General features: G+C 39.9%; 91 protein-coding genes. 34 read left to right on the plus strand and 57 right to left on the minus strand.

All coding sequences use genetic code 11. The features are described 5' to 3' along the window. The 3 genes from BP549_RS14620 to BP549_RS14630 form a co-directional block, all read left to right on the plus strand. Positions 1 to 384: PGF-pre-PGF domain-containing protein (locus BP549_RS14620; RefSeq protein WP_292381853.1), on the plus strand; the 384-nt coding region annotated here is incomplete at its 5' end. Positions 385 to 941: 557 nt separating this feature from the next. Then, on the plus strand, positions 942 to 2,342 hold the full coding sequence (locus BP549_RS14625; RefSeq protein WP_292376089.1) for a NosD domain-containing protein: 1,401 nt from the start codon (positions 942 to 944) through the stop codon (positions 2,340 to 2,342). A gap of 74 nt (positions 2,343 to 2,416) precedes the next feature. Further along, entirely contained in the window at positions 2,417 to 3,076 is a 660-nt protein-coding gene (locus BP549_RS14630) for a class I SAM-dependent methyltransferase (RefSeq protein ID WP_292381856.1), read from the plus strand. 100 nt (positions 3,077 to 3,176) lie between these two features. On the opposite strand, the gene BP549_RS14635 is transcribed toward BP549_RS14630, so the two are convergent. From BP549_RS14635 to BP549_RS14660, 6 genes are all read right to left on the minus strand, one after another. Then, positions 3,177 to 3,659 carry a methyltransferase family protein gene (locus tag BP549_RS14635; protein WP_292381858.1) on the minus strand — a complete coding sequence of 161 codons (483 nt, stop codon included), beginning with the start codon at positions 3,657 to 3,659 and terminating at the stop codon, positions 3,177 to 3,179. A gap of 83 nt (positions 3,660 to 3,742) precedes the next feature. Then, a complete protein-coding gene (locus tag BP549_RS14640; protein WP_292381861.1) occupies positions 3,743 to 4,030 on the minus strand; it encodes a hypothetical protein in 288 nt (95 codons plus the stop codon). A 207-nt stretch (positions 4,031 to 4,237) separates the two neighbouring features. Then, a complete protein-coding gene (locus tag BP549_RS14645; RefSeq protein WP_292381863.1) occupies positions 4,238 to 4,636 on the minus strand; it encodes a molybdopterin dinucleotide binding domain-containing protein in 399 nt (132 codons plus the stop codon). Then, entirely contained in the window at positions 4,636 to 5,880 is a 1,245-nt protein-coding gene (locus tag BP549_RS14650) for a formylmethanofuran dehydrogenase subunit B (RefSeq protein ID WP_292381865.1), read from the minus strand. The genes BP549_RS14645 and BP549_RS14650 overlap by 1 nt, the downstream gene beginning before the upstream one ends. A gap of 10 nt (positions 5,881 to 5,890) precedes the next feature. Further along, entirely contained in the window at positions 5,891 to 6,355 is a 465-nt protein-coding gene (locus BP549_RS14655; RefSeq protein WP_292376098.1) for a (Fe-S)-binding protein, read from the minus strand. A gap of 382 nt (positions 6,356 to 6,737) precedes the next feature. Next, the gene (locus BP549_RS14660; protein WP_292376100.1) at positions 6,738 to 7,019 is read right to left on the minus strand and encodes a ferredoxin-thioredoxin reductase catalytic domain-containing protein; all 282 of its coding nucleotides are present in this window, start codon (positions 7,017 to 7,019) and stop codon (positions 6,738 to 6,740) included. Between the two features lie 1,335 nt (positions 7,020 to 8,354). On the opposite strand from BP549_RS14660, the gene hdrA2 reads away from it, so the two are divergent. Both hdrA2 and BP549_RS14670 read left to right on the plus strand, forming a co-directional pair. Then, positions 8,355 to 10,736: a CoB-CoM heterodisulfide reductase HdrA2 gene (hdrA2, locus tag BP549_RS14665; protein WP_292381867.1), complete on the plus strand. Its 2,382-nt coding sequence runs from the start codon at positions 8,355 to 8,357 to the stop codon at positions 10,734 to 10,736. A 185-nt stretch (positions 10,737 to 10,921) separates the two neighbouring features. Next, positions 10,922 to 12,193: a 4Fe-4S binding protein gene (locus tag BP549_RS14670; protein WP_394339087.1), complete on the plus strand. Its 1,272-nt coding sequence runs from the start codon at positions 10,922 to 10,924 to the stop codon at positions 12,191 to 12,193. 206 nt (positions 12,194 to 12,399) lie between these two features. On the opposite strand, the gene BP549_RS14675 is transcribed toward BP549_RS14670, so the two are convergent. Further along, positions 12,400 to 12,696: a universal stress protein gene (locus BP549_RS14675; RefSeq protein ID WP_292381869.1), complete on the minus strand. Its 297-nt coding sequence runs from the start codon at positions 12,694 to 12,696 to the stop codon at positions 12,400 to 12,402. 770 nt (positions 12,697 to 13,466) lie between these two features. Between BP549_RS14675 and BP549_RS14680 the strand changes: the two genes are divergently transcribed. The 3 genes from BP549_RS14680 (at position 13,467) to BP549_RS14690 (ending at position 16,346) form a co-directional block, all read left to right on the plus strand. Continuing rightward, positions 13,467 to 13,748: a hypothetical protein gene (locus BP549_RS14680; RefSeq protein WP_292381872.1), complete on the plus strand. Its 282-nt coding sequence runs from the start codon at positions 13,467 to 13,469 to the stop codon at positions 13,746 to 13,748. A 32-nt stretch (positions 13,749 to 13,780) separates the two neighbouring features. Then, positions 13,781 to 14,560 carry a C39 family peptidase gene (locus tag BP549_RS14685; protein WP_292381874.1) on the plus strand — a complete coding sequence of 260 codons (780 nt, stop codon included), beginning with the start codon at positions 13,781 to 13,783 and terminating at the stop codon, positions 14,558 to 14,560. Between the two features lie 328 nt (positions 14,561 to 14,888). Further along, positions 14,889 to 16,346 (plus strand): beta-propeller fold lactonase family protein, encoded by a 1,458-nt coding sequence (locus tag BP549_RS14690; RefSeq protein WP_292381876.1) that lies wholly within the window; start codon positions 14,889 to 14,891, stop codon positions 16,344 to 16,346. 319 nt (positions 16,347 to 16,665) lie between these two features. Here the strand turns inward: BP549_RS14690 and BP549_RS14695 are convergent, their stop codons facing one another. The 4 genes from BP549_RS14695 to BP549_RS14710 form a co-directional block, all read right to left on the minus strand. Beyond that, positions 16,666 to 17,346 (minus strand): zinc ribbon domain-containing protein, encoded by a 681-nt coding sequence (locus BP549_RS14695; RefSeq protein WP_292381879.1) that lies wholly within the window; start codon positions 17,344 to 17,346, stop codon positions 16,666 to 16,668. Between the two features lie 4 nt (positions 17,347 to 17,350). Further along, positions 17,351 to 17,680, minus strand: a complete 330-nt coding sequence (locus tag BP549_RS14700) for a double zinc ribbon domain-containing protein (RefSeq protein WP_292381881.1) — start codon at positions 17,678 to 17,680, stop codon at positions 17,351 to 17,353. Between the two features lie 199 nt (positions 17,681 to 17,879). Beyond that, positions 17,880 to 18,572 (minus strand): diphthine--ammonia ligase, encoded by a 693-nt coding sequence (locus tag BP549_RS14705; RefSeq protein ID WP_292381885.1) that lies wholly within the window; start codon positions 18,570 to 18,572, stop codon positions 17,880 to 17,882. Between the two features lie 686 nt (positions 18,573 to 19,258). Beyond that, positions 19,259 to 20,659: a hypothetical protein gene (locus tag BP549_RS14710; protein ID WP_292381888.1), complete on the minus strand. Its 1,401-nt coding sequence runs from the start codon at positions 20,657 to 20,659 to the stop codon at positions 19,259 to 19,261. Positions 20,660 to 21,222: 563 nt separating this feature from the next. On the opposite strand from BP549_RS14710, the gene BP549_RS14715 reads away from it, so the two are divergent. Then, entirely contained in the window at positions 21,223 to 23,892 is a 2,670-nt protein-coding gene (locus BP549_RS14715) for a HEAT repeat domain-containing protein (RefSeq protein ID WP_292381890.1), read from the plus strand. A 452-nt stretch (positions 23,893 to 24,344) separates the two neighbouring features. Then, positions 24,345 to 24,533, plus strand: a complete 189-nt coding sequence (locus BP549_RS14720; RefSeq protein ID WP_292376124.1) for a hypothetical protein — start codon at positions 24,345 to 24,347, stop codon at positions 24,531 to 24,533. Positions 24,534 to 25,884: 1,351 nt separating this feature from the next. Here BP549_RS14720 and BP549_RS14725 read toward each other — a convergent pair. From BP549_RS14725 to BP549_RS14745, 5 genes are all read right to left on the minus strand, one after another. Next, positions 25,885 to 28,476, minus strand: coding sequence for a vWA domain-containing protein (locus BP549_RS14725; protein WP_292381892.1), 2,592 nt, complete (start codon positions 28,474 to 28,476; stop codon positions 25,885 to 25,887). Continuing rightward, positions 28,473 to 30,377: a vWA domain-containing protein gene (locus BP549_RS14730; protein ID WP_292381893.1), complete on the minus strand. Its 1,905-nt coding sequence runs from the start codon at positions 30,375 to 30,377 to the stop codon at positions 28,473 to 28,475. The genes BP549_RS14725 and BP549_RS14730 overlap by 4 nt, the downstream gene beginning before the upstream one ends. Positions 30,378 to 30,385: 8 nt before the next feature. Beyond that, a complete protein-coding gene (locus BP549_RS14735; RefSeq protein WP_292381896.1) occupies positions 30,386 to 31,267 on the minus strand; it encodes a DUF58 domain-containing protein in 882 nt (293 codons plus the stop codon). A 128-nt stretch (positions 31,268 to 31,395) separates the two neighbouring features. Further along, positions 31,396 to 32,415, minus strand: a complete 1,020-nt coding sequence (locus BP549_RS14740) for an AAA family ATPase (RefSeq protein WP_292381899.1) — start codon at positions 32,413 to 32,415, stop codon at positions 31,396 to 31,398. A 16-nt stretch (positions 32,416 to 32,431) separates the two neighbouring features. Continuing rightward, positions 32,432 to 33,286, minus strand: coding sequence for a hypothetical protein (locus BP549_RS14745; protein WP_292381902.1), 855 nt, complete (start codon positions 33,284 to 33,286; stop codon positions 32,432 to 32,434). Positions 33,287 to 33,584: 298 nt separating this feature from the next. Here BP549_RS14745 and avs4 point away from each other — a divergent pair, with 298 nt between their 5' ends. Next, complete coding sequence (gene avs4 / locus BP549_RS14750; RefSeq protein WP_292381904.1) at positions 33,585 to 38,270, plus strand: AVAST type 4 anti-phage nuclease Avs4; 4,686 nt, start codon at positions 33,585 to 33,587, stop codon at positions 38,268 to 38,270. Positions 38,271 to 38,361: 91 nt separating this feature from the next. On the opposite strand, the gene BP549_RS14755 is transcribed toward avs4, so the two are convergent. The 7 genes from BP549_RS14755 to BP549_RS14785 form a co-directional block, all read right to left on the minus strand. After that, positions 38,362 to 39,144 carry an ABC transporter ATP-binding protein gene (locus BP549_RS14755; protein ID WP_349682389.1) on the minus strand — a complete coding sequence of 261 codons (783 nt, stop codon included), beginning with the start codon at positions 39,142 to 39,144 and terminating at the stop codon, positions 38,362 to 38,364. Positions 39,145 to 39,155: 11 nt separating this feature from the next. Beyond that, a complete protein-coding gene (locus tag BP549_RS14760) occupies positions 39,156 to 40,361 on the minus strand; it encodes an ABC transporter permease (RefSeq protein ID WP_292381906.1) in 1,206 nt (401 codons plus the stop codon). Between the two features lie 50 nt (positions 40,362 to 40,411). Next, positions 40,412 to 41,758, minus strand: a complete 1,347-nt coding sequence (locus tag BP549_RS14765) for a COG1361 S-layer family protein (RefSeq protein ID WP_292381908.1) — start codon at positions 41,756 to 41,758, stop codon at positions 40,412 to 40,414. A gap of 551 nt (positions 41,759 to 42,309) precedes the next feature. Next, on the minus strand, positions 42,310 to 43,770 hold the full coding sequence (locus BP549_RS14770; RefSeq protein WP_292381911.1) for a diaminopimelate decarboxylase family protein: 1,461 nt from the start codon (positions 43,768 to 43,770) through the stop codon (positions 42,310 to 42,312). Between the two features lie 496 nt (positions 43,771 to 44,266). Then, positions 44,267 to 44,878, minus strand: coding sequence for a hypothetical protein (locus BP549_RS14775; RefSeq protein ID WP_292381913.1), 612 nt, complete (start codon positions 44,876 to 44,878; stop codon positions 44,267 to 44,269). A gap of 611 nt (positions 44,879 to 45,489) precedes the next feature. Next, positions 45,490 to 48,279, minus strand: coding sequence for a PAS domain S-box protein (locus tag BP549_RS14780; protein WP_292381915.1), 2,790 nt, complete (start codon positions 48,277 to 48,279; stop codon positions 45,490 to 45,492). Between the two features lie 327 nt (positions 48,280 to 48,606). Next, complete coding sequence (locus tag BP549_RS14785; RefSeq protein ID WP_292381918.1) at positions 48,607 to 49,719, minus strand: hypothetical protein; 1,113 nt, start codon at positions 49,717 to 49,719, stop codon at positions 48,607 to 48,609. Positions 49,720 to 50,255: 536 nt separating this feature from the next. Here BP549_RS14785 and BP549_RS14790 point away from each other — a divergent pair. From BP549_RS14790 to BP549_RS14810, 5 genes are all read left to right on the plus strand, one after another. Continuing rightward, the gene (locus BP549_RS14790; RefSeq protein ID WP_292381921.1) at positions 50,256 to 50,576 is read left to right on the plus strand and encodes a hypothetical protein; all 321 of its coding nucleotides are present in this window, start codon (positions 50,256 to 50,258) and stop codon (positions 50,574 to 50,576) included. Between the two features lie 130 nt (positions 50,577 to 50,706). Continuing rightward, positions 50,707 to 51,525: a hypothetical protein gene (locus tag BP549_RS14795; protein WP_292381923.1), complete on the plus strand. Its 819-nt coding sequence runs from the start codon at positions 50,707 to 50,709 to the stop codon at positions 51,523 to 51,525. A gap of 669 nt (positions 51,526 to 52,194) precedes the next feature. Further along, positions 52,195 to 53,916 (plus strand): MFS transporter, encoded by a 1,722-nt coding sequence (locus tag BP549_RS14800; protein WP_292382009.1) that lies wholly within the window; start codon positions 52,195 to 52,197, stop codon positions 53,914 to 53,916. Positions 53,917 to 53,969: 53 nt separating this feature from the next. Beyond that, positions 53,970 to 54,407 (plus strand): universal stress protein, encoded by a 438-nt coding sequence (locus tag BP549_RS14805; RefSeq protein ID WP_292381924.1) that lies wholly within the window; start codon positions 53,970 to 53,972, stop codon positions 54,405 to 54,407. 457 nt (positions 54,408 to 54,864) lie between these two features. Beyond that, positions 54,865 to 56,385 (plus strand): aminoacyl-histidine dipeptidase, encoded by a 1,521-nt coding sequence (locus tag BP549_RS14810; RefSeq protein ID WP_292382011.1) that lies wholly within the window; start codon positions 54,865 to 54,867, stop codon positions 56,383 to 56,385. A gap of 69 nt (positions 56,386 to 56,454) precedes the next feature. Here the strand turns inward: BP549_RS14810 and BP549_RS14815 are convergent, their stop codons facing one another. The 10 genes from BP549_RS14815 to BP549_RS14860 all read right to left on the minus strand — a co-directional run bounded on the left by BP549_RS14815 (position 56,455) and on the right by BP549_RS14860 (position 66,778). Beyond that, positions 56,455 to 57,207, minus strand: coding sequence for a CPBP family intramembrane glutamic endopeptidase (locus BP549_RS14815; protein ID WP_292381927.1), 753 nt, complete (start codon positions 57,205 to 57,207; stop codon positions 56,455 to 56,457). Positions 57,208 to 57,494: 287 nt separating this feature from the next. Further along, entirely contained in the window at positions 57,495 to 57,758 is a 264-nt protein-coding gene (locus BP549_RS14820; RefSeq protein ID WP_292376159.1) for a hypothetical protein, read from the minus strand. Between the two features lie 229 nt (positions 57,759 to 57,987). After that, a complete protein-coding gene (locus BP549_RS14825) occupies positions 57,988 to 58,686 on the minus strand; it encodes a methyltransferase family protein (protein ID WP_292381929.1) in 699 nt (232 codons plus the stop codon). Positions 58,687 to 58,830: 144 nt separating this feature from the next. After that, positions 58,831 to 59,460 (minus strand): matrixin family metalloprotease, encoded by a 630-nt coding sequence (locus BP549_RS14830; RefSeq protein ID WP_292376163.1) that lies wholly within the window; start codon positions 59,458 to 59,460, stop codon positions 58,831 to 58,833. A 194-nt stretch (positions 59,461 to 59,654) separates the two neighbouring features. After that, positions 59,655 to 60,215 carry a YqhA family protein gene (locus tag BP549_RS14835; RefSeq protein ID WP_292376164.1) on the minus strand — a complete coding sequence of 187 codons (561 nt, stop codon included), beginning with the start codon at positions 60,213 to 60,215 and terminating at the stop codon, positions 59,655 to 59,657. Positions 60,216 to 60,372: 157 nt separating this feature from the next. Continuing rightward, positions 60,373 to 60,903 (minus strand): LURP-one-related/scramblase family protein, encoded by a 531-nt coding sequence (locus tag BP549_RS14840; RefSeq protein ID WP_292376166.1) that lies wholly within the window; start codon positions 60,901 to 60,903, stop codon positions 60,373 to 60,375. A gap of 138 nt (positions 60,904 to 61,041) precedes the next feature. Then, entirely contained in the window at positions 61,042 to 62,532 is a 1,491-nt protein-coding gene (locus tag BP549_RS14845; RefSeq protein WP_292381932.1) for an arylsulfatase, read from the minus strand. 159 nt (positions 62,533 to 62,691) lie between these two features. Further along, on the minus strand, positions 62,692 to 63,996 hold the full coding sequence (locus BP549_RS14850; RefSeq protein WP_292376168.1) for an anaerobic sulfatase maturase: 1,305 nt from the start codon (positions 63,994 to 63,996) through the stop codon (positions 62,692 to 62,694). Positions 63,997 to 64,468: 472 nt separating this feature from the next. Continuing rightward, the gene (locus tag BP549_RS14855; RefSeq protein ID WP_292381934.1) at positions 64,469 to 64,975 is read right to left on the minus strand and encodes a DUF1269 domain-containing protein; all 507 of its coding nucleotides are present in this window, start codon (positions 64,973 to 64,975) and stop codon (positions 64,469 to 64,471) included. Positions 64,976 to 65,749: 774 nt separating this feature from the next. Then, positions 65,750 to 66,778, minus strand: coding sequence for an AI-2E family transporter (locus BP549_RS14860; RefSeq protein WP_292381937.1), 1,029 nt, complete (start codon positions 66,776 to 66,778; stop codon positions 65,750 to 65,752). A gap of 1,242 nt (positions 66,779 to 68,020) precedes the next feature. On the opposite strand from BP549_RS14860, the gene BP549_RS14865 reads away from it, so the two are divergent. Continuing rightward, positions 68,021 to 68,167: a hypothetical protein gene (locus BP549_RS14865; RefSeq protein ID WP_292381939.1), complete on the plus strand. Its 147-nt coding sequence runs from the start codon at positions 68,021 to 68,023 to the stop codon at positions 68,165 to 68,167. A gap of 309 nt (positions 68,168 to 68,476) precedes the next feature. Here the strand turns inward: BP549_RS14865 and BP549_RS14870 are convergent, their stop codons facing one another. The 4 genes from BP549_RS14870 to BP549_RS14885 form a co-directional block, all read right to left on the minus strand. Then, the gene (locus BP549_RS14870; RefSeq protein ID WP_292381942.1) at positions 68,477 to 69,511 is read right to left on the minus strand and encodes an AI-2E family transporter; all 1,035 of its coding nucleotides are present in this window, start codon (positions 69,509 to 69,511) and stop codon (positions 68,477 to 68,479) included. A 148-nt stretch (positions 69,512 to 69,659) separates the two neighbouring features. Continuing rightward, the gene (locus BP549_RS14875) at positions 69,660 to 70,184 is read right to left on the minus strand and encodes an LURP-one-related/scramblase family protein (protein ID WP_292381945.1); all 525 of its coding nucleotides are present in this window, start codon (positions 70,182 to 70,184) and stop codon (positions 69,660 to 69,662) included. A 19-nt stretch (positions 70,185 to 70,203) separates the two neighbouring features. Beyond that, positions 70,204 to 70,332, minus strand: a complete 129-nt coding sequence (locus BP549_RS14880) for a hypothetical protein (protein WP_292381948.1) — start codon at positions 70,330 to 70,332, stop codon at positions 70,204 to 70,206. Positions 70,333 to 70,469: 137 nt separating this feature from the next. Continuing rightward, positions 70,470 to 71,630 (minus strand): iron-containing alcohol dehydrogenase, encoded by a 1,161-nt coding sequence (locus BP549_RS14885; protein ID WP_292381951.1) that lies wholly within the window; start codon positions 71,628 to 71,630, stop codon positions 70,470 to 70,472. A gap of 497 nt (positions 71,631 to 72,127) precedes the next feature. Here BP549_RS14885 and BP549_RS14890 point away from each other — a divergent pair, with 497 nt between their 5' ends. The 7 genes from BP549_RS14890 to BP549_RS14920 all read left to right on the plus strand — a co-directional run bounded on the left by BP549_RS14890 (position 72,128) and on the right by BP549_RS14920 (position 79,726). Next, positions 72,128 to 73,093: an alpha/beta hydrolase gene (locus tag BP549_RS14890; RefSeq protein ID WP_292381954.1), complete on the plus strand. Its 966-nt coding sequence runs from the start codon at positions 72,128 to 72,130 to the stop codon at positions 73,091 to 73,093. A gap of 157 nt (positions 73,094 to 73,250) precedes the next feature. Next, a complete protein-coding gene (locus BP549_RS14895) occupies positions 73,251 to 75,287 on the plus strand; it encodes an amylo-alpha-1,6-glucosidase (RefSeq protein WP_292381958.1) in 2,037 nt (678 codons plus the stop codon). Between the two features lie 94 nt (positions 75,288 to 75,381). Then, a complete protein-coding gene (locus tag BP549_RS14900) occupies positions 75,382 to 76,341 on the plus strand; it encodes a glycosidase (RefSeq protein WP_292381961.1) in 960 nt (319 codons plus the stop codon). A 404-nt stretch (positions 76,342 to 76,745) separates the two neighbouring features. Then, positions 76,746 to 77,219 (plus strand): hypothetical protein, encoded by a 474-nt coding sequence (locus BP549_RS14905; protein ID WP_292376185.1) that lies wholly within the window; start codon positions 76,746 to 76,748, stop codon positions 77,217 to 77,219. 194 nt (positions 77,220 to 77,413) lie between these two features. Further along, on the plus strand, positions 77,414 to 77,830 hold the full coding sequence (locus tag BP549_RS14910) for a YidH family protein (RefSeq protein WP_292376187.1): 417 nt from the start codon (positions 77,414 to 77,416) through the stop codon (positions 77,828 to 77,830). 60 nt (positions 77,831 to 77,890) lie between these two features. Next, on the plus strand, positions 77,891 to 78,736 hold the full coding sequence (locus BP549_RS14915; RefSeq protein WP_292376189.1) for a PrsW family intramembrane metalloprotease: 846 nt from the start codon (positions 77,891 to 77,893) through the stop codon (positions 78,734 to 78,736). An 87-nt stretch (positions 78,737 to 78,823) separates the two neighbouring features. After that, on the plus strand, positions 78,824 to 79,726 hold the full coding sequence (locus BP549_RS14920; protein ID WP_292381964.1) for an NAD(P)-dependent oxidoreductase: 903 nt from the start codon (positions 78,824 to 78,826) through the stop codon (positions 79,724 to 79,726). A 1-nt stretch (position 79,727) separates the two neighbouring features. Here the strand turns inward: BP549_RS14920 and BP549_RS14925 are convergent, their stop codons facing one another. The 4 genes from BP549_RS14925 to BP549_RS14940 form a co-directional block, all read right to left on the minus strand. Then, the gene (locus tag BP549_RS14925; protein WP_292381967.1) at positions 79,728 to 80,372 is read right to left on the minus strand and encodes an MEDS domain-containing protein; all 645 of its coding nucleotides are present in this window, start codon (positions 80,370 to 80,372) and stop codon (positions 79,728 to 79,730) included. 317 nt (positions 80,373 to 80,689) lie between these two features. Next, the gene (locus BP549_RS14930) at positions 80,690 to 80,920 is read right to left on the minus strand and encodes a DUF2795 domain-containing protein (protein WP_349681026.1); all 231 of its coding nucleotides are present in this window, start codon (positions 80,918 to 80,920) and stop codon (positions 80,690 to 80,692) included. Positions 80,921 to 81,384: 464 nt separating this feature from the next. Further along, positions 81,385 to 81,582 carry a DUF2795 domain-containing protein gene (locus BP549_RS14935; protein ID WP_292381970.1) on the minus strand — a complete coding sequence of 66 codons (198 nt, stop codon included), beginning with the start codon at positions 81,580 to 81,582 and terminating at the stop codon, positions 81,385 to 81,387. Between the two features lie 521 nt (positions 81,583 to 82,103). Next, positions 82,104 to 83,396, minus strand: coding sequence for an APC family permease (locus BP549_RS14940; protein WP_292381973.1), 1,293 nt, complete (start codon positions 83,394 to 83,396; stop codon positions 82,104 to 82,106). Positions 83,397 to 83,795: 399 nt separating this feature from the next. On the opposite strand from BP549_RS14940, the gene BP549_RS14945 reads away from it, so the two are divergent. After that, complete coding sequence (locus BP549_RS14945) at positions 83,796 to 86,345, plus strand: cation-translocating P-type ATPase (protein WP_292381976.1); 2,550 nt, start codon at positions 83,796 to 83,798, stop codon at positions 86,343 to 86,345. A 557-nt stretch (positions 86,346 to 86,902) separates the two neighbouring features. On the opposite strand, the gene BP549_RS14955 is transcribed toward BP549_RS14945, so the two are convergent. The 3 genes from BP549_RS14955 to BP549_RS14965 form a co-directional block, all read right to left on the minus strand. Continuing rightward, positions 86,903 to 87,079 carry a hypothetical protein gene (locus BP549_RS14955; RefSeq protein WP_292376199.1) on the minus strand — a complete coding sequence of 59 codons (177 nt, stop codon included), beginning with the start codon at positions 87,077 to 87,079 and terminating at the stop codon, positions 86,903 to 86,905. Positions 87,080 to 87,448: 369 nt separating this feature from the next. Beyond that, positions 87,449 to 88,201 carry an ABC transporter permease gene (locus BP549_RS14960; protein WP_292381979.1) on the minus strand — a complete coding sequence of 251 codons (753 nt, stop codon included), beginning with the start codon at positions 88,199 to 88,201 and terminating at the stop codon, positions 87,449 to 87,451. Then, entirely contained in the window at positions 88,198 to 88,995 is a 798-nt protein-coding gene (locus BP549_RS14965; RefSeq protein WP_292376203.1) for an ABC transporter ATP-binding protein, read from the minus strand. The genes BP549_RS14960 and BP549_RS14965 overlap by 4 nt, the downstream gene beginning before the upstream one ends. Before the next feature lie 941 nt (positions 88,996 to 89,936). On the opposite strand from BP549_RS14965, the gene htpX reads away from it, so the two are divergent. Both htpX and pspAB read left to right on the plus strand, forming a co-directional pair. Continuing rightward, on the plus strand, positions 89,937 to 90,821 hold the full coding sequence (gene htpX / locus BP549_RS14970) for a zinc metalloprotease HtpX (RefSeq protein ID WP_292381982.1): 885 nt from the start codon (positions 89,937 to 89,939) through the stop codon (positions 90,819 to 90,821). A gap of 88 nt (positions 90,822 to 90,909) precedes the next feature. After that, positions 90,910 to 91,509 carry a PspA-associated protein PspAB gene (pspAB, locus tag BP549_RS14975; RefSeq protein WP_292381985.1) on the plus strand — a complete coding sequence of 200 codons (600 nt, stop codon included), beginning with the start codon at positions 90,910 to 90,912 and terminating at the stop codon, positions 91,507 to 91,509. 165 nt (positions 91,510 to 91,674) lie between these two features. On the opposite strand, the gene BP549_RS14980 is transcribed toward pspAB, so the two are convergent. Together BP549_RS14980 and BP549_RS14985 are read right to left on the minus strand one after the other, a co-directional pair. Then, positions 91,675 to 92,661, minus strand: a complete 987-nt coding sequence (locus tag BP549_RS14980; RefSeq protein WP_292381988.1) for a carbohydrate kinase family protein — start codon at positions 92,659 to 92,661, stop codon at positions 91,675 to 91,677. 186 nt (positions 92,662 to 92,847) lie between these two features. Continuing rightward, entirely contained in the window at positions 92,848 to 93,237 is a 390-nt protein-coding gene (locus tag BP549_RS14985; protein ID WP_292381989.1) for a VOC family protein, read from the minus strand. 414 nt (positions 93,238 to 93,651) lie between these two features. Between BP549_RS14985 and BP549_RS14990 the strand changes: the two genes are divergently transcribed. Then, on the plus strand, positions 93,652 to 93,975 hold the full coding sequence (locus tag BP549_RS14990; RefSeq protein ID WP_292381991.1) for a DUF3303 domain-containing protein: 324 nt from the start codon (positions 93,652 to 93,654) through the stop codon (positions 93,973 to 93,975). 1,283 nt (positions 93,976 to 95,258) lie between these two features. Here the strand turns inward: BP549_RS14990 and BP549_RS14995 are convergent. The 3 genes from BP549_RS14995 to BP549_RS15005 all read right to left on the minus strand — a co-directional run bounded on the left by BP549_RS14995 (position 95,259) and on the right by BP549_RS15005 (position 97,427). Beyond that, the gene (locus tag BP549_RS14995; protein WP_349682395.1) at positions 95,259 to 95,570 is read right to left on the minus strand and encodes a LysE family translocator; all 312 of its coding nucleotides are present in this window, start codon (positions 95,568 to 95,570) and stop codon (positions 95,259 to 95,261) included. Positions 95,571 to 95,852: 282 nt separating this feature from the next. Beyond that, positions 95,853 to 96,632, minus strand: a complete 780-nt coding sequence (locus tag BP549_RS15000; protein WP_292381993.1) for an alpha/beta fold hydrolase — start codon at positions 96,630 to 96,632, stop codon at positions 95,853 to 95,855. Between the two features lie 126 nt (positions 96,633 to 96,758). Continuing rightward, positions 96,759 to 97,427, minus strand: a complete 669-nt coding sequence (locus BP549_RS15005; protein ID WP_292376220.1) for a flavodoxin family protein — start codon at positions 97,425 to 97,427, stop codon at positions 96,759 to 96,761. A gap of 446 nt (positions 97,428 to 97,873) precedes the next feature. Here BP549_RS15005 and BP549_RS15010 point away from each other — a divergent pair, with 446 nt between their 5' ends. Further along, positions 97,874 to 98,539 (plus strand): hypothetical protein, encoded by a 666-nt coding sequence (locus tag BP549_RS15010; RefSeq protein WP_292381995.1) that lies wholly within the window; start codon positions 97,874 to 97,876, stop codon positions 98,537 to 98,539. 41 nt (positions 98,540 to 98,580) lie between these two features. Beyond that, complete coding sequence (locus BP549_RS15015) at positions 98,581 to 98,832, plus strand: hypothetical protein (RefSeq protein WP_292381996.1); 252 nt, start codon at positions 98,581 to 98,583, stop codon at positions 98,830 to 98,832. Between the two features lie 225 nt (positions 98,833 to 99,057). Here BP549_RS15015 and lon read toward each other — a convergent pair whose 3' ends face one another. The 4 genes from lon to BP549_RS15035 form a co-directional block, all read right to left on the minus strand. Beyond that, positions 99,058 to 101,463 carry an endopeptidase La gene (lon, locus tag BP549_RS15020; protein ID WP_292382013.1) on the minus strand — a complete coding sequence of 802 codons (2,406 nt, stop codon included), beginning with the start codon at positions 101,461 to 101,463 and terminating at the stop codon, positions 99,058 to 99,060. A 70-nt stretch (positions 101,464 to 101,533) separates the two neighbouring features. After that, entirely contained in the window at positions 101,534 to 101,953 is a 420-nt protein-coding gene (locus tag BP549_RS15025) for a MarR family winged helix-turn-helix transcriptional regulator (RefSeq protein ID WP_292376226.1), read from the minus strand. 188 nt (positions 101,954 to 102,141) lie between these two features. Beyond that, positions 102,142 to 102,717 (minus strand): GDYXXLXY domain-containing protein, encoded by a 576-nt coding sequence (locus tag BP549_RS15030; RefSeq protein ID WP_292381997.1) that lies wholly within the window; start codon positions 102,715 to 102,717, stop codon positions 102,142 to 102,144. A gap of 67 nt (positions 102,718 to 102,784) precedes the next feature. After that, positions 102,785 to 103,936 (minus strand): DUF2157 domain-containing protein, encoded by a 1,152-nt coding sequence (locus BP549_RS15035; RefSeq protein ID WP_292381999.1) that lies wholly within the window; start codon positions 103,934 to 103,936, stop codon positions 102,785 to 102,787. A gap of 199 nt (positions 103,937 to 104,135) precedes the next feature. On the opposite strand from BP549_RS15035, the gene BP549_RS15040 reads away from it, so the two are divergent. After that, on the plus strand, positions 104,136 to 104,297 hold the full coding sequence (locus tag BP549_RS15040; protein ID WP_292376232.1) for a hypothetical protein: 162 nt from the start codon (positions 104,136 to 104,138) through the stop codon (positions 104,295 to 104,297). 188 nt (positions 104,298 to 104,485) lie between these two features. Here BP549_RS15040 and BP549_RS15045 read toward each other — a convergent pair whose 3' ends face one another. From BP549_RS15045 to BP549_RS15060, 4 genes are all read right to left on the minus strand, one after another. Next, positions 104,486 to 104,881, minus strand: coding sequence for a DUF3147 family protein (locus BP549_RS15045; RefSeq protein WP_292382000.1), 396 nt, complete (start codon positions 104,879 to 104,881; stop codon positions 104,486 to 104,488). 32 nt (positions 104,882 to 104,913) lie between these two features. Next, positions 104,914 to 105,276 carry a DUF3147 family protein gene (locus BP549_RS15050; protein ID WP_292382002.1) on the minus strand — a complete coding sequence of 121 codons (363 nt, stop codon included), beginning with the start codon at positions 105,274 to 105,276 and terminating at the stop codon, positions 104,914 to 104,916. Positions 105,277 to 105,365: 89 nt separating this feature from the next. After that, positions 105,366 to 106,286: a D-aminoacyl-tRNA deacylase gene (locus BP549_RS15055; protein ID WP_292382003.1), complete on the minus strand. Its 921-nt coding sequence runs from the start codon at positions 106,284 to 106,286 to the stop codon at positions 105,366 to 105,368. A gap of 327 nt (positions 106,287 to 106,613) precedes the next feature. Further along, positions 106,614 to 108,134, minus strand: a complete 1,521-nt coding sequence (locus BP549_RS15060; protein WP_292376240.1) for a glutamine synthetase family protein — start codon at positions 108,132 to 108,134, stop codon at positions 106,614 to 106,616. Positions 108,135 to 108,576: 442 nt separating this feature from the next. Here BP549_RS15060 and BP549_RS15065 point away from each other — a divergent pair, with 442 nt between their 5' ends. The 3 genes from BP549_RS15065 (at position 108,577) to BP549_RS15075 (ending at position 113,028) form a co-directional block, all read left to right on the plus strand. Continuing rightward, positions 108,577 to 109,758 carry an FprA family A-type flavoprotein gene (locus BP549_RS15065; protein WP_292376242.1) on the plus strand — a complete coding sequence of 394 codons (1,182 nt, stop codon included), beginning with the start codon at positions 108,577 to 108,579 and terminating at the stop codon, positions 109,756 to 109,758. A 299-nt stretch (positions 109,759 to 110,057) separates the two neighbouring features. Next, complete coding sequence (locus BP549_RS15070) at positions 110,058 to 111,326, plus strand: APC family permease (protein ID WP_292382005.1); 1,269 nt, start codon at positions 110,058 to 110,060, stop codon at positions 111,324 to 111,326. A 529-nt stretch (positions 111,327 to 111,855) separates the two neighbouring features. Beyond that, positions 111,856 to 113,028: a type III PLP-dependent enzyme gene (locus tag BP549_RS15075; protein WP_292382006.1), complete on the plus strand. Its 1,173-nt coding sequence runs from the start codon at positions 111,856 to 111,858 to the stop codon at positions 113,026 to 113,028. Positions 113,029 to 114,136: the final 1,108 nt, after the last annotated feature.

The raw sequence follows: 114,136 nt of genomic DNA on the forward strand, positions 1-114,136 counted from the left end.
TTCAAAGTTGAAAAGTCCTGGATCCAGGACAAGAAAATAGACCAAAATTCAGTTACGCTCAACAGATATGAAGACAAGAAATGGTCACAACTACCAGTGAAATGCATAAAAGAAGATAATAAATATCTGTACTTCACGGCAGAAACACCAGGTTTCTCGTTCTTTGCAATAACAGGAAAAGCCACAGAGAAAGAAAAGGTGTCTGAAACAAAGCCTTCAACCGACACTTCGAAACCTCAGAAGAATAGCACTGTATTAGAAAATGGGTCTGAACAGAAAACCAAGCAGGAGACAGGAAAGAATAAAATCACAAGTATACCAGGATTTGAAACATTTTATGCAATAGTTTGTCTTATTACGGTATTCCTCCATAAAAGAAGATAAACACATAATTGAAAAATAAAAAAACTCAATAAATTATTTCAAGAAAGGATGGGGATTTAGTACCTTCATCCCATCCTATTTTCAGCAGGCTAATTTGATACAACAAGTATAATTAGATTCATTAGATTCATTAGATTCAACAAGCTTATTTTCCCCAAATTTATAAAATTTCGCATGTGTATATAAATTTGACCATTTTTCTCCAAATTATCTTAGTCACGATATAATATCATCGGATTTAGGCATTTGCCAACATCGTATTTTTATTTTAATTTGTCGACTAAAACCAGCATATTTATATTGTTCTATACATTATTCCCGCTACTCTGGCAATTAGGATAAGTATTCCATAGAGATAAAGCGAACTTTATGCATAAATGAATGTGGATTCCTGCATGTTTTTTATACAAGGATCGAGTAAGGCATCTTTTTACGATATAGTAGAAGGATCTACTTTAGATTAAAAAGAATTTACATGGCAACTTATCCTTAATTTATATAATCATATAAAGCAATTAAATAATAATTTAATAATTATATTTCATTGCTTTCCTTGAGTGGACGGAGGAATTGAAATAACCAGATTAATCACTTTATTGTTAGTTTTTCTTATCCTGGTATTAAGCTCTGGTATCGGAACGGCGGATGAGATTTTCGTCCAGTCAGGTGAGTCCATACAGGCTGCTGTGAACAACGCAGTTTCAGGTGATGTAATAATCGTAAAGCCAGGTACCTATACCGAAAACATCAACGTAACAATACATAATCTGATAATAAAATCAGAGTCTGGAAATCCTGCAAATACAATAATAATGGCTAAAGACCCAGCTTTAGATGTATTCAATATAGAGTCTAATAAAGTCACGATTAGCGGATTTAAAATAATGGAGGCAAATAAAGACCATGCGGGGGTCTATATGTATAAGTGTAAGAACTGCACTGTTGAGAATAATCGATTGATAAATAATACTATCGGAGTATATCTGAATACCTCGGATTACAACACAATTCTTGGAAACCTCATTGGAAAAGGCGATAAAGGAATCGACATTCAGCAATCCAACTATAACACAATCTCCGAGAATAGGGCTTCAAAAAACAGGTATGGGATCTTTGCTCCGAATTCTGAGGGAAACGTTTTCTCAAATAATACGCTTTCGGAAAACAAGGATTATGGAATACTGCTTTCAACTGGAGTAGGCAATACCCTGTCAGAAAATAAAGCTTTCAATAATGGCAGAGGCATACACCTAGGTAATTCAGATAACAATAAGATCTCAGACAATAATATTACTTCAAATGAGGTTTATGGGCTTTTTGTCTGTCCTAAAAGTGACGAAAACAGTGTTCTTAATAATTACTTCAATAATACTGTCAACGCTATACCTAATAACGGAACCGGCAATATATATAATATCGAAAAAACCCCGGGTACGAACATTGTAGGTGGACCCTACCTTGCAGGAAACTACTGGGCAAAGCCTGATGGACTGGGACACTCGGAGATTACGCCTGATGCAGATGGAGACGGCATTGCTGACAAAGTTTACAAACTTGAAAACAGTGACTACGTTGATCGTGGGCCTCTGGTAGCTGCCAATATTCAGGAACCGGTTCTTCCGGTTGCAAATTTTAGTGCTAATGTTAGCAGCGGTCGTCCTCCACTTTCGGTCCAGTTTACTGACCTTTCGGAAAATGAAAGCGAGGAAAACTGGGATTTTGAAAGCGACGGAAATCCCGATTCGGCGGATGAAAACCCTGTCCATACCTTTACAGCGCCTGGAACCTATACCGTGAATCTCACTGTAGGTAATGAAAACGGGACTGCTTCAAAATCGTTCATAGTAAATGTTATGGAAGAAAATGAAAAGCAAAGTGTAGTCACGAGCTTACCTGGATTTAAATTGATTTATGGAATTTTCGGTTTGCTTGCTGTTTACAGGTATAGAAAAAGATGAAAATCTCTGAAAAGAAAAAGGATAAAAAATTAAAGATTAAGGAAGAATACGAATAAAAACGAGAGTGGGGTATAATGGGCTCATGGAAGAGCTTTGACAGGCTTGTAAAGGAATATGATGCCTGGTATGAGAGATATAAACTTGCATATGAGTCCGAACTCCTTTCCCTGAGAGCTTTTCTGCCCGAAAATCTAGAGAAACTGAAAGCCCTTGAAATCGGAGCTGGTACAGGCAGGTTCGCCTCGGTTCTCGGAGTCGGGCTAGGGCTTGAACCGGCACGGGCTATGGCAATGCTCGCAAAGCAACGCAGACTGGAAGTCGTGCTTGGAGTTGCAGAGTTGCTCCCTTTTAAAAAAGAGAAATTTGATCTTGTTTTGATCGTTACTGCACTTGCTTTTTTTGAAAATCCGAACCAGGCACTCAGGGAGACCCTGAGAATCTTAAAGCCAGGCGGACAAATACTAGCCGGAATCCTTGATAGGGATAGACTTCAGGGCCGCTATCTCGAATCAGGGAATAAAAAAGGCGGGTTTTTTTCGAAAGCGCATTTTCTTTCGACAGCCGAGGTATCTTCAGATCTGGAAAAACTTGGGTTCGAAAGGCTTGAGATCTATCAGACTCTCTTTAAACCGCCTGGGGAAATAAAGGAAATCGAGATTCCGGAAAAAGGGCATGGAAAAGGAAGTTTTGTAGTGCTTTCTGCCAGAAAACCTGTTCAAGAACATGGAGATTGAGAATCAATTTCTTGTACTATATTTCTGTTAAATATTGCCTAGATTAAACTCAAATGAATTTTTTACATTCAAGAGAATACTTTTCGACAGCTAATGATGCTTATATATGCTTATAAAGCTTAAATATTTCAGGCATAAATCTTCCGGTTCTTTCTTTATATGGATTATAATCTGGATACTTTAGAATAAGCAGTTTTTCTTCGTATCTGGACTTGAAATAGTAAAAAACTAAGGATATAACTGCTACTCCTATGCTTCCTGAAGTTCCTATCAGGAATGCAATTCCAAAGGACATCTGAATAAAACTGCTGTATATAGGATGGCGAATATATGCATAAACTCCACTTGTTACCAGTTTGGCAGAGCTATTAGGCATGGGGTAAGCACTCAATTTTAATTTATTGACAGAACCATGCACTTTATTAGCCATAATGAATAAAGTAAAGGCAAATGTTAATAATAAATACCCGATTGGTCTTAAAAAAGTATATCTGGTCTGTTCTACAAAAGCACTGAGGGGAAACAAATACCATAATCCCCATTGAATAGCCATAATTATTCTTTCCTCTTTTGTATCTTTCATTCCAGATCAATTCCAGTTAGACAGTAGAGTTTACAATGTCTTACTTTAATTGAGACCTTAATCATGTTTTAATTTTTAAATCTTTAAGTATCCATTTTATGTTTTATTTCTCTTAGCCTTTGTTTTCCTACTTGAACAATTTTCGTCAGTTCCTGATACTCACTCAAGGAAATCAAGTTTCCTGGACAGAGAGTTTTTATGCTATTTCCATTAGAATACAGAAGAACGCCATTCCAGGCTGCAAAGTGAGAACCTGAAAGGTACTCACAGGGCAGTTCCCATCTTGAGTCCACGTTTTCAAAGCCTTCAAAGCGATAAAAAGTAATCCCATTTTTGAAGACTTTTGTAAATTTAAGGAGTTTACTATCCATGTTCTCATCCAGTTTGCAATTAAACTAGCCACAAAAAAGGAAAATAAAACAACTTTGCCATTTTTAAGGAAAATTTTTAAGGAAATTTTTTAGGAAAATTTTTGAGGTAATATTTTAAGGTAATTTTTATGGGTTTTGAGGTAATTTTAAAGGAATTATAAGGGGTTTTTAAGGAAATTAGTTATCCCCTTATCGCGAAAAAAGAAATTAAAAATTGAGTTCAGTCACATTTTCTCCTTTTGCACTGGTAACGGTTACGGATATATCTTTGAATTTAGGCACTCCTGTACCTCCAGTTTCATCCGAAACCAGCATATTGGACCAGGGGCTTTTGGGCATATATGCGATACCTTTGTGAGGAGTTTCGTATCCGGATTCCTCAGCTTTTACCACAACTCTTCCAAAGGAATTTTTTAAAATGACTGTCTCGCCTTTTTTCACGCTCAACTGTTTGAGATCTGCGGGGTCAAGTTTTATGACAGCAGATAGGTTCCTGTATTCTTCCCCAAAACGGTTTTCGAGCATAGCCTTATCCTGAAAGATATCCCTGTAAGTTATGACTTTGACTTTTATTTCGGGAGCTGCAAGAAAAGATCCGAAATCCATCAGAGGGCCTCCATGATTTTTTTGAGAATTACTTCATCAGACGGGTTATTTGTCTCAATAACAGGCTCAAAATTTACTTTTACCCCGTCCATGCGTATGGCAGTTCCCCCTGACTCTACTCCGCTTATTGCGGTATTGACGTAGACCTTTGCATGCTTTGAAGTCAGGGTTTCACAATGGTCCAGAGAGATAACAGGAATCTCCAGCATGTTCTTTGCAATAGATCTGGGAAGGATTGAAAGCGGATCAGAACCTATTATAATGGCTGCATCTACAGTTTTTGCTTTAAGAGATTCAACGATTGAGTATTCGGGCCCATGCTTTACAGTCCCGTTTTCGAACTTTACGCTGTTTACATATCCTGTTTCTGCAAAGAGGTTCTCGTTAAAGCCCATTGTGTTATAATTTCCTATCATGGGTATGAGGTGGAAATTTGCTTTCTCATTCAGGATTTTCATTAGCTTGAAAAGAGGTTCAAGGTTTTCAAGCGAGTAAATGAGCCCGCGCCCTACAAAAATCACTCCGAACTTTGCCCCTTTAAGGATATTTGCCAGTTCAAGGATTTTCTTAGGGGGGTAATTATAGGAAGTTTTGGGAAGCTTTCCCGAAAGCCCTGCAATTAGGGCATCGATAAATTCCGTATCTCCTTTTGGAGGAATCTGGAAGAAATAGTTCCCGCAGATCTTTGCAGTATGAGACTTCCGGACATCGATTGCAATAGCTGTCCTTTCTTCTTCCCAGCCCCTCTGCTTTTCGCTTCCTCTGGGGAAGTAGGAATGCTTCGAAAGCTGGCGAGGATGGGAGTCCGATGGGTCTGTTCCCCAATATATAATAACATCAGCTTTATTCCTTACATCGTCAAGAGTGCAGGTCTTAAGCTTATCCTGAATTAGAGCCTCAGCTAGAGGGCCCAGGCAGAATGAGGAAGGATCATCAAGAGTAGCATTGATTTTTTTTGCAAGCTCAATTGCTATTTTTTGAGTTTCATTCGTGGAAGTCCCAAGTCCGAAGATCAAAGGATTTCTGGCGTTTTTAAGGATCGATGCAGCCTCATTGATTGCAGTTGCCTCATCTACAGGCTTATTATCAACCAGGAATTTTGCTTCACCCCTGGTTTCCTTCATGTGGGCTACCCCTATCCTGCAGGCTGTATAAACTTTATTTACTTTGTCCTTTTCGGATTCAACCTCAATATCGTCACAAAGGAGTCCACAGCCTGTGCATACATAATAGTTTTTCTCCATATCCGCTTCCTCACACAAACTCTATTGCCTCTACAGGGCAAGTCACTATACAGCCATTACAGAGAATTTTGTTTTTTCCAAAGCGTCGGCATTCCTCTAAGTTTTGGGCCTTTACAACGCCGTCTTCTATGGTAAGGACCAGCTTATTAACATTCTTTGGGGCATTTCCCGAGCCTACTCCATAGGGATCATTTGCTACATTAGGAGGACAGGCAACCACACAGTTTCCACAGCCAAAACATAGTTCTTCATGTACTATAAGCCCTGTTTCGGTTGCGCCTTCGGAAGGTTTGAAGATTTCACTTATCTTTTCATAGTTTTCTTTATACTTTGATTCTTCCTTAAGGGGTGGGCAGTCCTCAGGTGTGAGCTCGCGGGCCATGAGAGCTACTGCAAACGCCATACAGGAAGTTTTTCCACATTTTTTGCAGTTAGTCTTTGGAAGCATCTGATAGAGTTCCATTGCATTTGTCATTACAGGTCACCCTTGAGTCATATTTATTATATCAGTTTTCATCAAAGAGTATACAGGCCAAAAATGATTAAAAAGTAAAATTAAGAGTATCAATGAAAACTTATGTCAAATAACCTTTAATTAAATATATATAAGTAATCTTCCTTAAACTCTCGCTTTTTTGTTTTCGGTGTTACTTTTAAGTTGCATCAGAGAATGCCTGGCAAACCCTATGGATTAAGTCAGGTCTTAAGATTTAGATTCCCTTAGGTATGCAGGTTTTTGTTTCCGGGTCTTTTAAATCAGAAGATCTCACAAATGGATATCCTTGATCTCAGGAAAATCTCCGGAAACAAATCTGTAAAAAGCCTCTTTGAAGGCAAATAGAATGAATGAACTCAATTTAATTCGCTTTGAAGAAAAGTTCGCAGTGACAGTTTCCGTCCCTTTCAACTTCTTCTTTATGGTAGATGCAGGGACATACGATCTTTCTATCTTCCTTTTCATCTCCTGTAACTATTCTGCAGGGGCAGTAACGCCTTCCGAATTTCTCAAGCTTAACTGTAAGTCCATCAAGTACATAGTCAAGAGCTTCCTTATCCGGATTAAGCCTATAACCTGCTTTGTCTGCATATTTCTGAGTCCATTCATACATTTTTTCCTTTAATTCATTATGATCTGCCATACAAATAACTCCTTAAACTTTAAATTGAAACAATCCTGAATAATGATGAGAAGAACGTGTGAATCATATGTGAATCTACATGAACCCTTTGTAAAATGGGAGTATTAGTAAAATATACTAATAAGTACACCAGGTACTTTTTAGTTGTATGAAATACTTAAGGGAACTGAGTATTTAGCATCAGCTTAGCATCAACTCATTATACGTTATATAACCTCTAATTTTGTTCAAGTTATTTATAGAAATACCTTGTCCTGCAGGAATTAACGAGTTTACGCAGTATAACCACTTTATCTTACTCACGCTGATGTAATCAATTTCATTTCACTAGTGCCCATATAACTAATTTTCTGTTATTATTTGTTATTATTTTCTTGAATTTTCCGTTTGAAACTAGGTTCTCGATTACGAATTAAGTTCTCAAACTATAAATTAATTGGTAATACTCCGGTAATAAGGTAGAACTAATAATGTTAAGGTTTTGTGCATAATCTCCCAGCTATCAGTTAAAGTGCGCATTGAGCATAAGTCAAACTGAGTTAACAGTTTAAATTTAACTTATAAGGTTAAATCCTGGTTAGTTAGTTAACGAATAAGAAAGTTAATATATCAATAAATATAAGGTTTGTTATATAAATAAACTGTTGAATTCTGTCGCAAACAAACTGTTAAACTCTGTTATATAAATAGACTGTCATAAATTACCTAATTAGAAACAACTAATAAAAATAAATGAAAACGGATATTCGGAGAATAATAAAAATGTCTGATTTCTAAAAAATTTAATAAATTATAATAAATTTAGAGAAGCCTTATGAAATAAAGGTTTTGGTTTTGTACAAAACACATATACTTTTATTCAGTTCACAAGAAAAAGTATAGGGATATGCAAAAATAACTGATTTGAAGCTAAGGATATAATTCCGATTAAGTGACAAATTAATTGAGAAGTAATTACTTGACCGGTAGTAACAAATTCATTAGTGAGCGATGAATCATCAGTTAGTAATGAACTTATTAGCGATTGATAAACCCATTAGTACTTAATAAACTTATTAGTACTTAATAAACTGGTTAGTACTTAATAAAGATAAAAAGGAACAGGGCCATGTGAAAGTAAAAGGTTCATGAACTTGAAAATCATAAAGTCACTCTCAGTTTAAAAAGTCTTTATTGATTAGCTGTACCGAAACTGACTTTTCTGTATGGCAAAATTCTGGATATATCTTTCATATATAGTCCAGAAATTACAACTTTCAACTTATATAATTAAACTACGTCGTGACATAATCGTTAACATTCAACATTAAACACATGTATACGGAGTCACCAATCATGCGAATCGGAGTCTATATTTGCCACTGCGGGCTGAATATTGCTGGAGTAATAGACGTACTAGCTCTGCAGGAAATGGCAGCTGAACTGGAAGATGTGGTGCTCGCCCGGGAAGTACAGTTTCTATGTTCCGATTCCGGACAGGAAGGCATCATCAAGGATATAAAAGAAAACAAAATCGACAGGGTCGTAGTAGCTGCCTGCTCCCCAAGGCTGCACGAAAAGACCTTCAGGCATGTAATGGAAAAAGCCGGATTGAACCCTTACCTCATGGAAATGGTAAATATAAGGGAGCAGTGTTCCTGGGTACATGCCGACGATCCTCAGATGGCAACCCAAAAGGCCTTTGATCTTATAAGAATGGGAGTTGCAAAGGCAAAATTCCTCAAAGAATTGAGTGCAACGAGTTCCAGAGCAAGCAGAAATGTCCTTATCATAGGAGGAGGAGTAGCCGGAATCGAAGCAGCTCTAAACCTTGCCGAAGCCGGTTTTCCAGTCACAATGGTAGAAAAGGAATCCACGATAGGTGGCAAAATGGCCCTAATGAACGAGGTCTTTCCTACAAATGACTGTTCCATCTGTGTTCTTGCCCCTAAAATGACTGAAGTTCAGAACCATCCTAATATTACCCTTTACACCTACTCCGAAGTTACCGACATTTCCGGATCTGTCGGCAAATTCCATGTAAAAGTCAAACGCAAACCCAGATTCATACTTGAAGACAAATGCAAAGGCTGTGTCGATCTCTGTGCTGCGGTCTGTCCTGTAGAGATCGAAAATCCCATGAATTACGGAGTCGGGAAGACAAGAGCTATATATATGCCAATTCCCCAGTCCGTTCCGCAAGTAGTGCTCATAGACCCTGACCACTGTGTAGGCTGCGGACTGTGTTTACAGGCCTGTCCTGCCGATGCCGTAGATTATGAGCAAAAACCTGAAGAAATTGAGTTCGAAGCCGGAGCAGTCATTGTTTCAACAGGTTACCAGCTATTTGATGCGTCCAGGAAAAAGGAGTACGGATTTGGGAAATACCCTGATGTTATAACAAATATGCAGCTTGAGCGCATGCTTAACTCTGCAGGTCCTACAGGCGGAAGAGTCCTTGTGCCTTCCACAGGCATACCCCCAAAAAGCGTGGCCTTTATCCAGTGTGTCGGGTCAAGGGATAAAACCGTAGGCAATGAGTACTGCTCAAGGGTTTGCTGCATGGCCGCACTCAAGAATTCCCAGATGGTTAAGGAACGCTATCCTGATACTGAGATTACAATCCATTACATCGACATCCGTGCTGCAGGGGAGATGTATGAGGAATACTATACAAGGACGCAGGCTATGGGCGTGGATTTCATCCGGGGAAAAGTTGCCGAAATTTACGCAGGCGAAGACGGCAGGCCTGTACTGCGCTATGAAAATACTCTGGAATCCCGGGTTGAAGAAGAGGCCTGTGATCTTGTTGTACTTTCAACAGGCTATGAGCCCAGCAAAGCGGCAGAAGGCATAGGCAGGATGTTAAACCTTGCCAGGCGGCCAGACAGGTTCTTTGCAAGCGCCCACCCGAAAATGCGCCCAGTAGATGCTCCTGTTAGTGGAGTATTCCTTGCAGGTTGCGCCTCAGGGCCCAAAGAGATCCAGGTTTCGATTGCCCAGGGGAGTGCATGTGCATCCAAGGTTATGCAACTCCTCGGAACAGGAGAACTTGAAGCTGATCCTATGGGAGCTCATGTTGATCCTGAAAAATGTATAGGTTGCAGGACCTGCCTTGAGGTCTGCAAATTCGGGAAAATTAAGATTGAGAATAAAAAAGCTGTGGTCGATGAGGTTTCATGTTACGGTTGTGGAGACTGCAGTGCGGCCTGCCCTGCAGGGGCGATCCAGATGCGGAACTTCGAAAATGAACAAATTCTTGCCCAGGTCCGGGCTGCAACTGCGCATAGATCCCAGAGTCCTTTCATTGTGGCTTTCCTCTGCAACTGGTGCAGTTACGCCTGTGCAGACCTGACCGGAATGTCGAGACTGCGTTATCCGACAAATATCAGGGTTATCCGTACAATGTGCTCGGCAAGGGTGAACCCGGAATTCGTGCTTGAAGCCTTAAAAGGCGGAGCCGATGGAGTGCTTGTTGCAGGCTGCAGAATGGACGAGTGCCATTACATCCACGGAAATTTCGATGCAAAACAGAGGATGGACGTCTTAAAGGAAGTTATAACGGAAATTGGGCTCGACCCCAGACGGCTGAGAACTCTATGGATCTCGGCTGCCGAAGGAGAACGTTTCTCAAATACGATTACCGAGTTTGTAAAGGAGCTTGAAGAAATCGGGCCCATAGGAACCGAACTCAGGCTTGATGAAACTGAAACCGAACTTGAGGAGGTGGCACAGTGAGTGACGAGTACACCGAACAGGAAGCTCACGTCTGCAGAGGCTGCTGCGAGGCCAGAGAAAATGAACTTGCAGAGGCTACAGTAGAAGAGTTCGAAGCCGATGAGTTCGAAGTCGAGGATCTCGAAGCTCAAACCCCCGAGCCTGCTGAGGATGAAACCCAGGAAAAGATCACTGTTACTACCAGCATGGATCTTCAGGGTTCCCATTTTCTCTATACCCAGGCAACCGAAAAATCCATCAAGACTCTGGATTATGATTACAAGCGCTGTAATGGCTGTGGAATCTGTGCAGAAATCTGCCCCACAAAAGCGCTTGAAATGGGACCTCTTCATGAAATTGCAACCGGGCTTGACGCGCCTGCGGTTATGATGGATCTTGAAAAGTGTACCTTCTGCAGAATGTGCTCAAATCTCTGCCCTGTGCATGCCATCACCTTTGAGGCTATAGGAGAAGTTCCTGACGAGAAACAGTACCCGAAGTACGATACCTTTGTTAAGATCAATGAGAAATGCCTCCCCTGCGCGCTCTGTGAGGGAGCCTGCCCTCAGGATGCAATTGAGGTCGAGTTCACCTTCCCGAAAAAAGAAGAGATCGCACCTTTAAAGGAAGGGGCAGAAGGCGAGATCGAAATTAATACGGAGAAATGCAATTTCTGTGGAATCTGCGCCCGGTTCTGTGATGCTTTTATCCTGCTGGAACGTGAGCCCACACCTGATAATCCCGTACCTTTCGAGCAGATCCTTGTTGATGAGGATAAATGCGATTATTGTGTGCTCTGCCAGGATATTTGCCCTGAAGAAGCAATCAAGGTAAAAGGAGAACGCCCCTGCGAGGCTCCAAAGGTTGAAGGAAAAGTTAAGGTAGACGAGCTGAAGTGTACTCAATGTGCCCGCTGCAAAACGGTCTGTCCGTATGAAGCCGTAGATCTGCAAAAACCCATGGAAGGAGAACTGAGCCTTATTGAAACGAACCTGAAGGAATGCGATCCTCAGGGCTGTCGCGGCTGTTTTAATGTCTGCCCCTCCGAACTCTGGTATGTGCCTACAGACCCTGAAGACCCGCGAAAAATTGCTTTTGCAGAGGATTTCTGTACCTATTGCGGAGCCTGTGTTAAAGCTTGCCACCTTGCAGCTATCAAAGTGGAAAGGACTGATATTCACCACACTGAAATTCCTGATACCCCCTGGGCTGCCCAGTGGAGAGACGCAATCGAGTCCCTGAAGACAGGAGTAAGGAAAGGAGTAGATCGTGCAGTACATAGGGAAACCGAAACCCTTAAAGCCCAGAAGTTTATGGGCATAGAGCCCCCTGGAATTGACGAAGAAATGCTTGCAGCCGTGCAGGCAAAGCTTGAGGCCTTAATGCCAGCCCTCAGGAGTGCAAAAGTCAGGAAACTCTGGGAAACCGACTCTCCGAAAAATGCAGCCGCAGCCGTGAAGAAGAAAATCGAAGGTTGAGGGGGCAAAATCCGGAAGCAAAAAGTCATAGGAAACGCAAAATCCGGAGGTTGCAAGCAATAATTTTAATGAGCTCAGCTTCAGGATTCATACTTTTTTACAACCATTATCGGAACCTCTGAATGTCGGACAACGTATCAGGCAACGCTGCCTAAAAGTAGCCGACTAATTCCGGTTCTGCCAAGACTACTCATAACAATAATTATTCATTTTTCTTCTTCGGAGTACCGGATCAGCTCAGCGACAGACTGGCCTTCAAGCAGGATAGATTTCACTTTGACGTTTTCCAGCTCTCCGATTCCTTTTACAATTTTTAGGGCCTTGTATCCATCTTTTCTCAAGGTCTCATGCATTCTCTCCCGGTTAAAATCCACAGCTATCGAAGAAAAATACTCCGTAAATATCACATAAACTGAGTAAACCGTCCCTCCGCTCAGTCTGGCAAGTTCTATCTTCTTATTGGTAGCAACCCTTGAGCAGACCGAGCCGTCAGTCGCAATCATTTTTTCTTAAAAGTAACTTTTCTTATACAGAATCTCCATTTATTCATTCACTTGCAAGAAATATAACGCCATCGAATAACGCCATCAGATTTCAGAAAGTGAGAATGCCAAGTACTTTTTGATGTGACAGTTCCAATGAGAAAGTCTCTGAAGTTTAGAAGTCTCAACTGCTTTTAATGATGAAGTTCTGACACTTTTGCTGATAATGAAAAAAATAGATGTTTATTTTTAAACTAAATCTATAATTCATAAAATAGTTTACAGGTATATAAAGAAAAGAAAGGTGAACTTAACTGTATGAGATGATTTCTCAACTTGGAGCCTGTAAATCAAAGGAGGACACATTTAACAGGCGCACTTATTCACCCACATATTACAATTAGAGAATAAATTGGCCTAAATTTAACATGATCTGATTAAATATCTAATTTAATAGATTTAGAGCTTCATAAGTTGTCTTTTATATATATTTTTGAATATGAGTTGGGGCATATACTCAAATAAATTACTTGTGGCCAAATCATCCAACTATCAATGATTCTGAAATAATTAATGATTCAAAAAAAAGCATGAAAAAGGGATAGTTTAATGATCTGGTGAAAAAGTTTGGGGTTTATATATAACATACTAGAAATAATTTATGGAGTTCAAAAGTACTTTCCAGGTAACCCGAACTCCGTAAAGTATGCCCTAAGAGGCAGTGATTATGTTAGCTTTGCCCATATTTAAGCTTGCCTGATTCTGCCTCCTAGGGTATAAGGAGGATAAATATGAATCGTAATAAAATTACAATAGAAATACTTCTTTTGGCAATGCTGGTTAGTATGGTGTTCATACCAGCTGTGAGTGCACAGAAAGAAGATAATTATTCTGTAACTGCAGAGGAGGCCCTTGATCACGCAAATGCTCACATGATATACTTTATCGCAACCAGCACACCAGGATTTGAAAACTGGGTGGAAGTATCTATTAATCCTAAACCATTGGAGCTTTATGATCCAAGCGGTCAAAAATTGTACTATCAATTTTCTGTATATAAAATACTAGCCTAATTGGTAGAATCGACATCGGTGCAGATAAAAAGATGGGGCATTCAGTACAACTCGTCGAACTTGATTCAAAGCCTTTTGATGCTGCTGAAGCCATGAAAAAATCAATCGAAATCGCCAAAAATGAATATCCAAATGGGAAAATTGAGTCAACCCAGTTGGTTGTATACGATTATCCTGCTATAGGAGCGATGACCGTAGTAAAGGACAAAACAACAGGGGATGAATATCGGATATTTGTAGATGTATATACCCTTGAGGTGATACCAGATAAACCTGCGACTGAGACAGAACCTGGAGTTTGGTCAATGTATGACCAGATTTTGAAGTCTGGAAAGGAAAACAATTTAAAAGAATGGCAAAAAAGTGATGAACTTGCCAAATCTATAGAACAAGCAGCAACTAATAAAGGAGTTAATATTAATGCTGCAGTTACTGAAGAAAATATTAAAAAACTCAGTAGTGATGCAATAGTTCTAGGTTCATTTACAGGTAAAATACTTGATATTAACGGTATTGGACAAGAAAGAAGTGTTTTTTGTGGTCCAGCATGTATCCGAATGGTTTGTAAATATTATAATAAACCGACTCCCATCCCTACACAGGAAACAATCTATATGGGTGATGGACTGTGGAGTTGGAATCCTGATTCTCCTCCATATTCATCTGGGCTCTCACCTGATGATATTGTAAAATGGGCTACATATCGATGGGGGAAAACGGGAACTATAGCTACTAGCTTTTCTAATAGTGTCGCTATATCAGAAATTGAAAACAGTAGGCCATTTTCCAGTATAATTCCAAATCATTTTTGACTTTGTAGAGGATACATAGTTCGAGAGGGGTATACATATTTACGCCTTAATGACCCAGAGCTCAGTATTTCGACGTATGGTAATCAAGGATTACTTGAACGCACATACGGCAGTTCAGAAATGAAACGTGTATATGTAAGGTAAAAATTCCTAAGAATAGTTCGATAAACTTCTGATTTTCAACGGTTGCCTATGAACCTATATAACAACCAGCCAAAGATTGGGGTTTATCGAAACCTCCTTATTTATAGGGTGCTGTATAAACAAAATCCAGGAGAGAGTCGCTGATGTTGTTGCTTTTAAATGAGTCCATAAGTTGGGGTTTTAAATGGAAGAAATAACATGTGATAAAATACATCGAGAGCATACTCTCATAAGAGTTTTGGGAATAACTTCACTTACGATTTTAGTATTGGCTGGTGTAGCAGGTTCGGCTCCATTTGCATATGTAACAAATCTGGGAGATTATAATCTGAGAGGTTATTATTACGATACGAATTATAATGGTGCTATCCCGACTCCTAGTGTCGCTGTAATTGACACAGCAACTAACAATATTACAGCCAAAGTGCCTCTCGGCGATGGGTGGCCTATAGGAGTTGCAGTCAACCCTGCAGGAACAAAGGTATATGTAGCGTCCGCAACTATAGACGACGTCTGCATTGTTTATGTAATTGACACAGCCGCAAACACGGTCAATACCAAAGTGAATATCAGAAGTAGTTATCCTTCGGGAATTACATTTAACCCTGCAGGAACAAGAGTTTATGTGACGAAGCAGCGAGACAACACCGATATCTCTGTAATCAACCCAGCGACAAATACCTTAATGGCACCGATTATTGTGGGGCCGAGTACTTATGATATTGCATTTACACCGGATGGAAAAAAAATCTATGCTGCAAACAGTCGAAACAACACTATTTACGTAATTGATGCGACTACAAACAAAGTTACAGCCAATGTATCTGTAGGAGACAGTCCTTATGAAGTTGTAGTCACACCGGACGGAAAAAAGGTATACGTACCTAACTATAACAGCAGCACTGTGTCTGTGATTGACACAGCCACTGATAATGTTACAGCGACCGTGCCTGTAGGAGACTCGCCTCATCGTGTTGCAGTTACTTCTGATGGAAATAAAATATATGTAGCTAACAACTACACTGTCTCTGTAATTGATACAGCCACGGATACTGTAATAGCCACCGTGCCTGTAGGAACTTCTTCTCGTGAAATTGTAGTCAGTCCAGATGGAAGTAAGGTATATTTAGGAAACTTATACAATAATAGTGTCACTGTAATTAATACAAAAACAAATACCGTCACAGCCAGAGTGCCTGTAGGAGAATGGCCCATGGGAATTGCATTTACACCTGACGGAAAAAAGGTATATGTGGCAAACGCTGACAGCGACAATGTCTCAGTGATTGACACAGCCACAAATACTGTTACGGCTACGGTGAATGCAGGAATCTATCCTACTGGAGTTGTAATTGTGCCTTTTACAGATTCTAATATGGCTGATCAAAGCACGGGGGCAATCTCCAATACAACTGAAGATATAGAAGTTGAAGGAATTAATTTATCATCTGAAGAAAATGCTGTCGAACTCAATAATTCAAACAATAATAGTTACAATAATCCAAACAACAATAATTCCAAATCTAATAATAGTAGTAGCTCAAATGAAAATAAACCGAGCAAAAATAACTCCACTCCAGGATTCAGATTATTAGGGAGCTTGATCTGTCTTTATGGAGGATGGAACCTTAGGAAGGAGTAATATAGGGTTTGGATAACCAGATTGCTGGCAATTAATGATGCATTACATGTAGGTCTCTGTCACATGAAGTAAAAATCTTGCTGTATCGAAACTCAATATATTTATCAATAATAGGTTGATATCTCTCCAGAAATTTCACAAACTTGGGCTCTGCATATCATCATTTTTCACTTTGTGTACACTATAATTTTCTGCTCATGCGTAAGTTTCCTGCTCATGCTTAAGTTTAGAGAATTGATGCAGAGTTAGCCCAAGGTACTCTAAGATGAAATATCAACCAGTTAAAAGTGTATGACCTGTGATTGTTTAATCAGAGAAATTAATTTAACCTTGTACCACATTCTCCGCAGAACCTGGTACCAATGGATACTTTGTTACCACAATTCGGACATTTTGTGAGGGCAAGGGATGCTCCGCAGTTATTGCAGAATTTTCCTTCACCTGAGGGTTTGCCGCATTCCGGACATAAAGTTTGCCTTCTCTCTATATTGCCTTTAAATACATTCGCATTTTCAGCTTTATCCCTCATCTCATCTACCATGCGTTCTGCTCTTATTGCAGTCAGCTCAACATTTTCCCTTGGTGCACATTCTACACAGAGATTATCCTGCTCATTCCAGTCGGCTTCACAGACATAGTGTTTGCATCTTGGACATCTGCAGAAGTGTTCTTTTGCCTCGTTCTGGGCTGTTTCAAAGGCATTTTCCCATTCCTTGCGCCATTCAGGAGACATTCCCTGCTTTCGGTCATTGAGTATATCCACACCTCTTTCCAGTGCACTTCCAACACCGTACTGGCCTACAAGATCAGAGCCTGCAGAGAGAGCTCTTCCAACCATACCAAATAGACCTGTCTTCCGGTATGTCCTGGATTCGATGAATCTTGTTTTGTAGCCGTCCTGACAGATGTCACAGTAAAAAGTAAACTGAAAACCTGATTCTGAACTGTTGTCTTCATAGTTCCTTGTAAAAGGCTGAAGTTCTGACGCCTTGAATCCCATATTATTACCTCAACGGTTTACCGCATTTGATACAATTCTTGCTTGCAGGGGACTGCATGGTCCGACATTTCGGATTAGGGCAGACAATTACAATCGGAGCACTGCAATTGCTGCACTTATCCCCGAGGAATGTTTCTTTTTCGCAACTATTACATGTGATCCACAGCAAAATACCGCAGTGCCCGCATACTTTTGCCCCGTCCTCAAGAGGGTATCTACATACAGGGCATCTCATAGGCCCAAGAGAGTTCTCCTGTGTACAGAACGGACAGAAATTAGAATCGCGCGCTATCAATTTACCGCAGTATTTACACGGATGTTTATAACTAGCCATCTTTTTTCCCTTCTAAACTTTTGATTTGCCTTTAAGATGCCCAAAAAATATACTATCAATAATTATTGTATTGTAGTTTTTGAAATTTTCGAAATTGATCTACGAAATTCATAATATCAATAATAATGATTAGTATACCTTTGAGGAAGAAATTCTAAATGTTTATAGTAAAATCGAGTATTCAGTTGAATATATCGGTTTATTTTCGCTCTGCTTTGAACTTTGATATCTCCAGGAACCAGTAGCCTCCCCTCAAGACTATTTTACTCTCCATGAATTTTATTTTGTATTTGAACAGCGGGCAGTCGGTAACAAATGTATGGAACTCCCCGTTTTCACCGCAGGGGTCTATTGAGGGATTGTGCTTTTTTAGGTCTCGTATGAAATTTTCATCGATCTTTCGACCCAGCCACTCTTTCCCTAACAAATCGGCTTTAACGCTGAGCAGGATTACTTCTAACCCCAAATCTATGAGGCCATTTAGAATCTGCTCGGAATTCCTCTGCCAGAGCGGCATTATTAGCTCGAGGCCCAGGTCTTCGCATATCCTATCTACAAGGTTCTTGTGAGTCTTGATATGCCCGAAAACCGCCCCGTCTATTTTTCCCCCGTTATTCCTTAAATCACGGACAACTTTTTTGAATTCCTGTTCATATGAAGTAAAGTCCTTCTGGATAAGGGGAATTCCAAGAGCTTCAGCCTGTGCATAAAGCAGGTCAGGACTAATATCATGGGAGCAGTGCCTCTGGATTTCGCTGAAGTTCAGGAGGTGAGAAACCTCAAAACCTTCAGAGATTGCCCCGTAACATGCAAGGCAACTGTCTTTTCCCCCAGTCCATGAAACAACCACTTTGCCTTTATCGTTCTTAGCTGGAATGGAATTGGTGCTCATCTCCTAAACACATGCACAATTTGAAAAAAAAGCTTTTGTTTTTCACCGGCTCTCTGCCCGAATATTCTTTAAAATCTCCCTGAGAACGGGTCTCTTCCCATATAGATCCTTAAAAACTAAAAATCGAATCTGGAAACAAAAAATGATTCCAAAGAACTTCAGAAATAGAGGAAATAATAACTGATCATATGAAGTTTGAAGGAATTATCTAATCTTCAGGGACCTGTTTAACAACTTGAGGACATGACCTATAATTCTATATATGGGAAAAAAATTATTGTATACTTATGGCAGACTTTCTTGGGAATTTCCTATCCGGTATCAAACAAAATGTTCCATATTTAAAAGACCACGATATAAGTTCTGAAGTAATGCTTGGAGTAATGATGCATTTATTCCTTATTATTTGTTTTATCGCTTTATTTTATATGTTAGTTAGAAAATTCATGTAATTTCAAGTAAAAAACTTTTAAACTGAAGTTTATTTAGAAATCGTTAAAAATAAAAATATATTTAAAAATGAGTAAACAAAAATTATCAGCCATTAGGCTCAATTAATATATTTTTTGTTTATTTTTTTGTTTATTTATTTATTTATTTATTTATTTATTTATTTATTTATTTATAATATCTGCCTGCATTCAGCCTCTTGTAGCTTGTTTAAAGAAGAGTTATACAAACCATAATTACTCATTTTCCAGCTCATCAAGATATGGAGTAAGTGAGGATAGAGCCTCAGCCTTTTGGAATTCGGATTTAATCCCGGATGCCATATTAAGGGCTTTTTTAAGAATATCTTCTTTTCTAGATTCTTCCAGGTGAGGAAGAACATACGAAAGAGCTTCGGGCCTCATGTCCTTATCTTTAAGGCCGAAAGCCAATTGAAGAGCTTGTTCAAGAATTTCTTCTTTTCTTTGCTCATTTAAATATGGAATAAGAAATGAGAGAGCCTGTACCTTTTGATAGTCAGAGAAAATCACCTCTATCAGTTCAAGGGCTCTTTCAATAATGGCTTCGTTTTTTAACCCGTAAAGATGCGGGACAAGCGAGGAAAGTATTTGGAATTTTACGTCTCCATATTTAAGATGATGTGAAGCGCAAAAGATATTTTCAATAAGCTCTTCTTTACCTGATCCCCTCAGATGAGGAAGAAGTGAGGAAATAACAAGGGCTCTTTCATTTTCATCCTGAATATGGGAGGTAGCTTCAAGGGCTTTCTCTATAGATTCGGCTTTTTTTGGCTCTTCCAGGTACAGAACAGCCAGGGAAAGGGCCTGCGACCTTAAATCGCCATATTGAATCCGGGAAGCAAAATCAAGGGTTTCTTCTATAATCTCTTTTTTTTCCGGCTTCTCAAGACGAGAAATCAGCAATAAAAGTGACTGGGTTTTTTGAGTTTCATTTTTGAGTTCAATATCGGTTTTGGGAAAGTTAATGTTTATAATATTCTTTTTTGCAGCTTCAGCTCTTGCAAAATCAGTCTTTGCTATTTGTTTAATTTCTGCAATTTGCTTAATTCGTAAGGCACTTGCACTGTTTTCGCCTGAAATTCCCAGACCTTGAACAGGTTTTTCGATATCCGACATTTTGAATTGATCCAGAGCTATAGAAATACCCTTTCTTGCTACGAAGGCTTCAAGCAGACTGTTCAATTCTTCAAATACTCTGACTTTATCATTCAAAGTTTGTTTTGAGCCTTGTTCTAAGTCCTGTTTTATAATTCTGGCCGAACTGTCCTCGGTCATTAGCTTCTGTACTTCTTTATGTTCCATAAAAGATGAAATTTCTTTAGCCAAATCAGGGTTCCTTTCAAGCAATTCTAAAATCTCCTGAATCAAAACTTGCCTTACATCCATATCATAGGGCGCAATAATAAGATCTCCTGCGGCTTCTTTTAATTTGACACACTCTGCCGAACATATTTTTCTCCATAGTCTCCTTTTAATCTCCCAGATCTCAGACCCCACTTGTTTGCAGGCTTCTTCAGCCGCTCTTTTAGACCCGATGGCCAGATAGGGGATAACAGGTTCGAGAAAATCTGTTATTTTTTGTGCCAACTGTTTATTTATTACGTCCTGTTGCCGCATTATTTCAGCCTTCTCTTTAACACAACATTCTATTTTTATTTTCTTTTCCAGTCTCTTTTCTATTTCAGTCGCCAATAAGCTGACAAAGGCAGGCTTAAGATCCTCATCGGACTATATAATCTATTACATAAGTCCTATAATTCAATAATTATAAGCCTACACTCTAACAATTTCAGACCGACATTATTAATCCATAATAGCAAAAGTAAACAATAATATAATGCAATAAATACATATAATGCAATAAATACAATGCGATAGACCTTCAATTGTGGACTTTTCTGAAAACCCTATAAGTATGTATCCCAATATCCGCAAAAAAGTTATATTCTCACAGTTTGCCTTATACAACCCTTTTCCAGAGGCTGGTTTTTCTGGCTTTTCAATTAGTATTAGCTAATAACGCTGCAATTTATTCTCTGAAAGCCTGCATTTAATTCTCAGTCTTATGTTTGATTTTTTTCACTGCCATCTAAAATCCAGAATCAATACTTATATGAGGAAACCTGCCAGATTGGGATATTGTAAATAGGATAGCATTAGAGCAAAGTTGGTGGGAACTCTTGAGTGAGCAGCCAGAGATACACAATAAGACTTTCAGTCAGAACTCGGATGAGAGAATAAGGGCTGCAAAGCAGCTTGGAGCTTTTTTTGAGGCTCTTCCAGATAGGAGACAGGCTTTTGAAGATCTTTTAAGGCTTTGTTCTGATGAAGATGATGCAGTCAGGGAAGAAGCTATCAATTCCATTGTAACGGTTTTTCCTAATGTGCCGGATAGGGAGCTAGTATGGGATAAGTTTGTTAATCTGACAGCTTATCCGGTAGAATCAGTAATGATAGCTGCAGCAAATGCTCTGATCAGCGTTTTTTCCCTCATGCCAGACAAAAATAAAGCATGGAAAGACCTTGCCGGGCTAATAAATTCCAGATCAAGCATGGAAGATGTAAACAGGGAAATTGTCAGCTCGCTTTATTATCTAATAAAGGAAGTCCCTGATAAGGCACAGATATGGAAAGATTTACTTGAGATGGGAGCTTCGGAATTTTCTTATGTGCGAGAAAAGTCGGCTTTGCTTTTAAGCCTGATTTTTCCGGAACTGCCGGATGAGAAAAAAGAAGAAGCCTGGAACGAAGTACTGAGACTGGCTAGCGAATCTACGGATGAAAAGGTTAGAGAGCAGGCTACACGGACACTTGGAATTATTTATACACAGATGCCAGACGAAATGAAAGATGAAACTCTTGAGACTCTGCTGGAACTTGCAGTATCAGGAAACCCTGAGGTTCAGAAGGAAACTCTTCTGGCTCTGCCTCCGGTTTTTTCTCATATCCCGGATAAAAAAAAGGCCTGGGATGACATATTCAGGCTTACAGAAGACGAGAATGAGTATATTAGAAAGCAAGCTATTGATGCCCTGGTTTTTATCTTTCCTGAGATGCTGGATAAGAAAAAGGTCTGGGCTGATTTCCTGAGCCTAACAAGAGCCAGAGATGACTATGTAAGGGATGCGGCCTCTAATGCACTTGTATCCTTATTTCCAGGCCTAGATAACAAAACTGCACTCTGGAATGAACTCACCGAACTTTCAGGGGATGAGGACGAAGGTGTGCAGAGCACAGCAGTTAACATTCTTACGAAGATTTTTCCATACATTTTCTACAAGAGAGAAGCATATTCAGAGCTTCTACACCTGGCCGAAACGAAGAATAGTCCTGCGCTCCGAAAGGTTGTGGACACGCTTGCTTCTGCTTATCCCGAATTAACTAATAAACCTGTGGTAAGTGAAAGTGAATGGGAAAAGATGGGAAAATCTAACTCCAGAGAGCAAGATGAATTGTGGGAAAAATGCGGATCTGGAATAGATGACATATCTGAAGAAAGTTGTAACTTAGGAGAAAAAAAAATTGGTAATCTCCAGGTTAAAGAAAAAGATTATAAAAAGCCTGCTTCGGACCTCTTTAAAAAGTCTGCATCTGATTATTCAGGGCATGAAGTAGAGAGCAGGACATACATACGAAAAAAAGATATGGTAGACTTGTTTTCCAGGTCAGGCTCTGGTCTTTCTGACAAAGAAGAGGTTGTAAATAAGCTTATTAGCTTGATTTCGGATCCTGACCCCCAGAGGAGAAAAGGGGCAATAGAAGCCCTACTTGCTGCCTATTCCCGATATACTGGCAAAACACATGATATATGGAACGAACTCCTTAACCTGAGTGGGGATGAGGACACAGGCACCAGAAGGGATGCTGCAGACCTGCTTTCTGAGGTTTTTCCAGTGGTTGAGGAAAAATCTGAAGTTTTTTTCGACCTTGTTAGGCTTACTGAAAGCCAGGATGCCCAACTCCGGAAGAGAGCCGCAGAACTTCTTGCTGCTGCTTTTGCCTATTGTGAAGATAAGCAGGAAGCCTGGAACGAGCTCTTAAGGCTCGCATCAATAGAAGACCGGGAAGTCCGGAAAGGAGCGGTTCTTGCCCTATCTTCAGGCTATAAAGAGATTCCCGATAAAGAAAAAGCCTGGAAAGATCTTTTAAAGCTTTCAGATCATAGCGATAGTTTTGTACAAAGGGCGGCAACGAGGGCTCTTGGATCTGCTTTTTTCCATGTGCCGGATAAAACCCAGGCCTGGAGAGACCTTCAGGCACTTACTGACAATCCTTACGTTTATGTCAGAAGATATGCTTTCCGCTCGCTTGGAAGAGCTTCTCTCTGGAGGGCGTTAAGGGCAGAAAACGAAGCTACTTATATTTTTGGGCTAAAAGAAGCTGTCAATTACTTTAAAGAAGCATCCGAAGCCTCTGTTGGCTTTCATATTCCAGAATTCTATTATCCTTTTTATCAGGCCTTGTTATTCATTCTTTTCAGCGACAGACCAGGCATAGCGAAACTTGAAAGTGAACGATACCTCTCAAAAATGGCTGATGAAGTCAGGGAGCAGGCTGAAAACCAGAGGTTTCTCGAAATCTTTGAACAGTTTGCAGAGCTTCTCACACGCGCAGGAAAGCTTTCCCCCGGAAACCTGTCCGAACAAAAAAAGCTGCTAGAGGCATCTGTTCTTGCTTTTGATCAGTTTTCAAGCCTTTTTGAGAACAAAGAAGAAGAATCAATATTTACCCAAAAAACCGCAAAAAAAGAAAAGGCTGTGAAAAAAGACTATTCAAACCTTGGAAAAGCACTTCTTGAACGGGTAGAGAAAAAGAAGGAATCTTTAAAAAAAGACCGTAAAAATCTCTGACCTGAAATGATAAGTTGAGAATTGTGCAAAAAGGGTGGTTGGAGTCCCATGAGGAAAGGTATAGTCTTACTATGCTCCCATTTGATTCCAAAGTCAGGATACAGCGGAAAACTCAGGCGAAGGCCCACGCATCCAGATCTCGAGTTAGTACTCGATTTTATTGTACGCGAGAGAATACGCAGGCTTAGGTAGAAGAGACATGTGCTTTTTCGATTTTTGATTTAAGAATTACCCGATTCTGAGGTTCAGTTAGTTAACTCTAAGATTATAAGGAATAATACCCGAAAAAAACAGGAAAATCCAGTAAATAAACTTGAAAAAAGAAGAGATAGTTATGCCTGAAGCAGAGGCAAATACCGGATTGTTTTTTTCCTTCTGTTCAGGTTATTTATAGTTTTATTCCAATATAAACATTAAAAAAATTATCTTTATCGTTACTGGAGGGGTATTAAATGCTACATCTATGGGAGTACGATTCTCGTAAGCTTGACGGTTTAAATTTGGCGCAGATGATGGTTGAACTTGAAAGAGTAGGAAATGAGGGATGGGAACTGGTTCTAATAAGGAACGATATTGATGAAGAAGGCAGAGTAACTGCTATTTTCAAGCGGAAAATAGAGAACGAGACTATCGCATTATGAATCTATTTTTCATTTTTACTATCTTTTTACTTAACTACTGATAGTTTTAATTTAATTCTTTAGAAAAAGATGCGTTCCCACCTTAGGAATTCTGGAAGTTCCGAACGGCACTTATTAGGTCTTGTTCAGGAAGAGGTTGGTACTGGACTCACGGGTTGCGAGCTTCTTATCTCTTCACATTTAGAGTAGATTTTTCGGAGTAGGCGTTGAAGTATTTCTTGTGGAATAGGTCTTGCTATGTGGTCTTTAGATGAGAACGCAAGTTATACTATGCTCCCACTCTATATAATATTTTTAACATATAATATTATTTAAACTCTATTTTGTTACTACAAAGATCTAATTTTTCTTTATTGGTTTAACCTTATAGCATTAAGATACATTACCAGCTGCAACCGGAAATAAATATTACATCTGGAAGTAAATATTACATCTAATTCCGCGGTGCAGTAACAAAGAAAAAGTCAACTCATTCAAAAAAACTGAATTATTCGAGTATCCGTAATAGATAGTCTAATTTTAAAGCGCAACCGTTGAGCCACAACCGTTGAGCCGGTTGATCATGCCGTTGTTCGAGGTTTTCAATTTAGCAAGGTTTTTCGCTCAAGCCTTTTTTGAAAAGGCTTGTGATCACGCCGATAGGGTTTGAGGATAAGGTTCTTATTAAACCCTAACGTTGCCAGGGGTTTTCGCTCAAGCCTTTTTTGAAAAGGCTTGTGATCAAACTTTTTTAATCAGCCGTCTTGAATGATTTGAAAAATATAGTTTTTCTTGCCCATAATTCAGCCCTCTCGAGCGAAAGACGTGAGCGAAAAAGGCACCGTCCTTCCGAGACGGGACTCGGGTTCTGAAAACTTTTTTAAAATAAGGTAACGTTCTCATCCGAAAAAACCTGGGAGTTCCGAACGGTATTCAAGAGACTCACTTTGTTGTAGTTGGGGAAGAGGTATTGAGGTACTTGACTCATACTTTGCGAGTTTCTCTTTTTACCCCTTTACTGTGGAGTAATTTTCTGGAGTAGGTGCTCTTTGCTAGTGGGGTGTTAAAAGGATGAGAACGCAGTTTATAATATGCAGTTATAGTATATAATATTTTTAACAGTTAATCTTATTTTATGCCTCTTTTTTTGTGTACCTTTCTAACCTTAGTTCATTGAAAGAATGCTTATTTTATTAAATATAATAATTGTAATATTACACAAATCGAGCTTAAAACTGTATTAAAAAATTGATTTATAATTGAAGAGAATCATGTTCCAGAGCAGAAGAATTTCAGAATAAGATAATTCAGAAAAAGTAATTGCAGATGGAATCAAGCTGAAGTTATAGATGAAATCAAGCTGAAATCTAGCTTACTTCATACGGGTGTTATAGGTATGATATATGGTATATATCAAGTATATGAGGAAAGCTATAATAAGAATATATTTTGTATACACTATTTTTGTCATGGTTTTTTTTTCAGTACAAGTTAAGGAATCGGTTGTTATTCGGGAATAAATATCGGCTGTTGTATAAATTTTTCCTCCGTTTTCGAGAAGACCTGTTCGAAATAACGGATTTTCGCCGATATACATATACTCATCAGGGTAGTTCGCAGAGGCAGGTCTCCAGGAGACGTTTTCGACGCCAAAAATTTCAGGAACAAATTCTTCAGTCTGATTTACGCCAGCAGGTTTTTCGGAGATTTTATGGAGCCCGAAAGTTGTTGGGGTGACATATGATTCGTACATGTTGTTCCCTATCGGTGTTATTTCCATAGGCTTTTTGTCAAAATAAAGTTCAGGAACTCCTTCTTCTCTAGTTGTAATAAGAATCCTGCCTGGCTGGTTTATTTTAAGGTCAGGAACTTTTAACTGGAGACTCTCGTACATATCGATATCTGCAACTGCCCAATTCAGGGTTCTTGTAATCACCAGGCTATCATTTCCTGAATATAGAGAAGGAGCCCAGGGAATCCCATGACCGTATCCATTGTCAGTCGTAATAGCTGCAACCCTACCAAGGCCAAGCCTCCAAACTGTGATTACAGGTTTGCCTAGCCTGGTTGCTACAAGACGGTTTGCTTCTGGCTTTGGGCTTACTTCATTATAGCCCAGAAGATCATGGGGTATTTCGGAGATCTCTCTTGTAATGAAATGCCTGGGGTCATAGACTATCAGTGCGCCGCTGGAATAATCATTTTCTATCTCCTCGGACTCGTCCGATTTCTCAGAAAAACTGACATCCACCCGTTGTCCCGGTTCAATCTTGTTATAATTTTTTGATAAACCGATTTTGTTCATCAGGAGGTAAGCATAATAATTGCCATTGGGATTGACCTGGCGCTCGGTGCTTGGGGAATGGATATGGACAAAATGGATGCCTATTTCCTCTTCTTGAAGCGAATCTGCACAACTTACCGCCTGTTCAAACGTTTTATCCCCTTCATTTTTATTGCCTATCCCACCATCAGAAACGATTATGATTTCAGCATCTGCACTGCTGTTCTGTCCTCTAAGCAGACTGCGTGCAGTTAACATTCCTCGTTCAAGTGATGTTGAGTCTCCTGAAGGGGTAATTTTTCGAATCTCGCCTTCAATCCATACCCGATTTGATTCTTTGGACATATCCACAAACCCATTTGTGATATCCTTTCCTTTGCTCCCGAATGTGATAACATCCACTCTCGCATCTTTCAGGTGCTCGCTTTCAAGAAGCACAATAGCGTTAGAGAGTATGTCATCTAAAACACGTCCTCCAATCTTGTTACTTTGCAGGGTGCTCGGTGAAACATCAAGCATCAGGACAATATTCCTGCCGCCTCTCAAGTTTGAAGGGCTGGATGTAACAGGCAGAAGTGCCTCAAATTGCGTATTTTGATATGTACTTTCAGTAGGATAGTCAAAAGAAGAATCTCCTCCGACCACTACCATGCCGCCGCCATTAATAATATACTTCCTGAGGGCTTCGACTTCCGAATTTGAAATTGTCGATGCTGCCTGGTTGTCGATTATAACTGCATCCATGCCGTTAAGGGAACCAGATGAAAGAGAAACGGATGACCTTGCAAGATGTACCTCATAAACCTCATTAAGTATGGCTGCCAGAGGCGAATCAGCTTCATTGGTCACAAAAAGCACTTTTGGTTTTGGCGTTACGTATATACTTTTCATGTACTGGTTATTATTCTCGAAATAATCCAGGCCTTTAACGTTTATGCTTGCGGGATGAAAGGTTGCTTTTACCGTATGCGGCCCCAGTGTATCAAATGTATGATTGAAATCAAAACTTTCTACCCTCCCGGTCTGGGTAACTTTCTTTTCCATCACCTGCTTGTGGTCAACCGTAACTCTCAGCTCATACTTCATTTCATTTTCAGTTGACTTCCGGACATGAACCTTGAAAGGAGCCTCATTTCCGATTACAAGCTCATTTTCTCCTTCAATCTCTACGCTGAGGTCTTCTCTAACCGCATTAGGGATAAGTGCAGCTACAGGGAAACCATTTTTGTAACAATAAGAAAGCGCGTCTTCAATTGGAGTACCTGAATTGCTCTGTCCGTCCGAAACTATAAGGACATAATTTTCAGGAGATGCCTGCTGCAGAATAGCATCCCCAAGAGAAGTCTGCGAGCCTGAAATGCTTGTAATTGTAACAGGAACTTTGCTGCTAAGTTTCTCGGATATATTTTGCGCACTCCCTTTCTGAAGCAGTTCCATACTTGTGGTTTCGTCTGAAATTATGGTTATCCTGGATTGATTGGTCTTTGGGGAAGTTATCTCTGCGGAATATGGAGCTGCTAGTGCCAGAATCAGGAGGAATGCAACAAGTACATGGAAAAAAAGATGTTTTTTACTGGCTCTTTTTCCCAGCCCGAAAAGCAAGAAGACCGCCAGAGGCAGCAGGAGAAGCAGCTCAGATTTATATAGAAAACCAAAACTCATACTAAAATCAAAGCTCATATTATTCGCCTCCTGAACATGACCACATTCTCAAGAATAAGAAGGAGCAGCACGGTGTAAATCAGATATTTTCGGAATTTGTCAGGTGATTTCGTATACAGGTCTTCTTTCTGGACATCTTTGCTCTCGCCTGTCAGATTTAATCGATTCTCAGTAAAGGTATTTGACTCGGTGGAATCATAGAGGTTAGCTGCAATGGTTTTCTGGTTCAACTCATATAGCCCGCATTTATCGTAGTAAACAAACTTATTGCTGATCGTTTCCCCAGGGGTTTTGACTCTTACATTCTGGTCAAATGCCTGGTATCTGCCTGTGTTTACGTTGGTTTCACTGATGTCCCCGATTCCCCATAAATATTTGAGAAGCTTTGCCCAGAATACCGGATACGTGGGAACCGTAGGGAAATTGTTCCAAGCCTCATTTCCAGCAGTATTGCTAATCCCCACATAGGTAGCTGTCCCGTTGTTGATCTTCCAGGTACAGACTACAGGCCCGGCTCCTTCGAGTTCGGCAAGCACCAAGGCATTTTCACGCGGAACCACAGCCAGGTACTTTCGAGTGTAAACGTCGTTAAACGAAATTCCCTCAAAAATCTGTGTTCCGCTCCCTGTAGTCTCAATCGTATGGCTGGAGTCTTCTTCAATTGAGCTTATCTCTACAGGAAGAACAGGATATAACTCATGCATTTCCGAAGAGTTATACAGGCACCCGTTTCCTATAACTATCAGGTCTTTCCCGCTTTGCGCATAAGAGACGACTTTCTTTATGGTGGATGCTGGAAGGGGTTCATGCTCACAATCTATGACAATAGTATCATATTTTTCAATAGTATCATATTTTGCATCATCGGCCGGAAGATCGTGCTGTACATCGACCTTAAGGCCAGGCATAAGAGATAAGGCCGTAATCAGAGGAGATTTGCTTACAGCCGGGTCAAGGTCTGTTAATATAAGCATTTGCTTCAGCCTGATTTCAGGGATAGAAATCCAGGCAGTATTATCACAGGATACTGAATCCTTATTGAGAATTTCCACAGTTGATATGCCCTGAGGGATACTGGAGAATTTTATCTGCTGAGTCCCGAATTCCCCAAGCGATGTCGGCTTGCTTATTTTTTGGGTAGAAATTAGGCCTGATTTGCTTTCCAGCTGCACATCGAGCTTTACACTCTCATTATTAAAGTTTTTGACAGTGCAGGTGTACTCATAGGTTCCATCATTTTGATCTTTCAGATATCCGCCTATAATTGCATAATTGGAAGTTGCTTTGCCTACCTGTCTGAACTCAAGTTCCATATTTTTCGCCCTAGCGATTTTCATATATGTTTCAGGGGCTTTCCCTGCCCAGTTTTCAAAGTCAGATATGACTACAATTTTTGCTTTTTGATTTCCCTCGTCGTTTACAACGGTCAGAATAGCTTCAGGAATCTCACCAGAAGTATCCTTGGATTCCAGGTCGTTGATTATCTCTTCGGCACTGGCTGCATCTATTGCTTTTGCAAGCACCACAGGCATACTTTCGGCAGCAATGACAGTGTTTTCCTTGCCCAAACATTCTATTGCTATGGATTTGGCAGCCTCGATTCGGTCAGGTACGGCCATGCTGGCAGATGAGTCTATGATAACCACAACTCTTTCCGAATTCTCTGTGATATTTTCAAGTAAAGGGCCTGCAATGACAAACGCCATAAGGATCAGCGCAAGTAACTGTAAAAAGAAGAGTGGATCTGTTATTTTTTTGCTGGGCTTACGCCTGGAATCCAATGAATTCCTGCTGATGTTCCGGACAAACATCAAAGAAGGCAGGATTATCGGTTTTGGACGGGGTTTAAGTAAGTAAACTATAACCAGAGGGATTATACCTGCAAGCGCAACCAGACCCATAGGAAATTCATAGTCCATAGGCAGAGTCACCCTTTACCTATGATAGTAAGAATAGCATCAATCGGCCGATTGTCAATACTGATTTTGAAATAAGGAATTTTAAAATCGTGTGTGATTTTATCCAGCTCAGCCATATGTTTCCCGAATTCGGCTGCATATTCCTTCCTGAACGTCTGGCCCACTGAGATGCTGAATTCCTCATTTGTCTCACTATCAATAAATTTGACTGTACCGTCTACGGTTTCAGGCAGGTTGATCTCGGTTTCTTCATAGAGATGTATAAGTACGAGCTCATGCCTGCACAACCTGTGTACAGCATATCGGATAGAATCGGGATCATCCAGAAAATCTGAAATTATAAAAACCATTGATTTTGACTTTATTCTGGGATATATGGAGTCTGCACAGTCTGCAAGCTTTGTTTTCCCACTAACTGAGATTTGGGAGAGGTTGTCAATCGTTCTAAGAAATTCTTCCCTTCCTTTGAGGGCTTTAGTATAGTCTACATTCTCCGCAAAGGTTGCAATCATGTACTGGTCGTTGTAGCGCATTACAATGTAAGAAATTCCTATAGCTACAGTTGATGCGTATTCGAATTTGTTCGGATAATTCTCTGGAAAGAGCATGCTGCTGCTGGCGTCAAGCAATATTACCATATTCAGGTTTTTGTCTTCTTCGAACCTGCGTATATACAGTTTTTCAGTACGGGAATAGAGATTCCAGTCTATTCTTTTTAACGAGTCTCCGGGATTGTATTTTCTATGGTCTACAAGGTCAAGCCCAGATCCCTTCCTTGTTGAGAGATGGCTGCCTGAGTGAACGGCTGTTACCCTGTTCCTAATCGGGAGTGAATACCTGTCAAGCTGAGTCAGGAATGAAGTATCGATCTTATGTTTTGCACCGCCCATATCCTATCCTTGCCTCCAACCACCTTAGGTCATAATCTCCAACCATACTCTATCCCTATCTTCAGTAACTTATTATTAAACTTCCAACTATACTCAATCCCTGCATCCTGCCAGATTTATCGCCAGTTTCAGCCGCGTTCTCGTTCATTATATAGTTGTTTTTTATCCTCCAGGATTTTTTGTATAATTTTATCGCTTGTAGTATTGTTCCGTGCAGCGTCAAATGAGAGAATAATTCTGTGGCGAAGAACGGGGAGTACCATAGCGTCTATGTCTTCTTTTTCGACGTATCTCCGGTTATCAAGAAACGCATTTGCTTTTGCACAGAGAATGAGGGCTATTGACGCCCGCGGGGATGCACCGGCTTCTATCAGTTCAGGCAGATTTCGAGTATGGTTCACGATCTCGATTGCGTATCTTTTGAGTTTATTGGAAATTGGAATTCTCCGGGTGATCTGCTGGAGTTCAAGGAAAGTCTCTTTGTCTATACATCTTCTGACAGACGGTCTAAATGCCTCTGCATACCGGTTTACAATTTCGAACTCCTCTTCTTTTTCCGGGTATTGCAGCTGGATTTTCAGTAAAAACCTGTCAAGCTGGGCTTCGGGCAAGGCATAGGTTCCTTCCATCTCAATCGGGTTCTGGGTAGCGAGTATAAAAAAGGGTTTGTCAAGCAGATATGTAGTATTTGCAATTGTTACCTGCTTTTCCTGCATGGCTTCAAGCAGCGCAGACTGAGTTTTTGGCGAGGCACGGTTGATCTCATCGGCAAGGACAATGTTTGCAAAAATAGGGCCCTGCTTGAACTTGAAGTGTTTGGAGCCTTTCTCATCATCTTCAATTATGTCAGTGCCCGTTATATCCGCAGGCATGAGGTCAGGCGTACACTGTATCCTGCTAAACTTCATATTCATAATCTGGGAAATCGTGGATATGGTAAGGGTTTTACCCAGTCCAGGATTGCTTTCGACCAGCACGTGCCCTTCGCACAGCATGGCTATAAGGATCTGCCTTATCATTTCTTTCTGGCCGACTATGGAATTGCCTATCTCTTTAAAAATAACCTCGAAAATTTCAGAGGCTTTTTCATAGGTCGGTTTTAAATTAAGTTCCGAATCTTCAAGCTGGATTTCCTGTATTTCTCGCATTGGAACTCCTCTTTTTTCAAGATGAGAGTTTTTCAAAATACTGTTTTATCAGCGGTTCATATTCTTCAGGCAGGTCTTCGGTATAGGTCTGGCTGTACCTGAATCCTTTTTTAGAGCTATTTGAGCTTTCATTTAACTCACTGTCTGTCTCTGAATCTACCCGGTTTGTAAATCCAAGTCCCAGGCTCGGGTTGATCTCCATTTCAATCTGTTCTCCGTTTTTTATTATGACAGCTTCTACACCATACTCGGTCTCATCAACAGTTTCATTTTCCACCTCGCCTGATGCCGTTACGTCCGGTAAGTTCGGAATTTTCTCTGTCAACTGTCTGGGAGAAATGTCAAAGCTAAAACCTTCAGTTATGCAGAGAAAAATTGATCCGCTAAATAACAAAAATATTACAAACGTGCGGAGGATCTGCCTGCGTGGAGCAAGTTTTTTAATATTAATGTCGATTAACTCATTATGCACATTATGAAAAAGTTCATTTGTAACTATATTGAAATTTTGTTTATTATCGCAGGCCGTAACTAGCTTTGTCCTGAGCCCTGGAAAATTCCTCTCAAGCATGCTTATGAAGTTAAATTCCCTTTTTTTCCTGAGCAATTTGTCGCAGGTAACTGCGAAAAAGATGAATATAACCGCTCCCACAGCCATTAAAATAATATTGAACCTGTAAAGGTCAATGTAGTTCTGGGTTTTAGAAAATGTTTCCATTCCGGGAAGAAAATAAGCAAACTCGTAGGCATTGAATAAAATCATAAGCAGGAAAAGAAAGGTAAATCTCTCAGCTATTATTAAGAGCCGCAAAAGCCCGTAATAGTGCTTCAAATAAGTTCTATATTTTACCAGCACAGGCTCAAAAAACATGTAAATCCTTCCATTATTGGAATTTAACGCTAAATATATTGCAGAAGTTACTAAAAAACTTTTCCAATAATTTGGGTAATTTATATAGGTTAAAAATTAGAAAAATGTGAGGATTCACAGGAATATAATCCAGTTTACCGGAAATAATCTCAAATATTCTTGATTATTCGGAAAGAATATACTTAATTATTATACTTTATAATTTCAACAGTTTTACGATCCAATTTAATATAGTTTTAATCAGCAATGTACTTATTTAGTTTAATCATTACAGTTATAAAAAGCATGGAAGAAAAATATGATAAAACCAGACTGGAATGTTTTTAAAGCAAAATTTAGCGAAAATCCTCAACGTAGTTTCGAATGGTTTTGTTATTTATTGTTCTGCAAAGAATTTGATAAACCACATGGCATATTTCGCTACGTCAATCAGTCTGGGATGGAAACAAACCCAATTAAATTTGGAAACGAGTGTGTTGCTTGGGAAGCAAAGTTTTATGAAGACAAATTGTCCGATCATAAAGATGAATTTATTAAGAAGTTAAAAATTGCCAAAAAAAGGAATCCAGAAATAAGTAAATTATATTTCTATACTCCTCTTGATTGGACTGAAAATAGTAAAACTGTTAAAAGAAAAACCAAGACTCAAGATGAGATAGAAATAAGTGCAAGAGATGAAAAAATTGAAATCATATGGAGAGGAGCTAGTTTTTTTGAATCTCCATTTGTCTCTATTCAGAATGAGACAATTGCTAAACACTTCTTTAGTCTAGATAAAAATATCGTTAATCTAATAAAAACTCAACAGATGCATTCTGAAAATATTATAAGTGGAATACAAACGTATATTACTTTTAGAGATCAAGTTATTGAAATTGATAGAAGCAATGAACTAGATAGACTACAGAGTGATTCAGAAAAAATATTAATTTTAAGTGGTCCAGGTGGCGTTGGTAAAACTTCAATTATTAAAAACCTTTATGAAAATCTCAAGGAAAAAACTCCATTTTATATCTTCAAAGCAACTGACTTTGAAATAAGAAATATACAGGATTTATTTAGAGATGTGAGTTTGCAAGAATTTATAGAAGCTCATATCGATGACAAAGATAAAATTATTGTAATCGACTCAGCAGAAAAGTTATTAGACTTAAAAAATACCGATTCTGTTAAAGAATTTTTAACTATACTGATTCAAAAAAACTGGAAAATAATTTTTACTACAAGAGATAATTATTTAGAAGATTTAAATTTTCAATTTTTTGAAATATATAAAATTATTCCATTAAATATCAACATACAAAACTTAGGATTAAGTGAATTAGAAGTAATTTCCGATCAATATGGTTTTTCATTACCCAAAGATGGGAAATTACTCGATCTTATTAAAAATCCATTCTACCTAAACGAATATTTAAAATTTTACAAAGAAGATGAACAACTAGACTATACTAATTTCAGAAGGACATTATGGAATAAAATCATAACTAAGTCTAAACCCTCAAGAGAACAATGCTTTTTAAAAATGGCTTTTGAAAGGGCAAATAAAGGACAATTTTTTGTCACACCAGACTGTGAAACACGAATTCTAGATAATGAATTAAAAAATGATGGAATTTTGGGATATGAGTCGCCTTACGGGTATTTCATCACTCACGACATTTATGAAGAATGGGCACTGGAAAAAATAATTGAAGTAAAATTTGTGAATAGGACAAGTAATCAAGAATTATTTGAAAATATTGGGCATTCATTACCAATTCGTAGAAGTTTTAGAAACTGGGTTTCAGAACAACTTTTATTGGGAGAAACTTCAATTAAAGAATTCATAGAAGAAATAATTGAGGATGAAGAAATTGAGTCATTCTGGAAAGATGAAATAATAGTTTCCATTTTACTTTCAGATTACTCCGACTTCTTTTTTGAAAATTCCAAAGACAAATTACTGATCAATAATCAAGAACTGTTAAGAAAATCAATTCTTTTATTGAGAATCGCCTGCAAGGAAGTTGATGAAGAGTTAATTAAGCAATTAGAAATAAAAGACTTAAATTTGTTTTCTCTAAAATATGTTTTAACAAAGCCAAAAGGTCAAGGCTGGAAAAGTCTTATCAAATTTATCTTTGAGAACTTAAATAATATAGGTATTGAGAATATTTGCTTTGTTTTGCCAGTAATTTATGACTGGAATAGTAAATTTAAGGAAGGGACTACCACAAGGTTGTCAAGTTTAATTGCTCTTCACTACCATCAATGGGCAATTAAAAAAGACATCTATCTATCTAACGATGACACAGATAGGCTTTTAAAAACTATTTTATATGGCTCGCTCGAAATAAAAAACGAGTTAATAGGAATTTTTGATGAAATTATAAAAAATCAATGGAAACATTACAATGATCCATATTACGATTTGTCAAAAATGATTCTGACAACATTTGAGGGAATTAATGTTTGTAAGGTTCTTCCAGAGAAGATTTTACAAATAGCTACTTTATTTTGGCTTTATACTCCTGCGCAAGAAGACTTTTTCAACTATTCAGGTATTGGAGTGGATCAGTACTTTGGTATAAAAAAGAACAACTTTGACTATTTTCCAGCAAGCTCCTATCAAACACCAATATACTGGTTATTGCAAGTTTCCTCGAAGAAAACAATTGATTTTATTTTAGATTTTACAAATAAAACAGTTGAATTCTATGCGAAATCAAATTTAGATAAAGATGTTGGAAAAGTTGAAGTTTTTCTCGAAAAAAGTAGTAGTTTAGAGCAATACATAAGTGATAGACTTTGGAATATGTACAGGGGGACTCAAGTAGTTGTCCCACATGTTTTAGAGTCAATTCACGCGGCTCTGGAGAAATTTCTTCTTGAAATCGGAAAACATGTTGATTCGGTAACACTAGAAAATATGCTTTTTTATCTCATTAGAAACTCGAGATCTGCTTCTATTTCAGCTGTAGTAGCAAGCATTGTTTTAGCATACCCTGAAAAAACGTTTAATATTGCTATAATTTTATTTAAAACAAAAGAGTTCTTTCTATATGATGCAAGCAGATTAGCCTTTGATCAAGGGCACAAAAATTCTCTTTTACTGTTAAGAAATAGTGTTGGAATTGACACCAAAAACAAAATTCACGAAGACGAAAGATTGGAAACATGTGATGCCAAACATAGAAAACTGGCTTTAGAAAATTTGTTTTTAAATTATCAATTATTCAAAAGGGAGGAGACAAGTGAGAAGGAAACAGAGAAAAGAAAAACGATCTTGTGGCAGATATTAGATGATTATTACAAAAGATTACCAAATGAATCAGAAGAGACCGAATCAGATAAAACTTGGAGACTTTTCCTTGCAAGAATGGATAGTAGGAAAATAAACCCAGTAGCAGAAGAAACTGATGATGGCGTCCTTATTTACTTGAATCCTGAAATTGAACCAGAGCTAAAGGAATATAGTGAGAAATCACTGGAACAAAGTATTGAACCAATGAAATATTCCTCACTTAAGTTTTGGGCACAGTGCAAAATGAAAAATGATGGCGAATATAATAAGTATGAAAAATATGAGAATGACCCTAAGCTTGCTTTCAAAGAAGCAAAAAAGATTTATGAAGATGGACATTTTTATTTATTCAGTGATTCTATCCCTGCAGACGTCTGCTCTGTTTTAGTAAGAGACTATTTTGAAAAGCTTTCAATAGAAGAAAAGAATTTTTGCAAAAATATTATTTTAGAAGCAGCTTCTTTACCATTTAGAAAAGGATATCAGTATCAAGTGTCTGATGGAACACAGTCCGCTATTTCTGTTCTTCCAGTTCTATTAAATGAATTCCCAGAAGAAAAAGAAAGTGTCAAAGCAGTTTTGTTGCTCAATTTATTCAATGATCATTCTATTAATATGGTTGGAGATGGCTTTAATGTTTTTTCTATTATAACAGTACAGAAATTGTGGGAAAACAATTTTGATGATGCTCAATCAATGTTATTTGGATATTTAATTTTAAAACCAAAATATAATGAAATAAAAGAAAACCTTATAAAAAACAATTACAAGGATCTTTCTCAGCGTAGTGAAAATGCAGTAATAACAAAATTTTTGGAGAATGAGTACGATTTGCAGAAAATTCTAAATAACGAGTTATCTTTTGAAGATTTAAAAGACATTAAGCAACTAGATTTATATATTTTAAATATAGCTTTCCAATTGATTCCTCTAAAAACAAACAATAAGGAACATAAAGAAATAGTCAAAGAAATAATCTCTGCCTTTGCTGAAAAATTAATGTCAAAGGATAGAGATAATGAAATTGATTACAATATTCGCTATGCTTTTCTAAGGAAATATGCTTTTTTTGTATTAAGTTCTCCAAAAGAAGAAATTGAAAACTATTTAAAACCGTTTCTTGATAATTTTAATAGTTCAGAAGCAATTGCCGACTTATTTGAAGAGTTCATTTCCGCTGAAGATTCTCTAAATAAATACGAATGTTTTTGGGAAGTTTGGAACATGTTTAATCCCAAGGTAATTGAACTTTGCAAAAATGGGGATGAAAATTGGTACATAAATAAAATCATAAAAAGTTACCTCTTTGCACAAAATTCTTGGAAAACTAACTCTGAATTGAAGGCGTTAAAGAATGAAAACAAAAATTTTTTTAGAGAAATTTCAAAGAAAATAGGTTATTGCCCTTCAGTTTTATATGCTATTTCAAAATTATTGAATAGTATAGGAAGTTCTTATTTAAATGAGGGAGTATCTTGGATTTCAAGTATATTGAAAAATAATAAAAAATTATTGGATACAAAATTAGAAACTGATACTATTTACTACTTAGAAAATCTTAGTAAAATATATATTTACAAAAACCGTGAAAATATAAAGAAAACAACAAAATTGAAGCAAGAAATTTTAATAATATTAGATTTTTTAATAAAAAAAGAGTCTGTTGTTGGTCATATGTTGAGAGAAACAATTATATGATGATTACTATTCAACTCTGTCAAACATCCAATATTAACGGAAATCCAATCCTGTATAGAAATTCAGGCCTGCAAGGACCTGCAAAGGATATTCACTCCTGAACGATTCCATCCTTCAACTTTATTACCCTGTCTGCGTATTTGGCATGCCACTCTTCGTGGGTAACCATTACAATCGTCTGTCCTTTTTCCTTATTGAATTTCTCGAAAAGGTCAAGGACTTCCTTTGAGGTCTCGGAGTCAAGGTTGGCACAGGGCTCGTCTGCAAAAAGGACTCTTGGAGAATGAGCAAGAGCTCTGGCTATTGAGACTCTCTGCTGCTGGCCTCCGCTCATTTTGGAGGGAAGCTGCTGCAGGCGGTCGCCAAGCCCAACTGCAGCAAGAATTTCTGCGGCTGCGGACTCGCATTCGGTTTTACTTTTGCCCTGCATCATAAGGGAAATATAGACATTTTCCATAGCATTGAGCTCGGGAAGTAAAGCATAGTCCTGAAAAACATAACCCAGGTTATGCAGTCTGAATTTGCCTTTTTCTCTGTCCGACATGCGGGAGGTATCCGTACCGTCTATAATGACCTTTCCTGAGTTTGGGGTATCAAGCAGGCCGAGCTGGTTCAAGAGAGTGGTCTTGCCAGAACCGCTCGGGCCCATGATTGCAACGAACTCTCCACGCCGGATTCTTACATTTACGCTGCGCAGGGCCCGAACCTCTACCTCTCCCATCTTGAAGGTACGTACGATATCGGCACCCTCTATAATAGTATCCTCTGTCAGGTTTCGGATTTTATCCATACTTTTTACCATATTTTCGGTCTGTTTTTGGGTCTTATCCATACTTTTTTCCGCATCCTCAGCCTGTGTTCGGATTTTTTCCATAGTTTCACCCTTTATTTACCCCAGATCAGATCAAGAAGATCTTTCTGAGCCAGTTTGTACGCAGGAATTACCGAGCCTACTACAGAAGCCAGGAACAGGAGGACTGCACGATTTATGGCTTCTGCATTGTCCAGCCTGAGGCTCATGGCTCCAAGCGGGACTTCTACAGGGTGGGAAACCGTATAAGGCACAAGCCCGAAGCGCATAAACGCGTAGCCAAGTATAACACCCGCACCTGCGTAAAGCATGGCCTGGAGCACAAAGGATGCAACTATTACGTTCTGTTCGATCCCTATTGCTTTCTGAACCCCAATCTGTCTCTTTTTGTTCACTAAATTTACGTAAATGACCACAAAGATTATCACAAAAGCGATTAGCAGGCCGACAGCGTTCATAATATTCCGAACCATCCCAAGCGTGCTTTCGATCAGTCGAAGAATACCTGCAAATTCATGCCAGGTACGGATATTCTCACTAATTCCAAGAGAGAGGAGTGAAGTCCTAGTATCGTACTCAGATGTACCATCTGTGGTTTTAACAGCTATTTCTTGGGCAAGGTCCCTGCCCCCAATACCCAGCATTTCTTCAAGGTCGGCTCTGGCAAGATAGGCTGAGGCATCAGCCATGAAGTAACGCGTTGTGTAGATCCCTTTTACCCTGAATTCCCGAGTTACGCCTCCGATTGTGAGCTCAACGGTGTCTCCGACTTCTACACCTCCTAAAGACCTCGATTCCATAAGGGCTCCGAAACCTCCTGAGACCTCCCTGCCCAGAATGATCTCTCCTCTATCAGGCCTGCTCAGAAATTCCCCACTAATCACAGCGTCCTCAAGACCTGTTACAAAGATCTCATCCGCAGGATCTATCCCATAAACCGTAGCTCCGATTTCCTTCTCTTTATAATGGAAGTTTCCGGTCGTTTTCAGGCGAGCCGAGGTTCCTACTACCTGTGGAAGACTTTCTATCTTCTTCTGGAGGGCTGAGGCATCTTCGATATAGCGTTCCTCTTCCTTTGGTTCGATCACAACGTTTCCGGTCTGATAATCCACCATAAGTTCATTGAACTTGAGAGTAACTCCTGCAAGCATGCTTGAAAAAAGCACAAGCTGGATAAAGATCAGGGCCAGAACAAAGATTGTAAAGATTGTAATCCCTTTATTGCCCCTGATTATGTAGCGGCTAGCAAGGAAGAAGGAAAATCGAGCTTTTTCGAGCATGATAAGCGTCCTTTCGGGTTAACTCCATTTTCAGGCTTGTATTCAGGATTTTAGAGCTTGCCTTTCTTTCTCATATAGAAAAACGCAACTGCAAGAACCAGGACTGCTCCGATCGCAATCGGGAAAATGCCTCCTTCCTGGCTTTTCACATTATAAGTCAGGTTCTCGCTAACCTTGTGTTCACCGAAATCATCCTCATACTCGACCAGCAGTGTTACATCCTGATCACCTGTTTTTCCAGGGGTGAATGTAAAGACTGCAGGAGCATCATCATCTTTATCCAGCCGCCCGAGAAAAGCCCCTGTACTGCCGCTGCCCTCAAGCCCCTCAAGCCTGGCTTTGACTGAGCGAGCTTCCCCATCCCCAACATTTTCAAGCCTTAAAGTCAGGGAGACCTGCTGCCCTTTGACAGGAATTTCCGGATCAAATTTCAGACTTGAAATATCAATTTGCGCTCGATTAAGTACGTTAATTCCAATTTCCTGCACCTTGTCTATCTGGAAACTGTCAGTGTTGTTCGAGGCTGTTATCCGTAGGGGAATCCTGTAGGGCTGCACATCGGCATTGCTGCCTAGGAGAAGTTTGAACGAGAGATTTTCGGAACTGCCTGCACTCAAGTTCTCAAAGAAACGGACGTTATCTTCCAGCGGGATTAAAGGCGACGAGTTGTTGAGGTTAAGCATTACCCTGACATTTTTTGCGTCCCCGTTTCCTGCATTTTTAACTGATGTCTTGAGGTAGAACTCCTTTCCAGGAACTATGGCTCCTGAAGATGAATTATCCTCATTTACAGGAAGAATTTCAGTTCCTCTAAGGACAAGATCCGGATTTCCTTCAACCCGAATAGGAATTCTTCTTGAAAAACTTGTCCCGCTCTTGTCTTTAATAGTGAATTCAAGCTGATAGATTCCGGATTCAGCTTTAGGATCTACCCTGAAATAGAAATTCAGTTCGACCTTGGAACGCTGCCGCATTTGTTCAATCTGGAAATTTCGTTCGGTGTTCGTTCCGGAACCGTAAAGCCCTGACGTGCTATATTTAAAAATGAAAGGATTAATTTCCTCAATCCCTACTATCACGTTTTCTGCTGGCTCGTCTCCGGAATTCTGGATATTGATCTTTATGAGCAGATCCTCGCCCGGCCTGGCAGGATTAGGGTTAATCTCCGAGACCTCGACTCCAAGATGCGTATTTCCAGACACTACAACTGCAGAAGCCGGATCCGTCAAAAAGATAGTTATCATCAGTAAGGCAAGTAAAAAATGAAAAAATGATGCTGAACTTCTATCTGTCAGTGTTCTGTTTACCGATTTTCGATTTACCAGTTTTTTACCTATTGATTTTCGGCCTCTCGATATTTTGTTTACTGATCTTCGATCTTCTGGTATTTTATCCACTGATCTTCGGTTTCTCGATATTTCATTCATCAATTTCCGATCTGCGGACATTCGATCTATTAGCTTCTGCTTCTTTTTCCCGGTGCAGGAACGCTTTTCTGGACAGGCGGGCTTCATATATAACAGTCCTCATGCCTAGTTTATAACGGTTGCACTTTACTTACAACCTGTAACATGTTGTATTTTTCTATTTCAGCCCTTGTAAAGTATCATTGGGCAAAATTCACTTTCAGAAATCTCACGGCTTAATCAAAAAAATGATTTTATTCAGCTTGAAAAGAAAGTTGGTTAATATCAATTTTAATATTATAGATACGTCTCATTACTACTGATGAAAAAAGGGATAACGTGATCATTAGCTAACAATTAAGAAGTCAGCTCACTGAAATTTGCCTATTGAATCTTAATAAAGAAGATTAGATTATTATAAGGAAGACTATTATGTTTTTTGCTCAGGCGGGGCAATTACAATAGACACTATACTTTTATAAACTCCACATTTTTTTCACGAGATAGTTTTGGACGTATTATTTTATTACTGGTAAATTTATTTAGAGTACATATCTCCCAAATATTTCTGAAAAATTTTCTCTTCGAACTAATAACTTGGAAATACCTTCCTTTGTAATCACAACTTTTGCAGGCCTTGGAAATAAGTTAGCATTTGAGGCAAAGAAATCTGAATATGCACCAGTATCATAGAATAGTAAATAGTCTCCTCTTTGAGGTTTTTTCATTAGTTTACTCTTTATTTTGCAGAGGAGGTCCCCAGTAAAACATAAATTTCCTGCAATAAATGTTTCAAAGTGTTCGCCCTTCTCAATATCGTTTGCAATTTCTACTCTGTGCAACTGTTCCGGGACTATAGTACCAAAAGTATGAGAATTAACTCCCAAATTTACATGAACAATATTCTCTCCACTCGGGGTTTTTGAAACATGACAAACTTTTGCAATAGTTACTCCAGCATTCCCTACCATACTTCTCCCGGGTTCTATAACAAGAAGCGGAGATCCAATCTCTTCCAATTTTTCTTTAAATGTTTTGTTTGCAGAAAATTTCTCGTTTAATAATTTTGGAATAAAGGTATCTGGAGTATACTTGCATGAGAGTTCCTCACCAATCCATTCCAGATTATTTAAATCGAAATTATATTCATATCCGATAAACTCATTAGCCCACGTATAATTTTCTTTTCGCGTATTTTTTATCTTCTCTTTAATTGTATTCCAATCCTCAAATCCGAAGTACTGGATACCCAACCCGCCTCCCATATCTATTTCCTTTATGTCAAATCCAGCTCTTTGAGCATCTCTGGATAGATTTATCAACGTATCGAGAACGATGTGGTATGCACTAATATCAGTTATTTGCGACCCAAGATGAACCATCAGGCCGTTTGGAATTAACATATCCATATCCAGGACTTTTTGGAATACTGAACTAGCTCTCTTAATATCAATTCCGAATTTACTCCAGTCACTTGAAGTCATAATAGCTCGTGAAGTGATATGCTTAATTGGAAAACCTGCAAGTCTCAGATTTATTTTTGCAGGCACTCCCAATTCTTTTGCAATTGAATCAATTGTTTTTAATTCCTCTTCGGGATCAGCGTTTATTATAATTTCTCTGGTTATGCATTCCTCAAGATAAGATTCACTCTTGCAATTTCCATTTGCCCTTATTTTCTCGGCTGAAATCCCTGCATTGAGTGCTAATTGTAATTCGTACTCTGAAGCAACATCCGCTCCAGAGCCTAATTTTGACAGAAGAGAGAGAATATAGTTACTTGCATTTGCTTTGACTGCATAACATATTAGATGATCTTTATACTCTTTTTCAAGTGATTGCTGATATTTCTTATAATTTCCTACAATAAGGTCTTCAAATAAAACATATAAGGGAGTGCCATATTTTGTTGCTAGCTCAACCATATCTGTACCATAAATTTTTCGATGATTCTCTTCAGTTTTATCGATATGCTTGTTCCATGGTCCTTTATCAGAGATCATTTTAGCCACCACAAAATTTATTCACAGCTCAAAGAGTTCGAAGAGTCCCATTTAGAAATACTGAGATATCGACAGAAAAAATATCAACAGAAAAAAAATCGACAGAAAAAATACACGTGGAAACCATGAGCTTACTTTACGCAGATAACTTGTTTTGTCTTAGTAGTATTACCAATCGCGTTTGTCTAATTGGATAGCATGCACCATAGCTGTGTAATATATTATACTGTAACTGTATAACATACGTTGCTTATCATAATGTAATAATAATATAAATTTTCTAGAGAAAATGTATTTAGAACTTATAATCACGCTTGCATGGAATCTATAAAGGAAGCACACGTACAGATTTTCTGTATTTTCTATGAAGTATGGATGGGCCATTCCGTTCTTTTTAATATTTTTATGAATATCGAGTTTGAATGTTTGAATGAGTTTGAATGTTTGAATGAGTTTGAATGTTTGAATTATAGTGTTTTAAAGTATATTTTTTCTTTTATCCTTCATAATCCCGGAAAAAAGCAGAAAGTTTCATCTGCTCAATATTCTGAACTGTGTTAATTTGCACTTCTCCTATTACTTCCTGTTTTTGTTTCTCCGGTTTTTCTTTTCTCTCGGGCTTCAGTACATTTTCAAAAAAAGAGGATTCATCTTCTGAATTTAGAGAATCTCTATAATACTGACTTGTCTTTTCCTGCCAGTTTTCCGAAAGCAGCAGGAACTTTACTCCCCTTTTCTCTTCATTCCATTCCCAGACTCCGGCCTGGTAGAAGATGGCTCCTAACTGGCTTGAAAGCTGGGCAGAAGACACCTCTGGCCGAAGTTCATACAGAAATTTCCCGATTCCATCCTTTTCCGTACCCATACACAGTTTTGCAGCGTCGTTAGCAAGGGATTTCCATTCTCCATCCAGCATAGACTCATAGAGCCTGCCCAGATGGATACAGCTAATATTATCGACTCTGGGAAACCGATTATTTCTGAATTTCCTTTTTATGAAGGGGTTTCCCCGATTATCTATCCGCCAGGAAAAGACCTTATGCTTTGCGCCGAGAATTCTGGAATGAGTCCAGGAAGCAGCCATGAAGGATAATCCAAGTATAGACATAAAAAAATTGCTTATTGTATATTAGAACCCTTAGCGTATGCAAATCTGATGATTTAATCAAAAACTACCTAAGCAGCTTCAATAGTTCTAATATCTTTTTCAGATTTCCAAAGTTAAGTGGCACAGGCGTTTACATAACTTCTGACAATAATCCAGAGAACAAGCCAACCAAGTACAGAAAGTAAATCTTTTTTTAACTGTATATCCATGCGTCTATCTAACTCACCCATCATATTTAATTTTTTTTCTATGTTTAAAATTGATTAATCTGCGATTAACTCCACAAGAATATTTTCAGTTTCCCCTCTGCAAGCTCTAATTATGTTACATGATTATTTTATAAAGTAACTCAGTATTCAAATAAGTAAAAAGAATAATCTATAAAGCCTGATCATTTATGTAAATTTATGAAAACTGAATTTTACAACAGCATATAATTATTAATTAAGTATTTTAAAAGAGATTTCAGAACTAAAGGATCAAGATATTTTAGTATATAAGTATCAGTACTTAATAGTTAACATGTGCTGATAACGAAGTCTGAGTAGAGAGCTTCAATAGGTAACGAAAATAATTTCCATAAGATAAATTTGGAAAATGAAATAACTTGTTCATTTTTTTGTAATTATGAACCTCATCGTGAATTCCGTCCCATTATTCCTTTTCAATTCAAGTTCACCATCTAATTGATCTACAAGAGAAGTTACCAACTGCATGCCAAGACTATCAAGCCCTTCTATATCAAGATCCTCAGGAATGCCCACACCATTGTCGGAAATTGACAGAGTGAATCTATTATTGGTACTTTCGTAGTCTTTGCTTTCAAATTCTATGGAGTATTCCCTGTGAAGTTTGATTCGAATTTCTCCTTTATTTCTGTCAGGAAATGCATGTTTTAATGAATTGGAAACAAGCTCATTAACGATTATCCCCAGTGGAACAGCGGTATCCATATCAAAGAAAAGGTTCTCTTCCAGATCTATATTTAAACTGATATCGGTGTTACCAAGCCTGTATGTCTGGAAAAGAGTATTAGCAAGTTCTTCAATATATGGCGAGAAGTTAAGTTTATCGAGCTCTTCACCTCTATATAATTCTTCATGGATAAGAGCCATTGATATAACTCTGTCCTGACTTTCTCTAAAGGCTTCGAGAACTTCCGAATCTCTAATATCTTCCTGGTTTTTGAACTGTTCAGCCTGAAGGTCCAGTAGGGAGGAAATTACTTGAAGGTTATTCTTTATTCTATGATGGATTTCCTTTTTACGGGAAGTTTCAATATTAGTAAGAGTTTCTTCAGCTTTTTTGCGCTCTGTAATGTCAGTTAACATACCCATAGCGCCTACATACTTGCCTTCCTTGTCAAAAAGGGGTTTAGTACTAATAAGTGTCCATAGGGGTGAACCGTCTTTACGAACGAGTTTCAATTCATAGTTCTCACTTATTCCCTGCCTCCTCTTTTCCAAATTCATTTTGACAATAGGTTTACTTTCTTCACTGATGAAATCCCATATTGATTTGCCAATAGATTCCTCCATAGTGTATCCGAGCATGTCTAACATTCTCTTGTTAACGTAAGTAATTACGGCTTCGTTGTCAAGTATGATTATAAGCTCGTTTGAGGTCTCAACGATGTTTCGATACTTTTCTTCACTATCCCGAAGTTTTTCTTCTGCTGCTTTTCTTTCGGTGATGTCAATATCCATCTCAAGGATCATAGGAGAACCGTCAACGTCTGTGAACGGAAGGTCATAAGTATCAAATATGCTTCCATCCGGCATGTTGACTTCCCAACGGTGGGGCTGATCGGCTTCAAGTACTTTATATACTTCACATAACTCACATGACTTGGTTCGTCCAAAACAATACTCATAACACTGTCGAATGCAGAGTTCACCAAATTTTTCACGGAAGCAGCGGTTGGCAAAGGCAATTTGATGGTCAGGTGTTAACAAAGTTATCATTATAGGTAGCGTCTCTAGCACGTCAAAGAGCCGCCGCCGTTCAACCTCGATAGCTTCGGTAACCTTATTACGTAACTCATTCTCACGCAACACCTTTTCAGCCTGCTTGCTCTCGGTTATATCTTGGACGATGCCCGCTATACGTATGTTTCCGGTAGCATCTACTCGATGCCGTCCAGCCGTCCGAATCCACCTGATCTCACCATCTATTCGTCGGATACGACACTCGAAATCCCAGTCTTTATACTCACCCGTCGCCTCGCGGAATTTCGCTTCAACCATTTCACGATCTTCAGGGAGCACATGATCAAGTAACATCTCATAAGTCCACTGAGGAAGTAATTGCTTATATCCAAAGATACGATCGTGCTCAAGCGACCTATAGGTAGTATGATCCACAAGGTTGAAATCCCACGCACCTGTGTGGCTAGTTTCAAGCGCGAAACGCAACAGCTCTTCGCTCCTCCGAAAAGCCTCCTCAACTTGCTTGCGCTCGGTAATATCCCTAATTATCATGACCCCTTTCGTAAGGCCGTTCTTATCTTTGAATAATGTACCCGAGATTTCACTTGGGAAAACTGTGCCATCTTTCCGCCTGTGATTGAGTTCTCCCTTGAACCTGCCTGTCCTGACCCTTTCCCCTAGGATATACTTGAGCCTTGGATCAGATGTATCTACAGTCCCATCTCTTCCAACCCGAATAATTTCTTCCTCTGTCATCCCAAACATCTGGCAGGCGGCTGGATTGGCTGCAAGAATAGTCCCATCTGGAACTGTAAGAAAGATACCATCAAGACTATTATCGAATATTGCCTTATACCTTTCCTTGCTTTCTTGCAATGCTTTTTCGGTTTGCTCGCAATTGTTAATATTCTTCCCTGAACCTTCTATTAGCTCCCATTTTCCCTTTCTTTTGCCCAAAGTAAGCTGATGATTCGCGGCAATTTCAATAATATCAATTGAACTACACTTGTCAATTGGATAAGTACAAAGAGCCATTATTGGATATTTGCCAATAACAGAATCCAATAACTTTTCTTGATCAAAGAAGTCATTTCCACTATACCTCAAACCGTCATATCCATTGGCGAGGGCCTTACTGGTCTTTTCAACCAAGTCATTTAATATCGTTTGTGGATCAAAAGTATCTTCTTCTACGTGCCAGTAAGTATAAGGAATAATTTCAATTTGCCCGTTTTCTAGATAAGCGTCAATATCAGGAATAAACACTTTCAAGGCTTCTTTTACTTCTTTTTCATCTAGAGGTTCTGATATAGACCATACGCAATACTCATTATCTTCCAGTCCTGCCTTGAAGTAGGGAACAAGTATATCTATTAAATCTTCTTTTGTCCCATAGAACTGGCAGAAATGTGTTCCCCACGATGGTAGGTTTCCAATAATATTAATACCAGAAGTTCTATTACCGCTTCTCATATTATTCTCTGATAATTCGGGTGTAAAGTCAAAAGTTTCTATTCCAATTATTACTTTATTATTTTTTTCCTAGCTTTAAATTCTTTTTGTAGGCGGCACTTTTATAATTTTTCAGTTATATAAAGAGTCGTATATAAACGTGGTCTTATAAATAATCATCTATCCTATTAATTCAAAATATAATTTATTTGGCGCCAATATCGGTTTGATGAGTGATTTTTTTGTACGTTTGTGAGTACTTTGCACTGATTAAGTACCATCAATTGTTCCGATCCGGCAGTAATTGTTTAGGATTCAAAAGAATATAACTCACAATTTCTTACTCTTTCACTTTTGACCTGCAAAAATAGCTGACTCTGCCTGACTCCAGATTTGCGACCTCCGGTATTTATCATACAGGGTAACATTCAGGGTAAGGAGAAAAAGGAAGAATAGAGTGCCAAAGAGATTTATTGAGCCTTCGTACCTGGCTATCAGGACATGAAACATAAGGACAATTCCAAAATTTACAATAGACATTACTATGAACTCCTGGATAATAGACCTCCATTGAGCCCCACGCCTGGAAAGCCACTGGCTCAATTCGGTATTTATTATAATGAGAAGAGATACCCCGATTGCAACCTGAAAGTTGCTTGCCCGTACATCTGGAAGTACCTGGGCAAAAATTATGCTCAGGAGGGAAACCAACAAAATTTTCTCGATCAACTCATAATTGATGAAGTTGTCAAAAAATTTCTTGCTCGTGTAATTATCTATTACCTTCTTAGCTAAAGGTCCGTCAAAAGGGAAATTTCTGTAACTGGCAGCAACTGTTAAGCCGGACCTCATAGGGGGCAGGTCCCGCAGAAGCCACCAAGCTAGAAAAATAAGGATAACGGCCCAGCCAATAACAATTATCAAATTTAATGGATTATCTTTTATCCAGTCGGTTGTATCTATTCTGGCTATATGTATCCAGTATTCCTGTGGTAGCTTGACAAAGATCCAGATAAAAGCTGCAGTGGTGATCAATTTGTCTTTTGTAAGCACTTTTGGGTCCCACTTAAGGCGGACAAACTCATAAAAAATAAAGAAGTATTCAAAGGTATTAGGAAAAATCAGCAGTAGCTCACGTAGTTGTGTAATCTCGAAAAGAGTTACACCTATCAACCTGTAGTAAAAAAGAAAACGACTTAATTTGAATGCAAAAAGGTTTGACCAGTTTCGCAGGGTTGAAAGATACGTAATTGCAAGGTAATAAATGTCAAGAGCCTTATCGTATTCCTGGTAGCCTTCAAGAGGCAGGCTCGTAAACTGCTGGAAAATTGTCTGATCTACGGTATCAAGGATCATAGAAGCTATTACTGCGGGTAAAGGGTATCTGGGAATAAAGAGCGGTATAACGAAACGTAATATAACTACAGCCCAGGAAACCAGCATAGCCAACGTATCCGGCACGCAAACCTGCCCCCTATCCTACAGGAATTCTCATGTCCTATTTCCTGGCCTGGTAAGTCTGTCGAGCCAGACTGTTGACCGGAAATCAGTATTATAAGCTTGAATTAATACACTAACATTAGCATCCTTATCTAAGTTTGAATTAACAAATTAGTAATATACTCTTGTTTATTATATTGTTTTTATTATTTGTACAGCTTTCTATTGCTTGATTATTATTTTTCATATTGAGACCGAGATACTCATCTCAAACATATTATATGATTGATTTTTATAGGTCGGATTTATAGATATATCCAATTAATTCAAATTAAATAGGGCCAGCTAGATGCCAGTCCTCTTGCCTGCAGCCGAGGTTATTGAAGCTCAGGACGGAAATTATTGCAGATATGTGGGGGTACTCTGCTGAGAAGATGTTGTGGCAAAAGGGAATGGCCTCGCTCTTTGTAGAGTTCTGTACTCGGCAACTAGAGTTATGCCAGGTGTTGATATTATATAAAAGGCCAGAACTGGTAAAAGATCTGGGGGAAACGGTAATGGCACAATTCAGACCTTTTGAAATGGATAATATTCCGATAGAAGAGCAGTTTATGAACTGGAAGGATATTGTCAAACCTCCTTATTACAAAAAATCTGTCGATACATACACTCGAACCCGGGTAATCTTGATGAACGGAATTGAGAATGCTTCGGTTCTTATGTCGCATGCGATGGAGCGAATGACTGTCGATCCGGAAGTTAAACGTCAGATGGCAGCGATGAGGCGTGCGGATTCAATGCAGCAGCAGACGGTTAACTGGCTAAATCCTGCTAACCAGACTATTACAGACTATTATAGAGACCACACTTGGTTATGAACAGGTAGCTGTTGATCTCACTGCAAATCTTGCCAAAAATGAACTGGATCCATATGTAAAGCAGACGCTGGACTTTGCCCTGCTTGAGGACTTCGACCACCTTTACCGCTACAGTTGCCTTTATGATTACATGGAAGGAGGAGATCCTGAGTCTATTGTTCAGGGCAAAACTGAGATAAAAGCCGCAAGACCGACAATTGCCCACCACCGTCATCCTGACGACACAATGCGCAAACATTATGATAAAGATACGGCTGACATCAAAACCAAGATGAACTATCTCACCATTGTTGCAGGCGAGCAGCAGACCGAGCTATTCTACAAATCCCACGGTTTCATGTATTCTGACGAACTTGCAAGGCAACTTTACTCCGAGATTGCCGACGTTGAAGAACAGCACGTGACACAGTACGGGCTGCTCGGTGACCCGCATGAAACAATGCTCGAAAAGTCCACACTCATGCAGCTATGTGAAGCTTATATCTATTTATCCTGCGCCCAGACCGAAACCGATCCAAGAATAAAAGCAATCTGGGAAGATTTTGCAAAAATGGAGATTTCGCACTTCCAGGGCTGTGCCAGCCTCCTTGAAAAGTACGAAGGCAGGGATATCAGAGATATCATAAAGGCTGATGTTATCGAACCACTGGTCGTTTTCGAGCCGAATAAAGATTATGTAAATAAGGTAATCGATGAGCAGCTTGACATCATGCCTTCGAATATGGAATACAAACGGCTCAGTGAGCTCTCCGATAAATGGTCCAGTTTCAAGTTCCAGTGGAAAGTGAATGGAGCTGGCGTGCCAAGTGAAGAGGTCGTCAGCAAAGCGAACAGTGAGCTAGCTAAACGGGATCAGGCAGAAAACGTCAAACAGTTTAAGCGCCAGTTAGCCGATAGGACACAAAAAGTAATTGCTCCGCAAAGAGAAAAAATGATGCCGCATCCCTGATGAAAACTCCTATAGTATATCACTTAATTTAAATACAGGAATGTAGTCTTTAATTTTCAGAGAGGGCGTCAAATAACGCCCAATTTTTTAATTTAGGTAACTTGGTATGATCCTTTATTTAGGTAATTTACCATAACTTGACCATCGAACTTTGTTTGTGAATAACATCAGTAAGATAAATCAGTGCTGTTATCAGCATTTATTCATATTTTGTCCCTTTTTGTCATTCTACTCTCTGTTAATCATAGAATAAAGCCAGTATACTATTTACTGTCAATCTCACTAGCAATCCACGAGTCTACAAACGAGTACAAACTTAAAACAACTATTAGGTTATTACTATTATTACAAACACTATAGGTCTAGTATTATCATCTGTCTACTTACGTGGGATATGTTTTGAAGCCTAAACAGTGGATGTGCTTATCTTTTAGGATATAAAAAAGTGCCACTTTTGAGGTTTTAATCTTCAGGATACGGGGACTCGAAAAAATAAGGGGGCGAGTTACTAAGAGCAGTGAACAGTAGAATTTCTCTGTTATTCCTACATAATTCTGAACTCACTTCCGGCGTTTGATGAATACACCAAGAGGAGGCTAGTGGGATTTAATGATTATGAGAATTATGTCATTACTGACAGGGAGTCAAGGTGTAAAAAACCCAGCAGGCATGCAGCATAAAGGCATTGGCTATAAATGGATCGTGCTTTCAATTACGACTATCGAGATGTTCATGGTATCCGTTAATGGGAGTATTATTCTCATTTCGCTGCCAGCTATCTTCGATGGTATTAATATTGATCCTCTAACCTCATTTCAGTATCTGATTTGGGTGCTTATGGGGTATAACCTGGTCACTGCAACGCTTCTTCTTAGTTTCGGCCGACTCTCTGATATGTATGGCAGAGTTAGGCTTTATAATGTCGGATTTGCTATTTTTACTCTTGGTTCAATCCTGCTTTATCTCACTCCTGATACTGGTGATGCGGGAGCAATCGAAATAATTGTCTTCAGACTTGTCCAGGCGGTCGGTGCATCATTTACTTACTCCAATAGCGCAGCGATTCTCACAGATGCTTTCCCGGAAAATGAACGAGGCAAAGCATTAGGACTGAATATGGTTGCGTTTCTCTCAGGACAGTTCATTGGACTCATCCTTGGAGGCATACTCGCCTTCTATCACTGGCGATACGTATTTCTTGTAAGCGTGCCAGTTGGGATCCTGGGTACTGTATGGGCTTACATTAAGCTCAAGGAGACTAATTTACCAGAAAAGACCAAGAAAATAGATGTATGGGGAAATTTAGCATTTTTAGGTGGCCTTACAATCTTTTTGATTGGTATTACATATGCTTTGCTTCCATACGAGCAAGATCCTATGGGATGGCGTGATCCCTGGGTAATGACATCGTTATTTATCGGGATTGTTCTTTTAATTGTATTTCCAATAATAGAGAGCCGTGTAGAGGATCCGATGTTCCGACTAAGCCTTTTTAAGAGCCGGATGTTTTCCTTTGCGAACATAGCTGGATTTTTGAACGCGATAGCCCGCGGCGGCATGATGTTCATGTTAATCATGCTGCTTCAGGGCATATGGCTGCCGCTCCACGGCTATAGTTATGAGTCGACACCCCTTTGGGGAGGGATTTTCATGCTGCCTTTAACTGCTGGCTTTGTGATTATGGGACCCCTTTCGGGCTGGCTCTCCGATAAATATGGTTCCCGACTGTTCGCGACGTCTGGTCTTCTCCTTACCACCATCTCATTTTTGATACTGGCTGAACTGCCATATGATTTCGATTACCCAATCTTTGCTGTTGCTCTCCTTATCATGGGCCTGGGAAACGGCATGTTCGGTGCACCGAATATCGCAGCGATTATGAATTCCGTGCCTTCTGATGAACGGGGTGTTGCATCGGGAATGAGAGCAATGCTGCAGAATAGCGGCATGGTTACCTCTATGGCTATGTTCTTTACAATTGTTATTGTCAGCCTGACGAGATTATTTCCTCAGGAACTAGCAATATCACTGACAGAAGTCGGTGCCTCAAATCTCATTGCTCCAATGAGTGAAATCCCTCCTACCGGTGCATTATTTGCAGCGTTTCTGGGATATAATCCGGTCAGTACTATCCTCGCTGGAGTGCCTCAGTCAGTCGTCGCTACAATCAGCCCGGAGACCATAAAGATCCTAACCGGTACAACCTGGTTCCCGACCACCCTCGCACAGGCATTTATGCCTTCTCTGCGATTGTCCTTTTATATCGGTGCAATCCTCTCTATCACTGCTACAGTTCTATCAGCAATGCGCGGTCCAACGCACATGCATAAGATTAATGGGGAGACTGATGAAAATCCAATAGAAGAGCAGAAACAGCAAAAAAGCCAGTGACAATTGAGATATCAATCCAGATTTTCAAGCTAACATTATGAGTGGGTGAATTAATGATGAAGTTATTCGAAAAAATACTGATAGCAACTGATGGATCTGAAAAAAATAAATCCGCGGTTGAAGAAGCAGTAAAAATTGCCCGCGCATGCGGATCCACAGTATACGCCATCTATGTAATGGACGAAAGCCTCATGAAATCCGCTATTGAAGTTCCAATTTCAGAGGATCTTTACAGAAGAATCAGGGACGAGGGAGAAAAAGCGGTCAACTGGGTAAAAGAAACTGCACAGGGTGTGAATCTGGAAACCTTCATACTATCTGGTAGACCGGCACATGTAATCACTGGATTTGCAGAACAAAAAAAAGTTGATCTTATTATTGTCGGAACACAGGGTAAAAGTGGCATTGAAAGATTTCTGTTAGGCAGCGTTGCCGACGAGGTTATAAGAACTGCTGTTTGTCCGGTATTGACGATAAGAAGTAGAAAATGAAGTTCTGTAAAAACTCTTCATAAACCCGTTTCCTTTAGGTTTACTTCAACCCGGAAAACCGGCGCTACAATCCATTTCATAGATTAAATAGTTCATAAATTGGAGGGTTTTTATATAGCTCTTAATCTAAAACCTTTTTCTAAAGATCTACAATTTAGGACTTCTACAAAGCCGAAAAGCAAATAAAAAGATTAAGGCTAAAGGACTCTGGAGTTCTAGATTAAATTTGGCAATATAATTTTGAGATATTGTTCAGACTAGTTTTGAGAGATATTGTTCAGGCTTATTCAAACTACATGACGGTTTTCAATTAATTATAAAAATAAGTGATTCCGTAAACTAAACTAGTAACAACCTAATAACAGTCCTAATAAAAACTTGATAATACTCTAAAAAAACCCTAAAAACAATCTAGATAATCCCATAAATAACCCAGGAAAAATAAAAATTGATCCTTATGCACCCGAAAACTCAACAGATCCTCGAAGTCTTCGAGGAGATCAATAAAATCCCGAGACGTTCAAAGTATGAAGAACAGATTTCCATCTGGCTACAGGAGTGGGGCCGATCTAAAGGATTTGAGGTAAGAGCTGATTCCTTAAACAATGTGCTTATTAAAGCCCCGGCAACAGCTGGATACGAGAACTCTCCCACACTCATCCTGCAGGGGCATATGGATATGGTCTGCGAGAAATGTAAAGATTCAGAACACGACTTTTCCAAAGATCCTGTGAGGTGTATTTGCGATGGAGACTGGATGCGGGGAGAAGGAACTTCCATAGGTGCGGATAACGGGATTGCACTTGCACTTGGGCTAGTACTGGCAGAAGCAGGAAAAAAAGGAGAAATCGGACATCCACCTCTTGAGCTACTTTTTACAGTAGACGAGGAAACAGGTTTAACTGGAGCAAGGGGACTTGAGGCTGGTTTCTTTGAAGGAAAGGTACTTCTTAATCTTGACTCCGAAGAAGAAGGCGTTTTCGTAATAGGGTGCGCAGGCGGACAGAATTCATTGATCACACTTCCTGTTGAATGGGAATTACTTGACACTGAAAAAGAATATTTATTCAAGTTTTTCAGACTCTCGGTTGAAGGACTGGAAGGCGGACATTCTGGAGTTGAAATCAATAAGCAGCGCGCAAATGGAATACAATTGCTCTCCCTAGCACTGGCAGGCTTAAAGGAAAAGATAGGGGCAGAAAATGTAAGGATTGTCCTGCTAAATGGAGGTAGTGTCCATAATGCAATTCCCAGCACCGCAGAAACTTTTATGGCAGTCTACAGGGAAAAACTCGAAAAGGCCGAGAAAGCCGTGTCAGATCTCAGGCAGGCATTTAAGGCTGAATATTCAAAAACCGATCCTAATCTTACTTTGAATCTTGAAGAAATTAACAGGGAAATGATCTTTGAAGTTGCAGAAAACAAGATCTTAAGAGATGAAATGTCTAATATTCGGCTTTTTTCGGCCGGGACCGAAGAGAAGCTGATCGAGCTAATTCTAGGACTGCCTCATGGAGTTTACAGGATGTCGGAGAACATTCAGGGACTTGTCGAAACCTCAAATAACCTTGCAACGGTACGAACGGCTGAAAATGAAATAATGATAGTATCAAGCCAGCGCAGTTCAAATAATCCCAGGCTGGCTGAAATTAGCGGAAAGGTGGAAGCCGTCGCAAAACTAGCAGGCGCATGGGTTGAACATGAGCCCGGATATCCTGCCTGGGAACCTGATCTGAAATCCGAACTGCTCTTGAAATGTAAGCATGTTTATACCGAGACCTTTGGAAAAGAGCCTGAGATTAAAGTAATTCACGCAGGGCTTGAATGCGGAATAATCGGTTCGGTTCATGAAGACATGGAAATGGTTTCTTTTGGGCCGACAATCATAGATCCGCATTGTCCTTCAGAAAGAATCTTTATTCCTTCGATTGAGAAAGTCTGGATTTTCCTTGAGAACCTGCTTAAAGCTTACTGCTGACATGGGGCTTTTTTTTCAGCGGCAAGGTCCATTTGAAAATATTTTGCCTGGTCAAGCAGCTGGTACTTATTATCCAGACAGAGATAACTCTCCTTGCAAATCTAGCCTGCTGTGTCGACAGTTTCGTAATAGCCAGATACCATAAAAGAACAGAATAAACGAAAAGGATAACAACACCAGCCCCTCAGAAGAATCTGTTAGAAATGCCAGGCAATCCCACAGCCAATGAATGATGATTAACGGAATTACTGTGTCGAGGCGGACCCGCAAAGCTACTGTCCAGACCCCAAACATACCTGCAAAAAAAGCCTGGATTACACTTGCCTTAAAGTCTCCGGTTATTAAGCCATTTAAGGTATGAACCGAACCGAAAACAATTGCCGTGATCCACACTGCACGCCAGATCCCAAATGATGACGAGACCCCATGAAATAATATACCCCGAAACATCAACTCCTCACTGATGCCTACCATCAAGGTATTGATGATTATAATTAAAAGTACTCGAGTTGGCGGCAGGCCTCTAAATAAAATATTCACTAGCAGGAAGAAAAGAAATATGGCTGGTAACCACAACAGGTGCATATTTCGTGAATTATTCAGGCCTTTCCATCCAATCTGATCCCACCAGTTTAAATAAGTGATTACCCCAGTCAAAAAGACTACTGCAACAATCACTCCAAAAATAAGCTGACTTTTAACCAATTCATCAAGTTGAGTGGGCTGGCCTCTAACCTGCAGCAGCCCTCCTCCCACAACAACAATCAGCCAGATTGTAAATATTGCCAGTGAAATAGGCCAGGGTTTTCTTGATATATTCATTTTATTTTCTCCACTCTGATTCGGCAATCTCCTTTTTTCCGGAGTTTTGTTACTGCCACCAGGTCATCACTACTAGTAGGTTATCACTATCGCTATTACCTGATTGTGATATACACCGGCATCGGATTCCTATCAGGCGAGTGACGCCTCATCTAAAGTTTGGCTAGTGTCGCGTAAACAGTAAAATGACGTACAAAATCTATTGCAATTACTCTTAATCATTGAATCATTGAGGATTGACGAGACACTAGTGTGTATTTGAATCGCAGAAACTGCACAAATCCAATTTAATTATCAGCTTTAATCTGCAATTCGCTACCGGAAGTAAGTCTAGAATATAAGGCATAAATGAAATTACCAATAAAAATAGTCAACCAGGCAGTTAATAAGAATACCAATATATGACCAGCCCCAGAACCCCACCCACCAGGTTTGGTTAAAATGGCTACATTTTCATTATGCCGTTTAAGCTTCCACCCAGAAACAATATGGTCTTCAACTTCCTGCTGTAACTTCTCTTTTGAAACTCGCTTAACACTAATATTCACCATGGTACCTTAAACCCCTTTTATGATACATATCTTGCAATAATCAAATTTACGCTGGCTCGCACTACTGCAATAAACGAAGATTCGACTGAAATGAAAATTCGTTTCATATGATAAGGTACTTGTAATTCTTAGTTGAGCAACCCCTTCAATTCCTCAATGTTTTCCAGAGTCCACCAGCAAGTGTGTAAGTCCTGATTAATTACTGAGTTGACTATAACTGATGCAATACCTACCACAAAAATGGGATTAACCCATAGCGAACTTTTTGACAGTATTCTTTATAGCCTGCTAGATTTTTAGATAGAAACTTTTCCTCATCAAGAAGTCTCCAGATAATTCCCAGCGTAAAGGGAATAAATATAAGTAAACCCCACCATGAACCAAGCGCGAGAGGGGTACCTAACATCATAACGAGACCACTAACATACAATGGATGGCGTACTACGCTATACGGTCCAGTTGTTATTACTTTTTGACCGGCGGTTACTTCGATGATTGCGGATGCAAAAACGTTTTCTCTGAAAACGAGAAAAAGTAGAAAAAATCCCATAACTACGAGAATATCGCCCAGGATGACAATGTAGAAAGGAACATGCGACCAACCAAAACGATGATCAAATGCGGAAATAACGAGAAAGGCAATAAACAGTATGAAGGAAAAGAGCTGTATAATCTTCTGAGTTTTTTCCTTTTCAGCACCTAGTCCAGCATTAACCCTACGAGCCAGAAGTTCAGGGTTTACTCTCCATAAGTAAAAAGTAATCGCTGCTGATGACCCAACAAATATAATTGAATAAACCCACGCTTGCCAGAAATTAAATGAACCTGCAGGAACAAAAAGGAATAAACCGATAATGATAATAAGCTCTACAAAACCAAGCAGAGTTTTCATTTTTAGACTATAAGTGACTGTGTTATCAGTATTCATTTAATTAACTCCTCAATTCATGCGCTTAGAAGTCCCCAAAGCATTAGCAGAATTTCAATACAAGTTAACAATCCAGCTTAGAACCTCTCTGAAAAGTCAGCGATGCATGTTGAAAAAAGCCACAATGGATTATAATATAATTTCTCATTTAGTAACACGTCCTAATATGTAGTTTACAGAGAGGAAGACGACAATAGCAAGAACGGCGTAAACTGCAAAAAGCAAAAGTGAACCGTACCTACTTAGAATAGGGTTTGTGTTATTTATCTGCTCATTGGTTGGATACATAATGTCTTGCTTGTCATTGCTGTGATCTAAACCCAGAGCATGCCCCAATTCATGCTTTGTAATGGCAAGCATTGCAGTATCACTATAAGAAACCCATTCTCCCCACTGAGAATATCCGACTCCAAGCGTTATATCTACGCGTATAAATCGCCCGTTGACAATGAATGGAATTGTATCGCCTGCAGCTCCAGCAGGAACACTCTCATCTGTCTGCAGATTTTCGGCCCATCTTATCCTGATGTCAGCTTTTTCGGAATCCACAATTTTAAAAACGGGAGTATAATCCAGTTTTCCGTTTCCTCCTTCTGCCCAGTAATTCAGGGCTTTTTGTACCTGTGCGTAATAAGTAGGACTATAGTGTGGAGGTACACTTTTGTTATCTATATACACGGTGATAGGGGAATGATCCCACGGATGATCTAAAATTTTTGGATAATTAAACTCGGAAGCTGCCGGAGCTATGGGTAAAATAAGTACCGTCGACAACAGTAAAAAGAGTAATCTTATTCCAGACGTACTGTCTCGGGTGATATAAACCTACCTCTCTATATTGTTATTTAAATGATCCTGAGAACTTAAACAATATTATCAACAAAACGAACTTAAAGGCAACTGCTGATTTAACACAGGCATATTAAGAGCAATATGTAGAGGAGAAAAGTGAGATAACTGATCTGATTTCAGTCTTTTTTTTCGTTTGCTAACCAGTTTGATTCACTGTTCATAGAGGTCACTTCCCCTATGGTTTTCGGTTGTTCCCCTTCACTACTCTCTTTGCTCATCTGCGAACGAACTTTCATGAAGTAAGCCAGGGCTGCAATAGGTAAAGCGTAGCCTACTCCATATACTGCTAAATTTATTTTTTCCGGTTCAAAGATAACGCTCAAGAAATTAACCCCAAGTACAACAACAGTGAGCCCCACGAGGTTCAGTTCTAGCTCTTTAATACTATTTACTTTCACCCATTCTGGTAAAGTTAGGGGCTGAACAAACAACTGGTAGAGCCCGAAAGACGTAAGAAATAGTACCGTACCAACTAAGAAAAGGTGGACAGTCTCCACAATTTCAACAATAATATTCTCTTTTGGACCTGCTTCTGATATTCCAGTAATGACTTCTCCCACAAAGTGAACAATATCTATGCCGCCTTTAACAAATAAGGTGCAAGCAGCAATTGCCAACCCTATCACTGGGATCAACACGAAAAAACGCATTCCTGCAATAAATCTTACAACTTTCACTGGCAGGCTCCTCCTTGTTTTGTCTTTCTTTTTTCATTCATTGCCATATTTATTACAAGAGGACATCTTGTAAGGCGGAAGTCGCAAGGACACCAATAGTTCCAAGGAAGTTCAAAAAGGAAACTGTCTCAACCATTCTTCTCTTCCACATCTTTTTTCAGTCATGCGCCATCTGGTCAAGTGCCGCAGCAATTGCAAGAACCAGGGCAGCATCCTGTCCTGGAGAAACTTCCACTCCATAGGTATCTCTTATCCGGAACCACTTTTTAGAGACCTCTGCAACTTTTTTCTTTTCGACTTCAATATCGTATTCGTGGTTCAGGATATTGCCCTGGACATCCATTTCAGGTCCTCCCGACACTTCAACTTTCCAGCGGTCTCGCAGAGGAGTGATCAGAGCTTTTTTGATCGTCGCGACTGTTTCACCTCCCGCATCCTGGATGTCCATCGTATCCTTTATCCTGAGAAGCTTCTCCTTGAGCTTATACAGTTCATTTCCCTGCATATCTTTGATAATTAGGGTATTGCGTATGCGAAGAGCTTTACCGTCCACATAGAATGCTTTCTCCCCAGCTTCGTTTTCTATCCAGTAGTCATCTCCTATGGTAACAAGTTTTTCGTGCATTTTGTAGCGTTGTACGCCTTCTTCTCCATGGCTCCTGAGACCACCCATGATTCGCCTAATCAAAACCACTCCCTTTGTTTACTACATTAACTTACCTGCCTTTGCGGTATTTATTCATTTTTTATAGATCAGAGAAGGATACTCATATTACTGAGCATTACCTTGAAGGAGTATAATTTTCCAGATAGAGGACTTCAACTGTCAGGTGCTCCCGATTCCCTGCAAAAGCTTTTCCAGTACCTGATCAACGGTAAAGCTTGCCGCCTTCTGGCGCGGAGGAAATTCTTTAAACGTTTCCAAAAATTCTCCTACTACATCCTGGGCTGGCACCACCAGGAACGCGTGATCTAGCAGCCAGTCGTAGTAGGTGTTTGAGGTCTGATCCGCCCTTTCAAATGGGTCAGTGCGCAGGTTGAATATTTTTGGTACACGCAGAGGGACAAAAGGTTCAGCCCAGACCAGAAGCGTACCGACGGCGCGCTGCTCCAAAAAGATCATTTTCCAGTTGTCGTACCGCAAAGCTACCATGTCTCCATCGTCTGAGAAGTAAAAGAACTCAATCCTGGGTGATTTCTGCTCCTTCCCGATCAGGTAGGGCAGCAGGTTATAGCCATCAAGATGTACCCTGAAAGTTTTGTCTCCTGCTTTGTAGCCTTTTTTAAGCTTCTCCTTAATATCCGGTTCTCCTGCTGCGGCAAGCAAAGTGGAAAGCCAGTCCAGGTGGCTCACAATCTCATTAGAAATTGTGCCCGCCGGGATCTTGCCAGGCCAGCGCATTACTTCAGGAACACGGAAAGCTCCCTCCCAGCAGGAGTTTTTCTCGTTGCGGAATGGAGTCATAGCTGCATCGGGCCAGGAGTTCATATGTGGTCCGTTGTCTGTGCTGTAGATAACAATGGTATCGTCCACAATGCCGATTTCATCCAGCAAATCAAGCAGCACGCCTACCTGCCGATCATGCTCAATCATGGCATCATGGTATGCGGACTGCCAGCGTCCCGACTGTCCCCGTATCCTGTCCGGGATGTGAGTCCTAAAATGCATCCTTGTAGTATTGAACCAGACAAAGAAAGGCTTGTCCGCCTCATGTTGACGTTTAATAAAATCGATTGCAGCATCCAGAAACTCTTGATCTACTTCTTCCATTCTTTTTCTGGTCAACGGGCCGGTATCCTCAATGCGGCCGTCGGCATAGCTGTGGATTACGCCCCTGGGGCCATAGTTCTTCCGGAAATTTGAAAAGTCTTTTTCAGGTGGATAATCTCGTTCTTCAGGTTCCTCTTCAGCATTTAAATGATAAAGATTGCCAAAGAACTCGTCAAAACCGTGGTTGGTAGGCAAGTATTCGTCCCGGTCACCGAGATGGTTCTTTCCAAACTGACCAGTCGCATAGCCAAGAGGTTTGAGTAATTCGGCAATTGTAGGATCTTCAGGCTGAATTCCTACTTTGGCTCCGGGCATTCCCACCTTGCTCAACCCTGTACGGAATACACTCTGTCCTGTGATAAAAGCCGCCCTGCCGGCAGTGCAGCTCTGTTCTCCGTAAGAGTCCGTAAACGTGATGCCTTCATCAGCAATCCTGTCAATATTTGGTGTTCTGTATCCCATCAGCCCGTCGCTGTAGCAGCTAAGATTGGTGATTCCGATGTCGTCTCCCCAGATGACCAGTATATTTGGTTTCTTTTCTTCCATTCTTAACCCCCCAAATAGAATGGTTGATATCCCGGTAGGCAATTTAAAGCAACCTTCCGAAGTTTGATAGATAATTTGATTTTTTCTTTACTGTACCCGTTTTTTCTCGCAATCATAATTGATCCAGACTACGTCTGAACCCCTTGATTTACCTGCTTCTCATCTTCCTTTTCTCGTTATTTTCCTGAGACCATGACAGCGTTTAAACTTTCGGCCGCTGTCGCAGGGACAGGGATCATTGCGTCCGGCACGTTCAAAAGCTTCTTCCAGGGCAAGGACTCGCATTATCTCTGCTGCCGGATAACCTCTACGTATTAATCCTGCCAGAATCTGCATCGGAAAGTCAATGTGGTGAAAGAAGGCTTTCCAGCCCTCACAGAGGTAGTTCAGTTCCTGTGAGCAGTCAGCGGTAGCCAGAAATCGGTTTTTTGGGCATTCCCCTCTACAGGCGAAGAGCACGTCACATTCACGACATACACGCGGCAGCAAATCGCGTTTATTCTGCCCAAACCTGTACTGCCTGTCAGAGGCGGCAAGCTCGCTTATCTCTTCGTCTATGATATTTCCCAGCAGGTAGTCAGGCTCCACAAAATGGTCGCATGAGTAAAGATCGCCATTGTGCTCCAGAGCAAGCCCAGTACCGCATGTTTCTTCAAAAACGCACATGCCTGAAGGCATCCCAAGCCATCTGCGAGCAGAAGCTTCAAAAGTCTGCACGAATATCTTTCCCACATCATTTCTTACCCACTCGTCAAAGATGCGGCTCAGGAAACTTCCAAGTTGTTCAGGCTGCACAGAACGGTTCGAGATCGTTTCTCCTTTCTGGTAAAGAGTAGATCCATCCTCATTGATTCGCTCTACAACCGGAATAAACTGAATCCAGTCTGTCCCTGCTTCATCTCGAAGGAAGCGGTAGACTTCCAGTGGATAGTCAGCGTTGACTCGGTTGACTGTTGTCAGGACGTTGTATTCCACATCATGTTTTTGCAACATGCGAAGCCCTTGCATGACCCGGTCAAAAGTCCCCTCTCCCTTTTTGTCTACTCGATAGGCATCGTGCAATTCACGAGGACCGTCGATACTGATTCCAATGAGAAAGTTATTTTCCTTAAAGAAGCGACACCATTCGCCGTTCAGCAGCGTACCGTTTGTCTGCATCGTATTTTCGAATGTCATGCCTGGCTTTCTGTACTTTTCCTGTATTTCGATTGCCCGCTGGTAAAAATCTATTCCCATCAGGGTAGGTTCACCCCCCTGCCAGGCAACAGTTACCTGCGGGCTGTGGTGAGCTTTGATAAGCTGCCGGATGTAATTCTCCAGAACTTCGTCTGACATGCGGAATCTGCTGCTTGGGTAGAGTGCTTGTTTAGCTAGAAAGAAGCAGTAGGAGCAGGCCAGGTTGCATATCGCTCCAGTTGGTTTTGCCAGCACGTGGATTCTGGATGGAAGATAACTTTGTGTCATTTCCCCTCTCCTTTCTCAGGATTGTCTACCAGGGAATTTTTCTGAGTTTTCAACGAGATCTGAATGGTAAGTTTTTCCAATGACGATCTACAACGCTTCATCTTTGTTTATTGCTGTATCATAACAATTACATCCTAGTTTCCTTATCTTCAAACAACTTGCCACTTACGTTCACTGTTGCACTGTATCTTGCCAGTGAACCAAAGAGAGCAGGTAGTCGGGTGTGACCAGAGACTATGGACCCATATCACAGGTATCTCACTGGCTAACGCAAGTAAAATCGGAGATATTAAATGGTATCCATTCTCCTATCAGCTTTGGAGTTTCCTGGTAAATATATAAAAATAGGGAAAGGAACTGACTTTTTGCTCCTCTCCCTCACTCACTTTGTTTAAGAATCGTTGTCCTTGCCTTACAGCCGATTTCCCGGAATATATGCATTCTTTGATAGGCGTTTTTTTTCGATTAAAGCTTAATATGCTGGAGCTGCTTCTTCTTCTGCAAATGCTTCACGTAGCTTTTCCTCTTCATCTTTGGATAGGTTGGAAGCAATAAGCTCGAATTTTAACGGCTTCATGGCATCAAAAACTCTATCCTCCACGGCATCGCTGGTCATTAAAAAGAGAGCTGAAGTGCCTTCAGTTACTTTGCTCCTAATTGACTTGATAAACTCGTCATCGATTCCAACATCGGTCATTGAGCCTGTCAGTGCCCCTATAGTAGCTCCGACCGCCAGACCAATTATCGGGACAAAAAAGATCAGACCGAATAGCATTCCCCAAAAAGCGCCACTCAGTGCCCCTGCACCTGCTAAATCATGTAACTGTTTGGTCTTTGGCTTCTTTTTTCCCACAGGCCAAGTGACTATAGCTGCATCATGAAGGTTTAGTAGACGCTGTTTGTTCAAATCCTTTACTATGTCAAGTGCTTTATCCGCACCATCTGCGGTTTCAAATTTAAGAACTGTTAAGGTTGTCATTAATCAAACCCCCTTCATTTATTTGCGAATTCAACTTGCCGTTATTTTCATGTCCTTGAACTTATGCGGAACTGTTATCCCAGTTATTCTCTGTTCACTAAAGGTGTGACTTCATATCCGGGCAGACAATATTTTCATATGTTTTTAGGCTTTTTTTTCGGTATTGCAGATGATACTGCAGGTTTGCAGAAGTTCTTTAAGAAAAGGGGAAGTTCAAAGCTACCTACATCGGATATTCAGGAACGTACAATGTCAGGAAGCCTAAATGAAGCACTCTATGCCAGTCATATACTTCTGTCAAGCTGTTATTTGCCCCCATCAAAAGTTAGCCTTCAATCGCAGCTTTTGCCGTCACAAATAGGGATCTATCTCCCTTTTTAACTCCCCACATAGGATCAGACCAGGCAGGCAAAAACTTGTCAATTGTCTGTACGATAATGCGGAAAACAATATGTAAGCTTTTTATTCGGCTAATTAATGCTAATTTAATATTATTTCCCCACTACATATTCTTTGCAAACCTGTAACCCCAATCCGCAGGCTCGGATTAAGCAAACCAACAGAATTCAGCAGGCTAGCTGATAGAATTCAGTAAGCTAATAGTATACTCTTGTTTTTATTTATATTATTGTATATAGATTTACATACTTTATCGAGTATTAAGATTAAGATTCCCTAAGATTAAGATTTCCTGGCTCAATTATTACTTAAGGAGATTTTTAAATTGTTAGACCCATAAATTTCAAATGTATTCTGGCCGGTCGTTCCTTCACTTCACTCTTTATTTTCACCTGATTCCATCAATTTTGCCAGCCAGCGCGTACTGTCTGAGCTTTCCAGGATCATCTTCACAACCATTGTAAGAGGTATAGCTATAAGTGCGCCTGAACCACCCAGCACATAACCCCAGTAGAATAGAGACAGAAACACAACTGATGGAGATAACTTAAGGCTCTTTCCTGCAAGGGATGGAAAAAGAATATTTTCTATAAGCACGTTTATCAGCCATATTCCAGCAAACACTACAATAGCTCCTATGGCTCCATATTTAAATAGTGCAAGCAGCACAGGTGGAAAAGCTGCAAGGAAAAATCCCAGATAAGGAATGTAGCCCATAAGGAAGGTTAAAAAACCCCAGAGAACTGCAAAATCGATTCTTCCGATAAGGAGCAGTATGGTAGTTCCGATGCCTCCAATCAAGTTAGTTTCAGTTCTTATTAGGATAAAATCTATCAGACTTCTGCCAAATTCTGTAACCCGTGAAATAAGGAATGATTGGTCTTTAATCTCACTTTCCACCTTTTTTGGCGCACCTGCAGCATCCAGAAGTAAAAATGCTGTCGTGATAACAATAAGTGCAATTGTTGTTCCGGCATTTAAGGCTCCTGTAAGGATTCCCGCAGTCAAACTCAACAGAAATGTACCTATATCGCGTAAAATTTCTTCAAAGGAAAATCGGCCTGATGAAGGTAAATGATGCCCAATGTCTTCAATAGTACCTAGAAATTGAGTTTGATATCCTGGGATTTGGCTACTGAGCTGGAGTAAGGATCCTGTAACGAGGAGCACTGCAACAATAGCAAAGATGATAAAGAAAAAAATTACCAGACCTACACTGATCGAACCAGGTACGTGTTTTCTCTGTAGCCAGTGAACAAGGGGGGAAAAGATTAGAAAGGCAAATATTGAGAAAAAAATAGGCACGAGTATGCTTCCAATTTCCTTCATCCCGATAGTCAGGATAACGGCAGCGGTACTATAAATTAAAATTTTGACTGGTATAGACTGATTATCGGTATCCATGTATGCCCCAGATATTCTTTATATTGGTTAAAACTTATTAGTTGAAATATAAAAGCTTCTCTAAGAAACTATGGTCTGATTAATGATTCTTTTTCGAATCGGTTTTACTCTTACATTACAAGACTAAGTAATTTTGATCTGAATTCAAATTATTTTACTTTAAGTACTTTTCCTAGTATAATAGGCCAAGATATCTCTATTTTATATTTACGGGCGGTTTTTTGAATTAGTTTTTGGGGAAAAAATAAAGAGCAATTTTCTAGTCTTATTTTTAGAAAATTTTCCTTTAAAAATAGGATTTAAAGGATTTCTACAGAACCGGATGAAGATCATATTATAGAGAACTATGAACTTGGGTAATTAGAGCTTGATAAATATTTCTTTGGCTCATTGATTTTCCAGCCCTCGCTACAATCGATTCTTAATCCTCGCTTCGCTTTTTATATTCGACTCTGATCTTCTGTGTCTATCTTGCCAGCATCCTCATTACGTAGCCAATTTCCATTAGCTGTTATGGTTTCTTCTACCTCACAAAGAGCCTTACAAAGAGCCTCACAATTAGCTTCCTTTTTTGTTTTAGGCAGTTAGATAGCTCTTAAGCGAGTTAGTATCTTGCATGTGAAAAACTAATCTACGTCCAATATTTATAACTAAACGATAAAAAGTAAAAAGACTTTACCTATCTTCCTTAGACATTATCTTTTAATTTATTAGACAGTATCTTTTAATTTATCCCAATCCACTTTTTATTGAATTTCAACAGCAGAAATAATCATAGATATATATTATGGTTATTCAAATCAATTACATAAAACAAGTATTAAATTATCCCACTGACTTATCGAACTAATTTGTGATGTTGTGAGGTCAAGGACTTAAAAAACCAATAAACTTATATTGGCTTTTCTAGATTATTATATACGCGAATAAAATCTATAAAAAAAGTGTTGAAACATTAGAAAAACCCTACACTACTTTTGCATTATAAAAATTCGCGAACTAAACCCCAAAACAAGAATAGAAGCATTACTGCAAACATTGCAGCCATAATTGTTTATTGATACGTATGCTAAAACGTACTTGGCATTTAAGCCGAGAGAATTGAGCCACCCCTTATATTGCTCTTATTTTTGGGTGGTTTTATGGAGCAGCATATTGTATCATGAAATTGTAGAGGTGATAGACATGAAGATGGAAAAAAAGAGTTTTCTAAAATCACTCAGACTACGACGAAAAGTTAGAATGGTTGAAGAGTGTACATGTCCGTTATGTGCAGAAAAAGTAGACAAAAACGAATTCAGAAACGAAGTGTTTATCAAGGAATTTGAGAGTTCCGGGCTGTGCCAAGGATGTCAAGACACGGTTTTTGGATATAAGGTAGCATGGTAACAGCTCAATTACCTGTTAAGGTATGGGAAATCCCTGTTTTTCAGAGGTGACAAACATGGATTTTAATTTACCTATGCCTTTTATTCTTCTCAGGAACTTTTTAAGCGGTTTCATAAATATCCCGATTTAATTCCCCTTTTGTCCTGTTTCGTAGTTACCTTGCTTTTGCAGAAATCTATTTTTACAAAAGTCTATTTTCACAAAATTTAATCTCACGAAAATCTATTTTTACAAAAGTCTATTTTCATAAAGTCTATTTCCATATAAGTCCACTTTCGTAAAAGTCTACTCTTACAGAAATCTATTTCCTTAAACTTTTTCAACCTCTTCGATTGGGCCCATTAATCTGGCCAGCCATCTGGTTTCTTCAAAACTCTCAAGTAAAATCTTCAAAATTATTGTAAGCGGTATGGAAAGAAGAGCACCTCCAAGTCCAAGTACAAAATTCCAGTAAATAAGAGAAAGAAACAAAAAAGCAGGAGATAATTGCAGTCCTTTTCCCATAAGCGACGGGAAAAGAACATTTTCTGTAAGTGCGTCGACAGCAATAATAATTACAATGACTCCGAGAGCACCTAAAGGCCCATATTTGAAAAGCGCAAGCATTATGGGAGGAACAGAAGCTATAACCAGACCAATATACGGAATATAACTTAGCAGAAATATAAGGACTCCCCAGAGAATTGCATAATCGATGCCTCCGATAAAGAGAAGAAGAGCTATTGCGATAGCAGTTATAAAGTTAATTTCTGCTCTTATAACAATAAATTTTACCAGCTTCTTGCTAAACTTACTCAGCCTCAATTGAAGCTCAGATTGCTTTCCAAGCACTTTATCTAGTTTTTCAGGAGCATTGACTGCATCTATTAACAAAAATGCTGCTGTGACTATTACGATTCCGGCTGTTGTCCCGGCGTTCACAATTCCGTTAACTATGCTTATCATGAGAGAAATCATGACGGAAACAATACTGCGAGCAATTGACTGCACGGAAAATTTTCCGTATGAAGGAATATACTTTGCAAAATTATCTGATAACGCAGTTAATTGGTCTTGATAACCAGGGATCTGGCTTCCAAACTGGATTGCTGCTTTGAGAACTATTACCCCAAAAACCAGGATAACTAGAGTGAATAGCAAAATTACCAAAATAACACTCAGTCCACTTGGAATCCCCTTTTGTTTTATCCAGCGGACAATCGGAATAAAGATCAGTGCAAGGAAAATAGAGAAAAAGATAGTGGTAAGTATGGAAGCTATCTCCCTCATTCCTATTGTCAAAACGACAAAGGCCGTGCTATAGAGTAAAATTTTAGCTGGCATTGAACTGCTGTTTACATTCATAATTTCCAACTCATTAAACTGTCAGCCACACATTATGCAGTGAGGTAGAGTAGCTATATGACTCAAGGGAGAATACATGTTAATAGGGAGGTTACACCCCAATCATCTCGTGAATACGAAATTAGGTCTCAACTTTTTTCCAATTCTGTCAGTCATGTGACATTTGATCAAGTGCAGCAGCAATTGCCAGGATAAGCGCATTATCCTGCCCGGGCTCGATCTCTACACCATAGGTATCCCGGAGGCGGAACCACTTTTTTGAGACTTCTGCAATCTTCCTCCCTTCTGATTCAATCTCATATTCGTGATCCAGAATATTTCCACGGATTTCCATATCATGTCCGTCTGGAATTTCGACTCTCCATTTATCCCGCAAAATATTAATGAGATCTTTTTTGACTGTAGCAGCCAGGCCATCATCTGCTCTCTTGATATCCATCGTATCTCTAATACGGAGTAGCTTTCCCGTAATTTTATATAGGTCATTTCCCATTAGATCTCTGAAAATTAGAGTATCGCGAATACGAAGCGCCTTCCCATCAACATAAAATGCTCGCTCTCCAGCTTCGTTTTCTATCCAGTAATCATCTCCTATGGAAACGAGTTTTTCATACATTCTGTAGATGTGCCTTTTTTCTTCTTCATTGTCTCCACGACCGCTAAATAATCTCATCAAAAACGACTCCTTTTCTTTATGCACTCTCGATATATCCCCTTGAAGAAAGCGACTTATTTAGTTCTCTCAGGGAACATAGAAAGATAATACTGGTTTGTCTTTCAGCATGGGAAAGCGCAATACGACTGTAATTATTCTCAATCATGGTCTGGTCTCATGGATCCTTGGATTTTCCAGACCTGTTCCCCCTTATAGTGTATAAATATGTAGAATATATATTCAAATAGACTTATATTTTAGTACTATGCAGCGATTTTTCGATCATGTGTTCACTTTTTCCTTTCATAGAGCTTTCCTGTAAATCTCGATAATATCTTCCTTTGAAAGTTCTCTAGGGTTTGTCAGCCGGCAAACATCCTGCATAGCATGTTCAGCCAGGATTTCAAGGTCTTCTTCCCTCGCGCCGAGTTCTTTTAAACCAGAGGGAATTCCAATATCTGATGCGATTTTTTTGATTGCATCTATTGCCCTATCTGCAGCTTCTTCCGGACTTAGCCCGTCAATATTTTCTCCCATTGCCTTTGCAATATCGGCAAAACGCTCAGGGCAGACCTGCTTATTGTACATCTCAACATATGGCAGGAGGATTGCATTGCAAACCCCATGCGGAAGGTTGTAAAGACCTCCTAGCTGGTGAGCCATGGAGTGCACGTAGCCGAGGCTTGCATTATTGAATGCAATACCTGCAAGGTACTCAGCGTGTGCCATCATATCTCTTGTCCTGATATCTTCTCCATTGGCAACGGCTTCACGTAAGTATTTTGAGACAAGCTCTATAGATTTGATTGCAGCCGCATCAGTTGTAGGTGTAGCCATTGTAGAGACATAAGCTTCAACTGCATGGGTCAAAGCATCCATGCCGGTTGCAGCCGTAAGTGCAGGAGGCATACTGACCATTAGTTCTGGATCATTAACTGCGACGTCAGGCGTGATGCGAGGATCGACAATGGCCATTTTTATGTGTCTTTTCGTATCCGTAATAATCGTAAAACTTGTCATTTCACTTGCAGTGCCGGCAGTCGTATTTACCGTAATAAGCGGAGGAATTCCTTTCTGAACTTTCCCGACGCCTTCATAGTCTTTTATCTTCCCACCGTTCTTAGCCACAATGCCTACAGCTTTTGCGCAGTCCATAGGGCTTCCCCCTCCTACAGCAACGATCATGTCACAGCTCTCTCTTTTATATACCTCTGCCCCCTCCATAACCGAGCTATCAGTAGGGTTTGGTTCTGCTCCTGCAAAGATTGTTGCTTTCAGATCGGCATTTTCAAGAATTTTCCTGATATCTCCAGCAAGTTCCTCTCCGTGCCTGCTTTTGCCGGAAACGATCAGAGCTTTAGTGCCCCCAAGATCTTTTGCATGCCTGCCGATTTCTTTTACGCAGCCAGGTCCCATTAGGGCCACTCTTGGATTCAAATAGGTATATGTCCTGTTTTCGGTCATGCTTTTTACCTCCCCTGATAACTCCTCTTAGATATCCCAAATAAATCTCTCATAATTTGTTATTGAGAACGCAAAATATTAATGGAAATTATTTTTCCCGGTAACTAATAAAGTTTTGCCCCGGGACAGAATTTTTTAAGCGGCGAGTAAAAGTCCTGAGGCAAAAGGTAAATAATTTTTAATTAGGTTTTTCCGTACTTTATAAAATTATTAATCATAAGGAAAATATATTCTACGTATTTTATATATTTTTCAGTAATCTACGTATATGCTGATTAGCAATCATTTTCTAATTTACCCTGAAAAAATGCATAATCACACAAAGTCATCGTACAGAGCCAAATTTACAGGATAACACGTGTAGATTTTTATTATGAGTTTGTTATGAATTTTAAAATGTCAAACTGTGTAATGATAGACAAAATCAGGTTATTTTTTTTGCCTATTTGCTATCAATATTGTCAAGTACGATATAATAAAGCCAGAGGGATCTATCAATGAGTCAAACGATTGACTTACTCGAACCAGTGACCAGAGAATTTTTAGAGAAAGTAAACAAACAGGGTGGAACTCCAATCTATCAGCTCTCACCGAAAGAGGCCCGTAAAGTCCTTTCCAATTTACAGGCTGCTCATGTAGCAAAACTACCTGCAGATATTGACGATTTAGACATTCCAGTTGGTCCTGAGGGACGGGTTTCGATTAGGATAATCCGGCCAAAAGGAAATAAGGAAATATTACCAGTCGTGATGTATTTCCATGGCGGAGGTTGGGTGCTCGGAGATAAAGATACGCATGACAGATTAGTTCGGGAAATCGCAAACGGAGCTAACGCCGCAGTTGTATTTGTCAATTTCACGCCATCTCCAGAAGCAAAGTACCCGACGCCAATAGAAGAGGCGTATGCAGCAACAAAATATATTTCAGAAAACGGGAAAAATTTCAATCTGGATGGTTCAAGGCTCGCAGTCGCTGGTGACAGTGTAGGCGGAAATATGGTGGCAGCCGTTTTACTTCTGGCAAAGGAGCGGGGTGGCCCAAAAATTAATTATCAAGTGCTCTTTTACCCTGTGACCGATGCTAATTTTGATACCCAGTCTTATCAGCAGTACGCAACTGGAATTTGGCTTACCCGTGAAGCTATGAAATGGTTCTGGGACAATTATTTGCCTGACGAAGAAGCACGTAAGAAGCCAACAGCATCCCCGCTACAGGCATCGGTTGACCAGCTAAGGGGACAGCCCCCTGCCCTTGTCATAACTGATGAAAATGATGTGCTCCGCGATGAAGGTGAAGCGTATGCCCATAAGCTGATACATGCTGATGTCAATGTTACAGCTGTTAGATATATTGGAACTATACACGATTTCGTGATGCTAAACGCACTTGCGGGCACACCTGCAACTTGCAGTGCAATTGGCCTGGCTATTGAGAATCTCAGGATAGCTTTAGCAAAATCATAATCTTGTGGTTTCTCAGTTGTGTAATCTTTCCACTTCATAAAAACAAAAAGTTTAGAAAAAATAAAAGAATTAGTGAAAGTGAATCAATGATTTATAAATAAAATCATTTTTTTTCCAAACGTATAGATATTTAATAAATCGATCCTATTGAATATATATGAGTGGGATCAGGCTTGGGGAAGATTTTCTTTCAACATACGAAGAAGGAATAAAAAGAGAATGGATTATAGGAAACGGACTTGGAGGATATGCTTCTTCTACAGTTATCGGGGTAGGCACAAGGACTTATCACGGGCTTCTTGTGGCTGCTCCAGAAAATTCTCCAGGAAGGTTTGTATTGCTTTCCTCTCTTGATGAAGAAATCTCTACTAATGAAGATAGTTACAAACTTGCAGCCCACAAATATCCAGATACTGTTTCTCCCACCGGCTTCAATTACCTTTCTGAATATATTCAAAATCCACTTCCTCTCTGGATTTACAAGCCCGGAGATTTTACCGTAAAGAAAAAGGTCTTCATGGTTCATAACAGTAACACGACATGTATTCTCTATGATATCGAATCCAGAAAGGAAGAAGCTTTGTTAAGAGTTTTCCCTCTTGTAAACTCAAGAGATTTCCATTACACTGCTCGCTCAGGATACCTTTCCTTTTCCCAAGAAACTAATCCTGCGGGAGTAAAACTAGAGAGTTCTAATGGTTTTACCTTCTCTCTTTCATCCAATCTCGAATATTATTCTGATCCCAAGTGGTACTATAATATAGAGTATGATGCTGAAAAGCAAAGAGGACTTAATTCACAGGAAGATAATTTCAATCCCGGCTATTTTGAAAGCAAACTCAAACCGGGAACTTCTCGTTTCTTTATCGCTGCTTCAACGGATGACATCTCTTCTCTTGACCTCAGGAAAGTTGATGAACTCTATAAAAGGGGAGTAAATCGTCAGAATCTTCTTGCTCTCAATTCCAGGCTAACAGATCCTTTTGCTCTTAAACTTCTCAGAGCAACGGACACTTTCATAGTGAAGAATCCTTCTTCAGGTGAAAACACGGTAATTGCAGGATATCACTGGTACTCTGATTGGGGAAGGGATACGATGGTATCTCTGACTGGCTTGTTTTTAATTCCTTACCGTCATGAGGAGGCCAGGTCCGTTCTCATGAATTTTGCTCGACATTGCAGGAAAGGTTTAATTCCCAATACTTTTCCGGCTTTTGGAGGAGAACCAGTTTATAATACTGTGGACGCTTCTCTCTGGTTTATTCATGCTGTTAGCCGCTACTTTGCATATACGAGCAACTTTCTTTTCCTCGCGGATATATGGGATACCGTAGAGACAATTATAGATAACTATCGTAAAGGTACGGACTTTGGAATCGGTATGGACTCTGATCATCTTATTAGACAGGGACCTCAGCTAACCTGGATGGATGCGAAAATTGGAGAGTGGGCAGTAACTCCAAGAGCAGGTAAAGCCTGTGAAATCAATGCTCTCTGGTACAACGCACTGAAAATTGCTTGCAGCCTGGGCACCCTTCTAGGAAAAGATGTCTCTTCATATGAGATGCTTGCAGATGGTGTTGTTTCGAACTTTGAGAATACTTTTTGGAATCCAGAAACTAATTGTCTCTTTGACCTTGTATATCAGGATGAAACAGGAAATGAAGTCAAAGATCCTGCAATCCGCCCCAATCAAATCTTTGTAGTAGCTCTTCCTAACACCATACTTCCGCCTGATAAAGAAAAAGCAATTGTGGACAGAGTTGAAAAAGGTCTTTTGACACCCTTTGGGCTTAGAACTCTTTCAACTGATCATCCGTTATATAAAGGACAGTATCACGGAGATGCCTTAACCAGAGATACAGCCTATCATAACGGGACAGCCTGGCCCTGGCTCCTTGGCGCTTATGTGAGAGCTTACCGGAAAGTTCACAGTTATTCAGAAGAGAGTCTTGAAGATATGCGTGTTCTCCTAGAGGGCTTTAATAGGCATCTTGAAACCGCAGGCCTTGGAAACATCTCCGAAGTATTTGATGGTGACTATCCTCATTCCCCTGGCGGTTGTATTGCTCAGGCATGGAGTGTTGCAGAAATTCTTAGAGCCTATGTAGAGGATGTACTTGAGATCAGGCCACTCTTGAGTACAATATCCCCAGTACTCTTAAGCGCAATATCCCCGGAACTAAATATGTGAGAGGCTTTTACCTATAGATCAAGATAAATGAGAAAATAATATGATCTGTAAGGGGACTAAAGAAAAATGACCTGGAAGGAGATTGAGGAACAATATGCCCTGGAAAGACCATGGTGAGCTATTTGTAAGGCATAGAAAAAATCCTATACTTACAGTTGAAGATTGGCCTTATCGAGTCAATTCGGTATTTAACCCTGCAGCTGCCATAGTCGATGGTAAAATCCTTTTACTGGTCAGGGTTGAAGACCATAGGGGCTTTTCTCACTTGACGGTAGCAAGGAGTGAAAACGGAATTGATGGCTGGGAAATTGACAGCAAGCCAACTTTTTTTCCGGACCCGCGGAACTACCCTGAAGAGATATACGGCGTTGAAGACCCACGCATAACTTACATCGATGAAATGAAAAAGTGGGCTATAGTATATGTAGCTTATTCGGATTCAGGCCCCTTACCAGCTCTTGCTTTTACAGAGGATTTCCGTAATTTTGACCGAGCAGGACCTATAATGCCACCTGATAATAAAGATGCTGCGGTTTTTCCTGTAAGATTTAATGGCAAATGGGCGTTGTTACACAGGCCTGCGCCTACTGTTCACACTTTGAAGGCGAACATCTGGATCTCCTTTTCTTACGATATGAAATCCTGGGAAAGACCTGAAGTTCTCCTGTATGCTAGGGAAGGCGGATGGTGGGATGCTTACAAAATTGGTTTATCCCCGCAACCCCTCCGTACACCTGAAGGATGGCTAATCATGTACCACGGGGTACGTCAGACAACCCCAAAAGTAAGTTATCGGCTTGGGTTGGCCCTCCTTGATCTTGGAGATCCCACGAAAGTGCTCCGCAGGTCGGAAGGCTGGGTTTTCGGTCCCCATGAGCCGTATGAACGCAGTGGAGATGTCAATGACGTTGTTTTTCCCTGCGGATGGGTCCTGTTGGGCGATGAACTCCGTATTTATTACGGAGCTGCCGATACATCGGTATCAGTAGCCAGCGCGAAAATGAAAGATATCATGGAGTTTATCCGTAAATGTCCTGAAAAGCAGTGCCTATAAGAATGATGTAGATCGAATGTAGATCGTTTGAAGGGAATATGAGAAAGCCAGATTGATCCTCAGAAATAACAAAACTAGTTTTCAGGAACGTTGAGCAGCCGGCTTGTCCCACACTGAATGTCAAGGTTTATCATTATCTCTGGTTGCGTTAGGTGTTATCTTGGAAAACTACTGAACAGATAGTCACAAGGCTGGGTGCACATAACGCTTACATCTTTTTTACTACTAATAATTATTATAGGCCTATTTGTGTTTACTACAGATCTGTTCTATACATTCCTTGTTGCAATATCCTTTGGCTTAGTTAATCTGGCCTGGTTTTCTTTGCTTGCAAGCACAGGTCTTCTTTTTGGATAAATCGGGAAAAGGTATATTTATTATCGTCTAAGGAAAATAATAATACAATGGATGGAAGGGGAGTAGAAAGAGGACCTCTGCAACTGGACATAGGTATCGTTGTATCAAGCATAGGGGGAAATTCCAGTCAAGAAAGAAATCAATTCCATGGCCTTGTTTCCTTCTTTGGAATCGATTTTGGACTCTATATCGGGCCATCGTATAATCCTTTTAGGACTATAGGGCCCAGTATAGGAATTGGTCTAGTCATAGGATCTAACGGTTTCCTGGCTGCAAAATTAGGCATCCACTTCAGAAGAACATTCGGTTTAGGAATGCTATTTCCTATAGTTCCTATTTACGGTGCTACCGGAACGAGTCTCATAGCCATGTTACCAGTTCCGGAAGGAGCTAAAACTGCAGCAACTATTCCACTGATGTTAGTGCCGGCAGCTTTCGTATACCAGGAAAATCTCAAAAGCCTACGTAGACGTGGAATAGAAACTTTAACGAAATTGAGGACTTTTAGCAGGAAAAGATAAGACTTTCATAACACTGATTGCGAATATTGAGATTCTGACTTTGAAGTTTTCTCCAGCCGGGGTATTAACAATGTTCTGCAGCAGAATATCAAGAAGGCTGTCTGCTCTCGTTCAAAGATATCCAGCCAGAACCTGATTAATCTGCTTACTCGTGTGCAGGAGTTGAAACGATCTGTTGTGCAGATAATCAACAAATGCTCCCGAAAGCAGGTGGGAAATATAGCCAAAGTGAGCGTAGGATATTGAATCAAAAGGAGCATGAACAACGTACCGAACTGGAAAGTCGTGCAAGAACCCACCTCGCAAACGAGAGAACGTTTCTCGCCTGGCTTCGGACAGGTATCGCCTTAATTAGTCTTGGCCTTGCAGTTACCCAGTTTCTACAACACCAGGTCGTACCTGGTCTGCACCTGACGCGAGGCATAGCTATCCTCATGGTTATAACTGGAATCTTGATGACAGTTGACGGTGCCAGGCGATATGTTCACAATTCAAAGCAAATTGAAGCTGGAGTATTCCAGGTCACCACCCGGACAATTAAAATTGTAACGGGGCTGGTAACTTTACTGGGACTGATGGCAATTGCTTTCATCCTGCTGCTGCACAATTAATGACAGATCTTGACAGGAAACTTTGCAGAATGAGATTAACGTATTAGAGAGGAGGATATTATGGACAGCGCAACGGAATTTCAGCCGCCTGTGCCGGTGGTCCGACGGAATGGCTGGCTAAAAGCTTTAACCACAGCAGCGGTTTTCTATATTCTCTTACTGGTGGCATTGCTGCTGACGAAAAATTCAAACCTGTTTCCCAGCCTGGCTATGGTCGGTAGCTTTATGGTCCCTGTCGCTTATGTGGCTTTCATATATGAGCGCAAGCACCTGAGCCGCCTGACAATGCCAACAGTCTCCCTGACTTTTATATATGGCGGGTTGCTGGGTATCATTGCTGCTGCCCTTGTAGAGCCAATTTTTGTCCGCCAGCTGGATCTTGGGGCAATTTTAAAAATAGGATTCATCGAAGAGTTTGCCAAAATACTGGGGGTACTGGTGATTGCACGCCACAGAAGACATGACTCGGAAATGGACGGGTTGATTCTGGGTGCGGCAGCAGGAATGGGATTTGCAGCCCTGGAAAGTAACGGTTACGCTTTTACTGTCTTCCTGAAAAGCAATGGAAGCCTCTCATTAGTAGTTGTAGTGACCTTGATCCGAGGCCTGCTTTCCCCGCTGGGACATGGAACCTGGACAGCGATTTTAGCCAGTGTACTGTTTCGTGAAAGCAGGAACGGCCACTTTCTCATTAACCTGCAGGTAATTGAGGCTTATCTGCTCGTTTCAATCCTGCACGCAATGTGGGACGGAACGGCCCTGGTTCTTACTGCTATCTTTAACCTGGTAGGCTTACTCATTAGCGATGGGGTGATCGGTCTTATTGGCCTGGCAATTCTCTGGCTGCGCTGGCGAGAAGCGGTAAGGTTACAAACGGTTTTACCACCAGAAACCGAGGACATATAATCGGGAAAAAGGTAGAAAAAAGTGGGAAAACCATTTAAATCAGGAAAAATCACTTTTCAAGTTTTCTCCCGAGTACGAGGTGATCAATTGACAACTTTGAGTGTTGACGAAAAAGCAATTATCGGCGTGATAGGCCTGGGAATTATGGGAAGTTCTTTTGCTTTGAACCTTCTGTCACGAGGCTATAATGTTCATGTCTATAACAGAACCAAGGAAAAAGCTCAACCACTTGTCAAAAAAGGTGCTACTTTCCATTCTACACCACGGGATTTAGCTTCAGTAGCAGATGTTATTATGACCTCGCTGACTGATGAGGCTGCCATTGATAGTGTAGCTTATGGTGAAGACGGGTTTCTTAACGGAGCAAAGAAAGGTGCTTCATGGATTGACCTGAGCACAATAGACCCCTCGGCATCACTCAAACATTCTGAAGCAGCAAAACAGGCAGGATTATATAGACTGGATACGCCTGTGGTGGGAAGCAAGGAATTGGCTTCAAAAGGAGAGCTTATTATTCATGTTGGGGGAAACTACGAAGTTTTTGAGAAATATGAGAGCTTTCTTAAAGAGCTTGGCAAAAGCATAATTTACCTGGGATCAGACGGCAACGGGCACAAAATGAAACTGGCAATAAACTTGCACCTCGGGCTTCTTGCAGAATCGTTTTCAGAGGCCCTGGCCTTCTCGCAAAAACTTGGGTTTGATACTAAAACTTTCGTTGAGACCATTAATAAGACTCCGATCGGGAACTATATTTCTCAGGGAAAGGGCCCAAAGATTGTAGAAGGTAATTTCGAACCAGCTTTCTCCCTCAATAACCTGTTCAAAGACCTGAAACTTATAAACACTCAGATAGCCAAAACCGGGGCTATATTACCAATGACAAAAGTTGCTATGGAGGAATACTCCAGAGCAGTACAAAATGGCGATGGTCAGAAGGATTTTAGTGTCATTGCGTTGGAAATTCAGCGTAAAAACGGATTAATTTAAATCATAAAGATTCTGCCACGGATCTGACCAAACTCAACTTTAAGAATGCAAAAATATTTTTTATCCTAAATTTTTTATTTTTCTCCCATTTTCCTTCCTTTTTGATCAGAGCAAATTGATGACTTTCAATTATGTTAATAATTTCAGCTGCATTATACTTGCTGAGATAATAGGTACAGAGAACCAGCATCTGAGAGTTGTCGATTAATCGGTTTATTTCTCGTTCATATTCAGCGAAATCATCCCGATACTCTTCTTCCAGCGAGAAGATACCTTCAAATAACCTCAAACCATCATAACCATCGGCTAAAGCCCCGTTAACTTTTTCAAACAGGCCATTTAAAATATCTTGTGTATCGAAAAAACCTCTTTTTAAGTACCAGTCATCATAATGAATAATTTCTATTTGCCCTTTCTCCAGATAGATATCGAGATCAGGAACAGACTTTTCAAAGGATTTTTTTGCTTCCAGAGGATTTGATGCAATCCATATACAAAATTCGTTATTTTCTAATCCCGCTTTTAAATATGGAATAATTATATCCATCAAATCCTTCTTTGTATTGTAGAACTGGCAAAAATGTGTTCCCCAGTTAACCCTCCCAATAACATCAATGCCAGAATTTCTAGTTGCTTCTTTTGTCATCCTCTCCCCGTTTGATCATACTCAGCTTTACTTTCCATTCCGCATAAAATAAGCAATGATTTATTATAAATTATTTATATAAAAATTGATTTGAGACAAGAGAGATTTAATAAGTTTCAAGCCAATAAAAGATATTTCTCAAAAATGCAAATGAGAAAGCATCATGGCATGATTGGATGAAGCCACGAGGATTTAATATTTTAAAAGTCCTTAATAAAGGGATACTCTTTAAAAAATGTCTGAGCTTTTGTTACCTGAATCTTATGACCTATTCTTTGAGCGAATTTACTTGAGCAAAAACCTGCTATGTAAATTCATTAATCTTTTGGTTTTGGTGGTTTAATACGTTCGCTTTCCAGGCGTTCGATTTCTCTGGTAACGTCATCAGGGGTGTTATACTCTATTTCAGGTATCCCCTTAAGGAGATCCAGAAAATCACTTTCTGCCTCCATTCCTTCAGCAAACCTGATAATGTCTTTCCTGTTTGCGGGATAGCCGATGCCCCTACCGGTTATATACTCTTTAACATCACGCGGACCTCTTTTGATAAGCTCACCTCCCTAGAATCAGGTGGCTACAACCTTCTCGTCTGGTTGCCAATCCTCAGTTCAATTATTTTCCACTAATATTTTCACTAATATTTTCACTAATATTTTCACTAAAGTTTTCCACTAATATGCTAACTGAGTTAAGTATAACCATAGCTGAAGATTGTTTACCAGATAATTTGTCTTTGAGAACCAGGAGTTCATTGGTCTCCCGATTTTTATGTCAAAAGGGAGACTGCCACATTTTCGATAAATTAATCACTCCCTTTAAAAGCTAGGAGAGAGCTCATGGATATTTTAATGTTGAAACTTCTCTTTAGAAATACCCTACCAAGATACCTTAAATACTCTATAAGCTACTTTATCTTGAAGGAAAGAGCAAACACTCTTAAATGTAGAAGTCTGGCAAGATCTATTTTTAAGATTTGTCCCCCATTTGACGGTTGATTTGCTTTAAAGTAAATTTAGATTCTTTCAAGTTCCTTGAAGACTTCGTCAGCGCTGGCATATTCCTTGTCTGGGAGCATGCCAATATTCTCCAGTAGCGGATCCGCCATTGCACCACTGCTTCTTGCTTGCTCAATTATATCATTCTTTTTTGCAGGAAATTTTACTTTTTGTAATAAATCATGAATATCCATCGGAATAATTTCCTCCACCATAACTTTTCCCCCTTACTTCAGTTTAGTTTCCTTTATGTTTCCTAAAATTCTATTTTAGTCAAGCTTTTTTGTAAAAAGCTTATGTCATCAGTGTCCTGCAAACTTGGTAGCTAGCATCACTACCCTTACATTCTTGACAAAATCTTCCCTCTTTGCAGGAAAATCGATATCTTTAGAGCTTTCTCAACAGAACCAGATTTGTATGCATAAGTTTTCTCGTGTGTTTCTCATGTGTTTTTCTAATATTATTACTGGCATTACACCTTAAGATTAGAATAACACTCTCTGCCTTTTTCAGCAAACCTAATAAGATATTCCTTGATGAATTTTGTGAAAGTTTCACCTCGGTAGGTTCGTGTAGATATCACTTTTCTCCGGTTGACCACCCCCATTATACAGTATAGCCATAATTATATAAAAATAATTCAACCAAAACATTTAATAGAGGATAAGTATCTTTTTTGGAGTTCAGCGTTTTTTGTTTATACTGGAAACTTCTCAATTTAGTCGTCAGAATGGGATTATTCTGTCCTTTCTTTTATTGATCGGCCTGATAATTTCCTGTAAATCCATTCAACACAGAAGCAGAAAAAAACCGTGATTAAAAGCAGCTCCACAGTTAGTTTCGAACTCACATATTCGTAATAAATTAACGCTCCGAAGAAAATCAAGCTACTTAGAAGTGAAGCCCGAATTATCCAGCATTTCGCTCCGGTCTCTTTTAAAAGACGCAGATGAGAAGTATTAACGGCTACATAAATTATAAGCAGGGAGGTACTTGCGAGCATACCTATTCCATCCAGAGGAAGGAAGTTAGCTAGGAGTATCACAAGACCGGATGTAATAAAAAGTCCTTCTGTTCCTCTTTTCCAGATTTTCCTCTCAAAAAGGAAGGGCAATCGCCCTTCTTTTGCAAGCAAATAACTTATGTTTGCCCCCCCGTAAAGAGAAGCGTTTATCGCAGAAGAAGTTGAAATTAAAGCGGCGAGAGCCATAATTTTGAAACCTATAGCTCCTAAAAAAGGCTTCGCTGCAGCTGCAAGAGCATAGTCTTTTGACTTTTCAATCTCAAAGGTTGAGAGATTTCCTATTACTGCAAAGCTTACTGATATGTAGATAATAATGACAAGTACAATACTCAGATAAATTGCTCTTGGAAGAGTGGTTTCTGGATTATTGATGTCTTCTACGGCATTGGTTATCAATCCAAACCCCTGGTATGCAAGAAACACAACTCCTGCCCCAAAGAAAATATTCTTGGAATCTGGCCATGTAGATATAGAGAGATTTCCAGTGTCCATGTAAACAATACCTGCAGCCGCAAAAAGAAGCAGTATGACAAACTTTATCGAAACTATAAATAGTTCCGATTTTCCTACGGCTTTTGCTCCTATAAAATTAATTGCTGTAAAAATTAGGATAATTGCACTTGCAAAAATCTGTTCCCATAACTGCGCTGAGCCTGGAGGCAGAAAGGTTACTGCGTAAGAAGCGAACCCTTTTGAATAAAGAGCAAGTGCGAAGATATAGCTTATCCAGAGTAAAAGGTTAAGCCCTCCACTTAAAACTCCGTCTCCGAAACCTTTTAGAATGAATTCTATAGGCCCACCGGCCGATTGATATCTTACTCCAAGTTTTGCATAGGAATAAGCATTTAAAAGTGCGACCAATCCTGCAATAATAAAAGAAATATATATTGCATTTCCCGAAATCTTAACAGCTGTCCCAAAAATAGAAAAGATCCCGGCTCCAATCATACCCCCGACACCAATTGAAGTTGCAGCATAGAGTCCCATTGATTTGGTACCAGTCATAAAACTCCGGATTTTAGATCTCTTCGCTTAGAAGCCAGTTCAGTGCGATCAAGTAATTCTGATTCCAAAGATGAATATATTAACCTATTTTTTCCATTTATCCTGAGATATAGTTTTCCTGTTTTATTGATGTACACCAAGCCAGAAATGTACCTAACAAATGGAGTAATATTCAATAAATCAGAGTGGTAGTCAAAAAATGATCTGAAAGGACATAGTTTTATATTTATAACTTTTCAGCATAATATTAAATTCTGCATAGGCTTATATAATAAAATTGAGATATCTTTGCTTTTAGAATTTTTAAAAATATCTTAAAAGATTAGTATTTTAAGGCAAATATTTTGAAACTATAAGGAACCATGAATAGAAGGAAGATTACAGTAGGTATGAAAAAATATGGAAACAACATTCGATCCAGAAAATATAACTGGACTTTCTGATGAAGAGGCTGCTGAAATACTTAAGAACGAAGGTTATAACGAATTACCGTCCCAAAAAAAACAGAGCCTTTTTTCCATCTTACTGAATGTTCTTAAAGAACCCATGTTGCTCCTCCTTTTAATTGCAGGTACGATTTATCTATTTCTTGGGGAAGTAAGAGATGCTCTAGTATTGCTAGTTTTCGTTTTTGTGGTCGTGGGTATAACATTTAACCAGGAAATAAAGACCGAAAGAGCATTAGAGGCTTTAAAAAACCTCTCAAGCCCAAGAGCTCTTGTGATAAGAAACGGGGAACAGAAAAGAATTCCAGGACGAGAAGTCGTTAAAGGAGATACCCTAATTTTAAGAGAGGGAGACCGGGTCCCAGCCGATGGGGTTGTGCTCTCCTGTACAAATCTTCTTATAGACGAATCCTTGCTCACAGGCGAATCTCTCGCTGTTAGAAAGTGCGAATCTACTGGCTTAACTCATTCTTTGAAACCCGAGCAGCCAGGAGGAGAAGATCTTCCTTTCGTATATTCAGGAACTCTGGTAATTCAGGGTCATGGAGTAGCCAAGGTAATCGAAACCGGAATACATACTGAAATGGGAAAAATAGGGAAATCTCTGGGGACGATCGCCGAAGAAGATTCTCTACTCAAGAAAGAGACCACCCAAATTATAAAGACATTTGCTGTTTTCGGAGGGATACTCTGCGCTTTTGTAGTCGTAGTCTATGGTTTGACCAGAGGAGATTGGTTACACGGCTTGCTTGCGGGACTGAGTTTGAGCATGGCCCTTCTCCCTGAAGAGTTCTCAGTAGTTTTGTTGATATTCCTGAGTATGGGAGCCTGGCGCCTGTCCAAAAGAAATGTTCTCGTACGGCGCATGCCTGCAATTGAGACTCTCGGGGCTTCAACCGTATTATGCGTGGATAAAACAGGAACTTTAACCTTGAACCGGATGATTCTCAGTTCCTTATTTTCAAAAGGGGAGTATTGCGAACTCGATAAAAAAGAGTGCCTGCTTGAGAACTTCCATGAATTGCTTGAATTTGGTTATCTGGCAAGCCAGCGGGATCCTTTTGATCCTCTTGAGAAAGAAATAAAAAGAAACACTGAAAAATTCCTTTATGATACTGAACATATACATGAAGAGTGGAAGACTGTTCGGGAATATCCTCTCTCAAAAAACCTGCTTGCTCTTTCAAACGTCTGGGAATCTCCCAACTCCGGGAAGTATGTTATTGCTACAAAAGGTGCGCCTGAAGCAATTTTTGATTTATGCCATCTTAGTGAAGCCGAAAAAGAAGAGTTATCGGCTCATGTCCAGGAGATGGCAAACAAGGGCTTGAGACTTCTGGGTGTGGCTAAAGCCAGTTTTTATGAGAACTCTTTACCTGAAAAACAGCATGATTTCGAATTTGAATTTATAGGATTGCTTGGATTTGTCGACCCTGTACGGCCGTCCGTTGCCCAATCAGTGAAGGAATGTTATAAGGCCGGGATAAGAGTTATTATGATTACCGGAGACTATCCTGGTACAGCTCAGCATATAGCTAGGCAGATAGGTTTAAAGAATCCAGATAAGTACATTACGGGCCCTGAACTGGCAAATATGGATCAAAACGAGCTTGCGGAGAAAATAAAAGTAACAAATATCTTCGCCCGTGTTGTGCCAGAACAAAAACTGACAATTGTAAATGCTTTAAAACAAAACGGAGAAGTTGTTGCAATGACAGGAGACGGGGTTAACGATGCTCCTGCCCTGAAATCGGCCCATATTGGAATTGCAATGGGAGAAAGGGGTACGGACGTAGCTCGTGAGTCTGCATCAATTGTCCTTCTGAACGACGATTTCTTTTCCATAGTTGCAGCCGTCAGACTTGGAAGGCGGATTTTCGATAATCTCAAGAAGGCGATAGGTTACATATTTTCAGTTCATATGCCCATTGCAGGACTCGCCCTCTTCCCTATATTATTTAATTTACCCCTTGTCCTTTTGCCTGCACATATAGCATTTCTAGAATTAATAATTGATCCTGCCTGTTCAACAGTCTTTGAGGCTGAGCCTGAAGAGAAAAATATAATGAACCGATCACCTCGGAATTTACAGGAAAGAATGTTCGGAAGAAATAATCTGGCTCTTAGTCTGGTACAGGGCATAAGTATGCTTGCAGGAGTGATTGCTATTTACCTGTATGCAATATATATGGGCAAAGGCGAAGTGGAAGCACGCACATTAACCTTTGCGGCACTCGTAATTGCAAACCTTACTTTAATCGTGGCAAACCTTTCCTGGTCTCAGAGCCTGGTCAAAACGTTATCTTCTGAGAACAAAGCCTTGAGATATGTGCTAGTAGGAGCGCTTTCAGGTTTACTTATGGTTTTGTATGTCCCGGCTCTAAGAAGTCTGTTCCGGTTCTCACTGCTGCACGGTGATGACTTGCTAATCGCATTTGTTGTGGGAACTCTAAGTATTATATGGCTCAGATTACTCAAAGGCAAAATAAACAATAGTATTTGAGCTTTTGAGTAATATATCACTTTTTAAAATAGTATTTTTGCCAGGTCAAAGGCACCAAGTTCAGAGCCTGATCTCGTAGGAGTTAGTGTGTTCTAATTAACCTATCGCACTAATTTTCTATAATCTTTTACTTAATAAATTATACTTTTAATTTGCGGATTGAATTTTTCTATCCATTTTTTTGCAAATGATTGTGATTTTGATACCCTATTAAACTCTTTTCTGTTTTATATCTTTCATATGTTCCGGCTCTGTAGAAATCCTTAATTTTACGCAAATTATTTCTCCCGCTTTTTTGTTTATGTTATACACTAACAGTTTGATTTTTATTTCTTTGACTTGATTATAGAACTTTATTGCCTTAGAACTTTATCGCCTTATTACTTCTCCAAAATTTCATTTGACAATAGAGAACGTTGTTTTTGCTATGTTCCGTTTATTATTTATCATTGATAGTGCATGTTGTAATCAGCATGTCATTGTATCCTGAAGCTTCAAGCAAAGTTGAGTCGATCTTAGCTTCTTTTATTTTTATATATTTTTGAGTAAAATCAAATTTAAAGGATCTCTGCAAAGCCGTTCTTTTTGATTTTCAGAGATTCAATTCCTGAACATATGAGATAGGACGCTCCAAAAAACGCAATAATTCCTATAATAAAATCATAACTTGTCAGATGCGACAGAACAAATAGCACGGATAAAACAATTGGCAGGTCTGTAATTAAAGGAGACATTGCAACCTTTATCCCTTCCCACTTGCCGTGTGCAGAGTTTCAGAAATGGTTACAGCCAGCAGTGGGCCTGGAGACGTCCCCGAAGCGAAGCCGAGAACTGATCCCAGAAATAAAAATTCAATAAGATCAAGCATTTGTAATGCCTCATTTTTTAACAAGTAAATTCAAAGAATTTTCTGTAAATGCCGAGTAAGCCATAAATTCCGGATAGCAGTTATTAGACAGTTTAATTTGGAATTTAAAGGTGTATTAAAGGTATATTATAATACAATAATGGTGTAGAATAAACGTTAACGCTATATAAAATACCTTGATTACATCCAAGACTCTAAACCTCAAATCCATACTTTCCGGAAGGAAAGGAGGCGTTTATGCCTCAACCTTCGAAAACAGAAATGCTCCAACCGTGCAGACAAGAACTGAGAGTAAACCTATTACTACCAGGTCGTTAAACACGCCAAATGTGCTCATTCCGGCAATGGCTCCTCTTAAGCCGTCTACTCCGTAGGTTAGGGGATCGATCCTGCTTATGAAATAGATCGCTTTCGGTAGGTTTTCAAGGGGAAAGAGAGCTCCGGAAAGGAAGAAGATGGGCATGATCAGGAAGTTCATGATCAACTGGAAGCCCTGCATATCTTTCATCATTGAGGCTATTGCAAGTCCCAGGCCTGTAAAGAAGATAGCTATCAGGAACATGAAGACCAGCCCGAGCGCGAGGCTTGCAAGGCTTAGAATCCTGAACCCGAGCACATAAGTCAGGCTCAATACGATCAGTCCCTGGATCATGGCTATGGTTGCGCCTCCAAGGGTTTTTCCGATCATAATTTCCGTCCTTGAGATGGGAGCTACCATAGTCTCTTTGAGAAAACCGAATTGCCTATCCCAGATGACCTCAAGCCCTGAAAATACGGCAGTGAAGAGAATCGACATTGAAACGATCCCTGGTGCAAGGAAATCCAGGTAGTTTCCTCCTCCACTTGCACTAGCATACATTGGGCCGAACCCGAATCCGAAAGTTACCAGAAAGAGCAGGGGCTGCCCGAGAGAACCTAGCAGTCTGGGTTTGGAGCGCCAGTAATGTTTTAGCTGCCTGAGCCAGAGGATATAGATTACCTCGATCAATGCCTAATCCTCCTTCTTATACCTCGTCTCTTTCGAGTTTTATCTCCAATATTGTCATCCCTGATATCCCTGCCTGTCAACTTCAGAAAAGCCTCTTCCAGGGATTGTGTTTCTGTCCGTTTCTTTATTTCTTCAACAGTACCGGATTCTATAATTTTCCCGTGGTCAATGATTGCGATCTGGTCGGCAACCGCTTCGGCTTCTTCCATATAATGCGTGGTTAGAAATATTGTCATTCCTTTTTCTTTGTTCAGGCCTCTGATATGGCTCCAGATAGAGTTTCGGGTCTGAGGATCGAGGCCTACCGTGGGCTCATCAAGGAAAAGAATTTTTGGATAGTGAACAAGTGCACGTGCAATTTCAAGCCTGCGTTTCATGCCACCTGAATAATTTTTAACATAGTCTTCCCGCCTGTTCCAGAGCCCTACAATTTCCAGGGCTTTTTTGATTCTTTCGTCTCTTTCTTTTTTAGGTACCTTATAGATGACTGCATGATAGACAATATTCTCGTAAGCAGTCAGCTCTTCATCAAGGCTAGGGTCCTGAAAGACTATCCCAAAAGATGCACGGGCCTGATCCTGTTCTTTAAGCACATTGAAACCGTTAATGCTGATTTTCCCTGATGTTGGTTTCAGGACGGTTGTAAGCATCTTGATCGTTGTGGATTTGCCTGCCCCGTTTGGGCCAAGAAAAGCAAAGATCGAACCAGTTTCAACGTTGAAGCTGATATCTTTTACAGCCGTAAAATCATCAAATTTTTTTGTAAGGGATTGTACTGAGAGTATATTTTGCATAGATGAACCTGAAAAGATTTTTTTTTCAATAAGGAAAGGTTAAATAACAGAGTTTCTTCGGTTAAATCTCTTCTATTAAATATTCCGTTAGAAATTTCCCAACTTCTACCGGTTCTAGGAGAATCCTGCAGAAATTCTACAGGAAAGAAGTATATTTTTAGAGAATTATTCTACAATTAGTCTATTCTCCAGAGGTGAATACAGAATATAATTATGCATTAATTAAATGTTCTATTATACACTAATTACATATTTATTGCACAACACTTATAAATTATATAATATGGAATTTATATCTTTTATATATTCTATAACATAGGATTTATATCTTCTATTATACAAATCTTATTTATTCTTTGTATAGATTCACTCTTTTTACCTGAGCATAAGTTTCTGTTATAAAAATAACATTTCAATTATAAATAATCTGCTATTAATTGTCTACCTTAAATTTGCTTTACTAAACAGAAGCTCTGAGCTTTTCTATAAGGAAAGAATTTTAATCTTTGAGGAAATATTTTATTGGATATATAGCTTGATTATTTAATATTCTGAGTGAAAAGTCAGTCATGTTATGCTTTTGTAGTTTTTAACAAGCCTCAATCAAAGTCTTTCTTAATATATGCTAGCCTCCTTTGGTTTACAGGTGTTAACCTGTAAGTATATTTAATCGGAATTGATTTTCACTTAACGGAAGTTTAATATCTATAGGTTTAATATTTACAGATTTAATATTTGTAAGTTTAATATCTCGTTTAAGATAGGTAAAATTATAATTTAACTCAGATTTAATAATCATTTATACGCACTTAACCTTGCATTTAATATAATTGCACTTTACTTTAGATGCAATTCACTGTAACAGCAATTATTTTAGTTGCAGTCAATTGAATTGTGCTCAAATGTATTCAATATTTCAATCATAGTCGGAGCAGTAATTTATGAAAAGAAAGTGGGAACGAGATTTGGGACTTCAGGGAAGAATGATTTTCACAATGTTTCTTCTGGCGGCAGTTTACCTTTTTTTCCTGGCGTTTCTTTCGTATAACGGAACGCCTCCGATTTTCATGATGCTATTTATTGGGGCTTCCATGGCTATCCAGTACTTTTATTCGGATAAACTGGTGCTCTTGTCAACTGGAGCACATATTGTTTCTGAAAGCGAAGCCCCACAGCTACATGGAATAGTTACTAGGCTCTGTGCAATAGCCGACCTTCCCAAACCTCAGGTGGCAATTGTCAGGACCGAAGTTCCAAACGCTTTTGCAACAGGCCGGAACCAGAATCACGCGGTTGTTGCAGTTACTACTGGGATTCTGGACAAACTCTCTACAGCCGAACTCGAGGCCGTGCTTGCTCACGAACTTACTCATGTCAAAAATAAGGATATGGCTGTTCTGACAATTGCCAGTTTTATCTCAACCCTGGCTTTTTATTTTGTCCGTTACTTCCTTTATTTTGGAAATGTGGGAGGAGATCGAAGGAAAGAAGGTGGAGGTATTGTGCTGGTCTGGTTGGTTTCAATTGCGGTCTGGATTGTCAGTTTCATACTGATTCGCGCCCTTTCCCGATATAGAGAGTATGCGGCAGATAGGGGTGCAGCCATTATTACCGGACAGCCATCTGACCTTGCATCGGCTCTCATGAAGATAAGCGGGGTCATGTCTAGGGTACCGAGCGAAGACCTCAGGTCAGTAGAAGGAATGAATGCCTTTTTCATCATCCCTGCAATCTCGGGTTCTTCCATAATGGATATTTTTTCTACTCATCCGTCTGTGGAAAAGAGAATAGCTAGGCTTGAAAAGATGCAGCAGGATATGGGATAACCGGATACTTTTTCAAAATCCAGGTTACAGGACGAATTAATTCATAGGATATCAGTTAAAAGGACACGAATTAAAAAGGAGAGAATAAATGGGTCTTCGTGATTTTGTGGACGCAATCCTTGGAAGGAGCACGCTTCCGAAAGCAAAAAGTGATAAATTATTTGCAATGTCTACGGCCAGTATCACTCTTGAAAGCAATCTTGGTTTAAAGCCCTCAGGGTCGGCAGGGATCTGCTTTAAGCCAATAGGGGCTTCATCGTACGAGTCTGCGCGAAAAGAGATTCAAGAACTTTTAGAATACAGTTCAAAAGAATCAAAAACCGAATTCAAGCTAGAAAAAGATGAGTTCAACTTCCTGTGGGCTATCTTTAAAGACTCGGATTTCGAAGACCTTGTCGCAAATATTCACCTTGTAAGTGAAATCCTTGAAGAACATGGCTTTGGTGGGCAGCTTCTCTGTGCCATTTACAGGTTTGACAGCGAACCAGAAGCCGGAAACTCAGGCCGTGGAAAAACTGTTTACTGGATCTACAATTTTAAGCAGGGAACTTATTACCCCTTTATTCCTCTTTCCGGCAAGCAAAGGGACAACCCTTTTGAATTCAAATTAAGGGCGGAAATGGAGAGGGAAATGCCTATTGAAGAAAATGTAGAAAAATGGTATCCTCTCTGGGGAATTCCGTTCTAAAGACTGCCATGCTAATAAATTCGATTCTTTTTATAAATTGAATCCTTCCAATTTTTAGTTAAGTTTGTTTTAGTTGAGTTCACAAATTTAGCGCAATAATTGAAATTATTTAATTGAGTTCACTTAATTTAGCTCCGTTAATTTAGCTCAGTTAATTAAGTTTACTTAACTTAATCCATCCTGATAAAGTTCAAATCCCAACGATTTGAACTTTTCAATAAGCTCTTTCGAATATTCGGGCACCGAACCCGGCTTTGATGCAACGTAAGATCCTAGAATGCAGGCAATCGAAGTGGCTTTTGAAACTCCGTATCCTGAGAGGCAGGTGTAAAGGAAACCTGCGGAAAAGGCATCTCCGGCTCCGACGGTATCTGCAACCTCAACAGGAGTGGTTTCTACCTCCTCATAAATGCCTTTATGGTAAACAGCAGCTCCTTTGGGTCCTTTTGTTATGCAAATCACGGAAATTTCTGGATATTTTTCTGTAATGAAATGACAGAACGCTTTGTAAGTAGAAAAAGGCTTGCAGGAGTCTTCAGTGTCAGAAAGCAGGCAAGAAATTGTAGTAGCTTCTTCCTCATTCATCTTTAAAATCGTTGTGTGTTCGAGCGAAGACTGTATCCATTCCTTTTTGTAATAACCTGTCCTCAGGTTTACGTCGTAGAAGAGATTTTTTGCTTTTATTTCTGAAAACAGTCTTTTTAGAGTTTTTCGGTTTTCTTCCGTTCTCTGAGCAAGGGTTCCGAAGCAGAAAACATCCCATTCTTCTCTGGAGAGGTCTTGGAATTCCTTTTCGCTTAGTGTAATCGCATCCCAAGCGACACCTTCGTTTATAGTGAAAACAGGAATTCCTTCAGCCTGTAGTTTGACAGTAACAGTTCCTGTAGGCCTTTTTTCGTCAGTTAAGATGTAAGAGGTGTCAATTCCCATTGCTTCAGCCCTGGAAAGCAGGATTTCTCCAAGTTTATCCTTTCCAACTGCCGTGATTACAGCCGATTTTGCTCCCAATTTTGCAAGATGGGCTGCAAGGTTTAGCGGAGCTCCTCCTAGGTGGGCTGAGCCTTTTATAATGTCAAAAAGGGCTTCCCCGAATGTAAGGGCTTTAATTTGCTTTAGATGATCCTTTTTCACCTTTCCACTCCTGTCTTTCATTTTATATTCAAGCTATATGTTTTTACTCCATATTCCGGTTTAGTCTTAAATTCCATTTTTGTACTTTAGAATCGTTTTAGTGATTGTGTTAGGCTGGAGCTGATATGGGAGAAAGTATAGGAAAACCTAGGAGGAAGGGAAGGAAGCGAAAAAAGATTGCGCCAAATAAAAATGTAATAAAAAAGATTATCTGATACTTGCGTCTGGCTGCATTATCCCGAATATATTTTTCTCCGTGTCAAGGCAATATGCGTACCAGCCTACCCCACTTATTGGCTTTTTTTCCATAGTTACTTTGCCGCCGTGCTTCGGTATTTTACTAAGGTATTCATCAATGTTCGGGACTTCTATTGTGCAAATATAGGTGCTTATAGGGGTATCTGCTCCAGGTTCTCCTCCCTGCCTTTTCATCAAGCCACCGTCGATTCCTGGCTCTTTTTTATTGCCGGTTGCTATGTTCCAGTATTCTAATGAACCTTCTGATCTCTCTATCTTCCAGCCGAATACATCCTCATAGAATTTTTTAGCTCTTAAAATATCTTTTGCATATATTTCAAAATGGACTACTCTTAGCATAATATTACTCCTTGTTTTAATTAATAGTTCGGATGGTATTTATATATTAATCCAGGCTCTAATTTTTCCAGGTATTTATCTCCTAAATCTATCAAGGTATAAAGAAACATGTAGTTATCAAGGAATTGGAAAATCCAGTCTGAAATAAATCTTGTAATCTGATAACATATGAAAGCATAAAAATATTGAGCTAATGGTTTATAAGTCTTAAAATATCTGAAATAATGGCTATTTTATATATTTTTCAACCGTTTTGCATTTTCATGGAGTCCTAACAACTCCCTAACAAAAAAGGAGTACTAGCCTTTTTAATTTAATCCATCAACTATATACAAAATATTTATAAGTTCGATGCCACATATTGTACATGTAAAAAGTCTTACAAATTACCAGACGCGATCGGGAAATCAGAATATGCTATTATTAGACATAACAACTTTTGATCCTGAAAATAGCATGGAGCTACTCAAGCGATGGCAACAGATAGAAAATACGGATTTCCCAGAAGGGTTGAAGATTATTAATCAGTGGTTTGATGCAGGAGGAGGATGTGTGATAACTCTATTTGACGTAGAAACTGTTAAAGACTATCTGGCTTACAATTTGCCGTTTACTGATTTATGTCAGATTGATGTATTTCCTGTCATAGAGGCCAATGATTTTAAAAAGTCCACAGCATATCAGATGGTAAAATTGAACAATCCAAATGACTCTCTAAAAAGTAAGAATATTTTATGAATCGTTAGGTTTTTTCTTTTCTATTTTTAGTCTTGTTTTTGTGTCTAATGAAACGCACATATCCGATTTATTATAATGTTCATTCTTTAATACTAAGCATCAAAACTGAATTTGTACGTGATACTTAAAAAAATATTTAACTTTTAGTAGCATATAAAGTAATGTGAACAATGAAACTGCAATATATGGCTCTAATGTTACAGGAGAAAAAGCAGTTTCTAGTCATGCTGTTATGTCTAGTAATGCTGTAACATTATATGGGCTACCAGTCATATACATTGTAATCGTCGCTTTACTAATATTAGCTATATTATATTTATTCTGCAGGGTGAAGAGAAAGGATTGCTACCACTTTATGAAAAAATCGAGTTACATAAAATTGTTTATTATTTTCTTTGTCCCATTATTCTTTTATAATTTATATAATATTTATAATAGTTTTTGGTTTTATGATACTTATAACAAATCATGGCAGAATAATTTCTGGTTTACTGATCCTACTTTAATCATTATAACTACAGGTACTATATCGTTAGTAGAATCTATTATCCCTTATTTATTCATAACTCTGAGCATGCTTACAATAAATTGTTATCGTAAATAGGCGAACCATCAAATAGCCCTATATTTCCATGAAGGAGGTGCAAATAGAGCCGCAAAACCCTTGTTTTACCATGTTTTTGAAGCGATTCTATCAAGGCTGAAAATCACTTCTAGAGCTTCTCAGAAGCCTAGTTAATTTGCCAATGCATATATTTTTTTGATACTGTGCACAAGGTTTTGGATTCTAACTTTTCCCGATGCAACAAGACTGCTTAGGTGTGTTCTGGCAGCGCTGTCACCACAGCCACAAACCAGAGCAATGTCAGTGTTTAGCATTGTACCATTTTTGATCGCTTCGATAAACATACCATCATTATATTTTCCATTATATTTTCCCCCATTTTTCCCGCCTCCTCAAATTTCTAAGAGCCTTCTGTACAATATTGTAAACTTGCTTAAAAGGTTACTTTACCACTCGGGAATATTAATAAAGTCAAAAATTATGATCCTGGCAATAGTGAAGACAACTCGAACACTCAAAACTTTTTAGCACATTATTCTATAAACAGCTCACAAAATTTTAAATCGTTTGTGAACAAAAAGGTTTTATATGTCTTCTTTTTCAGATGTCTTAACTTTTGTATTTTTCTGGGATCACATCAAGGCAATTAAAACGTAACAAAGTGGGCTAAATGTTACATTACCTCAGTTAATATACTTTCCAATTACTGGCTTTTGTACTATTTTCTCGCCAACGGCTCCAGCAAAAACCGAGATTGTGTAAAGATTAGCCAGGCCTGAACCATGAAAATTATTCCCAGAAATATCATCTGCATTGGGACATTTCCTGAATTTATATTAACAAACTGGGGCAAAAAGGCAAGGAAGAAGAGGGCAACCTTAGGATTTAAAACATTCATAAAGATCCCGCACCTGTAAAGGGTAAAGGTATTTGTTTCTAGGATAGGAGTCGAAGATATTAGCTCTTCACTTTCTTTTAAGGCGTGCCAGACAAGATAAAGCAGATAGGCTATACCCGCATATTTTACGATTTCAAACGCAAGAGTGGATTATATACCAGGGCGAAATTCCAAACGCTGCTGCGGTGGTGTGAACAAGTACGCCTGTAGAGAGGCCGGGCGCGGTTGCAATTCCTGCTTTCTTTCCCTGAGAATACTCTTGGCTAGTACGAATAAAATATCAGGGCCTGGGAGGAGCGTAAGCGCAGCAGAGGCTGCAATAAAATAGATTAACTGGGACTGTTATATCAAGTTTCTCACTTTTCCATTTTTACTTTCCTTTTTCTTACCTTTCCTTTTTTACTTCTTTTTTACTTAAATCTCGCTCCTCAGTAAACTGTAAAATCTTTCCTTAGCTTCTCTCTCAATCCAGGGCCGATGTCCGCATTTTTCCAGTAAAATGAACCTGAAATCCTTTAAAATCCGGGAGAGAGGTTCTTTAACTCCTTCAAAAGGATGGGGATCGTAATCACCATGAACCGCAATTACCTGGCAGCGGATTTCTTTTCCTAGTTCAAGCAGTTTTCCGCAGCTTCTCAGTTCACTGGCTTCTTCCCACACGCCTTTGAAGCTTTCATAGCTACATTGGATCAGCTCGTCCTTATAGGGAAGAGGATGATAAGCATCAGCTTTCGACATTAACTTCCCAAAGGTGCACAGAGCTTCATCCCGGTTTTTAGCTGAAGGCTCGTTCAGGGTTTTGGCCAGTCTGAGGAAATTTTCGAAATCTTCTTTTCCGAGTCGGCTTATCCTAGTTTTCATTATATTCGCAGCGTATTTTTCTTCGTAAGGGCCGCTTCCGACAAGTATGAGCTTTTTTACGAGCTCCGGATACCGGGCAGTAAATACAAAGCTGAGCATCGCACCCCAAGAAAAACCAATTAAGGTAACAGGCAGGTCGCCGTGCTCTTCGAGAACCTCCCGGAGTTCTCTGACCTGTCCTTCAAGAGTCACTGCGGTTTGAAGCGGTTCAAGCACGCCTCTAAAAGCGGAAAGCTCCCTAGCAACAGGTGCCATTTCTCCAGGGGCGCCAGGGCCGCCGTGGATTACAACAAGACTAAAAGGTGGGTTTCCGTATCTTCGCAAGGTTTCCATGTTTTTTCGATTCAAGCGGTTTTGATTTTAATAGATAGCTTTTTTGATTTCTAGAGTTTAGCTTTTTCGATATTATAGGAGTTAAAAACAAATTTCAGGAGTAAAGTAACTCAAATTTTATTGTTTTTATTTCAGTGCTTTCAGAGCTCTTTGCCGTTTCACGAACCTAGCTCCCATTTCAAAGGCTTTCTGGCAGTCCTGCGGAAACACTTCTTCTCGCCTTTTTGCCTTTTCCTGAGGATTGAAGATGGACGAAACATATTTTGAATAATCATCAAACTGGTATGTGTCGGTGCTGCATAATGGTTCGGAATACCCGAATATCCTTGTTGCAACCCATTCATTTAACTCAATAAGCTTATTAATCCCAACCAGCTCAAAAAGATCCTCAGTGATATTCATAGTGTAGATAAAACCAACAGGAATATTTTTAGGATAGAATGTCTGTATGTCAACGGAGTAGGTTATGTAAGGAAATATATAGCGCTCCATAAAGGACCGCATTTCTCCTGTAAAATTTCCAAGGTAAATTGGCGATCCGAGTATTACTGCATCGGCATTCTCCAGCCTTTCCAGCACAGGTGTCAGCTCATCCTTTACTGCGCACTTTCCAAAGCTTTTTCCACCTTTTAATTTGCAGGCAAAACAACTTATACAACCTTTAAAGTCGAGATCATAGAGATGTATTAGTTCTGTTTCTGCGCCTTCTGAAGCTGCACCTTCAAGAGCCTTTTCCAGCAGGGTAGCTGTGTTCCAGTTCTTTCTAGGACTTCCGTTTATCGCTATCACTTTCATGACTTTTACCTCGTAATTTCTTGTTCTTTTACATTATATTCGCGATAAGGGTAAAACATGCCAGTTGCTTAAAGAAAAAACAGTATCGCGAGTTTTTGTGAACTAATAGTCAAATTTCTCTATGCAATCACTATGGTTATAGGTTACTAAGATAGCCAGTATAGCCTTGGTATATAATCGGGTGGAATAGATTGTTTTAAAATTAGGGGTTCTGCCAGTGTTAGGAAGATTCCAAGCTGGATGTTTTTATCTACTGATATGTTTTTTTCGGGTTACAAGTGATTTTTTTAAGCCTGTATAAATATACACAAATTATTTATTAAGTTGGGAATCTTATCTAATATTGTAAAAACTTCGATTGTCAACTCCGATCTTTTTAAATTCGACATCTAAGGAATACTAACAGCCTTTCAGCCTACTGACGCTTTTCCAGAGTTGAGAGTTTCATGAATAAGCAAAAAGCCATACTGATATTACTATTGCTCATTCCCCTCCTTTTTGTGCTGTATTTCTTCGGTCCTTTCGTATTATGGATTTTTATTGACAGTTCCTGGTACTATTCCGAAGAAGTTGATATCGGGTCTCTTGATTACAGTTCCGTACTTACGAAAGCGGAGAAAGCTGGCTATGAAGTGGAAGGTTCCTGGCCCTGGCCCGGAAACTTTTCGGGTTTTGAACCTGGGGATGTCCCGGAAGTCCGGAAAAATTTTGGAAATGCTGCTCTTATACAGGATATAAGGCTTAATTATAACAGGAACTCTGAGCTTACGGTCTTTATATGTGAAGATGGAACTGAAGCAGGGACCAGAACCTGTATTGCCATCTCGAACTTCAGCCACTCCGACCCCGAATCTCCCTTACAGCTATCGGAATTTCCGGATGATCCCTGGATGCTTGAAAAACTCGGGCTTCTCTTCGGCCCGGATGAAAAAGCTCCGGAAAAATATCTTGAGGCTCTGAAAAAAGCCGCACAAAACCAGACATTGGATGCTGAAATACAGGTGAACGAGTCTCCAGATTTCCCGGCTGTATATGCCTATCTTACGGAAAGCAATGATGGTTCAGATCCAGTTACAATTCCGGTTTGGGTTTTTATGGATACCCCAGAATAAGTTCGGATACGAAAGAAGTCTTTTTAAAGAACGGGAACCAGGTGGGTTCAGTAAGGTATATTATCCCAGAGGCAAGGGTAGTAACTTATGATAAGGGGAACAGGTACATAGTTGAACTCGATTCCTCAGGAAGGGCCAGGCTCGAAATCATAATGCATGTTGGAAGTAGCGGAGAATCGATACCTGATGAGAAATATAGAGCAGTTTTCAGGGAGATGTTTGAAGAAATGGGACTTTCTCCTGAAGTGGTGGATAGCCTGGAATTTTTTCACAGCTCTTCAAGGATGTGGTGAAACTGCCTGAAACTCAAGAAATTTCTTTGCTTTATATTTTGGAAAATGGAAAATACCTGAAATGTGCTAGTAAATTTGCTGGAAAATGAGCTGGAAAATGAGCTGGAAAATAGGACCTTAGTCTGGCTTTTAAAAATCAGGTTACGGTGAAGGGAAAAGGGGAGAGAGGGTTAGGATTACTACGGCTGCTTCAAACCGTAATAGACCCAATCCTGCCTCTTATGTTTATGCACTATGTACAGGTGCATAGCTGTTTCCAGGATATGGCGACACTACCTGTCTGGGCAGGTCAATATCCAGGGCTTCTCTCAAGACCTCTTCAATGGTCTCTACAGGTACGAACTTAAGCTCGTTTCTGGCATCTTCAGGCACATCTTCAAGGTCCCTTTCGTTTTCTTTTGGCAGGATTATTTTCTTTATGCCTGCCCTGTGAGCTGCCAGGATTTTCTCTTTTATGCCTCCAACGGGCAGTACTGCACCGCTCAGTGTTATCTCCCCTGTCATGGCAAGTTTGGGGTCAACCGCTCTGCCGGTTATCAGGGATGTAAGGGCGGTAAAAAGGGTTATGCCTGCTGACGGGCCGTCTTTAGGGGTTGCACCTGAGGGCACGTGGATGTGAATGTCGCTTGAGGTGAAGTCAAAGCTGTTTGCAGTGTTTGCAAGCCGTGACCTGACAAGGCTCAATGATATCTTTGCAGATTCTTTCATCACATCCCCAAGCTGGCCTGTAAGAGTGAGTTTTCCACTGCCGGGCATAAACGTGCCTTCTATGAAGAGAATATCTCCTCCTACAGGCGTCCATGCAAGTCCTGTAACCACGCCGGGTACATTCTCTTTTCTAGCCTCTTCCTGCCGGATTATCTCTTTTCCGAGAATCTCTTTGAGCATATCCGCTCTAACCACGTAAGGAAGGTCGGCCTTGCCTGACACGATTTTCTCGGACACAAACCTTGCAGTCTTGGCAAGCTGCTTTTTAAGTCCCCTGACTCCGGCTTCGCGGGTATATTTATCGATGATTACTTTCAGGGCTTCATCTTCAATTTTAAGTTTATCCCCATCAAGGCCGTGGTCTTCCAGTATGCAGGGCAGCAGGTGGTCTTTTGCAATTGCAAGTTTTTCATTCTTTGTGTAACCTGAGATCTCGATCGTTTCCATTCTGTCAAGAAGCGGCCAGGGGATACTTGCTAGGGAGTTGGCAGTGGCTATGAACAAAACATCAGACAGGTCATATGGGATTTCCAGATAGTGGTCTGAGAAGGTACTGTTCTGTTCAGGGTCAAGGACTTCCAGAAGGGCACTCGCCGGGTCTCCTGAGTAGGAAGCTGAAAGCTTATCTACCTCATCAAGGATAAATACCGGATTTTTCGTGCCTGCTTTTTTCATGCCCTGAATAATCCTTCCGGGAAGAGCGCCAATGTAGGTTCGCCGGTGTCCCCGGATTTCGGCTTCGTCTTTGACGCCTCCAAGGCTGACCCGGACATATTTTCTGCCCAGAGCATCGGCAATGCTTTTCCCGAGGCTTGTTTTACCGGTTCCGGGCGGCCCTGTCAGGAGCAGAATTGAGCCCTGCTTCTCATGTTTCAATTTCATGACTGCCAGGTGCTGGATTATTCTCTCCTTGACCTTCTCCAGCCCATTGTGGTTGCTCTCAAGCACCCGACGGGCTTCGGCAATGTCGATACTCTTCTTCTCTTCAGTTATCCAGGGAAGGTCGAGCAGGAGGTCAAGATAATTCCTTATAACATGGGCTTCAGGGTTGTGACTGCCTCCGGTTTCGAGTTTCTTTAATTCGGAAAGTGCCTTCTTTTTTACCTCATCAGGCATAGTCGAGTTTTCAATCCGTTCTCTATACGCAGCGTCGCCTGAAGCCGAGTCGTCTCCTTCGTTGAGTTCTTCCTGAATTACTTTAAGTTGCTCACGGAGCATTGCCTCTCTATTCGACTTGCTTATTTTGTCGGTGACTTTTTTTGCCATTTCTATCTGGAGATTGATGCTTTCTTTATGCTTTGTCAGGATGTGAAGGAACAGAAGATACCGCTCACGAACCGAGGGGAGCTCCAGGAGTTTTTGCTTTTCGGCAAGTTTTACGGGTATGTACGGCATGACAAAGCCTATTATCTGGTCAATAGAGTCCATCTTATCAATTGACCGGGTAAACTGCTCGGAGCCCTGGAACCTGTTGCTGATTTCGTGAATTGTCTTTTTTACATTCGCCATCGCTTCGGCTTCAGTGTCCTCATCAAAGTCTGGTATATCATGGACAGGCTTGTAAGTTGTGTAGAATAACCCATGCTTCCGATAAAGAGATACCACTTCTACCCTTTCGGTAGCCTTTGCAACAACGAGATATCCGTCATCAGCAGGCTGTACATATGTGATTTTAAGCAAATTTCCGGTTCTATACAGGCTCTCTTCTGATAGGTCTTCTTCTGATAGGTCTGAAACCTTTGTGCCGCTCTTTACCGTCAGCCCGATAGCGTTAATGAACTCGGAGTTTTTCATTTCATTTAACAGTGTTTCACCGGTAACTTTGTCAGCCATAAGTTTCGTCCGGCTTTGAGGGTAAACCACTATCTCAAAAAGGGGTATAACCAGTTTCTCTCTGTTATCGTCAGCTTGTTGTGAATACATTGTCATCGTCTCAATTATCATCTCAAGTACTTAGTTTAAATTAACCTAACTATTTTCGCAAGCAAAAAAATTATCTTACTTTTCTTAGGATTTCTATAAGCGTATCCAGCTCTTTTTCATTCAGTGAATTCGCCATTCTTTCAATAACCTTCAATAAAGCGTTCTCTTCGGCACGGGCTAACATTTGCCCTTTTTCTGTCAGACGAATATAGAAAATTCTGCCGTCATCCTGGCACTTCTCCCTGTACACACACTCCATTTTGATAAATTTGTTAATCATCTCGGTGATGGTGGGCTTTGAATTGCTAGTGATTTTAGCAAGCTTACTAAATGTTACTTCCCCGCATTCGTCAATGACCTTCAGGTATCCGATCTGCTTGAGAGTAATGTCCGATAGTCCACATTCGGAGAAGATCTGACAGGAGCATTCGCTTTTGATTTTGATAAGGTTTTCAAAAACTATGAACAAATGCTCTTTTTTCTCCATCATATCTTGATCTGTCCTGTTAGTTAGGCATTACCTAATTAAGTAGTTTTCGGCCATGCTAAGTTTAACCTGCAACTGTTGAGCCGCAACCGTTGCGCCGGTCGATCACGCCGATAGGGTTTGAGGATGAAATTATCAAATTCAAACTTTGCTGAGGTTTTCGCTCAAGCCTTTTTTGAAAAGACTTGCATTTAAAAATCAATCTCTTTCCCGTCAATCAATAAACTCTTAATTACAGCATTTCCATATTTGTCAATGATAACTTTTGCATCAACTTCTATTTTCCCGGTCCGTTGTGCCTTTTCTATCCCCATTCCCCTGCCTTCGGGAACAAAATAACTTTCAATACCGTAATCGACCCTGAGTTCCTTAATGGCCCCTTCTTCTGTCATATTACTCGATTCGTCTGTTTTCCAGTCGTATATAACATCTTTTACCTTACCTTTGATGTAAAGTTCATCCTCGGGCGGAGTGGTATATATTTCTTTAGGTATGCCGTATCCATTTTCAAGCTTCAGTGTAAGATATACTGGCTCATCGTAATAAAAGTCAGAATTCTCAGCATGAAACTTTTTCATATCAAGGGTACTGATTTCGTAATTAAGGGTCACATAGTCTCCTCTGAATAGGTCTCTTGGGTCTACTGGCAGGGTTTTGAGCATAACTTCAGTGCCGGTCCTGAGGGTATACTCCTTATAGGCAATAAAGCCTGAAAAAATGAGAAGCCAAAAAACTAAGGTAAGGTAAAGGACTTTCTTCTGGTTCATTTGCAGCCCCTCCCTGCTTCTGAAAATTTTATGATTCCACAGTCTCTGAATCTCAAACTGCAGTTTTTCATTCTCCCACTCCGGCAAACTTAGCTTTCAATTCTCTTCTTTTTCTTTCCAGTACCACACTTAAAGTCAGCAGGGCAAGCCCTCCTATTATGAAAAAGAATGACCTCGGAAGAAGGTCCCAGAAAAAATCGAAATATCTTGCAAAAATCAGCGGTATAAACCAGAACATGGCAGTATTAATTATCCCAATGTCTTCGGTGCTGTATCCTGCATACAGAAGCAGAACCAGAAGCCCGAGGAAAACAAGATTAAAAAAGCCCATATAGGCTTCTTCCGACACCTGACTGTTTGTGGTTATCAGAGTTATTCCAGCCATTAAAAACGAGATTACAGCCATGCTCATGTCTGTCTGAAAACCTGTAAGCCTTGATCGAAGAGATTTTGAAAGCAGGACTGCCAGAAAAAGAAGTCCCAGGAAAGCATAAATTACAGAAATAATCTCCTCGCCTTTTGACTCAAGGGGCCCGAAAGTGTATATGAACAGTGCAATGAGTACAGCTTGCAGTCCCATGAACTTAAACGTTGACACAGTATGTTTTAATTTTGCTGACAGCTCATGCAAAATTCCTGAAAAATAGATTGCAATGCCTGACATGAGGTAGAGATCCAGGATGTTTATAGATTCATTGAGGCTATTTCTTTCGCTGTACAGAAGGCCTATCCAAAGGTAAAAAAGCAAAGAGCAAAGCCCGGCGACCGCAGTAGACCTGTAGCCGTAAATCAGGGGAAAAACTCCAAGAAGCCAGATGAGGACAAGGGTGCTGTTGTTGGCATTGATATTGTAAATCTGGGCGATTAAAAAGAGGCTTGCTCCGAAAAGCAGAGCTGAAAGGAAAAGCAGGGCAGAACCCAGCCTCGAATATTTCTGATTCTTATATTTCAGGCTATAACCGGTATAATGTATGCCTACTGTACTTCCTGCAAGCAGCATGATTTTGACAGTATCCCCGATTTTCTCCCAGTTGGAGGCTACAAAGAGAATGGCGCCAATCCCGATTAGAATTGCCCCGATGGTAGAAAAGGCAATAATTTGTTTTTTTGACCGGTGCTCTGCTTTATACTCCTCAAGGTCTGCCCTCATTTTCTCGGCCTGGGCGTGATTAATTGTGCCTTCGTCCAGCCATTTTCGGATCAGGTCCTGGTCAAACATACATTGATTTTATCGAATTTCACTATATAAATAATTTCTTTATGATTAACTCCAAATTCCTGATATTATTCGGAGACTTACCAGATTATTTTTATATTCAGTTCCAGCTTAACAGACTAATGTTTAGAATCATTGTTTCAAAAGAAGTTTGAACCTGAATTACATACTTTTCCTATCATACAAATTGGGGTGACACAGAATGAACTGCAGTGAATTAAAAGAAGGTCAGATTCTTGTTTGTGAAGGGTGCGGGTTCGAACTAAAAGTAATAAGTGCATGTGGAGATTCCTCCTGTACTACTGATGCTTGCTGTACCGGCGACATAACCTGTTGCGGAGAACCAATGAAAATAAAACAATAAGCCTGAAAAAATTATTCTGGTAAAATATGTAAAATAAAAAAAATAGAAGAGAAAAAAATATTTAATAATTAAAGAAGATCCCGTAATTATTCGGAGGAATACAAACCCAGGAATGGTCTGGAAGAATATTCGGTAAAAAGCATGGAAAAGATTCTTTATTTGGAGCTTTTTCTTGAGGTCTAAAAATCTCAATAGTCTGTTTTTTGCTGTCTTTTTTCTTTTATCTTTCCCAGTAACCCGTTGATCAGCCTGGTTATTGAATATGAGCTGAAAAACCAGATCAAAAGAGCAATAATAATTGAAAGACCCCATCTGTTAAGGTGCTCCATACAGAAAACAGCAGTGAGCACGCATATAGTGCAGCCAATCATTCCGGAGCTTGCTCCGAGGGCAATGTCAGAAGCCTGCTCTGAGGTTCCGAAATGTCCTGCCATTATCACGGCAGCCGCCATAACAGCTGGAAAAGCTGCAAAAACTCCCGCAAAAGATTTTGAAGGGATTATCTGCAGCATGATATAACAGGCAGCAACAGTACCTCCTCCAAAAACGAACCTAAGAGCAAGGTCCCTGAGATTTAATTTCATGATATGACTCCTTATTTTTACTTTTTCTTTTTTCACAGCCTGAACCATGTGAAGTAAATTGTGGGAGCAAGTACGGCCCAGAGGATAAGTGCGTAAGCCAGCCCTCTTTTCCACCCGTATCTGAGAATAAAATAACTTGCAGCAAGGGCACAGCAAATATCAGCTATCATTCCCACAAGTGCACCTTTTGAAAGCTGCTCTGAAATCAGGAGCAATTCACTGCCTTCATAATCCATTCTCAAGCCCAGAATCGCTGCCAGGTACACGGCAGGGAAAGCTGCGAAAATTCCACCAAGCCTGCCTCCGAAATTCTTTGCAATGAGGGCGGAGATAGCAACTGCACTTCCTCCAAAAAGAAAGCGAAGAAGAATTGGGGATATCTCAATATTCAGCATTATATCATGTCCTGTGTACTGGAACGCTCAGATGAACAGTAACATGCACCTTCTGGAGAATCGGGCTTGTTCTAAAGTTTGCTTTAACGTTAGTACTCATATTTTTCCCTTATCTCAGATTCTTTGAAGATGCTGAGCCCCAGTTTCTCAAGGACTTCGGAAATTCTTTTCCTATCTCCGCTTTTCATGGATTTCCGGTCAAAATAAGCAAAATCAGCCTTTGATTTCTCAATTGCCTGCCTGATCAGGGCTTCATCCACGAATTCCAGCTGGTACTTGGGAAAATTGTGCCCGAAAGAGATTTCAGTTTCGAGTAAAAGCCCTGTCTGGCGCATGGCATAATGCCCTCCTCCAAAACCAAGGGCAACAGGAACTTTTTCAAGGGAGACTGCAAGGATAGCTTTTGCAGCAGCTTCGCCTGCTTCAGGATCTTTCCACTGCACTTCAGTGCTTCCTATTTCGGCATAAATCGACGGAACTGAAAGTTCTGTGGGCCCATGATGGGTTACTTCGAGGGTAACATCATATTTCAGGCCTTTTTGCTCAACCTGTCGCTTCATTTCCATAAGAATGGATTTCATAGCAGCAGGAGAGGAAACTGCAAGGGATTTCGGGCAGCCTCCAAGCCTTGCCTCGCCCGAGGGGTTTCCTGTGCAGTGAACTGTAAGGGAAGATATTTCCTCTTTGCTCCGGTGTTTAGACGCAAAAATGATAAGGGAAGCTGGCAGCCCTGCGTTTTCTAGTTTTCGATCAAGTCCGTCCTGGAAGATATGCATTTCTTCAATATCAATAAGCCTGAACTTTCCATCCTGCGATTCCCTGGCCGCAGAGAATCCGGAATTTTCAGGAAGCTCAAGGACTTTCCATTCCTTAAGGCTCAAAAGATGTGTTTTAATGTTCTGGCTGGCAAGGTCGGGGGCAGAACAGATGATTGTTATTTTTGGAATCTGGTTTCCAGGGAGGTTTTTTTTCTGGCTCCCGGAGTTTTCTGAATTGCTGTTTTCTTTCATTTCTGATCAATTCGGGGCTTTTTCAGTTTACGCCCCCTATAGATTTCGTTAAGATAGATAAATCCAACCCATAAATCCAACCCCGTATAGCAGCCTGGGTCTAAACCTGAAGAGGCTGTGAAAAGTTACATTGAAAAATTAGAAAATTACCCGAAATATTAGAAACGTTACCTGAAATATTAGAAAGGTTACCTTGAATGTTAGAAAGGGTAAGCCAGATGAAGAAAAAAATGTTTTCAAAAAGGGTTTTGGCAGACTCCTGCCTCTTAATAAGCAGGAGTCTACATCTTTCCTATGGAAATATGTTTTTAAAGTGCTGGAACAGGATCATCCAATGTGAATGTAAGCGTCCACAAGTTTCTTGATTTCTTCGTTCTTGCCGTACAGTCTCTCACTAAGCTGGTAGTCGTTGTAAGCTTCGAGGCCATTGACAATTCCGTCAAGCATACCTTCAGTGAACACCTCGTCCGTCATGAAGATATCCTTTTTGGCTTTCAGAGCTTGGGCAGACTCGTAGCAGGAAGCAGGCAGGTGATCGAGCTCGGCAAGTCTGTCTTTGTGTTCGTCCTTGAAGATGTTTACACTGATGTAAAGTTTCTTGGAAAGCTCAAGGGCATTGTCCATTTCAAGTCCGTAGCGGGTACCAACGCAGAGTCCGGCGATAAGGAGATAAACGTCAGCAGAGCCGTCTGCAGCACGGAATTCATAGGTCTGCTTGCCGTAGTATTCCTTGAGTTCTTCAGAATAGTTCGGGTTTGCAATAGTAATCATCTTGCTTGCGTCCCCGGACCAACCGAGAGGCACACGGATAAGGGCAGAGCGGTTCCTGTCTCCCCAGCAAACATTTGTTGGAGCTTCCTGGTGAGGTACAAGGCGCAGGTAGGATGTTGGGATTGTGTTCCCAAAAGCAGTAATTGCTGAAGCAACGTCCAGACAGCCGACGATTGCTTTCTTTGCGGCATCGCTCAACTTTCCGCCATTTTCAACGGTTGCGGTCTTGCCGTCCTTCATAAGCTTCATGTGGATATGCAGTCCACTGCCTGCCTTTCCGACTGTAATCTTCGGGGCGTAGCTAACAGTGACTCCATACTGGGCTGCAATCATTCTCAGCATCCACTTTCCAACAATCAGACGGTCAGCAGCGTCCTCAACATTTGTGGTTTCGAACTCGATTTCGTTCTGTTCGTAGTAGTATTTATCGTCAGTGAAATTTCCGACTTCAGAGTGTCCGTATTTAATAAATCCGCCAGCTTCGGAGATAGCGAGCATTGCATCTTTCCTGAGCTGCTCAAATTTTGTGAAGGGACCTGATTCATGATATCCTCTCTGGTCAACAGCCGGGAAGTCAGTATCAATCTGATCTTTGTCGCAAATAATGTAATACTCAAGTTCAGCCATTACATTTAACTCGTAGCCTGTCCTCTCCTTCAGAACCGCATGAGCCTTCTTCATTATGTTCTCTGGGGAGCTTGCAAGGGGATTTCCGTCCTTGTCAAAGTATGAACAGAGTAAGTCGAGGGTCGGGATTTCTTCAAACGGGTTTACAAAAGCAGTGCGATATTTCGGCACGACATAAAGGTCGCTTGAGTCAGCTTCGATGTATTTGAAAATGCTGGAGCCGTCTACTCTTTCTCCGGTGGAAAGTATCGTATCAAGGTGTTCTTCATTCCTGATGATAAAGTTGAGGGCTTTAAGTCTCCCGTCCCCACCAACATAGCGGAAGTTGAGCATCTTAATACCATTCTCTTTAATGAACTTTATAATATCCTCTTTAGTGAATTCGCTTGCTGGTTTATTGAGGAACTGTACCAGTTTATTAGGATTCATTTCTACAGATGATGGTTTCATAATTATCCCTTCTTTTTAATTGAAATATCCGAGTATGAAGCCTCATTTTAATCCCGAATATTTTTCAGGCTCACGGGTTATTACATTGAATATAATTTTTTGAACACTTGCCTGCTAGGAAGAAGATAACTTACTGCTGTCTATATAAAATTTTCCCTTATACACTTTTCAGAGAATATAATATGAAAAAAAGAGGCAGTGTAAAACTCTACACTTATTTGTCAAGTTGTTTTTCCTATCAATTAGATATCAGTTAAGATTTTAAGGTTTCATCAGTTCCAATTTAAGACCTTGTCAGTTAAGGGTTTTGCCTAATAAATATATCGGAGGAATAAAATATAGTTATATATATCTGGTTACCAAATTGATAGAAGCAAGCAGAGATTCATCTGCTTCCTATTTCGAAATATTTTATTGCATCGGGGATAATGGAGGAAAAGATATGGAAATTTATAGTATTCCTGAAATTGCTAAAGATGTGTTTTGGGTTGGGGCCAAAGACTGGAACCGCAGAATGTTTGACGCTTTGATTCCTCTGCCTCAGGGGACAAGTTATAACGCTTATCTTGTGAAAGGAGAAGAAAAAACGGCCCTTATAGATACCGTAAATCCGGGTTTCGAAGAGGAACTCGAAGAGAAAATAAACTTGGTTTCTAGCCTGGAGAAACTGGACTACCTTATTATGAATCATGCTGAGCCCGATCATGCCAATGCAATTCGTTATATTATGGATAAAGCTCCTGGCTCGGTGCTTGTTACAACGGACAGAGGCGTGAAAATGGCAAGCCTTTACCATGAACTTCCCGAGTCGAGGATTAAAGTCGTTGACGATGGTGATACTATTGATTTGGGAGGGAAGAAACTCCGCTTTATAGAGGCTCCCTGGCTCCATTGGCCTGAAACCATGTTTACATACTTGCCTGAAGACAGGATCCTTTTCCCGTGTGATTTCTTTGGGGCTCACACAGCCCAAGGCGTTTATGATGAGGATCTGGAAGACCTTATTCCTCTTGCAAAACGCTATTACGGGGAAATTATGATGCCTTTTGGGAAAATGGGGGCAAAGGCTCTTGAAAAAATTAAGAACCTTGATATCTCAATTATTGCGCCGAGTCATGGGCCTATCTACAAAAACCCGAAGCGTATACTTGAGCCCTATGCAAAATGGACTGCAGGGGAAACAGAAAACAAAGCCCTTATTGTTTATGTGAGTATGTGGGGTTCCACGGAACTGATGGTCAGGACAATTGCAGAAACCTTGCTAAAAGAAGGTATAGATGTCAGGATCTATGACCTTGAAGTCGCAGATACAGGAGATGTTGCAAGAGAACTGGTTGACTCCCGCGCTGTTATCCTTGGAGCTCCGACCGTCCTTGCAGGCATGCATCCTCTTGCCGTTTACGGTACTTACCTGGTAAAAGCCCTCAATCCGCCTGCAAAATATGGGGTTGTGCTCGGATCCTTTGGCTGGGGTGGAGGCGCTCTGAAGCAGGCAGGGGAAATTCTGGTTCCTTCGAAAATGGAAATCGTGGGAACGCTTCAGGTGAAGGGCAAACCCAAGGAAGAGGATTTGAAAAAGGTTGAGGAAATCGGCCGAGAACTCGCACAAAAAATGAAAGTCTAACCTGAAAAAGGTATACATTCAAATCTGAAATCTTTATTTTAAACTGGCGTGTAAAGTTTCTCAGCCGGTAAAATCCGGCTAATGTATCTGGGAGACTTTACTTAGTCTTTTTCAGTGCTGTTAGCGGAGCTATTTAATGGAAAAATTTCTATATACTCTAAAAGGTTATTTTCGAGAACCTGGTACAGGGAAGTTAATCATAACTTTCAGAAGATAGTTTCTAATAGGTCTAAAGTTCCATTTTTAAAATTCCTTTTATTGTCCTGATTTTTCAAGTTTTTGAGTGGGGGTTTCTTATAATGCAAGGGGAATCTGAACTAAAAAAGGAACTGAACTTACTGGAGGTCACTCTGGTAGGCATTGGCAATATTCTCGGAGCCGGAATCTATGTGCTTATGGGAAAGGCTGCAGGGCTTGCAGGCAATATGGTCTGGTTTTCTTTTCTGTTTGCCGGAGCAACGGCTACACTTTCGGCCTTTAGCTATATGGAACTCGCTTCCATGTTTCCAAGAGCTGGAGCAGAATATGGGTTTGTAAAAAGAGCTTTTGGAGAACGTATTGGCCTGTTTGTAGGGCTACTTGTTATATGTTTTGTGGCAATAACGAGCTCTGCGGTTGCACTTGGGTTTGGCAGGTACTTCAGCAACCTTTTCGGGTATGGATATTTAACAGGGACTTTAGGCCTGTTTATCTTTCTCAGCCTTATCATGGTTCACGGGATCAAGGAGTCTGCCAGGCTGGCTATTTTCATAAGTCTTATCGAAGTCTTCGGGCTTCTTATTGTGATTTATACGGGTCTCCCTTACCTTGGAACGGTAAACTATCTTGAAACTCCTAATATGACAGGAATATTTAAGGCTTCAACCCTGATCTTTTTCGCATTTCTCGGTTTTGAAGATATTGTGCGATTATCTCAGGAAACGAAAGAAGCCGAAAAGACAACTCCAAAGGCTCTGCTTATTGCCATCTTTTTTACAGTTTTCCTGTACATGTGCGTGGCAGTAACTGCCGTCAGTGTGCTTGATTTTAGGGTTCTCGGATTTTCAGAAGTTCCCCTTGCCGATGTTGCGGCTGTTTCTCTGGGGAGTAATGCTTTTGTTCTTATATCTTGGATCGCCTTTTTTTCCACTATGAACACCGTACTTGTGGTTATGCTTGGAGGGTCAAGGATTGTTTACGGCATGGCAGATTCCGGGTCACTTCCAAAAATTCTCTCAAGGATACACCCCAGTTACCATACTCCGTGGGTTGCAATTTTTGGAGTTACATGTCTCTCAATCCTCTTTGTGCTGTTAAAGGATATTGCAATCGTAGCAAATATTGCTAATTTTATGATTTTTATTGTCTTTTTTATGGTTAATCTTTCCCTGATAAAACTACGTTACACTGACCCTGGAAGAACTCGTCTTTTTAAAGTTCCCCTGAATATTGGTCGTTTTCCACTTCTTCCTTTTCTTGGCTCCCTCTCTACTGTATTTCTTTTTTCTCAGCTAAGTCTGGAAGTGATAACTTACGGTCTTGTGCTTGCAGGAATCGGAATACTGATAGTGCTTCTCAGAACCAGATAAAATGTCTGCCTGCAGCACCTATAAATTATTTGTAATGACTACAAAGTTAACTTTCCTCGGAAAGGCTTAAAACATCTTATTTAGTTAAAATATGGTATGAAAAGGGTTTTACAGCTGTCTTATCTTTTAATTTAGCTCTTTTAAAGCTTAAATCCCTAATATCCTATTTTTAGGATTAAAATCGTTCGTTCATATTCTTGGAGTATCTAAGATTTCTCGTTTCTTCTGCATGAATAAAGGGGTTTTTGGTTCCTTTAATACAAAAAAAGAGTATTATTATGCTTTTTTTCATGTTATGGCTATTTTTATTAAATATTTATTGATTTCAGCTAGTTTTGTATCTTTATATTCACTGAGAATTAGTTTTATATACATTAAATTCTATTTGAATCGCTTTATCCTGTTCATTATCAAAATAATTGATTTTAAACTTAATAATCGTTACAAACTATTAAGATACTAAAAATTATTAACCTGTACTTACATAAATTTGATTGTGAATACGTTTCAATTTTGAAAGGGAGTAGATATGAGAAAAGAGCATTATGCATTCCCGCTGGAGGATTTCATTTCAAGAGATGAATTTAACCGAATCAAAAAGTTCTCCCGGGATAAAGAAACCCCATTTTTAACTGTTGACCTGCAGAAGATAGAGCAAAGCTACGACGAACTGGTAGAGCATATGCCTTTTGCAAAAATTCACTATGCTGTAAAGGCTAACCCTATGGATGAGGTTGTGCTTGCTCTGAAGAATAAAGGCTCAAATTTTGACGTAGCAACGATTTACGAACTTGATCAGCTTCTCAGGCTTGGAGTAGAACCTGAAAGAGTCAGTTACGGCAATACTATCAAAAAAGAGAAAGATATAGCATATGCATATGAAAAAGGAGTGAGGCTTTATGTTACCGACTCAGATAGCGATCTGAAAAAGTTAGCTAGAAGAGCCCCGGGTTCAAGAGTGTTTTTCCGTATCCTTACTGAAAGCGACGGGGCTGACTGGCCTCTCTCAAAGAAGTTCGGTTCGCACCCTGACTTGATATATAAGCTCATTATGAAGGCTGAAAAATTGGGCCTTGAGCCTTATGGGCTTTCTTTTCATGTTGGTTCTCAGCAGAGGGATATTGGCCAGTGGGACAATGCCATTTCCAAGTGCAAGTATCTTTTTGAGGCTGTAGCTGAAAAAGGCATAAATCTAAAGATGATCAACCTTGGTGGAGGTTTCCCTGCAAAATACCAGTCTCAGGCTCATGACCTTGAAACCTATGCCGGGGAAATCCGCCGCTTTTTACACGAGGACTTTGGAGAAGAGCTGCCTGAAATTATTATAGAACCCGGGCGTTCATTGGTCGCCGATGCCGGTATAATAGTAAGCGAAGTCGTAATGATCTCCAAAAAGGCCAGATTCAACCAGTACAAGTGGGTTTATCTTGATATTGGCAAATTTGGGGGCCTTATAGAAACCCTTGATGAATGCATCAAATACCCTATCTTCTGCGATAAAAAGGGTTGTGCCGAAGAAGTAATTCTTGCAGGTCCGACATGCGACAGTATGGATATTCTATATGAACATCACAAGTATACTTTCCCTCACACAATGCGAGAGGGAAACCGCGTATACATCTTTACGACGGGCGCCTATACCCAGAGTTACAGTTCCGTGAGCTTTAATGGCTTCCCCCCGCTCAAGGCTTATGTTATTTGAAAGCCTATTCGAAGACTTATTCATAAACATTTTTAAAAAAAACTGTTTGACTTCAAGCCTTTTCAAAAAAGGCTTGAGCGAAAACGACGTGACGGCATGGTCAAGCAATGCAACAGTTGAGGCTCAATGTTGCTGATCCAACTTGTGCCCAAACGGACTAATTTATAAAATAGTACTGTAAGTCGTCTATAGTTGGAAAATGTGGAAGAAAGGAGCATGGTTACTTTTTTCTACAGTTACTTTTTTCCAGACTCAGATGTTTTTATCTTGTCTGGACTGAGTTTTTCCAGTGCTGTAATTAGAAAGAATTAAATAAGTCAGTGAATTTTGAGTATATCGGTTCTACTTATGTCCTTGTGGTTATAAAATCAGATGCAGATTAAGAGTAATAGGGTTTCCTCTTAATCTCTGGACTGGATCGCAGGTAGGGACTCGATAAGCTTCAAAAAAGAGACCTTTAATGAAACTTATTTATAATTTAGCTTTTGAAGCTTATTATTTACTTATGTTTATATTTCATTAGATGTTTTAACGTCATTAAAAGTTTCGAAGCCAAACAAATCCAAGATATGTTTAAAAATTTAGATTACGAACTTTTTTTTGTGCCGGTTATGATATATATTCCCACGCAACTATAAGGGTATAGATTAAGAGTAATAGGGTTTCCTCTTAATCTTTGGGTTGGATCGCAGGTAGGGACCCGAGAATAGGGACTCGGTAACCCTACCATCTACTTCTAAATTAATTTCGAAGCTAATTCACTATTTTTCATAATGTTCTTATTTCTAATAAACCTTATGACCGTTCCTAAATTCACGTTTTTATTTAAAGTGTCGGCTGCCGCTCCATAAATTGGCGTACAAGTTAAATAATTTTTCATTTTTCTGTGATTTTACCCCAAAATTCTGTGGTTTTACCTCAAAACCAAATTCATAAATTCCGTTATATTTTTGACATGTTGTGCGTAAGGCAAGGTGTATAAGAAGACCTAGGTGTATAAGACCTTATACACAATCAAAAATGCCGAATTTTTATAATTTAGCTCATCTCAAAACTCAAAGTCGCTTTTCTGAATCCAAGATTTCGGGTCGTGTACTTGAGTTATTGA

This window comes from Methanosarcina sp. UBA289 (genome assembly GCA_002496565.1).
In the GTDB taxonomy this organism is placed as follows: domain Archaea; phylum Halobacteriota; class Methanosarcinia; order Methanosarcinales; family Methanosarcinaceae; genus Methanosarcina.

What these genes read in the sequence shown, in the direction of transcription:
- BP549_RS14900 (WP_292381961.1), top strand. Translation starts at nt 75,382, where the DNA reads ATGCCCTGGAAAGACCATGGTGAGCTATTTGTAAGGCATAGAAAAAAT.
- BP549_RS14940 (WP_292381973.1), bottom strand. Translation starts at nt 83,396, where the DNA reads ATGACTGGTACCAAATCAATGGGACTCTATGCTGCAACTTCAATTGGT.
- BP549_RS14635 (WP_292381858.1), bottom strand. Translation starts at nt 3,659, where the DNA reads ATGAAAGATACAAAAGAGGAAAGAATAATTATGGCTATTCAATGGGGA.
- BP549_RS14690 (WP_292381876.1), top strand. Translation starts at nt 14,889, where the DNA reads ATGGAAGAAATAACATGTGATAAAATACATCGAGAGCATACTCTCATA.
- BP549_RS14965 (WP_292376203.1), bottom strand. Translation starts at nt 88,995, where the DNA reads ATGCAAAATATACTCTCAGTACAATCCCTTACAAAAAAATTTGATGAT.
- BP549_RS14935 (WP_292381970.1), bottom strand. Translation starts at nt 81,582, where the DNA reads ATGGTGGAGGAAATTATTCCGATGGATATTCATGATTTATTACAAAAA.
- BP549_RS14705 (WP_292381885.1), bottom strand. Translation starts at nt 18,572, where the DNA reads ATGAGCACCAATTCCATTCCAGCTAAGAACGATAAAGGCAAAGTGGTT.
- BP549_RS14850 (WP_292376168.1), bottom strand. Translation starts at nt 63,996, where the DNA reads ATGACACAAAGTTATCTTCCATCCAGAATCCACGTGCTGGCAAAACCA.
- BP549_RS14980 (WP_292381988.1), bottom strand. Translation starts at nt 92,661, where the DNA reads ATGAAAGACAGGAGTGGAAAGGTGAAAAAGGATCATCTAAAGCAAATT.
- hdrA2 (WP_292381867.1), top strand. Translation starts at nt 8,355, where the DNA reads ATGCGAATCGGAGTCTATATTTGCCACTGCGGGCTGAATATTGCTGGA.
- BP549_RS15055 (WP_292382003.1), bottom strand. Translation starts at nt 106,286, where the DNA reads ATGAAAGAAAACAGCAATTCAGAAAACTCCGGGAGCCAGAAAAAAAAC.
- BP549_RS14790 (WP_292381921.1), top strand. Translation starts at nt 50,256, where the DNA reads ATGGCACAATTCAGACCTTTTGAAATGGATAATATTCCGATAGAAGAG.
- BP549_RS14695 (WP_292381879.1), bottom strand. Translation starts at nt 17,346, where the DNA reads ATGGGATTCAAGGCGTCAGAACTTCAGCCTTTTACAAGGAACTATGAA.
- BP549_RS14910 (WP_292376187.1), top strand. Translation starts at nt 77,414, where the DNA reads ATGCTCCCGAAAGCAGGTGGGAAATATAGCCAAAGTGAGCGTAGGATA.
- lon (WP_292382013.1), bottom strand. Translation starts at nt 101,463, where the DNA reads ATGTATTCACAACAAGCTGACGATAACAGAGAGAAACTGGTTATACCC.
- htpX (WP_292381982.1), top strand. Translation starts at nt 89,937, where the DNA reads ATGAAAAGAAAGTGGGAACGAGATTTGGGACTTCAGGGAAGAATGATT.
- avs4 (WP_292381904.1), top strand. Translation starts at nt 33,585, where the DNA reads ATGATAAAACCAGACTGGAATGTTTTTAAAGCAAAATTTAGCGAAAAT.
- BP549_RS14825 (WP_292381929.1), bottom strand. Translation starts at nt 58,686, where the DNA reads ATGAATACTGATAACACAGTCACTTATAGTCTAAAAATGAAAACTCTG.
- BP549_RS14820 (WP_292376159.1), bottom strand. Translation starts at nt 57,758, where the DNA reads ATGGTGAATATTAGTGTTAAGCGAGTTTCAAAAGAGAAGTTACAGCAG.
- BP549_RS14895 (WP_292381958.1), top strand. Translation starts at nt 73,251, where the DNA reads ATGAGTGGGATCAGGCTTGGGGAAGATTTTCTTTCAACATACGAAGAA.
- BP549_RS14845 (WP_292381932.1), bottom strand. Translation starts at nt 62,532, where the DNA reads ATGGAAGAAAAGAAACCAAATATACTGGTCATCTGGGGAGACGACATC.
- BP549_RS14700 (WP_292381881.1), bottom strand. Translation starts at nt 17,680, where the DNA reads ATGGCTAGTTATAAACATCCGTGTAAATACTGCGGTAAATTGATAGCG.
- BP549_RS14885 (WP_292381951.1), bottom strand. Translation starts at nt 71,630, where the DNA reads ATGACCGAAAACAGGACATATACCTATTTGAATCCAAGAGTGGCCCTA.
- BP549_RS14780 (WP_292381915.1), bottom strand. Translation starts at nt 48,279, where the DNA reads ATGAGAAGCGGTAATAGAACTTCTGGTATTAATATTATTGGAAACCTA.
- BP549_RS14650 (WP_292381865.1), bottom strand. Translation starts at nt 5,880, where the DNA reads ATGGAGAAAAACTATTATGTATGCACAGGCTGTGGACTCCTTTGTGAC.
- BP549_RS15005 (WP_292376220.1), bottom strand. Translation starts at nt 97,427, where the DNA reads ATGAAAGTGATAGCGATAAACGGAAGTCCTAGAAAGAACTGGAACACA.
- BP549_RS14865 (WP_292381939.1), top strand. Translation starts at nt 68,021, where the DNA reads ATGGTTGAAGAGTGTACATGTCCGTTATGTGCAGAAAAAGTAGACAAA.
- BP549_RS14735 (WP_292381896.1), bottom strand. Translation starts at nt 31,267, where the DNA reads ATGGGCGGTGCAAAACATAAGATCGATACTTCATTCCTGACTCAGCTT.
- BP549_RS14680 (WP_292381872.1), top strand. Translation starts at nt 13,467, where the DNA reads ATGAATCGTAATAAAATTACAATAGAAATACTTCTTTTGGCAATGCTG.
- BP549_RS15010 (WP_292381995.1), top strand. Translation starts at nt 97,874, where the DNA reads ATGAATAAGCAAAAAGCCATACTGATATTACTATTGCTCATTCCCCTC.
- BP549_RS14905 (WP_292376185.1), top strand. Translation starts at nt 76,746, where the DNA reads ATGGATGGAAGGGGAGTAGAAAGAGGACCTCTGCAACTGGACATAGGT.
- BP549_RS15045 (WP_292382000.1), bottom strand. Translation starts at nt 104,881, where the DNA reads ATGAAATTAAATCTCAGGGACCTTGCTCTTAGGTTCGTTTTTGGAGGA.
- BP549_RS14985 (WP_292381989.1), bottom strand. Translation starts at nt 93,237, where the DNA reads ATGCTAAGAGTAGTCCATTTTGAAATATATGCAAAAGATATTTTAAGA.
- BP549_RS14870 (WP_292381942.1), bottom strand. Translation starts at nt 69,511, where the DNA reads ATGAATGTAAACAGCAGTTCAATGCCAGCTAAAATTTTACTCTATAGC.
- BP549_RS14860 (WP_292381937.1), bottom strand. Translation starts at nt 66,778, where the DNA reads ATGGATACCGATAATCAGTCTATACCAGTCAAAATTTTAATTTATAGT.
- BP549_RS14810 (WP_292382011.1), top strand. Translation starts at nt 54,865, where the DNA reads ATGCACCCGAAAACTCAACAGATCCTCGAAGTCTTCGAGGAGATCAAT.
- BP549_RS14745 (WP_292381902.1), bottom strand. Translation starts at nt 33,286, where the DNA reads ATGTTTTTTGAGCCTGTGCTGGTAAAATATAGAACTTATTTGAAGCAC.
- BP549_RS14795 (WP_292381923.1), top strand. Translation starts at nt 50,707, where the DNA reads ATGGAAGGAGGAGATCCTGAGTCTATTGTTCAGGGCAAAACTGAGATA.
- BP549_RS14760 (WP_292381906.1), bottom strand. Translation starts at nt 40,361, where the DNA reads ATGCTCGAAAAAGCTCGATTTTCCTTCTTCCTTGCTAGCCGCTACATA.
- BP549_RS14800 (WP_292382009.1), top strand. Translation starts at nt 52,195, where the DNA reads ATGCAGCATAAAGGCATTGGCTATAAATGGATCGTGCTTTCAATTACG.
- BP549_RS14655 (WP_292376098.1), bottom strand. Translation starts at nt 6,355, where the DNA reads ATGACAAATGCAATGGAACTCTATCAGATGCTTCCAAAGACTAACTGC.
- BP549_RS14890 (WP_292381954.1), top strand. Translation starts at nt 72,128, where the DNA reads ATGAGTCAAACGATTGACTTACTCGAACCAGTGACCAGAGAATTTTTA.
- BP549_RS14915 (WP_292376189.1), top strand. Translation starts at nt 77,891, where the DNA reads ATGGACAGCGCAACGGAATTTCAGCCGCCTGTGCCGGTGGTCCGACGG.
- BP549_RS14740 (WP_292381899.1), bottom strand. Translation starts at nt 32,415, where the DNA reads ATGCGAGAAATACAGGAAATCCAGCTTGAAGATTCGGAACTTAATTTA.
- BP549_RS14755 (WP_349682389.1), bottom strand. Translation starts at nt 39,144, where the DNA reads ATGGAAAAAATCCGAACACAGGCTGAGGATGCGGAAAAAAGTATGGAT.
- BP549_RS14990 (WP_292381991.1), top strand. Translation starts at nt 93,652, where the DNA reads ATGCTATTATTAGACATAACAACTTTTGATCCTGAAAATAGCATGGAG.
- BP549_RS15000 (WP_292381993.1), bottom strand. Translation starts at nt 96,632, where the DNA reads ATGGAAACCTTGCGAAGATACGGAAACCCACCTTTTAGTCTTGTTGTA.
- BP549_RS14630 (WP_292381856.1), top strand. Translation starts at nt 2,417, where the DNA reads ATGGGCTCATGGAAGAGCTTTGACAGGCTTGTAAAGGAATATGATGCC.
- BP549_RS14855 (WP_292381934.1), bottom strand. Translation starts at nt 64,975, where the DNA reads ATGACAACCTTAACAGTTCTTAAATTTGAAACCGCAGATGGTGCGGAT.
- BP549_RS15050 (WP_292382002.1), bottom strand. Translation starts at nt 105,276, where the DNA reads ATGCTGAATATTGAGATATCCCCAATTCTTCTTCGCTTTCTTTTTGGA.
- BP549_RS14805 (WP_292381924.1), top strand. Translation starts at nt 53,970, where the DNA reads ATGATGAAGTTATTCGAAAAAATACTGATAGCAACTGATGGATCTGAA.
- BP549_RS14815 (WP_292381927.1), bottom strand. Translation starts at nt 57,207, where the DNA reads ATGAATATATCAAGAAAACCCTGGCCTATTTCACTGGCAATATTTACA.
- BP549_RS14875 (WP_292381945.1), bottom strand. Translation starts at nt 70,184, where the DNA reads ATGAGATTATTTAGCGGTCGTGGAGACAATGAAGAAGAAAAAAGGCAC.
- BP549_RS15030 (WP_292381997.1), bottom strand. Translation starts at nt 102,717, where the DNA reads ATGAACCAGAAGAAAGTCCTTTACCTTACCTTAGTTTTTTGGCTTCTC.
- BP549_RS15075 (WP_292382006.1), top strand. Translation starts at nt 111,856, where the DNA reads ATGAGAAAAGAGCATTATGCATTCCCGCTGGAGGATTTCATTTCAAGA.
- BP549_RS15065 (WP_292376242.1), top strand. Translation starts at nt 108,577, where the DNA reads ATGGAAATTTATAGTATTCCTGAAATTGCTAAAGATGTGTTTTGGGTT.
- BP549_RS14775 (WP_292381913.1), bottom strand. Translation starts at nt 44,878, where the DNA reads ATGTCTATACTTGGATTATCCTTCATGGCTGCTTCCTGGACTCATTCC.
- BP549_RS14685 (WP_292381874.1), top strand. Translation starts at nt 13,781, where the DNA reads ATGGGGCATTCAGTACAACTCGTCGAACTTGATTCAAAGCCTTTTGAT.
- BP549_RS15070 (WP_292382005.1), top strand. Translation starts at nt 110,058, where the DNA reads ATGCAAGGGGAATCTGAACTAAAAAAGGAACTGAACTTACTGGAGGTC.
- BP549_RS14720 (WP_292376124.1), top strand. Translation starts at nt 24,345, where the DNA reads ATGCTACATCTATGGGAGTACGATTCTCGTAAGCTTGACGGTTTAAAT.
- BP549_RS15025 (WP_292376226.1), bottom strand. Translation starts at nt 101,953, where the DNA reads ATGATGGAGAAAAAAGAGCATTTGTTCATAGTTTTTGAAAACCTTATC.
- BP549_RS14660 (WP_292376100.1), bottom strand. Translation starts at nt 7,019, where the DNA reads ATGGCAGATCATAATGAATTAAAGGAAAAAATGTATGAATGGACTCAG.
- BP549_RS15060 (WP_292376240.1), bottom strand. Translation starts at nt 108,134, where the DNA reads ATGAAACCATCATCTGTAGAAATGAATCCTAATAAACTGGTACAGTTC.
- BP549_RS14770 (WP_292381911.1), bottom strand. Translation starts at nt 43,770, where the DNA reads ATGATCTCTGATAAAGGACCATGGAACAAGCATATCGATAAAACTGAA.
- BP549_RS14925 (WP_292381967.1), bottom strand. Translation starts at nt 80,372, where the DNA reads ATGACAAAAGAAGCAACTAGAAATTCTGGCATTGATGTTATTGGGAGG.
- BP549_RS14730 (WP_292381893.1), bottom strand. Translation starts at nt 30,377, where the DNA reads ATGGACTATGAATTTCCTATGGGTCTGGTTGCGCTTGCAGGTATAATC.
- BP549_RS14880 (WP_292381948.1), bottom strand. Translation starts at nt 70,332, where the DNA reads ATGATTGAGAATAATTACAGTCGTATTGCGCTTTCCCATGCTGAAAGA.
- BP549_RS14710 (WP_292381888.1), bottom strand. Translation starts at nt 20,659, where the DNA reads ATGCGGCAACAGGACGTAATAAATAAACAGTTGGCACAAAAAATAACA.
- BP549_RS14670 (WP_394339087.1), top strand. Translation starts at nt 10,922, where the DNA reads ATGGATCTTCAGGGTTCCCATTTTCTCTATACCCAGGCAACCGAAAAA.
- BP549_RS14945 (WP_292381976.1), top strand. Translation starts at nt 83,796, where the DNA reads ATGGAAACAACATTCGATCCAGAAAATATAACTGGACTTTCTGATGAA.
- BP549_RS15035 (WP_292381999.1), bottom strand. Translation starts at nt 103,936, where the DNA reads ATGTTTGACCAGGACCTGATCCGAAAATGGCTGGACGAAGGCACAATT.
- BP549_RS14640 (WP_292381861.1), bottom strand. Translation starts at nt 4,030, where the DNA reads ATGGATAGTAAACTCCTTAAATTTACAAAAGTCTTCAAAAATGGGATT.
- pspAB (WP_292381985.1), top strand. Translation starts at nt 90,910, where the DNA reads ATGGGTCTTCGTGATTTTGTGGACGCAATCCTTGGAAGGAGCACGCTT.
- BP549_RS14645 (WP_292381863.1), bottom strand. Translation starts at nt 4,636, where the DNA reads ATGGATTTCGGATCTTTTCTTGCAGCTCCCGAAATAAAAGTCAAAGTC.
- BP549_RS14675 (WP_292381869.1), bottom strand. Translation starts at nt 12,696, where the DNA reads ATGATTGCGACTGACGGCTCGGTCTGCTCAAGGGTTGCTACCAATAAG.
- BP549_RS14955 (WP_292376199.1), bottom strand. Translation starts at nt 87,079, where the DNA reads ATGTCTCCTTTAATTACAGACCTGCCAATTGTTTTATCCGTGCTATTT.
- BP549_RS15040 (WP_292376232.1), top strand. Translation starts at nt 104,136, where the DNA reads ATGAACTGCAGTGAATTAAAAGAAGGTCAGATTCTTGTTTGTGAAGGG.
- BP549_RS14725 (WP_292381892.1), bottom strand. Translation starts at nt 28,476, where the DNA reads ATGAGCTTTGATTTTAGTATGAGTTTTGGTTTTCTATATAAATCTGAG.